General features: G+C 36.8%; 77 protein-coding genes and 1 pseudogene. 38 read left to right on the forward strand and 40 right to left on the reverse strand.

Annotated elements, in window-relative coordinates:
* Positions 1-722: 722 nt before the first annotated feature.
* The 13 genes from CLU83_RS03985 to CLU83_RS04045 all read left to right on the forward strand — a co-directional run bounded on the left by CLU83_RS03985 (position 723) and on the right by CLU83_RS04045 (position 22,254).
* Positions 723-1,088 (forward strand): hypothetical protein, encoded by a 366-nt coding sequence (locus CLU83_RS03985; protein ID WP_100430410.1) that lies wholly within the window; start codon positions 723-725, stop codon positions 1,086-1,088.
* Between the two features lie 483 nt (positions 1,089-1,571).
* Entirely contained in the window at positions 1,572-1,955 is a 384-nt protein-coding gene (locus tag CLU83_RS03990) for a hypothetical protein (protein ID WP_157801984.1), read from the forward strand.
* Positions 1,956-2,615: 660 nt separating this feature from the next.
* Positions 2,616-4,115 carry a hypothetical protein gene (locus CLU83_RS03995; protein WP_100430412.1) on the forward strand — a complete coding sequence of 500 codons (1,500 nt, stop codon included), beginning with the start codon at positions 2,616-2,618 and terminating at the stop codon, positions 4,113-4,115.
* 831 nt (positions 4,116-4,946) lie between these two features.
* Positions 4,947-7,991: a TonB-dependent receptor gene (locus tag CLU83_RS04000; RefSeq protein WP_100430413.1), complete on the forward strand. Its 3,045-nt coding sequence runs from the start codon at positions 4,947-4,949 to the stop codon at positions 7,989-7,991.
* A 16-nt stretch (positions 7,992-8,007) separates the two neighbouring features.
* Positions 8,008-9,504, forward strand: coding sequence for a RagB/SusD family nutrient uptake outer membrane protein (locus CLU83_RS04005; protein ID WP_232726975.1), 1,497 nt, complete (start codon positions 8,008-8,010; stop codon positions 9,502-9,504).
* A 288-nt stretch (positions 9,505-9,792) separates the two neighbouring features.
* Entirely contained in the window at positions 9,793-10,341 is a 549-nt protein-coding gene (locus CLU83_RS04010) for a hypothetical protein (RefSeq protein ID WP_157801986.1), read from the forward strand.
* Between the two features lie 178 nt (positions 10,342-10,519).
* Positions 10,520-12,001: a vanadium-dependent haloperoxidase gene (locus CLU83_RS04015; protein ID WP_100430415.1), complete on the forward strand. Its 1,482-nt coding sequence runs from the start codon at positions 10,520-10,522 to the stop codon at positions 11,999-12,001.
* Between the two features lie 59 nt (positions 12,002-12,060).
* Positions 12,061-14,268 (forward strand): CRTAC1 family protein, encoded by a 2,208-nt coding sequence (locus CLU83_RS04020; RefSeq protein ID WP_100430416.1) that lies wholly within the window; start codon positions 12,061-12,063, stop codon positions 14,266-14,268.
* A gap of 23 nt (positions 14,269-14,291) precedes the next feature.
* Positions 14,292-17,585, forward strand: coding sequence for a VCBS repeat-containing protein (locus CLU83_RS04025; protein ID WP_100430417.1), 3,294 nt, complete (start codon positions 14,292-14,294; stop codon positions 17,583-17,585).
* A 445-nt stretch (positions 17,586-18,030) separates the two neighbouring features.
* Entirely contained in the window at positions 18,031-19,236 is a 1,206-nt protein-coding gene (locus tag CLU83_RS04030; RefSeq protein WP_100430418.1) for a hypothetical protein, read from the forward strand.
* Positions 19,237-19,283: 47 nt separating this feature from the next.
* Complete coding sequence (locus CLU83_RS04035; RefSeq protein ID WP_100433611.1) at positions 19,284-19,745, forward strand: hypothetical protein; 462 nt, start codon at positions 19,284-19,286, stop codon at positions 19,743-19,745.
* Positions 19,746-19,791: 46 nt separating this feature from the next.
* Entirely contained in the window at positions 19,792-20,691 is a 900-nt protein-coding gene (locus CLU83_RS04040) for a hypothetical protein (RefSeq protein ID WP_100430419.1), read from the forward strand.
* A gap of 6 nt (positions 20,692-20,697) precedes the next feature.
* Complete coding sequence (locus CLU83_RS04045; RefSeq protein ID WP_100430420.1) at positions 20,698-22,254, forward strand: phosphatase PAP2 family protein; 1,557 nt, start codon at positions 20,698-20,700, stop codon at positions 22,252-22,254.
* Positions 22,255-22,491: 237 nt separating this feature from the next.
* Here CLU83_RS04045 and CLU83_RS04050 read toward each other — a convergent pair whose 3' ends face one another.
* From CLU83_RS04050 to CLU83_RS04090, 8 genes are all read right to left on the reverse strand, one after another.
* Positions 22,492-24,600 (reverse strand): thioredoxin domain-containing protein, encoded by a 2,109-nt coding sequence (locus CLU83_RS04050; protein ID WP_100430421.1) that lies wholly within the window; start codon positions 24,598-24,600, stop codon positions 22,492-22,494.
* 205 nt (positions 24,601-24,805) lie between these two features.
* On the reverse strand, positions 24,806-25,063 hold the full coding sequence (locus tag CLU83_RS04055; protein WP_100430422.1) for a hypothetical protein: 258 nt from the start codon (positions 25,061-25,063) through the stop codon (positions 24,806-24,808).
* A 77-nt stretch (positions 25,064-25,140) separates the two neighbouring features.
* Positions 25,141-25,449: a co-chaperone YbbN gene (locus CLU83_RS04060; RefSeq protein ID WP_100433612.1), complete on the reverse strand. Its 309-nt coding sequence runs from the start codon at positions 25,447-25,449 to the stop codon at positions 25,141-25,143.
* A gap of 155 nt (positions 25,450-25,604) precedes the next feature.
* Entirely contained in the window at positions 25,605-26,243 is a 639-nt protein-coding gene (locus CLU83_RS04065; RefSeq protein ID WP_100430423.1) for a peroxiredoxin, read from the reverse strand.
* A gap of 122 nt (positions 26,244-26,365) precedes the next feature.
* On the reverse strand, positions 26,366-27,964 hold the full coding sequence (locus CLU83_RS04070) for a glycoside hydrolase family 3 protein (RefSeq protein WP_100430424.1): 1,599 nt from the start codon (positions 27,962-27,964) through the stop codon (positions 26,366-26,368).
* Between the two features lie 87 nt (positions 27,965-28,051).
* Positions 28,052-29,314, reverse strand: a complete 1,263-nt coding sequence (locus CLU83_RS04075; RefSeq protein WP_100430425.1) for an MFS transporter — start codon at positions 29,312-29,314, stop codon at positions 28,052-28,054.
* Positions 29,315-29,432: 118 nt separating this feature from the next.
* A complete protein-coding gene (locus tag CLU83_RS04080) occupies positions 29,433-30,986 on the reverse strand; it encodes a glycoside hydrolase family 10 protein (protein WP_100430426.1) in 1,554 nt (517 codons plus the stop codon).
* Between the two features lie 371 nt (positions 30,987-31,357).
* On the reverse strand, positions 31,358-32,137 hold the full coding sequence (locus tag CLU83_RS04090) for a hypothetical protein (RefSeq protein WP_100430428.1): 780 nt from the start codon (positions 32,135-32,137) through the stop codon (positions 31,358-31,360).
* A 413-nt stretch (positions 32,138-32,550) separates the two neighbouring features.
* Between CLU83_RS04090 and CLU83_RS04095 the strand changes: the two genes are divergently transcribed.
* Positions 32,551-34,482 carry an amino acid permease gene (locus CLU83_RS04095; RefSeq protein WP_100430429.1) on the forward strand — a complete coding sequence of 644 codons (1,932 nt, stop codon included), beginning with the start codon at positions 32,551-32,553 and terminating at the stop codon, positions 34,480-34,482.
* A 537-nt stretch (positions 34,483-35,019) separates the two neighbouring features.
* Positions 35,020-36,423, forward strand: a complete 1,404-nt coding sequence (lpdA, locus tag CLU83_RS04100; RefSeq protein ID WP_100430430.1) for a dihydrolipoyl dehydrogenase — start codon at positions 35,020-35,022, stop codon at positions 36,421-36,423.
* A 99-nt stretch (positions 36,424-36,522) separates the two neighbouring features.
* On the opposite strand, the gene CLU83_RS04105 is transcribed toward lpdA, so the two are convergent.
* From CLU83_RS04105 to CLU83_RS04115, 3 genes are all read right to left on the reverse strand, one after another.
* Positions 36,523-36,900, reverse strand: a complete 378-nt coding sequence (locus CLU83_RS04105; RefSeq protein ID WP_100430431.1) for a DoxX family membrane protein — start codon at positions 36,898-36,900, stop codon at positions 36,523-36,525.
* A 50-nt stretch (positions 36,901-36,950) separates the two neighbouring features.
* Positions 36,951-37,346 carry a DoxX family protein gene (locus CLU83_RS04110; RefSeq protein WP_100430432.1) on the reverse strand — a complete coding sequence of 132 codons (396 nt, stop codon included), beginning with the start codon at positions 37,344-37,346 and terminating at the stop codon, positions 36,951-36,953.
* 339 nt (positions 37,347-37,685) lie between these two features.
* Entirely contained in the window at positions 37,686-38,573 is an 888-nt protein-coding gene (locus tag CLU83_RS04115) for a DUF4349 domain-containing protein (RefSeq protein WP_100430433.1), read from the reverse strand.
* A gap of 205 nt (positions 38,574-38,778) precedes the next feature.
* Here CLU83_RS04115 and CLU83_RS04120 point away from each other — a divergent pair, with 205 nt between their 5' ends.
* The 4 genes from CLU83_RS04120 (at position 38,779) to CLU83_RS04135 (ending at position 56,437) form a co-directional block, all read left to right on the forward strand.
* The gene (locus CLU83_RS04120; protein ID WP_100430434.1) at positions 38,779-40,077 is read left to right on the forward strand and encodes an anthranilate synthase component I family protein; all 1,299 of its coding nucleotides are present in this window, start codon (positions 38,779-38,781) and stop codon (positions 40,075-40,077) included.
* A gap of 77 nt (positions 40,078-40,154) precedes the next feature.
* On the forward strand, positions 40,155-41,465 hold the full coding sequence (gene tilS, locus CLU83_RS04125) for a tRNA lysidine(34) synthetase TilS (RefSeq protein ID WP_100430435.1): 1,311 nt from the start codon (positions 40,155-40,157) through the stop codon (positions 41,463-41,465).
* A 9-nt stretch (positions 41,466-41,474) separates the two neighbouring features.
* A complete protein-coding gene (locus CLU83_RS04130; RefSeq protein WP_100430436.1) occupies positions 41,475-43,499 on the forward strand; it encodes a thioredoxin family protein in 2,025 nt (674 codons plus the stop codon).
* A gap of 413 nt (positions 43,500-43,912) precedes the next feature.
* Entirely contained in the window at positions 43,913-56,437 is a 12,525-nt protein-coding gene (locus CLU83_RS04135; RefSeq protein WP_100430437.1) for a T9SS type A sorting domain-containing protein, read from the forward strand.
* Positions 56,438-56,546: 109 nt separating this feature from the next.
* On the opposite strand, the gene CLU83_RS04140 is transcribed toward CLU83_RS04135, so the two are convergent.
* The 11 genes from CLU83_RS04140 to CLU83_RS04190 form a co-directional block, all read right to left on the reverse strand.
* Entirely contained in the window at positions 56,547-57,215 is a 669-nt protein-coding gene (locus CLU83_RS04140) for an FAD-binding oxidoreductase (RefSeq protein ID WP_100430438.1), read from the reverse strand.
* A gap of 5 nt (positions 57,216-57,220) precedes the next feature.
* On the reverse strand, positions 57,221-57,994 hold the full coding sequence (locus CLU83_RS04145) for a slipin family protein (RefSeq protein ID WP_100430439.1): 774 nt from the start codon (positions 57,992-57,994) through the stop codon (positions 57,221-57,223).
* Between the two features lie 74 nt (positions 57,995-58,068).
* On the reverse strand, positions 58,069-58,914 hold the full coding sequence (locus CLU83_RS04150; RefSeq protein ID WP_100430440.1) for a class I SAM-dependent methyltransferase: 846 nt from the start codon (positions 58,912-58,914) through the stop codon (positions 58,069-58,071).
* 232 nt (positions 58,915-59,146) lie between these two features.
* The gene (locus CLU83_RS04155) at positions 59,147-60,484 is read right to left on the reverse strand and encodes an ammonium transporter (RefSeq protein ID WP_100430441.1); all 1,338 of its coding nucleotides are present in this window, start codon (positions 60,482-60,484) and stop codon (positions 59,147-59,149) included.
* 191 nt (positions 60,485-60,675) lie between these two features.
* A complete protein-coding gene (locus CLU83_RS04160) occupies positions 60,676-62,229 on the reverse strand; it encodes an ammonium transporter (protein WP_100430442.1) in 1,554 nt (517 codons plus the stop codon).
* Positions 62,230-62,254: 25 nt separating this feature from the next.
* Entirely contained in the window at positions 62,255-62,617 is a 363-nt protein-coding gene (locus CLU83_RS04165) for a P-II family nitrogen regulator (protein WP_100430443.1), read from the reverse strand.
* Between the two features lie 737 nt (positions 62,618-63,354).
* The gene (locus tag CLU83_RS04170) at positions 63,355-64,671 is read right to left on the reverse strand and encodes an ammonium transporter (protein WP_100430444.1); all 1,317 of its coding nucleotides are present in this window, start codon (positions 64,669-64,671) and stop codon (positions 63,355-63,357) included.
* Positions 64,672-65,019: 348 nt separating this feature from the next.
* Positions 65,020-66,090: an aminotransferase class I/II-fold pyridoxal phosphate-dependent enzyme gene (locus CLU83_RS04175; RefSeq protein WP_100430445.1), complete on the reverse strand. Its 1,071-nt coding sequence runs from the start codon at positions 66,088-66,090 to the stop codon at positions 65,020-65,022.
* Between the two features lie 204 nt (positions 66,091-66,294).
* On the reverse strand, positions 66,295-67,077 hold the full coding sequence (locus CLU83_RS04180; RefSeq protein WP_100430446.1) for an alpha/beta fold hydrolase: 783 nt from the start codon (positions 67,075-67,077) through the stop codon (positions 66,295-66,297).
* A gap of 59 nt (positions 67,078-67,136) precedes the next feature.
* A complete protein-coding gene (locus CLU83_RS04185) occupies positions 67,137-68,150 on the reverse strand; it encodes a dipeptide epimerase (RefSeq protein ID WP_100430447.1) in 1,014 nt (337 codons plus the stop codon).
* 124 nt (positions 68,151-68,274) lie between these two features.
* Positions 68,275-68,652 (reverse strand): PH domain-containing protein, encoded by a 378-nt coding sequence (locus CLU83_RS04190; protein WP_100430448.1) that lies wholly within the window; start codon positions 68,650-68,652, stop codon positions 68,275-68,277.
* A gap of 413 nt (positions 68,653-69,065) precedes the next feature.
* On the opposite strand from CLU83_RS04190, the gene CLU83_RS04195 reads away from it, so the two are divergent.
* The 6 genes and pseudogenes from CLU83_RS04195 to CLU83_RS04220 form a co-directional block, all read left to right on the forward strand.
* A complete protein-coding gene (locus CLU83_RS04195; protein ID WP_100430449.1) occupies positions 69,066-69,563 on the forward strand; it encodes a DUF1905 domain-containing protein in 498 nt (165 codons plus the stop codon).
* A 143-nt stretch (positions 69,564-69,706) separates the two neighbouring features.
* Entirely contained in the window at positions 69,707-70,684 is a 978-nt protein-coding gene (locus tag CLU83_RS04200; RefSeq protein ID WP_100430450.1) for a Gfo/Idh/MocA family protein, read from the forward strand.
* Between the two features lie 122 nt (positions 70,685-70,806).
* On the forward strand, positions 70,807-72,342 hold the full coding sequence (locus CLU83_RS04205; RefSeq protein ID WP_100430451.1) for a YifB family Mg chelatase-like AAA ATPase: 1,536 nt from the start codon (positions 70,807-70,809) through the stop codon (positions 72,340-72,342).
* Between the two features lie 23 nt (positions 72,343-72,365).
* Positions 72,366-72,638, forward strand: a complete 273-nt coding sequence (locus CLU83_RS04210; protein ID WP_100430452.1) for a hypothetical protein — start codon at positions 72,366-72,368, stop codon at positions 72,636-72,638.
* A 148-nt stretch (positions 72,639-72,786) separates the two neighbouring features.
* Positions 72,787-73,383: a super-infection exclusion protein B gene (locus CLU83_RS04215; RefSeq protein WP_100430453.1), complete on the forward strand. Its 597-nt coding sequence runs from the start codon at positions 72,787-72,789 to the stop codon at positions 73,381-73,383.
* A gap of 70 nt (positions 73,384-73,453) precedes the next feature.
* Positions 73,454-73,570, forward strand: a pseudogene (locus CLU83_RS04220) (ATP-binding protein); the annotation flags it as partial.
* Between the two features lie 183 nt (positions 73,571-73,753).
* On the opposite strand, the gene CLU83_RS04225 reads toward CLU83_RS04220, so the two are convergent.
* The 8 genes from CLU83_RS04225 to panB all read right to left on the reverse strand — a co-directional run bounded on the left by CLU83_RS04225 (position 73,754) and on the right by panB (position 84,790).
* Entirely contained in the window at positions 73,754-75,043 is a 1,290-nt protein-coding gene (locus CLU83_RS04225; protein WP_100430455.1) for a DEAD/DEAH box helicase, read from the reverse strand.
* Positions 75,044-75,240: 197 nt separating this feature from the next.
* Positions 75,241-76,101, reverse strand: coding sequence for a neutral zinc metallopeptidase (locus tag CLU83_RS04230; protein WP_100430456.1), 861 nt, complete (start codon positions 76,099-76,101; stop codon positions 75,241-75,243).
* Between the two features lie 56 nt (positions 76,102-76,157).
* Positions 76,158-79,550 carry a PAS domain S-box protein gene (locus tag CLU83_RS04235; protein ID WP_198512244.1) on the reverse strand — a complete coding sequence of 1,131 codons (3,393 nt, stop codon included), beginning with the start codon at positions 79,548-79,550 and terminating at the stop codon, positions 76,158-76,160.
* Between the two features lie 730 nt (positions 79,551-80,280).
* Positions 80,281-81,048, reverse strand: coding sequence for a hypothetical protein (locus CLU83_RS04240; protein ID WP_100430458.1), 768 nt, complete (start codon positions 81,046-81,048; stop codon positions 80,281-80,283).
* Positions 81,049-81,262: 214 nt separating this feature from the next.
* Positions 81,263-82,594, reverse strand: coding sequence for an aldehyde dehydrogenase (locus CLU83_RS04245; protein WP_100430459.1), 1,332 nt, complete (start codon positions 82,592-82,594; stop codon positions 81,263-81,265).
* A 77-nt stretch (positions 82,595-82,671) separates the two neighbouring features.
* On the reverse strand, positions 82,672-83,367 hold the full coding sequence (locus CLU83_RS04250; RefSeq protein WP_100430460.1) for an RluA family pseudouridine synthase: 696 nt from the start codon (positions 83,365-83,367) through the stop codon (positions 82,672-82,674).
* A gap of 62 nt (positions 83,368-83,429) precedes the next feature.
* On the reverse strand, positions 83,430-83,789 hold the full coding sequence (locus CLU83_RS04255; RefSeq protein WP_100430461.1) for a four helix bundle protein: 360 nt from the start codon (positions 83,787-83,789) through the stop codon (positions 83,430-83,432).
* 182 nt (positions 83,790-83,971) lie between these two features.
* Positions 83,972-84,790, reverse strand: a complete 819-nt coding sequence (gene panB / locus CLU83_RS04260; protein WP_100430462.1) for a 3-methyl-2-oxobutanoate hydroxymethyltransferase — start codon at positions 84,788-84,790, stop codon at positions 83,972-83,974.
* A 318-nt stretch (positions 84,791-85,108) separates the two neighbouring features.
* Between panB and CLU83_RS04265 the strand changes: the two genes are divergently transcribed.
* The 3 genes from CLU83_RS04265 (at position 85,109) to CLU83_RS04275 (ending at position 89,087) form a co-directional block, all read left to right on the forward strand.
* Positions 85,109-86,221 (forward strand): ATP-binding protein, encoded by a 1,113-nt coding sequence (locus CLU83_RS04265; RefSeq protein ID WP_100433613.1) that lies wholly within the window; start codon positions 85,109-85,111, stop codon positions 86,219-86,221.
* Positions 86,214-86,900 (forward strand): response regulator, encoded by a 687-nt coding sequence (locus CLU83_RS04270; protein ID WP_100430463.1) that lies wholly within the window; start codon positions 86,214-86,216, stop codon positions 86,898-86,900. The genes CLU83_RS04265 and CLU83_RS04270 overlap by 8 nt, the downstream gene beginning before the upstream one ends.
* Positions 86,901-87,146: 246 nt before the next feature.
* Complete coding sequence (locus CLU83_RS04275) at positions 87,147-89,087, forward strand: KUP/HAK/KT family potassium transporter (protein WP_100430464.1); 1,941 nt, start codon at positions 87,147-87,149, stop codon at positions 89,085-89,087.
* A gap of 106 nt (positions 89,088-89,193) precedes the next feature.
* Here the strand turns inward: CLU83_RS04275 and CLU83_RS04280 are convergent, their stop codons facing one another.
* On the reverse strand, positions 89,194-90,621 hold the full coding sequence (locus CLU83_RS04280) for an L-serine ammonia-lyase (protein WP_100430465.1): 1,428 nt from the start codon (positions 90,619-90,621) through the stop codon (positions 89,194-89,196).
* A gap of 362 nt (positions 90,622-90,983) precedes the next feature.
* Between CLU83_RS04280 and CLU83_RS04285 the strand changes: the two genes are divergently transcribed.
* The 6 genes from CLU83_RS04285 to CLU83_RS04310 all read left to right on the forward strand — a co-directional run bounded on the left by CLU83_RS04285 (position 90,984) and on the right by CLU83_RS04310 (position 100,006).
* Positions 90,984-91,154, forward strand: coding sequence for a hypothetical protein (locus CLU83_RS04285; RefSeq protein ID WP_100430466.1), 171 nt, complete (start codon positions 90,984-90,986; stop codon positions 91,152-91,154).
* Between the two features lie 708 nt (positions 91,155-91,862).
* A complete protein-coding gene (locus CLU83_RS04290) occupies positions 91,863-93,104 on the forward strand; it encodes a ribulose-bisphosphate carboxylase large subunit family protein (protein WP_100430467.1) in 1,242 nt (413 codons plus the stop codon).
* Positions 93,104-94,483 (forward strand): four-carbon acid sugar kinase family protein, encoded by a 1,380-nt coding sequence (locus CLU83_RS04295; protein WP_100430468.1) that lies wholly within the window; start codon positions 93,104-93,106, stop codon positions 94,481-94,483. The genes CLU83_RS04290 and CLU83_RS04295 overlap by 1 nt, the downstream gene beginning before the upstream one ends.
* On the forward strand, positions 94,480-95,142 hold the full coding sequence (locus tag CLU83_RS04300; protein WP_100430469.1) for an aspartate/glutamate racemase family protein: 663 nt from the start codon (positions 94,480-94,482) through the stop codon (positions 95,140-95,142). Before CLU83_RS04295 ends, CLU83_RS04300 begins: the two co-directional genes overlap by 4 nt.
* 303 nt (positions 95,143-95,445) lie before the next feature.
* Complete coding sequence (locus CLU83_RS04305) at positions 95,446-96,735, forward strand: bile acid:sodium symporter family protein (protein ID WP_100430470.1); 1,290 nt, start codon at positions 95,446-95,448, stop codon at positions 96,733-96,735.
* Positions 96,736-97,105: 370 nt separating this feature from the next.
* Positions 97,106-100,006 carry a sugar-binding domain-containing protein gene (locus tag CLU83_RS04310; protein WP_100430471.1) on the forward strand — a complete coding sequence of 967 codons (2,901 nt, stop codon included), beginning with the start codon at positions 97,106-97,108 and terminating at the stop codon, positions 100,004-100,006.
* Between the two features lie 18 nt (positions 100,007-100,024).
* Here the strand turns inward: CLU83_RS04310 and CLU83_RS04315 are convergent, their stop codons facing one another.
* The 4 genes from CLU83_RS04315 to CLU83_RS04330 form a co-directional block, all read right to left on the reverse strand.
* Positions 100,025-100,756: a phytanoyl-CoA dioxygenase family protein gene (locus CLU83_RS04315; RefSeq protein WP_100430472.1), complete on the reverse strand. Its 732-nt coding sequence runs from the start codon at positions 100,754-100,756 to the stop codon at positions 100,025-100,027.
* Positions 100,757-100,877: 121 nt separating this feature from the next.
* Entirely contained in the window at positions 100,878-101,600 is a 723-nt protein-coding gene (locus tag CLU83_RS04320; protein WP_100430473.1) for a hypothetical protein, read from the reverse strand.
* Between the two features lie 272 nt (positions 101,601-101,872).
* Positions 101,873-102,571, reverse strand: a complete 699-nt coding sequence (locus CLU83_RS04325) for a hypothetical protein (protein WP_157801988.1) — start codon at positions 102,569-102,571, stop codon at positions 101,873-101,875.
* A 189-nt stretch (positions 102,572-102,760) separates the two neighbouring features.
* Entirely contained in the window at positions 102,761-103,528 is a 768-nt protein-coding gene (locus tag CLU83_RS04330) for a slipin family protein (RefSeq protein WP_100430475.1), read from the reverse strand.
* Positions 103,529-103,681: 153 nt separating this feature from the next.
* On the opposite strand from CLU83_RS04330, the gene CLU83_RS04335 reads away from it, so the two are divergent.
* Positions 103,682-105,220: an IS1182 family transposase gene (locus CLU83_RS04335; protein WP_232726934.1), complete on the forward strand. Its 1,539-nt coding sequence runs from the start codon at positions 103,682-103,684 to the stop codon at positions 105,218-105,220.
* A 257-nt stretch (positions 105,221-105,477) separates the two neighbouring features.
* Here CLU83_RS04335 and CLU83_RS04340 read toward each other — a convergent pair whose 3' ends face one another.
* Positions 105,478-105,924 (reverse strand): GNAT family N-acetyltransferase, encoded by a 447-nt coding sequence (locus CLU83_RS04340; RefSeq protein WP_100430476.1) that lies wholly within the window; start codon positions 105,922-105,924, stop codon positions 105,478-105,480.
* Positions 105,925-106,054: 130 nt separating this feature from the next.
* Here CLU83_RS04340 and CLU83_RS04345 point away from each other — a divergent pair, with 130 nt between their 5' ends.
* Positions 106,055-107,593: an IS1182 family transposase gene (locus tag CLU83_RS04345; RefSeq protein ID WP_232726934.1), complete on the forward strand. Its 1,539-nt coding sequence runs from the start codon at positions 106,055-106,057 to the stop codon at positions 107,591-107,593.
* Between the two features lie 226 nt (positions 107,594-107,819).
* On the opposite strand, the gene CLU83_RS04350 is transcribed toward CLU83_RS04345, so the two are convergent.
* The 3 genes from CLU83_RS04350 to CLU83_RS04365 all read right to left on the reverse strand — a co-directional run bounded on the left by CLU83_RS04350 (position 107,820) and on the right by CLU83_RS04365 (position 111,133).
* A complete protein-coding gene (locus CLU83_RS04350; RefSeq protein ID WP_100430477.1) occupies positions 107,820-108,392 on the reverse strand; it encodes a hypothetical protein in 573 nt (190 codons plus the stop codon).
* A gap of 485 nt (positions 108,393-108,877) precedes the next feature.
* The gene (locus CLU83_RS04360) at positions 108,878-110,053 is read right to left on the reverse strand and encodes a hypothetical protein (RefSeq protein ID WP_100430479.1); all 1,176 of its coding nucleotides are present in this window, start codon (positions 110,051-110,053) and stop codon (positions 108,878-108,880) included.
* A gap of 315 nt (positions 110,054-110,368) precedes the next feature.
* Positions 110,369-111,133 carry an XRE family transcriptional regulator gene (locus CLU83_RS04365; protein WP_100430480.1) on the reverse strand — a complete coding sequence of 255 codons (765 nt, stop codon included), beginning with the start codon at positions 111,131-111,133 and terminating at the stop codon, positions 110,369-110,371.
* Positions 111,134-111,463: 330 nt separating this feature from the next.
* Here CLU83_RS04365 and CLU83_RS04370 point away from each other — a divergent pair, with 330 nt between their 5' ends.
* Both CLU83_RS04370 and CLU83_RS04375 read left to right on the forward strand, forming a co-directional pair.
* Entirely contained in the window at positions 111,464-112,828 is a 1,365-nt protein-coding gene (locus CLU83_RS04370) for an exonuclease domain-containing protein (protein WP_100430481.1), read from the forward strand.
* Between the two features lie 222 nt (positions 112,829-113,050).
* Positions 113,051-113,662: an alpha-ketoglutarate-dependent dioxygenase AlkB gene (locus tag CLU83_RS04375; protein ID WP_100430482.1), complete on the forward strand. Its 612-nt coding sequence runs from the start codon at positions 113,051-113,053 to the stop codon at positions 113,660-113,662.
* A 92-nt stretch (positions 113,663-113,754) separates the two neighbouring features.
* Here the strand turns inward: CLU83_RS04375 and CLU83_RS04380 are convergent, their stop codons facing one another.
* Positions 113,755-115,335, reverse strand: a complete 1,581-nt coding sequence (locus CLU83_RS04380; RefSeq protein ID WP_100430483.1) for a Na+/H+ antiporter — start codon at positions 115,333-115,335, stop codon at positions 113,755-113,757.
* Positions 115,336-115,343: the final 8 nt, after the last annotated feature.

Consider the following 115,343-nt stretch of genomic DNA (forward strand, 5'->3'; position numbering starts at 1 on the left):
AATGGATAAGCATATAATAGATTTTATTCTTAATAGCATATATTATAGGGTTTTAAAAATAATTTAATTCCTCTTTCCGTTGCTCTCATGGACAAGAAATCCTGTTTCATGCCATTTTTTTATTCAAGTCTTTACTTCTGCTGTAATTTTAATTTGTAAATAAAAGAATGCCAGCAAAATTTATTTTGAACATTCGTTTCTAATTAATTTTATTAATAATATGTGTGTGTTTACTAACCTTTGAAAAGGGAGGCACATATTACCAGAATATAGACCTTATAACATTTTAGCTTAAGGTTCATACTTTAAGTTTAATTCTAAGCTTTTATTATAAATAGCATATAAAGAGTCCAGAAATCACTTTGAAAACAAGACGGAACCCGAAAAGTCTTTTGAATAGTGAAAACGATTAAATAATTCAAATGATTTTCTAAACATTCTTTAAAATACCATAGCATATTTTTAAGTAATAATTATAAATCTATTTTACTTAAATAAATTTGGTCTGTTTTTTTTATTTCACAAAAATTATCTTAATATTTTATTAAATAATCATATTTACCTGAAGATCAGGTATTTATACGCTGTTTTGTTGTTTTGTAATGTTATAAGTTTGTTGAGTAATATTACTAAAGTTGAAATGGAGTCCAGAAACCATTTTAAAAACGGGGCGAAAACCGAAAAGCCTTATGAGTAGGTAAGAATAATTAAATTTAAAAATTATGTCAACAGCTACAGCAACAGCAAATCCAACAATCTCTAAAACGGGTTCTGCTATTATCTCAGGAGGAATGAATTGTACATGGAAAACATCAAGCGGAACTAGTTCCACTCTTACAATTACTAACCAAAGTACTGCAAATACATTAAATTTTGCAATTACTGGTGCTCCAGCGTCTGGAATTCTTGTTCAGTGCAACGGAGTTGTTTATCCCGTTTTAAATGGATTCTTTCAGTTACCTCCTAATTCACCATCGGCTAGTCTTCAAGCTCAAGGAGATATGTTAGGTACAATTGTTACCATTACTAACAATACCAATACACAAAATAATGCAAATGCCTCAATTGTGGCTAATACTGCAAGTTAAATACCTTAAAAAAAGAGGGCTTTTGCTTTGCTTAGCCCTCTAATTATTTTTTTTATTTGCTTAATATAAGGCTTTTGGGAAGTTTAGGAAAGACATCATCAAGCTTTTTAGATTTGATGATTATTCTATTTTGAAAGCGAATCTACAAAAACAACAATTCATAATAATTTCGAAAAAGGGTTCTAAACTTAGCTCAGGTGCTATTAAGGGGTGTCCCAATTTATTACTTGCTAAGTTCTGTTAACAAATTAATTTGCAATTGTTAGTGCTTCAGGGACTCAAATTCTAGATTGGTATGGTAGATCGTTTATTACTCTTTGAGTGATATTCCATTTGTTACCAACGAATTATCATCATTAATTGTTTATGATAAAAGATACCTTGTTGATACAATAGTCATTATTTGCAATATTGTCAATACAAGGAATAATGGGAAAGCTCAAATTTCAGCTAATACTACAGATTAAAATTTTTATAAAAAAATTGACATACCCAACATGTAGTTCCTTATTACTATTATTACTATTTAACTCAGTTTATGGTCAAGACTTCAATAAGCATAAGGGAGATACTATAATGCTTTCAAGGTTTAGCTATGCCGTTTTGAAAACCAATAATGGATCTCAATGTATTTGCTATATAAGTAATTCCAGCCGTTCTCAAAACGCAACTGTAGTAAATACTGGTGCAACAACTACAGTCACATTTAACGACGGTACTGCATTTAACGGCATCCATACTCTAACTATACAGCAACAGATTATTGCTATTGCAGATTTTGCAGGCAGCAATCTGATTATTTCAAACCTTTCTCCTTATGAGATACAAGTTATTGTAATGATCTTGTGTCCTAAAGATTATAAATAGTTTATTGCATAACTTCTTTATAAAAATACGATTAAGATACGTTTTGTCAGTGATCCTCTTTTTAAAGAACATATCTCGTTCATGGCTTCAAAACGTTTTTACAAAATCATAGGATGTTCTGCTCCGCCTTTTGAAATTACATTCATTCTCTTTAAATCTATTTTCCACTATATTTTTGTCGACCGAATAGATCGAAAATATTCATTTCTTTTTGGCTGGTTTTAATCCTAATTTTTCAACATTACTCTTCTGTATAAAGTGAATTTGATTAAGTTTTTCTTCAAGAAAAATTAATCAAACAATTCTCCAAAAATCAATGAGGTACTTCACAGCGTAATCTTTCAAGTATAATTATTAATCTGTTTTACTTCATAGGGAAGATTTTGCTTTGATGTGCCATTTGTAAATCCGTCCTCTATTTCATCAGCACAAAATAGCTCGCTTTATTTTTTCTATTTTATAAAACTCACCTGAATATTTTTAATTAAACGGTTAAACTTATTAAAAATCAAGTGTTTATACTCTTTTTTGTTATTGTGTAATGCTATAGATTTGAGGAGTAATATTGCAAAAATAAAAAGTAGAAACTAGAACTACTATAAAAAACGAGACGGAACTGAAAAGCCTTATGAGCAGAATTAACAATTAAATTTTAAAATTATGACGAATTTATTAAGTACAATTTCAATAAGCGGAAAAGCCTTTGTTTATGGTACAGAAAATACTCGATTTATGGTTCGTGGTATTGCCTTGTCGGCAACAAGCACTCTTAACAACAATTTAAATATCAAAGATATTCTGGCAAATGATCATAATAACTTGATGGTAAATACAATTATTCCTCAATTGCAATTATTGAATGCTAATTGTATTCGCGTGTATCAGGTAGATCCTAATAATCAGCATAACCTGAGTATGGCTAGTCTTGCAAGCGCAGGAATATATGTGATGGTTGGTTTAGCAACATCAGAAAATTCAATAAAACAGATGACCGGCGAATACAGTCAAGAAACTTTCAATCATGCGGCTAGGGTTGTCGATGAATTTCAAGCATACGATAACACTTTTTGTTTCTCTGTAGGAAATGAAGTAGAATTCCCTGGTCAGCAAGCATCGAACCTAAACACTGCTAATCCAAATACACTGCCTTCTCAAATTGTTTTGGATACAGTCAATTTGGAACTTACAGTTGCTCAAGCCATGAAATCTTTTGCACGAGATATTAAATTTCATATAGCAGCTAATAATTACCGTATTATTCCAGTTGGTGCTGCTATGCAGGATGGACCGCAAAGCTCATGGGGAAGTTCAAACCCTATTCTATATCAACGAGGTTTAATCGGAACGGATATCATAGCCCAATATTATACCGCAGGTGGTGAAACTGACAGGATGGATTATATTGGCATAAATAGTTATAGGTACGTTACGGGAAGTACGCCACCAGATAGTGCTTACTTGGGTCTTGGAACGGAAGTCCAACCATTAGCTGTACCTGTTTTCTTGACTGAAACAGGCGGGCTTGGCTCAGTTGCTCGTGACTGGAAGGATGTCAATTCCATGTATACTGTATCTTCTCTCTATCAACAATTATCGGGACAGGTAGCTTTTCAAATGTTGGAAGAAGGTGCTGGATATGGTCTTTACACTGTTGGTGATAATAATGCATTAACGACAACTGAATTAGGTGGTGCTGCCGATCTGTTACAAGCATTTTCAACTGTATCAACTGAACCATTAAACCCAGTAAACAGCATGCCAGTAGCACCAACAACAGCACCAGCATCAGCAGGTTCTCCTCCCTTTACTATAACTTGGCCAACAGATCTATTGCCATTAAAAATTTACTCAGCACCGAATGCGGCAATCACTGTCAATAACTACGCTACTTGCAATATTCAAATTGTTCAGCAAGGTGTAGTAATGGGTACGGTTTCTGCAGCTACTGATGGCGATAATCCAGTTTCGGCATCTATACAAGTTAATTCTGGTGTTGCAATATCAATACAAGGTTATGTAAATTCGAATTGGGATGCCGTATGTGGTGTTCCAGCTTCCAACGTAGTTGACGGAATTACTGTTTCCAATGATGTTGATTGGGGAACAAATGTTCAATGTAACCTAATGATGACCCCAGTGGCTTCATTTATTCAAGCCTAATTGGCATGGTAAAATTTTGGAATTTTCTATGTAGGCGATATTTTTTATTGTGTATATTAGTTTAGCAGATAATTCATTGAAGAGTGTTACTGTTAAAAAAATAATTTCTCAGGTTCTCCTTATTAACTCGAAGTAGAACTCTGCATTATTTTTGTGACTGGCGTTTTATTTAAAATTTAGAAAGCAACTTGTAATGAGTTGCTTTTTAAATTTTAAACTTCTCATTTGTGATTTCAAACGATCAATCATGAATAATCACTTCAAAGTTTGTAAATCAACATTTCCTTTTTTGAGCATTTTTTAAAAATGAGCCCTTTTGGTTTCTTACCCAAAATTTTCATCAAAATTTCGTTTAATTAATATGTTTAAAATTTTAACATTTATTTTTTTGATAACAAAAAATAAATAAAATTATTTTATTGATAGTGTATTTTTTGATTATGTAACAAATTAACTCAATAGCCTGTAATTATTGGCTTTTTTTATATTTTTTGCAACATTTGTATTGTATTATGCTTCATTTGTTATATTAAAACGACAGGTAAACAGAATAACTTTGTTAAAATTTTTATAAATATTTTGATTTCGTGAAATTTGAATCAGTGAGTAAATTCTGAAGCTTAACGATATTCAAAACTTTCATTTCTGAACAATAAATTTTGACATAAACTAAATAATTAAATACCGAAGAAAAGCACTATAAAATCATTACTAAACAATTATTAACCAAATTAACTTAAATGAAAAACAAAGATTTTACATAATTACCATTTAATATTTGAAGAATGTCAAATAATAAAAGAACCAATTTTAAAATTAAACCAATCAACTATGAAATTAAAAATGAAATTCGCAATTCTTGCACTGCTGTTTTTTTGTGGGCAGGCTGTCTTTTCTCAAACTAAAACAATACAGGGTGTTGTTTCAGACAAATCTGGTCTTCCTTTAAGTGGAGTAAGCGTTAAAGTGCAGGGTGAGTCTGGAGAAGCAGTTACAGATTTTGATGGAAAATATTCAATTAATGCCGCGTCCAATAATAAATTAGTATTTACATTTATAGGTATGACCTCTCAAGTTATTGCCGTTGGAAGCAATACTTCAATTAATATAACTTTAAAAGATGCTTCTGAGGATTTGAAAGAAGTTGTTGTTGTTGCTTATGGTGTTCAAAAAAGAGGAAATGTAACAGGAGCAATTTCTACAGTAAGTGCCAAAGATATTGCTGCCTTGCCTATCACAAATGCTGAATCTGCGTTACAGGGTAGAGCTGCTGGGGTTACGGTTATTAATAATGGATCTCCAGGATCCACTCCAGAAGTAAGTATTAGAGGTTTAGGCAGTCCAAATAATAATAGTCCATTGTATGTAGTTGATGGAGTTATTGTTGGAAATTTAACAAGTATCAGCCCAAACGATATTGAAAGTGTATCTGTCCTTAAAGATGCTTCTACAGCTGCTCTTTATGGATCTCGCGGATCAAATGGAGTTGTTATTGTGACTACTAAAAAAGGTAAAAGTGGTGTTGGTCAATTATCTTTTAATACATACACAGGTTTTCAGAAAGTTGGTAAAACGTATGATTTACTTAATTCACAGCAATACCAGCAATATGCTAAAGATTGGGGGGTTACTATAAATAGACCTGCAGATTTCTTAAATAATAATGTAAATTATTTAGATGAAATTTTTACAACTGGAATTATGCAGGATTATAATTTAAATTACTCCAGTGGTACGGATCATTCTACGAACCGTTTTTCTGCTGAATATTTGAATCAAGATGGTGTTATTGTTAATTCGGGTTATGAGCGCTATACTTTTAGAGCGAATAACACCCAAAAAATCGAAAAATTAAGATTGACAGTAGGCAGCAATATGGGGATTTCTTTTGGAAAGCAAAATCCAGAACGCATATCTGGAGGACGTACCTTAATTGAGCATGCTATAAAAGCGGCTCCTTATTTACCGGTATATAATTCTACTAATTTGGGAGGTTATCAAGGACCAAGTAATGCAGCTGATGGTCAAGATGCTGAAAATCCTGTAAGAGTACAGAGTTTAGGTTATACAATTAATAAAACGTTAGGAATAACAGGGAATATTTTTGCGGAATTTGAAATAATCAAAGACTTGAAATTCAGATCACAAGTTTCTTTAGATTATTATGATCTTGATAATAGAAATTTTATTCCATCTTATGATGATGATAATATTCCTAATGGTTCAACTCATTCTGCTGCTTATTCTTCCACTACAAGATTATATGGAAGCGGGCAGACTATCATGTTCAATAATAGTTTAAGCTATAAGAAAACAATAGCCGAAAAACACAATTTTGATGCAGTAATATTAATTGAAAATAATAAATCCAAAGGAGAACAAGTAAATGCAGGGAGCCGTTACTCAATATCTGATGAAATTGATCAGTTAAACAGTTCTACAGTTACGGCTTTAAACAGTTCTACATTTGAAGATTATAGAGTTGGATATGTTGGAAGGCTAAATTATAATTATGACGAAAAATACCTTTTTGCCATTTCCGGCAGAAGAGATGCTTCGTCTCGTTTTGGCAGCAATTACAGATGGGCCAATTTTTATTCTGTTGCAGGAGGCTGGAATATTGCCAAAGAAAACTTTCTTCAAAATACTCAAGTAAGCACTTTGAAATTAAGAGCCTCTTATGGTACAACGGGTAATGACGAAATTGGCCGCTATGGATACAGCGGTTCTTTGGTAGGGAATTTAATTTATCCTATAGGCGGTAATGCTGCTGTTGGTACTACAGCTGGGGCATTGGCAAGTCCAGATCTGCATTGGGAATCCAAAACAATGAAAAATATAGGTTTAGACTTTGGCTTTTTCAATAATAAAATTACAGGCAGTTTTGAAATATATGATAACAGAAGTAATGATTTATTATTAAACTTACCAGTTTCGCCTTCAATTGGTTCTTTTTCAGGGAGTCAGCCTAAAAATGTTGGATCAGTTAGTACCAAAGGGTATGAAATTGTATTAGGCTATAATGATAATGAGGGGGATTTTAGATGGTCTGCCAACTTTAATTTAGGGACTAGCAAAAACGAAGTGTTAGATTTAGGGGGAATTGATAAAATTGCTGGAGGAACTGCATTTAGAGCTGGAGGTGATGCAATTTCACAAACAACAGTTGGTGATCCGTTATTCTACTTTTATGGTTTACAAGCAGACGGTATTTATAAAAATCAGGCTGAGGTTGATGCAGTTTTTACAGCCACACCAGGGCAAACAACTGTTAAACCAGGTGATATCAGATTTAAAGATTTGAATGGTGACGGGAATATAACATCTGCAGATAGAACTAAAATTGGAAATCCTCTTCCAGATTTTACCTATGGTATGAATTTTAGCGCAACCTATAAGCAATTTGATTTTAATTTCTTTATAACAGGTGTTCAGGGGAATGATATTTTCAACACCAATCGTTATGATTTAGAAGGTATGGCAAAATTATTTAATGCAGGCACAGCGGTATTAGATAGATCAGTAGTTGTAAACGGAGTGGTAACAAATCCAAATTCTTCAATTCCTAGACTTAATGGAGCAGGACAAAATACAGCTGTGAGCAGCCGTTTTGTTGAAGACGGATCATATACCAGATTAAAAAATATAAGTATTGGCTATACATTGCCAAGTGATCTTAGTAAATATTTTTCTAAACTTAGGATATATGCTAGTGGCCAAAATCTCATTACAATAACTGATTATTCTGGATTAGATCCTGAAATTGGGAATGGAAATGCTGGTATTATTGGAGGTACCAATTATGACAAAGGTATTGATAGAGGTAACTATCCACAGCCAAAATCAGTATTAATAGGGCTTGAAGTTTCATTTTAATAAAATAGAGAAAAATATGAAAAATATAAAAAACATAAAATTTATTTTGGGGATATTCACATTAATTTGTATGACAAATTCTTGTTCTGATAAAGATTTAGAATTGACAAATCCTACTACTTTATCTCCTGAAACTTATTTCCAAACTAAGGATCAAGTGGAGTCATCTGTCAATGCGGCATATGCTAATCTGCAGACAACTGCACTTTATACACGCTTGTATTTCTTTGAATTGGATAATATGTCCCACGAGAATGCTGGAAATCCACAGTTAGAAGCTGACAAAAAAGAGTTTTTAGAGTTTTCTTTTGATTCGGGCTCTGCCGATATTTCGGACTATTGGACAGTTTGTTATTTGGGAATTAACAAATCAAATTTTGTAATTTCTAACTCAGACAAAATAAACGCAATCGATAATTCTATTTTGCCACAAGTTTCAAAAGATAAATACATCGGTGAAGCAAAATTTATGAGAGCATTTTATTATTTTCTTTTGGTTAAGCGTTTTGGCGGCGTGCCTTTGTATGATGCACTTCCTAAAGGAGCAGATGATGTTAGGGCTAGAGCTACAGTAGCTGAAGTTTATGATTTAATCGTTTCGGATTTAAAAACTGCAATAACTACTTTATTAAGCAGAACTACCGAACAAAAAGGGAGAGCTACTAAAGAAGCTGCACAGGCTTTATTAGGGAAAGTTTTGTTATATCAAAAAAAGTATGATGAATCTTTAACTGCACTTAATGCGGTTACTGGATTTTCGCTTGAACCTGATTTCTATGATAATTTTATTGAAGAAAAAGAACATGGCGTTGAATCTATATTTGAGGTTGAATTTGATGCTAAGTTGGGAACAGGAAATCTATGGGGAGCAGGAAATGGAGCTCAAGGGGGTAATGAATCTACTTTAAGAGGTCAGGAATATGGTAATTTGAATTGGTATAACGTGTATCCATCAGATAATATTTTAGATGAATTTGAAGCTAATGATAAAAGATTTGCAGCAACATTTTATGTTGTAGGCGATAAGTACAATGGTGGCAGTAATACAATGGTAGCCGCCAATTTTGGATCTGGTGGCGGAACAAGAAGAGCTGGCTGGAAAAAATATTCAAACTACTATAAGAAAATTGATGAGGCAATCGATTCTGGGATTAATTTTAAAATCATCAGATATTCTGATATTTTGCTAATGAAAGCGGAGTGTGAAAATCAAAGACCTGGTGGAGTTCAAGCAACAGCTATTGGTTACATTAATCAAGTGCGTCTTAGAGCAGGATTATTGCCATTAGTGACAACACTTACAAAAGATCAAGTTTTTAAAGCGATTATACACGAACGCAAAGTTGAATTTGCAGGTGAACAAAGCCGTTTTGATGATATAATCAGATGGGGTAATGCAGCCACGGAATTAGCAGGAACAAAGTTTAAAATAGGTAAAAATGAACTTTGGCCAATTCCTAATAATGAAACTGGTAAAAATCCTTTGATTACTGGAAACAATCCTGGTTGGTAATTTTTAGTTTTGTTAAAATTGAGTTAGGTTAAGTTAGTTTTGTAATTGAACAGCGTATGCAAATACGCTGTTTTTTACTGATAAATTAGAAAGTAAGTTATTTTAATTTCTTAAAGCGGTTTATAGTTTATGAATTTAAAAATAGGCTTTACAATTCTTTCTAATCTTCCTTCTCTAATATTTACTTACTGCAAAGATTTAAAGTTATAGTTAAGCAGTCTTTTTGCTTACCGTTAAATAATGCATTATTCCTTTTAATTCAAAAATAAAATCATAGTCAAAAAAAACTTGAAACACCTAAAAAAAATAGCAGTCTTTTTTTTACTCCTGACATTCTTCTACAATGTTTTGGGGGTATATGTGCTGTTTAATGCTCAGAAAGAGCAAACATGGGTAGCATCTATGGAAAATGCTGATGATTCAAGATTTCAAATAATAAAACTGGATATTAATCCATACGCATATATTGTAGATTCTGGCTTTGAAGAAGTCAATGAAAACATAATAATCAATCACACTGTATATCATGTTTTTAAAAACAGAATACAAAATAATGTTTTAAAGTTATACTGTTTAAAAAACACTCATCAGGCTGCAGTAAATAAAAAATTAAGAGACCTTGTGGATAATCAGTTAATTGATACGAATTCAAATAAAGAAAATCCAACAAAAAAACTTTTAAAATCATTTGAAAAAGATTACATCTCAAATGATACAGCTGTTTATGAATTCAACTCTGAATTTATTCCTGATTCAATATCATTTTCGTTTGTTCTTAAAGACGATTTATTAGATGGGTTTTTTACAACTCATTACCCTCCTCCAAATGTGGCTTAGATATTTTTTATGTTTCTGAAAATTATTATGATTAAACCATCATAATGTGCATTAAAAGGCTTTTGCATTTGCAATTGCATGACTTTTTCTGTACACGATTTCCTAAAACTTTTTTCAATTATGAACTGTAATTGAAAACTAAATCATCTATTAATAAACCATATTTAAAATTATCAAAATGAAGAATTCTTTTTCTTACTATATAATTGTCCTGCTAATTGTATTCTCTTCTAATTTATACTCTTTTAATGTAGGAAAAAATCCAAAGATAGCCCCAGAACCATTGGGAAAAGATAATATAGCCTATAAATGGAGCCAAATGGCACTACAGGCAACTGCAAATGATACCGATAAATTCAGACCAAGACCCACGGTAACTTCACGTCTTTTAGGTCTTACTTTTGTTGCCATTTTTGATGCATGGAGCCGTTATGATCAGGCTGCTATTCCAGTATATTTAAATGACACAGCAAGAAGGCCAGATAACGAACAAACCCTCAAAAATAAAGAAATAGCAATAAGTTATGCTGCCTATAATGCATTGTGTGAGTATTTTTATTCAGACAAAGAACTGTTTGCGTCCTTTATGGTCGAATTAGGAATGGATCCAAACAATAAGTCATTAGACCCAAAAACACCAGCCGGAATTGGAAATTTAGCGGCAAAAGCAGTAATTGAAGCCAGAAGGCATGATGGATCAAATCAATATGGTGACGAAAATGGTTCAAATGGAACTCCCTATTTTAATTATGTTAATTACAAACCAGTCAACTCTCCAGATGAAATGGTGGATATTAACCGCTGGCAGCCAAAATACTTTTCTGATGGCAAAGGAGGGAAATTTTCGCCAAACTGTCTGACTCCTTTTTGGAACAAAGTAAAGCCAGTGGGAATGCTGTCAGGAGATCAATTTCGTCCAGTTCCGCCGCCTTTAGTTGGCTCAGAACAGCTTAAAAATGAAGTGAAAGAAGTTATTGACCTGCAAAATAATCTTACCAATGAACAAAAGGCATTAGTAGAATTTATGCGCGATGGACCAAAATCAGTACAACAGGCAGGACACTGGTTAAAATTTGCCCAAGTTGTTTCAATACGTGATAATCATTCTTTGGATCAAGATGTAAAAATGTATTTTTTGAATCAGGTAACGGCTATGGATTGTTTTATAGCTTGCTGGGATGCAAAAATGTTTTATGACTATGCCCGTCCCTATGCTCTGGTTCATTATTATTTTAAAGACCAGACTATAAAAGCTTGGGGAGGTCCTGATGCTGGATACAAGGAAATGAAGGGACAGGAATGGAGACCTTATTCACCAGATACTTTTTTATGTCCGCCTTTTCCAGGGTATGTTTCCGGACACAGCACCATAAGCGGCGGTTGTGCCGAGGCATTAAAATTATGGACTGGCAGTGATACTTTTGGAGATTCTGCAACTTGTATTCCAGGAGCAATGACGGAGCCAAACAACATTGGATCCCCAGTTGTTCTAAAATTCCCCACATTTACCGAAACAGCTGAGATGGCAGGAATTTCAAGAGTAATGGGAGGCTATCATATTCAGGCTGATAATCTCGAAGGTCTAAAACTTGGCAGAAATGTGGCTCATGAGGTTTGGAAGTTTTATAATATGCATATTGGAAATAAAATAATTGATTAAAAGGAAGCCTTTATTTTAAGAAAAAAAGAAATTTCGTTTTAAGCTAAAAAATTGAAAATATGAAAATAAAACAGTTATTGCTATTGCCCATAGCTTCCTTTTTGATGCAGTCTTGTGACTATTTTTCTAATCCAAATGACAAAATGGTTAAGGTATTAGAAACCAGAAGCAAAATGTATGATGTAAAAGACAATGTTTTTTCTCCAAAAGCAGAAATTGTTTTTTATGATTCAATTATTTCAAACTCAGCATACGGACATTTTAAATTGCTGTATGAACTTAAGAAAGGAGAAAGTCTGCTGAAATTAGGAAATGAATATGATGCCGTAAAAATATTTGAGGCGATGTCAAATTCACCAATAGTAAACGGATCTGAAAAATTTGAGATTTCCAAAAAATTAGCAATAGCCTATATGCGGCTTGGGGAACGTCAAAACTGCCTGAAATCACATACGGCAGAATCGTGTATTATGCCTATAATCAAAGAGGGGATTCATGAAAAACAATTGGGTTCACAAAAGGCTATAGCAGTTTATGAAATGTTATTGACCAATGATCCTTCAGATTATGAATCACGATGGCTGCTCAATATCGCTTACATGACTTTGGGAGGTTATCCGTCAAAGGTGCCAAGCCAATGGCTGATACCAAATCTGGATAAAGATAATTCAGGATACTCCATAAAACCATTTGTTGATATAGCTTCAAATTTGGGAATAGTGAAAAAAAACATGGCCGGAGGTGTTATTCTGGATGATTTCAATAATGATGATTATTTAGATATTATGACTTCTGACTGGAGTTTGGACGGGGTTATGCACTATTATCAAAATAATAAAAAAGGAGGATTTACAGATTTATCTAAACAATCAGAGATAGGCCGATTCAAAGGAGGACTAAATATGATTCAGGCTGATTATGATAATGACGGAGATATAGATTTATTTGTTTTGAGAGGTGCATGGATGAATGTATACGGAATACAGCCCAATTCATTACTGAGAAACAATGGAGACGGCACTTTTACCGATGTAACTGTAAAAAGCGGTTTGTACTCAGAGTTACCAACCCAAGCTGGGACTTGGAATGATTTTAATAATGATGGTTATTTGGATTTGTTTATAGGAAATGAATCGAGACCGCAGGATAATTTTCCCTGCGAATTATATTTAAACAATCAGGACGGAACATTTACAAATGTAGCCAAAAAAGCAAATTGTGAAATAGTCACTTTTGTAAAAGGAGTAACTTCTAGTGATTATGACAATGACGGGAGAATTGATTTGTTTTTGTCCGGTATGAATAACCGAAAAACATTATTAAAGAATATGGGATCCAAAAACGGCATTCCTCAATTTGTGGATGTAACTGAAAAAGCAGGGTTGTCAAAACTTAATGTCATGACTTTTCCAACATGGTTCTGGGATTATGATAATGATGGCTGGCAGGATCTTTTTGTCTGCGGTTATCAGTTTGAAGGATCAATTGCCGGGACAGTTGCGAGAGAAGCATTAAATATTCCGAACGAAGGCAGTAAAATGTATTTGTATCATAATAATCACAATGGGACTTTTTCGGATGTTTCAAAAGCTGCAGGACTTGATAAGAGTGTGTTTGCAATGGGTTCAAATTTTGGAGATATTGATAATGACGGTTTTTTGGATATGTATCTTGGTACAGGAAATCCCGACTATAAATCGCTTATTCCTAATAAATTATATCGGAATATGGGAAATGGAAAATTTGCCGATGTTACAGTTTCCGGCAGAGTAGGAAATCTGCAGAAAGGTCATGCTGTTGGTTTTAGTGATATGGACAATGATGGAGATTCCGATATTTTCATAGAAGTCGGCGGTGCTTACATTGGTGATTCTTATACGAACTCCTTTTATCTTAATCCTGGTCAAAACACAAACCGCTGGATCAGTATTCAATTGGAAGGCACTGATACTAACAGATCGGCAATAGGCACAAGAATTAAGCTAAGTTTCAAAGAAAAAGGCGTTTTCAGAAATGTTTATCTTGAAGTAAACTCGGGAGGAAGCTTTGGTTCATCGGCTTTGAGAAAAGAAATAGGGGTTGGGCAGGCAGCGATGATTGACCAAATTGAAATCACTTGGGCGAAAAGCCATAAAAAACAATTTTTTAAAAATGTAAAACCCAATCAGTTCATAAAAATAAAAGAAGGGGACGAAGAATTTTTGAAAACGGATATTAAAAAGATTGTTTTCCCGACTGCGAAAATGAAATCTGCAATTTGTATTTAAAGAAATTTATTAAAATCTTAAAAATGAAAATTAGAAAAATAAAGACTGTTTTTTTTAGCATTGCATGCTTATTATTGCTTGTTAAATGCTCCACAAAAGAATCAGAAAAAAAGATATTTACTGCCTTAGAACCTTCAGACACTGGAATTGATTTTAGCAACAATCTGAAAGAAAACGATTCTCTGAATTATTTTACCTATTCCTACATTTATATGGGCGGGGGCGTTGCTGCCGGAGATATTAATAATGATGGATTGACAGACATTTTTTTTACAGGAAACCAAGTATCTAATAAACTGTATTTAAACAAAGGAAATCTTAAGTTTGAAGATGTTACTAAAAAAGCAAAAGTGGGAGGTGATTCCAGATGGTACACCGGAGTTACGATGGCCGATGTTAACGGGGATGGTTTTCTAGATATTTATTGCAGTGTGGGAGGAAAATTTGGACCTCGAAACAATGAATTGTACATCAATAATGGTAATGGCACTTTTACTGAAAGAGCCAAAGAATACGGTATAGATGATGCAGGAAACAGTGTACAAGGCACTTTTTTTGATTATGATAAGGATGGAGATTTAGATTTATTCGTAGCCAATTATCCGCCTACTAAATTTAATATCCCAACATTTGTTTATGTACAGCTGATGCGGAATGTGAAAGATGATGAATCTGGGCATTTGTACAGAAATGACGGAAATCATTTTACCAATGTGACCAATGAAGCTGGAGTAAGAGCATACGGTTTGTCATTAAGCGCCACCATCGGGGATTTAAATAATGATGCCTGGCCAGATATTTATGTGTCCAATGATTTCAATTCTCCTGATTTTATGTACATAAATAATCATGACGGCACTTTTAAAGAAGTAATAAAAAATGCTACCAATCATACTTCTTTTTATGGAATGGGTGTGGATATCTCCGACTTTAACAACGACGGTTATTTAGATATTTTTCAGGTGGATATGGATGCCAAAGACAACCGCCGTAAAAAAGCAAATATGTCGAGTATGAATCCGCAGTTATATTGGGATATAGCCGATGCTGGTTTTCAATTTCAGTACATGCACAATTGTATGCAGATGAACACAGGAATTGTTGAAAACGGTATTCCGCAATTTGAAAATGTTTCGCGCATTACCGGAACTTCTTCAACAGACTGGAGCTGGGGACCTTTGTTTGCTGATTTTGACAATGACGGCAAAAAGGATTTGTTCGTTACCAATGGAACTAGAAGAGAAATAAATAATAACGATTTCTTTCACAGCATCGAAAGACAAAATTTGAAACCCAAAGATTTGCTCAGAGTCGCATTAGAAATACCCAGCGAAAAAATCGACAATTTTATGTTTCAAAATAAAGGGAACTTTAAATTTGAACAGGTAAATAAAAAATGGGGAATTGAGTTCAAAGGGTTTTCAAATGGAGTAGCTTATGCCGATTTGGACAATGACGGAGATTTAGAAATTATCACAAATAATATAGATGATTATGCCTCTGTTTTTGAAAATACCAGTTCCGAAACCAATAATTATTTGACGGTAAAATTCAAAGGAAGTTCAAAAAACAGTCAGGGATTAGGAAATCGTGTGTATATAAAAACAAAAGGCGATGTTCAAATGCAGGAACTTACTTTGACACGCGGATTTCAATCATCGGTAGCTCCAGAACTGCATTTTGGAGTGAACAAATTAAAAACAATTGATGAAGTAAAAGTGGTTTGGACGAATGGAAAAATTCAGAAATTGTTTAATGTAAAAGCAAATCAAACACTAACATTCAAAGATCAGGATGCTAAAGAAGAAATAGAAAAAATAGCTGTTTCAAAACCAATATTTACTATAGTAACATCCGTTTTTCCAGTTTTTAAACACGAAGAAAATAAATATGATGATTTTAAAGATCAAGTTTTATTACCGCACAAAATGTCCACTTTTGGTCCGCCGATTGCTGTCGGCGATGTCAACAAAGACGGATTAGAGGATTACTTTATTGGCGGATCATCCACTTTTGCTGGAAAATTGTTTTTGCAGACAGCTAATGGATTCGTAGAGAAAAAAACGGAAGCTTTTGAGGCTGATAAAAAATGCGAGGATGCCGGTGCAGTAATTTTTGACGCTGATAATGACGGAGACAACGATTTATATGTTGTAAGCGGCGGATATGAATTTTTATTAAATGATTCCGCATTGCAAGACAGGCTGTATCTCAATAATGGTAAAGGTGATTTTACAAAAGCACCTAAAGAAGCGCTTCCTGTAATGCTAACCAGCGGTTCCAAAGCATATCCTGTTGATTATGACAAAGACGGCAAACAAGATATTTTAGTACTTGGCAGGCAAGTACCAGGACAATATCCTTCGCCTGCAAACACTTATCTATTGCATAATACAAGTACGTCTGGTCACGCGCAATTTGAATTTTCAAAAAATGCTCCTAAAGAATTTAAAAATCTTGGAATGGCAACCAGTGCCGTTATAACAGATTATAATAATGATACTTTTCCCGATATTATTATTGTAGGGGAGTGGATGCCAATCCATGTTTTCGAGAATGTAAAAAATGGATTCAAAGAAGTGTCTAATAATTTAGGCTTGACAATTGATACTACAGGCTGGTGGTGGAGTATTCAGCAGGGTGATTTTGATAAGGATGGCGACATGGATTATATCGTTGGAAATAATGGACTTAATTATAAATACAAAGCCACACCAGATGAGACTTTTGATATTTTTGTTAAAGATTTTGACAATGATAAACATAAAGATATTGTATTGAGCTATTACAATGACGGCAAACAATATCCTGTACGCGGCCGTGGCTGTTCTTCACAGCAAATTCCAAGCATAAAGAAAAAATTCAAAAATTATGAGAGTTTTTCTGAAGCAACATTAGTCGATGTATATACCGAGAAATCACTAAAGGAGGCTTTGCATTATAAAGTGAAATCATTCGCGAGTGTATATTTAGAAAATAAAAACGGAAAATTTATTATACACCAGCTTCCAGTTGAAGCACAATTATCCTGTATTAACCAAATTTTGGTCGATGACTATGATAAAGACGGTAATCTGGATGCTTTAATTACGGGCAACATGTTTAATTCTGAAGTGGAAACGCCAAGAAATGATGCTGGACATGGCTTGTTTTTAAAAGGGAACGGCAAAGGTAAATTCAAGCCAGTTTCAATGGTGAAAAGCGGATTCTTTACTCCTGGTGATGTTAAAAATATGGAAAAAATAAAAGTAAAGGACAAATACTATTTTCTGATAACTAAAAATAATTCGTATCTGCAAAGCATCAGAATTAACTAATAACCTGAACTCGATTATTAATTTTTTGAGAGCAGAAAGATTAGGCATTTTTAGGATATATAGTCCCGCTTTTTGTTACAATCTTTTGTGCCTCTCGTCTTTTGGGACGAGACGGGACAAAAGGATTTCTACTGCAAACGAAGTTCACTGAACTCCTATGAAAATAAAAGAGTTGTGAAGTAATCGGGGCTAGAGGGAAATATTTTGCTTTTTTGCCATCATTCAAAAAAACAATCCAAAGTTTAACTACGGCCAACGGTTTTAACCGTTGGAGATAATAATCGAGTTCAGGTTAATACCATTTAGGAATACAAAATAACTGAATTTCATCTCCATCTCCTTTTGTTTCGCCTGTCCGTTGCTGTTCGAGGTGAGACAGTTGTAATGACTTTCTATAAAATAAAAGATGCATTACTGTTTATGCTCATTGAAATAAAACAAAATCATGAAAAAAACACCTTCATTATATACCGCATTCATTTTTATACTATTCATTTTAATCGCTTTTCAAACAGAAAAAACTACCGCTCAAGGTTGTGTGGCTGTCCGCCAAATGGGTGGGCTTTATATGAATTCTGCCAGTTCTTATAATTTGAACAAAGGCGAATTTCAAGTAGGGGCAAATTACCGCTATTTCCATTCTTGGAGACATTTTGTTGGTAAAGAAGAACAATTGGAACGTCAGACTAAAGGTGGCGGACATGACGAAAACGGCGTAGAACAAGGTAATGCCGTAAACATTTATTCGCATGCGGTTGATTTTAATTTTTCTTACGGAATCACCAATAGAGTCCAGATAAACGCCACTTTACCTTATGTTCACAATGAGCGTTCACAGGTTCTAAGGCAAACAAGTCCTGAAAAAGATACCCTTAGATACAGTGTTTATGCACAAGGTTTTGCAGATGCAAGACTAAGCGTAAATTATTGGTTTTTTGACCCAAAAACGGCTCACAAAGGTAATTTGATGTTAGGATTGGGATTAAAATTAAATACAGGAAGCCATGATGAGATGGATGATACGCCACAAGCCGACGGAACAACAAAAAGCGTGATAATGGATCAAGCTATTCAGCCGGGTGATGGCGGTGTTGGAATTTCGGCAGAGGTACAAGTATTCAGACAATTAACGGGGCGTCTCTACGGATTTGCAAATGGATATTATTTATTCAATCCAAAAGAATCAAATGGTACATTTAAATCAGCACCAAAAGCAGGTTTAGAAGGGTATGAAATTTATGCATGTCCAGACCAATATTTTGCAAGAGCAGGTTTATCTGCAGCAATAGACAAAAAAGAAAATTTTAATGTTTCGCTTGCTGGAAGAGTTGAAGGGATTCCTGCTTATGACGCTTTTGGAGGGCAGGCAGCTTATCGCCGCCCTGGATATGTTATAGCGGTGGAGTATGGTTTCTCTTATCATATTGGAAAACATACTTTAAGCTTATTTATCCCATATAATATCGTAAAAAACCGTATTCAGAGTGCTGCAGATATTGCCAGTCAAGATATGCAGAATTCTGTAATCACTGATCCTGCGAAATATGTTCATGTCCAAGGAGATGCTGCTTTCGCAGATTATTCTATTAATCTAGGATATTCATACAGATTTGCGTTAGGTAAAAAAATGACACTGACAATGCCTAATTAGGTGCCATATTTTAGTAAATAATGTTAGTATTCAAAACTTCTGAACTGATGAAAACTACTTTTAATTCTTTCTATTTCTTATTGAGCAAGAAAATGGAAAAACACGGCGTAAACCTGATGCGCATTGCCCTTGCAATAGTCTACATCTGGTTTGGCGCTTTGAAAATCTTCGGATTGAGTCCAGCTGGTGATTTAGTAGAGAAAACCGTTTTTTGGTTTAGACCAGAAATTTTTATTCCGGTTCTTGGAATATGTGAAGTCTTGATCGGACTCGGATTATTAATAAAAAGACTGATTCCTATAACTATATTTTTTTTATTAATGCACATGTCAGCAACACTCTTTCCTTTTTTTATTTTAAAATCCAGTTGTTTTGACGGCTTCCCTTATGAACCAACTTTAGTAGGCCAGTACATCATCAAAAATATAGTGTTGGTATCAGGAGCACTTGTTATCTCTGGTAAATACAATGAAGCTTATTATCTCGAAAGGAGTTTAAAAAAAAAGTAAAATTAACAACAAAAGTTCAAACAGATAAACCACAAATTAGTAATAAATGAGAAAATTATATTTGAGTTGTTTCTTCCTAATGCAGCTCTTGATGAGCGCACAAACTGATATTGATGCCATTATGATGAGCAAAAATAATTTTTGTGTTGGGGCTGTTTATCAGTATAGCAGCTGGGATGAGTATTGGGAAGGTACTTTCAAAAGAGAGAATCTTAATCTAGGCACTGTTTCGGCTCAAGGAGCTGCTGTCATGGGAAATTATGGCATAACAGACAAGCTGAATGTTCTTTTTAGCGTTCCGTATGTTCAAACCAAAGCTTCAGCAGGAACCATGCAAGGGCAAAAAGGGATGCAGGATTTAGCATTAACTGTAAAATACATGCCTCTGGAGAAAACCGTTGACAACGTTACCTATTCCATATATGCTTTAGGAAGTTATTCGATGCCTACAACTGACTATACTGCCGATTATTTGCCGTTAAGTATTGGTCTTCAAAGTAAAACTGCATATTTACGACTGATGGGTGATGTACAGGTTGATGAGTTTTTTACCACTTTATCTTTTGCTTATATCAAAAGAGCAAATATCACCATTGACAGAAATTCTTATTTGGCAGATGAGGTTCATTATACAAATGAAGTTGATATGCCGGATGCTATAAACTTTAATTTAAGATTGGGATACCGTTCTGACAGGTTAATTGCCGAAGCCGTTATTGACAATTGGACAACACAATCTGGAGGGTTTGACATTACAAAAAATAACATGCCTTTTCCCAGCAATACTATGAATGCTTGGAAAATTGGGTTTAATGCTAAATATACTTTAAAACAAATCCCTGAATTAGCAATTGTTGGAGGTTATAATGTAGTGACTGAAGGCAGAAATGTGGGAAAAGCAGCTTCCTTGTATGGAGGAATATTCTATGTGATTAAATTTAAATAAATAAGGATGAAAAATAACATTCAAAAAATTGTATTTAAAAGCCTTTTGCTTTTATTAGCGGTTCTTACATATTCGTGTAATGATGACATTACAGAACGTAATGAACAGTTTCCAAAATTGAACCCAATAAATACCGATGCTTCTGCTGGGACTTGGAAAACTTACCTTTTAACTGTTCCTGACGAATTTTCAATTGACGTTCCAGTTGCAGTAAATACAGCTGCATATACTAGAGAGATTAACGAAATCAAGAGTTTTCAAGCTAATATTACCGATGACCAAAAAAACATTATAAATTATTGGAGCGTTGGCAGTGTATTGCGTTGGAACGAAATTATGCGGACATTGGTAGCAAGACATAATCGTCCGCCTTATCAAAATGAAGACGGAACTTATCCAGCTCCTTCTGGTGCGAATCCTTTTGCATATCCTCAATTTCCATTTTCTAATCCTCCTTATGCAGCAAGAGCGTATGCTTATGTAAGTGCTGCCCAGTACGATGCTTTGATTGCAGCATGGCATTATAAAAAGCTGTATAACAGAACAGCTCCATATAACGTTGATGCTACGCTGCAGGTTTTGATACCCAAAAGCACTCTGCCGTCATATCCTTCAGAGGATGCGGTTGTAGTGGGAGTTACTGTTGAGTTATTAAAATTATTATTCCCAACTGAAATTGCCTATATTGACCAAAAAGCTGAAGAAGAAAAGCTATACAGAATCATTAGCGGCGTGAATGTCCGCTCAGATGTTGATGCAGGAATAAGTTTGGGCAGAAAAGTTGCTTCGAAATTTATAGCTCGTGCTTCAACTGATGGCGCTGGTGTTGCTATTGGGACACCGGCAATTTGGGCATTGCTAGAATCACAAACTGCCGCAACAGGAGAAACTCCTTGGAAATCATTAGAAGTGCCTGCCAGACCGCCTATGCTGCCTTTATTTGGAAAAGTAAAATCCTTTTTGATGACAGAAGCAAATATTGTGGCAAATCGTCCTCCTGCGCCTCCTTCTACGAAATCTGATGCTTTTGCAAAAGAGCTGGCTGAGATAAAAAAATACAGTCAGGAGAATTCAAGATCACTTTTGAAAATTGTCAGTTTTTGGGCTGACGGAGTTGATACTTATACGCCTCCTGGACATTGGAATGCCATCGCTTCCGAATCTTTTGTACAACAAAGTTTTAGTGAAGTTCGTTGGGCAAGAAATATGGCGTTATTAAATATTGCCATGATGGATGCAGCTATAAGCTGCTGGGACGCTAAATACGCCTATTTCAACCCGCGCCCGAGCCAAATGGATTCTTCGATTAAAACAACAACGGGAGTTCCTAATTTCCCAGCTTATGTTTCTGGACATTCTACCTTTAGTGCAGCTGCTTGTGCCGTTTTATCACACATTATTCCCGCTAAAAAAAGCGAATATGAAGCGATGGCAATAGAAGCATCAAATTCCAGGATGTATGGGGCTATCCATTACAGAAGCGACTGCGAAAAAGGATTGGAATTAGGCAAAAAAGTTGCAGGTTTTGCTGTTGCAAGAGCTGTTATTGACGGAGCCGAATAATATTATAAACCTGAACTCGATTATTAATTTTGGAGCAGAAATATTTGGTCTTTTCAGCAAGTATTGTTCCGCTATCCGCTATAATCTTGTGAGCCGAACCCCGGCTCACAAGGATTTTTGCTTCTATCGGGGCTAAAAGTAAATATTTTGCCTTTTTGCAATCATTCAAAAAAATAAGGCTTAACTATATGTCAACGGTTGAAACCACTGGAGATAATAATAATCGAGTTCAGGTTTTTAGTTCAGTAATTTCGAAACTGCTTTTACGACATCAGTTTCAGGGAGTTTACAAGCTCCTTCAACACAGATATAGATGTAGGTTTCATTTGGTATGAATCGATTTTCCATTATTGGCAGACTGCTTTCTTTTGTTGACCCGGCAATCAAAATATTTGGCAAATAATAGGTCTGCAAAGTATTAATTCTTGATAGCACTTCTTTTCCTGATACGGCTACTTCATAATAATTGCCAGTATAATTTAACATTAAGTGGAGCCAATTGTAGTATTCCGTTGGGTATTTTACGGCATCTGCAGTTACATTATGAAGCATTTGTCTGGCTATTTTAGAATAAGCTGCATTAGAATAATAATGTCCTAAAAGAAATAGATTTTGTGCAAAAACCGAATTAGATCCAGGGATGACATCATCTCTTATTTCCATTTTTCGGGTAATCAGATTTTTAGAGCTGTTGGAGGTAAAATAAAGCATGCTGGTTTTTTTATCCAGAAAATGGCTCAATGAATAATCAGTAAGTTCTTTGGCTTTTGTCAGCCATTTTTCGTCCAAAGTAATTTGGTACACCGCAATAAATGCGTCAACAACACTGGCGTAATCTTCGGAAAAACCTGTAATACTGCTTTTTCCGTTTTTATAGCTATGGTATAAACTGCCGTCTTTTTGAATTTGATTATTCAGTAAGAAAGAAGCACTTTTTATTGCTATTTCTTTATAATGAGGGTTTTTAAAACTGCGATACGCATTTGTATATCCTTTTATCATTAAGGCATTCCAAGAAGTTAGGGTTTTATCATCGAGATGCGGACGAGCTCTTTTTTCTCTTGCCTGCAAAAGAGTTTGTTTCCAGTTTTTGAGTTTAGCATTAAGCTCGGTTATTGAGATATTGTTTTCTTTTGCAAAATCAATATTTGATTGCGTTTTAAATAAAATGTATTTATTGTTTTCCCATAATCCTGTTGCATTGATATTGTAATATTTTTGAAAAAGCGCAAAATCTGATTTTAATACTTTTTGCAATTCTTCTTTTTCCCAAGTATAATAGGCGCCTTCCTCTAATTTACCCGATTTATTTTTGCTGTCAGCATCGATAGAAGAGTAAAAGGCTCCGTTTGAAGCCATGAGTTCACGTTCTACAAATGTGAGTGTTTCTGCTACCTTTTTTTTATATAATTCATTTTTGGTAATAAGATGGGCGTCAGAGTATAAACTAACAAGTTGTGCATTATCATAAAGCATTTTTTCAAAATGCGGGATATGCCATTTTGAATCTACAGTATATCTGTAAAAACCCCCTCCTATGGGGTCATTAATACCTCCATTTGCCATATTTACTAATGTTTTATCGACATATTTTTGCAAAGGCTTGTCCTTGTTTTGAATGCTATAACGCAATAAAAAATGAAGTGCTTTTGGCATTGGAAATTTAGAATCGCCAATTAAGCCACCATTTTGAAAATCCAATACTTCTTTCCAATTTTTTATAGCTGTATTTACATCAGAAGATTTAAAATCAACTGCATTAGTGTTCAATTGAATCAAATCTGATTTTTTAATTCCTTCGATCAATTTGTCGGCATAGGATATTACTTTTTGAGGATCATTTTTGTACAATGCGGCAATTTCAGTCAGCATTTTAATCCATTCCTGTTTGGTAAAATAAGTGCCTCCAAAAATAGGACGCCCATCTGGAAGTGCGATGCAGTTTAGTGGCCAGCCTCCTTTACCAGTCATCAGTTGTACGGCATTCATATATATTTGGTCTATATCTGGACGCTCTTCTCTATCAACTTTAATACTGATGAAATTGTCATTCATTAATTTGGCCACCGAATCATTTTCGAAACTTTCTTTTTCCATAACATGACACCAATGACAGGCTGAATATCCTACAGAGATGATAATTAGCTTATTTTCGGCTTTAGCCTTGGCTAAATTTTCTGTATTCCAAGCTTTCCAATCAACGGGATTGTGTGCATGCTGTAAAAGATAGGGACTTGATTCATTTATTAATTCATTTGTATGTTTAAATTGCTGTTCTTTAGTTTTTTTTTGATTACAGCTAATAAAAAAAAGTACTATAAATAAAAGTAAAAGTTGACGATGCATAGTATGTTTGAAATGAATTTTAATATTAGGACAGTATAAAAAGCAATTGTATAATCTTCTGATTGAAAGCAGGCTATTAGGCAAAACTAATATAAAGTATTTTCAAGTGCCATATTAATTTGTTTCAAAATATTTTCTATTGAAGTACAAAAAAAAACGCACTCAGTAAAAATAGAGTGCGTTTTTGATATGCTTGTAAATTATTCTATTTGTCAATAGATGCCAATACTCTTTTCATGAAAGTGTTAAGAGCTTCTTTTTTGTCGGTTCCCTGCTGTGTCATTTTGTAAACTTCAATAGCACCGTACATGTTTGAAATCAATTCGCCTATAACATCTAATTCTTCGTCTTTCAATGAAGGAATTTCGGTCATAGCTTCCAGTACTTCGATGGTTTCGATGAGGTAATCCTGATCGTTTTCTTCGATGAATTGGGTCAGGTGTTTTATAACGGGTAATTTCATTTTTTAGATTTTTAGATTGTTGGATTTTTAGATAAAAGATTCGAAAAATCTAACGTTCTAAAATTCCAATAATCGATTTAAACAATTTCATTAACCAATTCAATTAAAACTTCCTGTTTATTGGTTTGGGTTTCATTTACCAATTTTCCGTTTACGAAAGTGGCAAATGTAGGCAGGTTACTTACGTTAGCCAGTTTTCTTGATTCCGGAAAATTTTCGGCATCTACCAAAACAAAAGAGATTCCTTCGTTTTCTGAAGCCAATTTTTTGAATTTTGGTTTCATGATTCTGCAGTTACCGCACCATGAAGCCGAAAATTGAACAACCACTTTCTCATTCTGAGCCACTAAGGTTCCTAATGTATCTTCGTTTAATTCTATTAACATAGATTTTTCAATTTCAATGTCAATTTCAATGTCAAAAATCAATTTTTAAATGAATATCAATTACAATGTTAAAATTTTATTTACAGAGAAAACCCGTTTATTTTTATTGCCATTGTAATTGATATTGCTATTGATTTTTAATATTGCTATTGATATTAGTTAAGACTTAAATATTCAGCAGTACTTTTTCTGTCAGCGCTCATTGCTTCTTTACCAGCTTCCCAGTTTGCTGGACAAACTTCACCTTTTTCTTGAATGTGAGTATAAGCGTCAACCATACGTAAATATTCGTTTACGTTACGTCCTAATGGCATATCGTTTACGCTTTCGTGGAAGATTTTTCCAGTTTCGTCAATTAAATAAGTCGCTCTGAAAGTAACATTAGAACCTTCAATGATTACTGAATCGGTTTCTTCGCTATACTCAGTTGAATCAATATCAAGAATTCCTAAGATGTTAGATAAGTTTCTGTTAGTATCAGCAAGGATTGGATACGTTACGCCTTCAATTCCACCATTGTTTTTTGGAGTGTTTAACCAAGCAAAGTGAACTTCGTTGGTATCGCAGGAAGCTCCAATTACGATTGTATTTCTTTTTTCAAATTCTGGTAAAGCAGCTTGAAAAGCGTGTAATTCAGTTGGACATACAAAAGTGAAATCTTTTGGATACCAAAACAAAAGTACTTTTTTGTTGTTGTTTACCGCTTCTTCGAAGATGTTGATTTTTAAATTATCACCCATTTCTGAGATAGCGTCTACTGCAATACTTGGAAATTTTTTACCTACTAATGACATATAAATTAATTTTAGTTATTTAATACTTTTAATGCTGCAAATATAGGGCATATAAAAAGCGGTATTAAATAAATTTTTATTATTAATATTTATTAAGCAATAGTATGTGATTATAATAGTTTCTAAATACCTGCAATAGAAACTGGTAAGCTTCCTTTTCCTTTTTTGTCTTCCAATAATTGTTCGGCGGCACTTTCCTGAAACTCCACAAAATCCTGATACATTTCGACAATTCCGATAGTTTTTTCCAGATTTGGAATTACCTGCAATGCATACGGATTCCCAAAAACATAAAGAATGCACTTTTTGGTTTGGAACAATTCTCCTAAAAACTCCAAAACAGAATCTTCTAAATCAAATTTATTCAGAGGTTTGGCTTTTGGGACAAATAAAGAAATGAGTATGGTGTCAAATGGCATAAGGTCTTTTTTTATCGTTGTATCCATTAAATCGGCGGCGCTTTCAACAGCATATTCAGGAGACGGTAAAGTGGAAGCCAATGTTTTGAAAAAAGGATTGTCAACCGTTTTATAAATACTCAACTTTGCTAAGCGTTCTCTGTTTTTGGCGTCAAAAACAATTACGGAACTGTTTTTGTCCTTGATATCGGTAATGCAATAATCGGCTATTTTTCGGTTCAGTTTCGAAGTGATTTTAAAGTCAAAATCAGCAACAGGCGTTGGATTTTTATCAAATAGTCCTGCTTTTTGTTTACATTTTATTATGCGGTCTAGGCTTGCTTCGATGCGTTCTGGATTAGCATTTTTTAGGATTTCCTGAATGCCTTCGGCTACGTTTTCGGCAAAGCAGAGGACATCGTTTCCTGCATTGAAGGCTTCCCATTCCAGCTGGCCTTTCACATCATATAATTTGGAAACACTGTGCATATTCAAAGCATCCGATATAATCAAACCGTTATACCCTAAACGTTCTCGTAAAAGAGATTCGATAATGTTTTTGGATAAAGTGGCTGAAGTTTCTTTTCCGTCATTCAATGCTGGAACGGCCAGATGGCCAATCATAATAGAATCTACTTGGTTTTCGATTCCTTTTATAAACGGAACCAATTCATTTTCCAGTAATTCCTCTAGGTTTTCCTGTAAAACAGGCAATCCCAAATGTGAATCGACGCTCGTATTCCCATGCCCAGGGAAGTGTTTCAAACAGCCCAAAATCCCAACATCGGACATGCCACGAAGGTATTCCAATGCATATTGAGTCACTTTTTCTTTATTAGACCCAAAAGAACGATATCCAATTACAGGATTATTAGGGTTGTTGTTAATATCCGCCAGTGGCGCTAAATTATAATGGATTCCAGCCGATTTTAAGTCCAATCCAATTTGTTTTCCTACTTCATATACCAAATCGATTTTCCTTTCGGGCAAAGCGCCAAGAGTGATGGCATAAGGATATTGGGGTGTTTTTTCGACACGCATCGCCAAGCCCCATTCGGCATCGATGCTCATTAATAGGGGAGTAGCGGCACATTTTTGATAGCGCACAATCAGGTCTTTCAAACGCTGAAAACTATCGTCGTTGAATTCTACTTTTTTCTTGCTCTCATAGTTGGTTGCCGCACTGGCTCTGCTATGAAAAAAAGTCAATCCGCCGATGTTGTATTCTTTTATTAAACGTTCTGTTTCCTGAATATTCTCTTCCGTATCGTTGATAAAAACGGCTGGAAAAAAGAATTGCCCTATTTTTTGTTCTAGTGTCATTTTGTAATGAATATGATGTTAACTTTAAACATATAAGTCATATAAGTAAAGAATATAAAATATAGATTAGAATTAAAGCTAATGTGTTTATTTCTCTTCCGCTTTCTTCCCAAAATCAGCAGGATATTTTAGTAATTGCGATAAAATTAATCCTGGAATAGTGGCAAGAAATACCCAAATAAAGAAATTACTGTATCCTAAATATTCCTGTATATAGCCACTAGCCATACCAGGAAGCATCATGCCCAAGGCCATAAAGCCAGTTGCAATGGAGTAGTGGGCTGTTTTGGATTCGCCTTCGGCTACATAAATCAAGTACATCATAAAGGCTGTAAAACCAAAACCGTAACCAAACTGTTCTGCAATAACTGTTGCATAAACGTAATGAACAGAAGCGGGATGAAAATGAGATAAGTAAACAAATCCCAAAATTGGCAGGTGCATTGCTAAGAACATCGGCAACATCCATTTTCGTAATCCTCCTTTTGAGATGGCTATTCCACCGAGAATTCCACCTACCACAAGTGCTGCAACTCCAAACGTACCATATATTATCCCAACATCTTCGGTCGTAAGTCCCATGCCGCCTTTTGCTTTTTCATCGATTAAAAAAGGAGTCAGCATTTTTAATAATTGAGATTCCCCCAATCTGAAAAGCAAAATGAAAGCCAATATAATACCAATTTGTTTCTTTTGGAAAAAAGTAGTAAACACTTTGCCAAAACTCACTTTATGAGTACTTTCAGTTTCTTTAGTTTCTTCAACTTTTGGAGTGGTGAAAAAGTTGTAAACCGTCAAGAATGCCATAATCAGCGCCACAACTATCATGGTGTAAGACCAAGCTTTGCTTTTGTCTCCGAATTTTTGTTCTAAAAAACCGCCCAAAATCACAATCAGCCCGTTTGCGGTTAGCATCGAAAGCCTGTAGAACGTGCTTCTGATTCCTAAGAAAAAAGACTGCTGTTCTTTGGCTAAAGCCAACATATAAAAACCGTCACTAGCCACATCATTAGAGGCTGAGGCAAATGCTGCAACCCAAAACAATGCCAAACTTAACATAAAAAAATGATTCATCGGAATGGTCAATCCAACAATTAAAAACGCAACTGCAATCACTAACTGCATTGCCAAAAACCATTTTCTTTTGGTGGCATATAAATCAATAAACGGGCTCCAAAGCGGTTTGATTACCCAAGGCAAATACAATAAACTGGTGTACACCCCGATATCTTCATTGGCAATGCCTAAATTTTTGTACATAATCACCGAAACCGAAATAATAATGGCATACGGAAATCCCGAAGCAAAATTTAAAAATGGAATCCAATACCAAGGTTTGCTGTCTTTCATTATTTAAGGAGGTTTAATAATTGTTTAAAGATTTAAGGTTTAAAAGTTCAATGTTGTTTAAAGTTTTAAGAGTTTAAAGTTAGACCATCTTAAACTTATTTTAAACAATATTAAACCTTTACTTCATTTGTGTTTCTATTTCCAAATCAATTACAGTTTCTGGACTTTCGTTAGCATAATAATCGACGAAAGTAAAAGCAAAAGCGGCTTTACCAATCATTTTGTATGCCGGAACTTCTATATTGAATTCGTTGTTTTTTTCGGTAACAGCAATTTTATCCATAATTTGACTTGGATCATTAGTGTTTATTTTGGCTGAATTTTTAGCAGCATATACAATGATATAGCGAACTTGTGATGGAAGATTTGGCTTCTGGAAAGAAATATAATAGCTTGATGTATCTTTAGTAACCGAATTGATAAGCAATCTATCGGATATTTGTTTTTTTAAGTTGGGAACAGGCAATGGCAAAGCAGGATATTTGTATTGGTTCTCTTTCAGGATTTTAACCACATCCTGATTTTTGTTTATAAACCATTTGGCACTAAAAAAACCATTTCCCTGCACATTCGGATAGTTACGTGTCAGGTCAATCTGATTTGCTATTTCATAAGTATTATTCCAATGTTTATCTGAATCGGCTCTAATTTTGTAGGAACTGTTTCCTATGTATAAAGCAGTATTAGCGGGAACATTTTCAGACCACCATTTAATCAGTTTTGCATACGAAGCCGTTCTGTGGTCAATGCTCCAATACAATTGAGGGATGATATAATCGATCCAGTTGTTGTTCATCCAATCTATGGGATCCGCAAATAAATCATCATAATTGGTTTGTCCCGATTGAGTGTCGGATCCTTTTAGATCAACCGATTTGTTGCGCCAAACACCAAACGGGCTGATGCCAAACTGTACCCAAGGCTTTAATTTTTTTATATCAAATGAAATATTTTTGACAAAAGCGGCTACATTAGAACGTCTCCAATCTTCAACTGAAAGCCCGTTGCCATATTTTTGATACGATAGAGTATCATTAAAGTCAAGTCCTTTTATTTTATATGGATAAAAATAATCATCAAAGTGTATGGCATCAATATCATATTTTATAACCACTTCTTCCACGATTGCGGTTAAGTGTTTTTGAACTTCAGGCAGAGCTGGATTGTAGTAATATTTGCCACCATATTCAATCATCCACTCGCGGTGTTTATTGTAATCATGATCTATACTTAAGGTTTCGGTCTTTAAATCAAAAGTGGCGCGATACGGATTGAGCCACGCGTGAAATTCAAAACCGCGCTGATGACTTTCTTCGATCATCCATGCGAGCGGATCAAAATTAGGATTGGGCGCTTTTCCTTCAATTCCTGTTAAATATCGGGACCAAGGAGCTAATATCGTTGGATATAATGCATCGCCAACAGAGCGAATTTGTACCACTACAGCATTGTAATTGAGTTTTTGATAGGTATCTAAAATTTGAATGAAGTCAGCTTTTTGTTTTTCAACTGAATCCGAACTGTTTTTTGGCCAGTCAATATTGACAACGGTTGCAATCCAGACCGCTCGAAATTCGTTTTTGGGATGCATATCTCTTCTTTGGGCAAATCCAATAATAGCAGAAAACAACAAATATATAGTCGGGTATAATAAGGACTTCTTTATATACATTATTAATTCTTTTTTATAAAGGAATCAAAAGTAGTTTTTTTAGCTAAGTTTATTCAATTAATTGCCAATAAAATTCGGATTGCCGCTTTAGATCTGGATTATTGTTTAAAAGGATAATGTGCCTAATCCAGCTATCCGCTATAGCCCTCGATTGGAACTCTTTTTTTACTAGCCGTTCTAGGAACTTCCGCTGGTCGCTCTGTACCGACTGTAAAAATTAGAGTTCCAATTCTCGGGGCTGTCGCTTTTATCTGGAGCAAAATTTTGTGTATCGAAGGAGTTTTAGAATTATTTAGGAGCTGTTTGACTCTAAGATTTTTAATCAAAAAAAAGGCGGTAAGTTTTGCATGAAAATTAGCTTCTAGAAAATATTACTCGAAATTTTTCCTCAAATCTATTATGGTTTGATTTGGTAAATCCAAATTCACAAAACCTCTTCTGGGTCTGTCCAAATCTAGCGTAAACAAAACAACCAAAGAAACCAAAAGACAAAATCCAATTTGAACCAGCCAGTCAATCCGTCCTTTTCGTCCTTCTGAATAACCACTGTAAAAGGCACTTATCAAAGCTAGAAAAAACAGCATGATTAAAATACTTTGAGGGACTTTTGTTTTTTCGCCCGCAAGACGGGACGTTGTTATATCAATCATAGTGTTTAAAGCGGGAATCATCTGCTGCGTAGCCACCAAGTTTGCAGGATCTTTAGCCAGAATGCAGGCGCGTTTCCATAATCTAGCCGAAATTACCTGAGATAAACTGTCAGCTTTTAAAATCCCATCCACATCGGCTCCCACTTGGTAAAAGGATATTCTTGCTTCTATATATTCCTTAAAATCATTACGGAATACAGTTCGTGTGGAGTCTGGATATAAATCGCTGCGCAGTAGGGCAGTGCCAATGTCATTTGCTTCTTCTATTACAATTTTTCTACGCGAATCATAGCGGTCACCGCTCATCCCAAATGTAAATGCCAGTAAGAAAAAAAGCAATGCAACAAGCCCAGAAGTTTCAGTAGTTTTATCTGTTGCATGTTTTTTATTCCGAATATAATTACCAGTGAGTTTACCAATATAGCATGCCGTAATCATCAATATAAACAGCAAAATAGCTATTACCCAAGCTTCAGTCTGATTTAGTGTACTTACATCCATAAATTATTTCTTTTTTAGAATGGTGCTTTAAATATAATATACCAATTTAGTCAAAAAAACATCGCAAAGTATTTATATTGAATGTTTTGATTTTTTGAGCTTGCGCTTGTTCGGTATAAAATTAGGGATAGTAGACTATTGATTTGAAAAGGCATTCCATTTTTAATTTCAATAATTTTGTTTTTTTTGCAAAAAATAAGCTTTATTTTATTTGCGTATAATTTTGAGTGTGTATTTGACTTTATTTTGATTTAAAAAGAGAAATATTGTTTTTGTATCCTAATGTTATAAAAAATCAAAATCGTAACTTTAAAGATTGAATTTGTTTTATATATTTGAGCATTACTATTTTTTTTATTGAAAATAGTATTGAAAAGAACACTAAATAATGGTTATTTAATAAAATTAGCAACATGGCATTAAAAGGACTTTTTAGAAAAAAAACAGTTCAAGATATTTTAAGACAAGTCGAAAAAAACAATTTAGAGGGACATGAGGCGTTAGGAAAACATTTGACAACTAAGGATTTAACCGCTTTTGGGATTGCAGCAATTGTTGGAGCCGGTATTTTTAGCACTATCGGGAAAGCTAGTTTTGACGGAGGTCCTGCCGTAATTTTTCTTTTTTTATTTACCGCTATTGCCTGCAGTTTTGCCGCTTTTGCTTATGCTGAATTTGCATCGATGGTTCCGGTTTCCGGAAGTGCTTATACCTATTCGTATGTTGCTTTTGGGGAGTTAATAGCTTGGATTATTGGCTGGGCCTTGATTATGGAATATTCAGTTGGGAATATAACGGTCGCGATTTCATGGAGCGATTACTTTACAGGACTGCTCTCCAGCGGAGGAATAGATTTACCGCAATGGGTGCAAATGGATTATTTGACGGCTTCTAATGGTTTTAAAGATGCCACAGCCTTGATGGAAGGCGGGAAAACTTTTGAAAATTTAAGTGCAGGAATGCAGGATGCCTATACTGCTTGGACAACATCACCAGTGATAGGATCGTTTCATTTTGTTGCCGATTTACCTGCCTTATTGATTATTGTCCTGATTACAGCTTTGATATACAGAGGCATGAAAGAGTCCCGAAACGCCAGTAATATAATGGTGGTTGTAAAAGTCTGTATTGTACTTTTGGTAATAGCTGTTGGTATATTTTATGTAGATACTGCAAACTGGCATCCGTTTGCTCCAAATGGAGTTTCGGGAGTTTTAAAAGGAGTTTCGGCGGTGTTTTTTGCTTATATTGGTTTTGATGCTATTTCGACAACTGCCGAAGAATGTAAAAATCCGCAACGTGATTTGCCTCGAGGGATGATGTGGGCGATTATTATTTGTACGATTCTTTATATAGCCATTGCATTAGTACTGACAGGAATGGTAAGCTACAATAAATTGAATGTTGGAGACCCATTGGCTTTTGTATTTGATCAATTGCATTTAAAATGGATGTCGGGAATTATTGCAGTAAGTGCTGTAGTTGCTATGGCGAGTGTATTGCTGGTTTTTCAAATGGGTCAGCCCCGCATCTGGATGAGTATGAGCCGTGACGGTTTACTTCCAAAGAAATTCTCTACTGTGCATCCAAAGTTCAAAACACCTTCTTTTGCCACAATAGTTGTTGGTTTTGTAGTGGCGGTTCCTGCCTTGTTCATGAATCTGACTATGGTTACCGATTTATGCAGTATTGGTACTTTGTTTGCTTTTGTTTTGGTTTGCGCCGGAGTTTTGGCACTGCAAAACCGAACTGATATTCCAAGAGGGAAATTCAAAACACCTTATATTAATTCAAAATATATTTTTCCATTATTGATTATTATTGCTCTGGTTTTGGCTTTTACTTACAATAAAAAAGCCACTATGGGCTTCATCACAAATGAAACTAAAATCAATGATTCTGAGTTTATAATTACTTCATTAAACAAGGAGGAAACTCAAAAAGTATATGATTATTTGGTAAGCATTGATAGAAAAACCAGTGCTACAGAAAAACTGGATGTAGAGCATTTACTGAGCCAATATCAGGAAGATGATGTGAAATATGCCAGTGTAGTTGCAGGATTGCCAATTTCGGACTCTACTAAATATGAAAGCGGTTTTGACTTGTTCAAACATAAAATACCAATGTGGATTTTCGTGATTGTTATGGTCGGATTAGTATTTTGGTCTTTCAAAGAGAATTTGTCTTTGATTCCGCTTTTGGGCTTAATATGCTGTTTGTACATGATGGCAGAGTTAAGCGTTTGGAATTGGATTTATTTCGGAATCTGGCTACTTATTGGATTGGTCATTTATTTTAGTTTCAGCCGCCATAACAGTAAGTTGAATTTTAAAACGGAATAGTTTTAATTTTGAGCAGTAATTTGTTTTAGAAGCAGAAAGATTTGGCATTTTTGGCAAGATGAGTCCTGCTCTCCGTTTTATCTTTGCTTTTTTTAAAGAAAAAAAAGCAAAGGATATCACTTCGATCAGGGCTAAAAGGGAGGTATAGCGCTTTTTTGTTTACACTTACAATTGGCGTAGATTATAAATAAAAATGAATGTCTTGAATTATTTGATTCAAGACATTTTTTTTGAAAATTTCTTATGAAATACTAAAGCTGTAAAATAGCCCCGATGGAAGGGAAAATCCTTGTATGTCCTTTTTTTAAGGGGACAGACAAGATTGGAATGACAGCGGGAGAAATGCTGTTTTGAAAACTGCTTTTATGCTCCTAAATTCGTATACTGATAAAAAAGTAATTTGCTTGAGTTATTTAAAGGGTTTATCGGTTATTGTTGATGAAATCGTTATAATTGGAACAAAAAACCTCTAAAATTAAACTTTAAACAAAACTTTATTCCTTAATTTTGCATCACTAAAAATAAAAATCACATACTATGAGTTCATTTGACGTAGTCATTATAGGTTCTGGGCCAGGCGGATATGTTTCAGCTATTCGTTGTGCGCAATTAGGTTTCAAAACAGCAATTATAGAAAAATATTCAACTTTGGGAGGAACTTGCTTAAATGTAGGCTGTATTCCATCGAAAGCATTGTTGTCGTCTTCGCATCATTATGCTGAAATTAAGCATTTTGCTGATCATGGAATTGAAGTTTCAGGTGAGGTAAAAGTGAATTTGGAAAAAATGATTGCACGCAAACAAGCAGTTGTAGATCAAACATCAGGAGGAGTAAATTTCTTGATGGAAAAAAATAAAATCACTGTTTTTAATGGTTTAGGATCTTTTGTAGATGCGACTCACGTTGCAATTGCAAAAGCTGACGGAACATCGGAAACGATTGAAGCCAAAAATATTATTATTGCTACGGGTTCAAAACCATCTTCTTTGCCTTTTATCAAAATCGACAAAGAAAGAATCGTTACTTCAACAGAAGCATTGGCTCTTAAAGAAGTGCCTAAACACCTTGTTATTATTGGCGGTGGCGTGATTGGTATTGAATTAGGTCAAGTATATTTACGATTAGGAGCTCAGGTTTCGGTTGTGGAATTTATGGACAGAATTATTCCAGGAATGGATGGTGCTTTGTCTAAAGAATTGACTAAAGTGTTGAAAAAACAAGGAATGAAATTCTATACTTCTCATAAAGTTCAATCAGTTGAGAGAAATGGAGATGCTGTAATTGTTCAAGCTGAAAATGCTAAAGGAGAAACAATTACTTTGGAAGGAGATTATTCATTAGTATCTGTTGGTCGTCGTCCTTACACAGATGGATTGAATGCGGATAAAGCTGGAGTAAAAATTTCGGATAGAGGACAAGTGGAAGTGAATGACCATCTGCAGACTTCGATTTCAAATATTTATGCTATTGGAGATGTGGTTCGCGGAGCTATGCTTGCTCACAAAGCGGAAGAAGAAGGAACGATGGTTGCCGAAATCTTAGCTGGACAAAAACCGCATATTGATTATAACCTGATTCCAGGTGTAGTGTACACTTGGCCAGAGGTTGCTGCTGTTGGACAAACAGAAGAGCAATTGAAAGCATCTGGAACTGAATATAAAGTGGGAAGTTTTCCATTCAAAGCTTTGGGCCGTGCTCGTGCGAGCGGAGATCTTGACGGATTTGTAAAAATCCTTGCTGATGCTAAAACTGATGAAGTTCTTGGAGTGCACATGATTGGCGCAAGAACTGCAGATTTGATTGCTGAAGCAGTTACAGCTATGGAATACAAAGCTTCTGCTGAAGATATTTCAAGAATGTCACACGCGCATCCAACATTTGCGGAAGCAGTAAAAGAAGCTGCATTGGCAGCTACTGATAATAGAGCGTTGCACGTATAATACAGATACACCGTAGAGATGCACTGCAGTGCATCTCTACGGTGTATGTATAAAATAAAAAAAACCGATAGAGAAATCTATCGGTTTTTTTTGTGGGTTTTAGTTAGCTGTAAATAATCCTTTATAACTACTCCATTTAGTATAGATTAAGAATATATTACCAACTAATAAAAAGACAGCTAAAGGAATGCCTTCGGGAGCCAGACAGATATGAGTAAAAAAAATATTAACTGTAATTGGCATCAAAATAATATTAGCAATCTTATTGAACTTACCTGTTATATAAGCTATTCCGCATAGAAGTTCGATAGTTTTTATCAGCGGGAGCAAGTAGCCAGACGCTTTGATTCCATCGTTGAAGATTTTCATATCTCCTTTTAAAACTGGTTCTGGAAATAAATGAAAAAAGAAGCTTATAGAAGCAAAAAGCAATAATAATCCAATTAGAGAACGAATGATAATAGTAGCAATTTTCATATTTAGTAGATTTTTGTTTTGATGCTGTTTTTTTAATTGATTAAGTTTTTTTAATCAAAATGCGTAACTGATTTTCGGGTAAATAGGTTTTTGTAGCTTTTTCTATGGGCGTAGATTAAAAATAAATTTCCTAAAAAAATAAATATAGCAAGAGGCAGTCCATTTGGATTCAAAAAGAAATCGATGAATAATATATTTGTGGTAACCGGTAAAATAATGATATTGGTTAAGACAACGTATTGACCAAGGAGGTATGAAATCCCGCATAATAATATAGTTATTTCAATTAATGGCATTAGATAAACAGAAGAAATCAACCCAACATGGAATGCTTTGAAGTTTTCTGTGCTCTCAAGCTCGGGCATTAAATTAAAAAAATAGGCGAGAGATACTAAAATTAGCAATAAGCCAATTACAGTGCGGATAAAAAAAGTAGCAGTTTTCATATTTTTTAATTTTTTGGTTAAATGTTTAAGTGATAACTCAAGGACAGCCAGAGTTGCTGTTATAATACCTTATTCATCCATTTACCATTGATAGTTTTCTGAGGCCGAAAACTAAGTCCTTTGTCTAGTGTACACAAATTTAGTTAATTTTTTTCTTATTATTTGTTTTTAAATTATTTTTATTGTGAATAATATTTTAAAATTGAAATTATTTCTTTTTTTCTGGTTGAAATTATTTATAATGAAAACGGGTAAAATCTAAACCAAAAAGATTTGAGATTTTACCCGTTTTACTAAATGATTTTTAGGTTAAAAATCTTAAGCTATAAGAGTATTTTATTACTTTTTGATATATTTCTTATAAAGGAAATATGCGCCAATGGCTACTAAAAGCAACCACCAGATTTCAAATAATAAAACTATGATATTAAGAAGAACATACCAGCCCGATTTTAGAGAATCGAGTATGCGGATGCCGATATTTGGCTTGTAATAATTAGAGTCTTTTGTGCTGGCAATAATCTCTTGTTTTACAGATTCGTTTTGATATATCTTGATCGTCAGCGTGCTAAAATTGACTTGATCTTCGATGGATAAATTTTCTAATTTAGCGTTGTCGTTTTGTTCTTTTTTGTTAGCCAAAGTATTTTCGGCTTCCATGATGTCGTTAATTTTTTTGCCTTTTGTGTCAATTGCCTTTTCTATTCTCTTTTCATTGCTGGTGCTTCTTGTTTGTGAAAGCTGATTAGAAAGCATTTTTAGGGAAACATCGTCAGCCTTTATGATTCGGTAATCGAGAAAATCAATTTGCTTTGCGATCGATTTTATGACTGTATCAAGCCGTTTATTAGGAACCCGAATGGTAATGTCATTTTCTACATTGTATCGAATTGTTTGGAGTGTGCTGTCTAGGCTTATTTTGGTTTCAAATTCATCAATAATTGTGCTTTGCAGATTGGTATAAGTAACAAATCCATCAAATTTATTGGTGATGTTTTCAATAGTGTAGGTAGATTTGGTTACGTTTTTTACTTTGAATTTTATGTCGGCTGTACGAATGAATTTTCTTGCGCTGCCTTCTTTTTCGACCGCTGCAGAGGAGGAAATGGTATCTGCGGCTATTTTTGCATCAGCAGTTTCTTCTTCGTAGGCACTACTTTTTTTACAGCTAATAATTAAAGAAATAACGGCTAATAGGATTAAGCCGCGTTTCACAATTTTGTTCATAGAATTTGTTTTAAGGGTGAAAAATAGATTTTTTTTGATTGATTGTTTTTGAATTTTCAAGCTTGAATTCCGTATCAAATATATAATGTTTTAACAAGTAAAAACTTTTTTAATATTTATTTAACTAAGGTGCAGTTTTGTGAAACTTCTTCTTGAGAACCCATATTTTTTATTGTAATTTTGAAGTCCATAAATAGATTGATTTTTGAGAACTTCCATTTACAAATTTATTGAAGACCCAATAGCTTTCAAGCAGCAGCTTGTGGAGTGGGGACAGCAATTTCGTGAAATAACTTTTCTAGACAGCAATTCATTTTCAGATGAATATTCTAGCTTCGACTGCGTGTTGGCAGCTGATGCTTTTACATCGATAAAAACAGATTATCACAATGCTTTTGAAGATTTAAAACAATACCAACAGACGACTAAAGATTGGTTATTTGGTTATTTGGCGTATGATTTAAAAAATAATGTAGAGCATTTAGAGTCGAATAATTTTGATGGTCTGGATTTTGCTGATTTGTTCTTTTTTCAGCCTAAAAAGTTGTTTTTGCTAAAGGGGAATCAGCTCGAAATCCAATATCTAAATATGTGTGATGATGAAGTTGAAGAAGATTTTAATGAGATAGTAAAAAGTCAAAAATCGAAAGTCGAAAGCGAGGATAAAATAATAATTAACCAAAGGATTTCAAAAGACAGCTATATTTATAAGGTTGCCAAATTATTAGAGCATATTCACCAAGGAGATGTTTATGAAGCTAATTTTTGCATGGAGTTTTTTGCAGAAAATGCTAAAATCAATCCTTTGGAAAAATTCCTGAAACTCAATGAAATTTCACAAGCGCCTTTTACTGTTTTTTTTAAGAACAATAAACAGTTTCTGCTTTCTGCTTCGCCAGAAAGATATCTTAAAAAAGAAGGAGAAAGTCTTATTTCGCAACCTATAAAAGGAACTTCTAAACGATTTGCTGATCCAATTGAAGATGAAATATCTAAAAATAATTTGGCACACGATCCTAAAGAAAGAGCCGAAAATATCATGATAACCGACTTAGTTCGAAATGATTTGTCACACACAGCTCAAAAAGCTACGGTTGAAGTTAAAGAGCTTTGTGGAATTTATTCGTTTCTGCAAGTACATCAAATGATTTCGACAATTACTTCCAAAATGGATCCAAAATACGCAACAGTAGATGCACTTAGAACTACATTTCCCATGGGAAGTATGACCGGAGCTCCCAAATATGCGGCAATGAAAATCATTGAAGAGCTAGAGGAAACCAAACGCGGATTGTATAGTGGTGCTGTTGGGTATTTTTCGCCCAATGGAGACTTCGATTTTAATGTAGTCATTCGCAGTATTTTATATAATGAGGAGCGTGAGTACGTGTCGTTTTCTGTTGGCAGTGCGATAACTTCGCTGTCTATTCCAGAAAAAGAATATGAGGAATGTTTGCTCAAAGCAAAAGCAATGCTTGAAGTTTTGCAGGAAGAGAGGTTATAATTGGTTAAACAATAATCAGTATTTTTGAATTAAAATAAAATTGCATCCCGCAAAATTATGAGAAACAAATAGCAGAGATGAAAAATATACTTCAAAATCATATCGAAAATGAGATTCCTTTTTTGAGCCAAAAAAAACTGCTGCTTGCAGTAAGCGGTGGCTTGGATAGTATGGTTTTATTGCATTTGTTTCAAGAATTGAAATTTGATATCGCCATAGCTCATTGTAATTTTCAGCTTCGCGGAATGGAAAGTTTTGGCGATCAAAAATTTGTTCAGGATTATGCCGAGGCTAATGAAATACCTGTTTTTGTAACACAATTTGATACTGAGGCTTTCGCCAAAGATTATAAATTATCTACTCAAGTTGCGGCTAGAGAGCTGCGGTACAATTGGTTTTATGAGCTGTTGGAAGAAGAAAAATTCGATTACATACTCACGGCACATCATGCTGATGACAATCTGGAAACTTTTTTAATCAATTTCACAAGAGGAACAGGATTGGAAGGATTGACTGGCATTCCGGTTGAGAATGACAAAATAATAAGGCCTTTACTTTTTTTGACCCGCAGTGAAATTGATGATTATGCCAAAGAACATGAAATTCAATGGAGAGAAGACAGCAGTAACGTATCAGACAAGTATGTGAGAAACAAAATACGTCATCATCTGGTTCCTATTTTGAAAGAATTGAATCCTAATTTTATGGCTTCATTTTTGAAAACCGAAAATTATCTGCAGCAATCACAATCCATGGTTGAAGACGCGGCTTCGATGGTGTATCAGCAGGTAGCTCATGAGGAAGGTGATCAGATTCATTTTGATCTAAGCAAGCTGTTGAAATTATCAAATTATCAGTCTTATTTGTATCAATGGCTGAAAGAATTTGGGTTTACCGCTTGGGGTGATATTTATGATTTGGTAAATGGTCAGTCTGGAAAACAGGTGTTTGCATCCGGATACCGATTATTGAAAGACAGAGATTCATTAATTGTATGTCCTATTAATGAGGAGAAAAGTACAGCTGAATTTCATATTGCCGAAAATCAGACGGAAGTTAATATTCCCTTAAAATTGAGCTTATGTAAAGTGTCTGACATTTCGATTGAATCAAATAAAACTATCTTTGTGGACGCTGATCGGCTAGCTTATCCTTTAGTGGTGCGAAAATGGAAAACAGGTGATATTTTTATGCCTTTTGGCATGAACGGGAAGTCGAAGAAAGTGAGCAAGCTTTTTAAAGATGAAAAATTATCATTGATTGAAAAGGAAAATACGTGGATTTTGTGTTCAGGAGATCAGATAGTCTGGGTAATTGGAATACGTGCAGATCACCGATTCAGAACAATTGACACAACAAAAAACATACTTAAAATAGAATTAATTTAGATATAAATAATGAAGAAACTACTTTTTATACTGTTTGCTTTTTTAGCTTTTACCAAAGTAAATGCTCAGGTCTTGGATCCCGCAAAATGGACAACAGCAATCGAAAAAAAATCGGAAACAAATTATATTTTAACTTTTAATGCAGTAATAGAAAAGGATTGGCATATTTATTCTCAATTCACTCCCGATGGAGGACCGTTGCCTTTGGAGATTACTTTTAAAGATCAAAAAGGGAATTTTGAGTTAGTAGGCAAAGCCAAAGAAAGCAAAACAACTACAGCTTTCAATGATGTTTTTGGAGTGAATGAAATATTTTTTCATGATAAAGCTCAAATTCAGCAAGAAATAAAGCTGGTAAATCCTAAAGTTACTGCTATTCAAGCTGAATTGAATTATCAAATATGTAAAGAGGTTTGTATCAATCTGGAAAAGAAATTTACTTTTAAAATTCCAGGAACGACAACAAATACTGCTGTTGAAATAGTTCCGGTTGCAGTTACAGCGCAGAACGCTACTCAAATTGACACTGCAAGTATTGTTCCAGTGGCTGTAGAAAAGAGTGTTCCAGCTGTAAAAGCTAATACAGTAGAACAACCAAAATCAGATCCTGCTTCACAAAGAGGATTATGGTCTATTTTCTTTATTGCTTTTTTCTCGGGGTTTGCAGCTTTGCTGACGCCTTGCGTGTTTCCTATGATTCCAATGACAGTGAGTTTTTTTACCAAACAAAGCAAAACTAAAGCTGCGGGAATTAAAAACGCTATTATTTATGGGGTTTCAATTATTTTGATTTATGTGCTATTAGGGTTTGTTGTTACTTGGATTTTTGGTGCTGATGCATTGAATGCCTTATCTACCAATGTTTATTTCAATATTATATTCTTTATTTTACTGGTTGTTTTTGCAACTTCATTCTTGGGTGCTTTTGAGATTATGCTGCCTAATTCGTGGGCAAATAAAGTTGACAGTCAAGCTGACAGAGGCGGAATTATTGGGATTTTATTCATGGCATTAGCTTTGGCTATTGTTTCCTTTTCTTGTACTGGGCCTATTGTTGGTACGCTTTTAGTCGATGCAGCTTCCAAAGGCGGTATCGCGCCTATAGTTGGGATGTTTGGATTTTCATTAGCATTAGCCCTGCCTTTTATGCTTTTTGCTATGTTTCCGGGATGGCTGAATTCTTTGCCTAAATCAGGCGGATGGCTGAATACAGTAAAAGTTGTTTTAGGGTTTCTGGAGTTGGCTTTGGCTTTCAAATTTTTATCCAATGCTGATTTAGTATTGCAATTGCATTTGCTGGAAAGAGAAGTGTTTCTAGTGATTTGGATTGCTATTTTTGGAGTTTTGGCTTTTTATTTATTCGGAAAAATAACAATGCCGCATGATAGTCCGTTATCTCATATTTCTGTGGGCAGGCTGTGTTTAGGATTGTTGGTTTTGTCTTTCACGATTTATTTAATACCTGGCCTTTGGGGAGCTCCTCTTAAATTGATAAGTGCATTTCCTCCACCAATGGAATATAGTGAAAGCCCTTACGGCGTTGGTGGTTCTAACGCTGGGAATACTGCCTTGCCTGAAGGAGCAAAATTGGGACCTCACCAAATTGTTGTTTTCGATGATTATGATAAAGGCCTGGCGTATGCCAAAACAGTGAACAAACCTATAATGCTTGATTTTACAGGTCACGCCTGTGTGAACTGCAGAAAAATGGAAAATAATGTTTGGTCGGATAAGAGTATACTTCCAATCCTTAAAAATGAAGTTGTTTTGATTTCTTTATATGTAGATGATCAAAGACCACTGTCAAAAAGCGAACAGTTTACCTCTAAAACTACAGGCGCAGAAATTGAAACGATAGGGGATAAATGGACTGATTTTATGATCTCAAAATACAATACCAATACACAGCCTCTATATGTTTTGACTGATTTGCAAGGCAATAATTTAAATGAAAAACAACCAACTATAAGTTATGTGAGTGTGGAAGAATATGAATCTTGGCTGAAAGCCGGTATTTCGAAGTTTAGGAAATAAATATATTAATTCACTGTTTTATTAAAACCTGTTCATTTAAACGAACAGGTTTTTTTTGTTAATTTTTTGAATTTTTAATATTTTTTTAAGCTTTTAATTTGAATTTGGAATTTAAAGAATGGAATTTTTATTTTGAAAGAACTAAATGATGTAGTTGGCGGTTTTTATTATTCATTTAATCGAAAATATATTAAAAAGTAGATTAATGAATTCTTAACTCTATAAATTTGCACTTAAGTATTTGAATGGCAAGTGTTTATATGTGTATTTTTCTTATAAAAAATATTTGCCTTCTAAAAACAGCTTTATTTAAATTTTTAAGTAAATCAGAAAATAGAAACTCATTCTATTGATTTACATTTTACCGTTAGGCATAGTGTATTCTTTATTTTAATATTTTAAACTTGATAGATATGAAAATATTTCTACCTAAATCCGCAATTTTTACATTTGCTTTTTTAATTGCAAATTTGTTTTTTGCAAATGTATGTTTTGGGCAGGCGACTGTCATGACAGATAAAGCCGATTATCAGCCAGGTGATGCCGTTATAGTTACTGGCACTGGATGGCAACCGGGGGAAACGGTGTCGTTACATTTTATTGAAACACCACAGGTATGTACCAGTAATCATGATCGTTTAACGGTAGCAGATTCAAATGGGAATATTTATTATAATCAGTTTTTGATTAATATAAAGCATCTCGGAGTATCTTTTGTTTTAACCGCTATTGGACAAAGTTCTAATCTTTCAGCTGAAGTTTTGTTTACTGATGCTGGATATCAATTTGATGCTGTTGGGCTGCCATCAAGTACAAGCGTTGTTGTAAATTATACAATTTCTGGCACTGGAAGTGGTAATGGAACGTTTAATACTACCAGTTTTATTCCACCAGCAACAGCGGGGAACAATAACAATAATAAAACTATAACTGTTAATAGCTACACTCCAACTTATAGTCCAGCGCCATCCATAAAATATTCAATTTTAAATTATAGTTTGCGTGTAGGACCTAGTGGTTCTCCAATAACTCAACAAACTTCAAATGTTTTTGCTGTTGGGGGTAATAGTCCATCTGAAGCGGTGTTGTTTACTGCTAATTATGGTGCTTTAGTCGCAGCAAGTAATGTTGTTGGTATTTATGGAAGCTCTGTTTTATTGACTTCTACATTTTATTCAAATTATCAAACATCTGCCCCTATATCAGGAAAGACTATCACTTTTTATATAAATGGGACTTCAGTTGGTACAGGCACTACTAATGCAAGTGGGGTTGCAACTCTAAATTTAGATTTGACCAATGTTCCTTCACTTGGAAAATTAAATTCAGGGACTTATACAATTACGAGTTCTTTTGCAGGGGATGTAAGCTATTTAGCGATATCTAGTGCTAATAGTACTTCTGGATTATTGACAGTAAATAAAAAATCAATTACGATTACAGCAGCAAACCAAACTGTAGTATATGGCACATCTGTAGCTACAGTAACTGGGGCGGGCACTTATACTGCTGCGGGTTTTGTAGCTCCAGATACTTCGGCAGTGATTGGTGGTACTGCTGCTTACACAACTAATTATACAGCAACTACTCCAGCAGCTACGCCAGGAATAAATATTGTTCCTGGCGTATCGGGTTTGATAGCTGCTAATTATAGTTTTACGCCTGTAAATGGAACTGTTACTGTTGGTAAGGCAAACTCAACAATTACAGCCACGGGAGCAAATTTATTTACTTATAATGGCTTGCCTCAAGGACCAGGAACATCAACAGTAACTGGTTCAACCGGTGCTGTTAGTTATAAGTATTCAGGTGTGTTGCCAACTGTTTATAGTCAAAGTGCTACACGGCCAGTCAATGCAGGAACCTACCAAGTAATTGCTACTGTTGCTGCCGATAGCAATTATAATGGTAAAGATTCAGATCCTTTTGGCTTTACCATCGGCAAAGCCTCCAGCACCACCGTTGTTACCATCAACGGCGGTCCGTTCACCTATACGGGCGCTGCAATCGAGCCTGCGACAGTGAGCGTAACGGGCGCGGGAGGACTGAATTTAGCGCCAACGGCTTCTTACGGCAGTAATACCGATGCGGGAACAGCTTCGGCGAGCTACACTTTTGCGGGCGATGCGAACCATGACGGCAGCAGCGACAGCAAGGACTTTACCATCGGCAAAGCATCGAGCACCACCGTGGTTACCATCAACGGCGGTCCGTTCGCCTATACAGGCGCGGCAATCGAGCCTGCGACAGTGAGCGTAACGGGCGCGGGAGGACTGAATTTAGCGCCAACGGCTTCTTACAACAGCAACACCGATGCGGGAACAGCTTCGGCGGGCTATACTTTTGCGGGCGACGCAAACCATGACGGCAGCAGCGATAGCAAGGACTTTACCATCGGCAAAGCCTCCAGCACCACCGTGGTTACGATCAACGGCGGTCCGTTCACCTATACAGGCGCGGCAATCGAGCCTGCGACAGTGAGCGTAACGGGCGCGGGAGGACTGAATTTAGCGCCAACGGCTTCTTACAACAGCAACACCGATGCGGGAACAGCTTCGGCGGGCTATACTTTTGCGGGCGACGCAAACCATGACGGCAGCAGCGATAGCAAGGACTTTACCATCGGCAAAGCCTCCAGCACCACCGTGGTTACCATCAACGGCGGTCCGTTCACCTATACAGGCGCGGCAATCGAGCCTGCGACAGTGAGCGTAACGGGTGCGGGAGGACTGAATTTAGCGCCAACGGCTTCTTACAACAGCAACACCAATGCGGGAACAGCTTCGGCGGGCTACACTTTTGCGGGCGACGCGAACCATGACGGCAGCAGCGACAGCAAGACTTTTGAAATCGGCAAAGCCTCCAGCACCACTGTTGTTACGATCAACGGCGGTCCGTTCACCTATACGGGCGCTGCAATCGAGCCTGCGACAGTGAGCGTAACGGGCGCGGGAGGACTGAATTTAGCGCCAACGGCTTCTTACGGCAGTAATACCGATGCGGGAACAGCTTCCGCCAGCTATACTTTTGCGGGCGACGCAAACCATGACGGCAGCAGCGACAGCAAGGACTTTACCATCGGCAAAGCCTCCAGCACCACCGTGGTTACCATCAACGGCGGTCCGTTCACCTATACAGGTGCGGCAATCGAGCCGGCAACCGTGAGCGTAACGGGCGCGGGAAGTTTGAATATGTCACCAACGGCCTCCTACGGAAACAACACCAATGCGGGAACAGCTTCGGCGGGCTACACTTTTGCGGGCGATGCGAACCATGACGGCAGCAGCGACAGCAAGGACTTTACCATCGGCAAAGCCTCCAGCACCACTGTTGTTACGATCAGCGGCGGTCCGTTCACCTATACAGGCGCGGCAATCGAGCCTGCGACAGTGAGCGTAACGGGCGCGGGAGGACTGAATATGTCACCAACAGCATCCTACAACAGCAACACCAATGCGGGAACAGCTTCGGCGGGCTACACTTTTGCGGGCGATGCGAACCATGACGGCAGCAGCGACAGCAAGAACTTTACCATCGGCAAAGCATCGAGCACCACCGTGGTTACCATCAACGGCGGTCCGTTCACCTATACAGGCGCGGCAATCGAGCCGGCAACCGTGAGCGTAACGGGCGCGGGAGGACTGAATTTAGCGCCAACGGCTTCTTACGGAAACAACACCAATGCGGGAACAGCTTCCGCCAGCTATGCTTTTGCGGGCGATGCGAACCATGACGGCAGCAGCGACAGCAAGAACTTTACCATCGGCAAAGCCTCCAGCACCACCGTGGTTACCATCAACGGCGGTCCGTTCACCTATACAGGGGCTGCAATCGAGCCGGCGACCGTGAGCGTAACGGGCGCGGGAGGACTGAATTTAGCGCCAACAGCATCCTACGGAAACAACACCGATGCGGGAACAGCTTCGGCGGGCTATACTTTTGCGGGCGACGCAAACCATGACGGCAGCAGCGACAGCAAGGACTTTACCATCGGCAAAGCCTCCAGCACCACTGTTGTGACTATCAACGGCGGTCCGTTCACCTATACAGGCGCGGCAATCGAGCCTGCGACAGTGAGCGTAACGGGCGCAGGAAGTTTGAATATGTCACCAACGGCATCCTACGGAAACAACACCAATGCGGGAACAGCTTCGGCGAGCTATACTTTTGCGGGCGATGCGAACCATGACGGCAGCAGCGACAGCAAAGACTTTACCATCGGCAAAGCCTCCAGCACAACCGTGGTTACTATCAACGGCGGTCCGTTCACCTATACAGGCGCGGCAATCGAGCCAGCGACAGTGAGCGTAACGGGCGCTGGAGGGCTGAACTTGACACCAATAGCCTCTTATGGAAACAACACCAATGCGGGAACAGTTTCGGCGGGCTATACTTTTGCGGGCGACGCAAACCATGAAGCCAGCAGCGACAGCAAGACTTTTGAAATCGGCAAAGCATCGAGTACCACCGTGGTTACTATCAACGGCGGTCCGTTCGCCTATACAGGCTCTGCAATCGAGCCGGCGACAGTGAGCGTAACGGGCGCGGGAGGACTGAATATGTCTCCAGCGGCATCCTACGGAAACAACACCAATGCGGGAACAGCTTCCGCCAGCTACACTTTTGCGGGCGATGCGAACCATGACGGCAGCAGCGACAGCAAGGACTTTACCATCGGCAAAGCCTCCAGCACCACTGTTGTTACGATCAACGGCGATCCGTTCACCTATACGGGCGCTGCAATCGAGCCTGCGACAGTGAGCGTAACGGGCGCAGGAAGTTTGAATATGTCACCAACGGCCTCTTACGGAAATAATATCAATGCGGGAACAGCTTCGGCGAGCTATGCTTATGCGGGCGATGCGAACCATGACGGCAGCAGCGACAGCAAGGACTTTACCATCGGCAAAGCCTCCAGCACCACCGTGGTTACCATCAGCGGCGGTCCGTTCACCTATACAGGCGCGGCAATCGAGCCTGCGACAGTGAGCGTAACGGGCGCGGGAGGACTGAATATGTCACCAACAGCATCCTACAACAGCAACACCAATGCGGGAACAGCTTCGGCGGGCTACACTTTTGCGGGCGACGCGAACCATGACGGCAGCAGCGACAGCAAGGACTTTACCATCGGCAAAGCATCGAGCACCACCGTGGTTACCATCAACGGCGGTCCGTTCACCTATACAGGCGCGGCAATCGAGCCTGCGACAGTGAGCGTAACGGGCGCGGGAGGACTGAATTTAGCGCCAACGGCTTCTTACGGCAGTAATACCGATGCGGGAACAGCTTCCGCCAGCTATGCTTTTGCGGGCGATGCGAACCATGGCGGCAGCAGCGACAGCAAGGACTTTACCATCGGCAAAGCATCGAGCACCACCGTGGTTACCATCAACGGCGGTCCGTTCACCTATACAGGCGCGGCAATCGAGCCGGCAACCGTGAGCGTAACGGGCGCGGGAGGACTGAATTTAGCGCCAACGGCCTCCTACGGAAACAACACCAATGCGGGAACAGCTTCGGCGGGCTACACTTTTGCGGGCGACGCGAACCATGACGGCAGCAGCGACAGCAAGGACTTTACCATCGGCAAAGCATCGAGCACCACCGTGGTTACCATCAACGGCGGTCCGTTCACCTATACAGGCGCGGCAATCGAGCCTGCGACAGTGAGCGTAACGGGCGCGGGAGGACTGAATTTAGCGCCAACGGCTTCTTACGGAAACAACACCAATGCGGGAACAGCTTCGGCGGGCTACACTTTTGCGGGCGATGCGAACCATGACGGCAGCAGCGACAGCAAGGACTTTACCATCGGCAAAGCATCGAGCACCACCGTGGTTACCATCAACGGCGGTCCGTTCACCTATACAGGCGCGGCAATCGAGCCGGCAACCGTGAGCGTAACGGGCGCGGGAGGACTGAATTTAGCGCCAACGGCTTCTTACGGAAACAACACCAATGCGGGAACAGCTTCGGCGGGCTACACTTTTGCGGGCGATGCGAACCATGACGGCAGCAGCGACAGCAAGGACTTTACCATCGGCAAAGCATCGAGCACCACCGTGGTTACCATCAACGGCGGTCCGTTCACCTATACAGGCGCGGCAATCGAGCCGGCAACCGTGAGCGTAACGGGCGCGGGAGGACTGAATATGTCACCAACAGCATCCTACAACAGCAACACCAATGCGGGAACAGCTTCGGCGGGCTATACTTTTGCGGGCGACGCAAACCATGACGGCAGCAGCGACAGCAAGGACTTTACCATCGGCAAAGCCTCCAGCACCACCGTTGTTACGATCAACGGCGGTCCGTTCACCTATACGGGCGCTGCAATCGAGCCTGCGACAGTGAGCGTAACGGGCGCAGGAAGTTTGAATATGTCACCAACGGCCTCTTACGGAAATAATATCAATGCGGGAACAGCTTCGGCGGGCTATGCTTATGCGGGCGATGCGAACCATGACGGCAGCAGCGACAGCAAGACTTTTGAAATCGGCAAAGCCTCCAGCACCACCGTGGTTACCATCAACGGCGGTCCGTTCACCTATACAGGCGCCGCAATCGAGCCTGCGACTGTGAGCGTAACGGGCGCAGGAGGCCTGAATTTAGCGCCAACAGCCTCTTACGGAAACAACACCAATGCGGGAACAGCTTCGGCGAGCTATGCTTATACAGGCGATGCGAACCATGACGGCAGCAGCGACAGCAAAGACTTTACCATCGGCAAAGCCTCCAGCACAACCGTGGTTACTATCAACGGCGGTCCGTTCACCTATACGGGCGCTGCAATCGAGCCTGCGACAGTGAGCGTAACGGGCGCAGGAAGTTTGAATATGTCACCAACAGCCTCTTACGGAAATAATATCAATGCGGGAACAGCTTCGGCGAGCTATGCTTATGCGGGCGATGCGAACCATGACGGCAGCAGCGACAGCAAGACTTTTGAAATCGGCAAAGCCTCCAGCACCACCGCGGTTACCATCAACGGCGGTCCGTTCACCTATACAGGGGCTGCAATCGAGCCGGCGACCGTGAGCGTAACGGGCGCGGGAGGACTGAATTTAGCGCCAACAGCATCCTACGGAAACAACACCGATGCGGGAACAGCTTCGGCGGGCTATACTTTTGCGGGCGACGCAAACCATGACGGCAGCAGCGACAGCAAGGACTTTACCATCGGCAAAGCCTCCAGCACCACTGTTGTGACTATCAACGGCGGTCCGTTCACCTATACAGGCGCGGCAATCGAGCCTGCGACAGTGAGCGTAACGGGTGCGGGAGGACTGAATTTAGCGCCAACGGCTTCTTACAACAGCAACACCAATGCGGGAACAGCTTCGGCGGGCTACACTTTTGCGGGCGACGCGAACCATGACGGCAGCAGCGACAGCAAGACTTTTGAAATCGGCAAAGCCTCCAGCACCACTGTTGTTACGATCAACGGCGGTCCGTTCACCTATACGGGCGCTGCAATCGAGCCTGCGACAGTGAGCGTAACGGGCGCGGGAGGACTGAATTTAGCGCCAACGGCTTCTTACGGCAGTAATACCGATGCGGGAACAGCTTCGGCGGGCTACACTTTTGCGGGCGACGCGAACCATGACGGCAGCAGCGACAGCAAGGACTTTACCATCGGCAAAGCATCGAGCACCACCGTGGTTACCATCAACGGCGGTCCGTTCACCTATACAGGCGCGGCAATCGAGCCTGCGACAGTGAGCGTAACGGGCGCGGGAGGACTGAATTTAGCGCCAACGGCTTCTTACGGCAGTAATACCGATGCGGGAACAGCTTCCGCCAGCTATGCTTTTGCGGGCGATGCGAACCATGGCGGCAGCAGCGACAGCAAGGACTTTACCATCGGCAAAGCATCGAGCACCACCGTGGTTACCATCAACGGCGGTCCGTTCACCTATACAGGCGCGGCAATCGAGCCGGCAACCGTGAGCGTAACGGGCGCGGGAGGACTGAATTTAGCGCCAACGGCCTCCTACGGAAACAACACCAATGCGGGAACAGCTTCGGCGGGCTACACTTTTGCGGGCGACGCGAACCATGACGGCAGCAGCGACAGCAAGGACTTTACCATCGGCAAAGCATCGAGCACCACCGTGGTTACCATCAACGGCGGTCCGTTCACCTATACAGGCGCGGCAATCGAGCCTGCGACAGTGAGCGTAACGGGCGCGGGAGGACTGAATTTAGCGCCAACGGCTTCTTACGGAAACAACACCAATGCGGGAACAGCTTCGGCGGGCTACACTTTTGCGGGCGATGCGAACCATGACGGCAGCAGCGACAGCAAGGACTTTACCATCGGCAAAGCATCGAGCACCACCGTGGTTACCATCAACGGCGGTCCGTTCACCTATACAGGCGCGGCAATCGAGCCGGCAACCGTGAGCGTAACGGGCGCGGGAGGACTGAATTTAGCGCCAACGGCTTCTTACGGAAACAACACCAATGCGGGAACAGCTTCGGCGGGCTACACTTTTGCGGGCGACGCAAACCATGACGGCAGCAGCGACAGCAAGGACTTTACCATCGGCAAAGCATCGAGCACCACCGTGGTTACCATCAACGGCGGTCCGTTCACCTATACAGGCGCGGCAATCGAGCCGGCAACCGTGAGCGTAACGGGCGCGGGAGGACTGAATATGTCACCAACAGCATCCTACAACAGCAACACCAATGCGGGAACAGCTTCCGCCAGCTACACTTTTGCGGGCGATGCGAACCATGACGGCAGCAGCGACAGCAAGGACTTTACCATCGGCAAAGCCTCCAGCACCACTGTTGTTACGATCAACGGCGGTCCGTTCACCTATACGGGCGCTGCAATCGAGCCTGCGACAGTGAGCGTAACGGGCGCAGGAAGTTTGAATATGTCACCAACGGCCTCTTACGGAAATAATATCAATGCGGGAACAGCTTCGGCGAGCTATGCTTATGCGGGCGATGCGAACCATGACGGCAGCAGCGACAGCAAGGACTTTACCATCGGCAAAGCCTCCAGCACCACCGTGGTTACCATCAGCGGCGGTCCGTTCACCTATACAGGCGCGGCAATCGAGCCTGCGACAGTGAGCGTAACGGGCGCGGGAGGACTGAATATGTCACCAACAGCATCCTACAACAGCAACACCAATGCGGGAACAGCTTCGGCGGGCTACACTTTTGCGGGCGACGCGAACCATGACGGCAGCAGCGACAGCAAGGACTTTACCATCGGCAAAGCCTCCAGCACCACCGTTGTTACGATCAACGGCGGTCCGTTCACCTATACGGGCGCTGCAATCGAGCCTGCGACAGTGAGCGTAACGGGCGCAGGAAGTTTGAATATGTCACCAACGGCCTCTTACGGAAATAATATCAATGCGGGAACAGCTTCGGCGGGCTATGCTTATGCGGGCGATGCGAACCATGACGGCAGCAGCGACAGCAAGACTTTTGAAATCGGCAAAGCCTCCAGCACCACCGTGGTTACCATCAACGGCGGTCCGTTCACCTATACAGGCGCCGCAATCGAGCCTGCGACTGTGAGCGTAACGGGCGCAGGAGGCCTGAATTTAGCGCCAACAGCCTCTTACGGAAACAACACCAATGCGGGAACAGCTTCGGCGAGCTATGCTTATACAGGCGATGCGAACCATGACGGCAGCAGCGACAGCAAAGACTTTACCATCGGCAAAGCCTCCAGCACAACCGTGGTTACTATCAACGGCGGTCCGTTCACCTATACGGGCGCTGCAATCGAGCCTGCGACAGTGAGCGTAACGGGCGCAGGAAGTTTGAATATGTCACCAACAGCCTCTTACGGAAATAATATCAATGCGGGAACAGCTTCGGCGAGCTATGCTTATGCGGGCGATGCGAACCATGACGGCAGCAGCGACAGCAAGACTTTTGAAATCGGCAAAGCCTCCAGCACCACCGCGGTTACCATCAACGGCGGTCCGTTCACCTATACAGGGGCTGCAATCGAGCCGGCGACCGTGAGCGTAACGGGCGCGGGAGGACTGAATTTAGCGCCAACAGCATCCTACGGAAACAACACCGATGCGGGAACAGCTTCGGCGGGCTATACTTTTGCGGGCGACGCGAACCATGACGGCAGCAGCGACAGCAAGGACTTTACCATCGGCAAAGCATCGAGCACCACCGTGGTTACCATCAACGGCGGTCCGTTCACCTATACAGGCGCGGCAATCGAGCCTGCGACAGTGAGCGTAACGGGCGCGGGAGGACTGAATTTAGCGCCAACGGCTTCTTACGGAAACAACACCAATGCGGGAACAGCTTCGGCGGGCTACACTTTTGCGGGCGATGCGAACCATGACGGCAGCAGCGACAGCAAGGACTTTACCATCGGCAAAGCATCGAGCACCACCGTGGTTACCATCAACGGCGGTCCGTTCACCTATACAGGCGCGGCAATCGAGCCGGCAACCGTGAGCGTAACGGGCGCGGGAGGACTGAATTTAGCGCCAACGGCTTCTTACGGAAACAACACCAATGCGGGAACAGCTTCGGCGGGCTACACTTTTGCGGGCGATGCGAACCATGACGGCAGCAGCGACAGCAAGGACTTTACCATCGGCAAAGCATCGAGCACCACCGTGGTTACCATCAACGGCGGTCCGTTCACCTATACAGGCGCGGCAATCGAGCCGGCAACCGTGAGCGTAACGGGCGCGGGAGGACTGAATATGTCACCAACAGCATCCTACAACAGCAACACCAATGCGGGAACAGCTTCGGCGGGCTATACTTTTGCGGGCGACGCAAACCATGACGGCAGCAGCGACAGCAAGGACTTTACCATCGGCAAAGCCTCCAGCACCACCGTTGTTACGATCAACGGCGGTCCGTTCACCTATACGGGCGCTGCAATCGAGCCTGCGACAGTGAGCGTAACGGGCGCAGGAAGTTTGAATATGTCACCAACGGCCTCTTACGGAAATAATATCAATGCGGGAACAGCTTCGGCGAGCTATGCTTATGCGGGCGATGCGAACCATGACGGCAGCAGCGACAGCAAAGACTTTACCATCGGCAAAGCCTCAAGCACCACCGCGGTTACCATCAACGGCGGTCCGTTCACCTTTACAGGTTCGGCAATCGAGCCGGCGACAGTTAGCGTAACGGGCGCGGGAGGCCTGAATATGTCACCAACGGCTTCCTATAACAGCAACACCAATGCGGGAACAGCTTCGGCGAGCTATACTTTTTCGGGCGATGCGAACCATGAGGGCAGCAGCGACAGCAAGACTTTTGAAATCGGCAAGGCAAATCCAACAATTGTAGTTACACCATACAGTGTTACCTATGATACTGTGGCACATACAGCAACAGGAACTGCCAAAGGAGTTCAAGGAGCAGCTTTAGCAGGATTGAATTTAGGTGAAACCATTCATACCAATGCAGGAACATATACTAGTGATGCTTGGGTATTTACCGATGTCACTGGAAACTACAATAATGCTAATGGAACTGTAAACAATACCATAAGCAAAGCCAATACTAGCGTAAGTGCGACAGGAGGTATGTTTAATTTTGATGATAATGCTCATGCAGTGACTGCTCATGCTATTGGTATTGGAGGTATTAATATTACCACTCCGTTTACTTTTAGTTATGTTGGAACAAATTGTGCAGGAACTTATAATTCTGGATCTGCACCTTCTGCTCCTGGGACTTATACTGCAATGGCAGCATTCGGGGGCAATTCCAATTATAATGGTTCTTCAGCAACTGCCAATATTAGCATTACGTCTATAATGACAGCAAGCGCTACAGGTACTAACAATGTTTGTAATGCTGGTAATACAGGTACTGCAACAGTTATACCAACCCTTGGTAAGAGTCCATATTCCTATTTGTGGAGTAATGGTGCTTTAACACAAACGATAACTGGTTTGGTTGCGGGTGCTTATAATGTAACAGTAACGGACGCTAATAATTGTACAAAAACTGCTTCTTATACTGTTACGCAGCCATTAGCTTTGTCTGCGACTATTACAACCAATAATCCTAATCTTTACTTTGGCTATTCTGGTGATCAGGCAGCAACTATTACAGTAAAACCAATAGGAGGAAAAGCACCTTACCGAGTAGAAATAATGATGGTAGATCCTTTGCCTGCTTCACCATCCCGTCCAATTGAACGTGTGGGAGGTAAGCTCATCTGTGATTATATTAACACTACTGGTGATGAAACTTGGACAAGCGTAGGGACAACATATCAAACCATTAATTCGTGTATGGTACAACCAAAATCTATTTCAAGTAATCCAGCCAGTACAAGTTTTAATAATATTCCTTTAAATGGAAGTTATTCTGTAAATGTTACTTTGCTTGCTGATGCCCGATTTATTGCTACGGTAGTTGATGCTAATGGATGCTCTTATACCATACCATACAATCAGTCAGTTGGGGTTGATGCTGAAGATGCACGTTGTTTTGCTGGGAATAGTGGTGTTGTAAAAGTGGCGATATGTCATCAAACGGGAAGTGCTAAGAATCCATGTACGGCTATTTGCGTTGATCAGTCGGCAGTGCAGGAACATCTTAATCACGGAGACTTTTTGGGTAAATGCACGAATGACTGTAAGCCTCAAGGGTCTAATGCAAAAAACATTCATTCTGAAAAAATGCTTATTGAAGCAACAGCTACAGATATAGAACCTGCTGAATTTGCCGTAAAAGTTTTCCCTAATCCAAGCGACAGTCAGTTTACTTTAGTGACGGAAGGGGGTAATAATGAAAAAGTGGAGGTATTAGTATATGATATGTTTGCACGCAGAGTAAAACGTATCGAAAAAAATGATAATCAACCAATTGTTTTTGGAGAAGAATTTTCTTCAGGAGAATATATTGTATTGATAAGACAGGGAGAAAATGCAAAAACTTTGAATCTGATAAAAAAATAAATTATTAAAAGAGTTTTTAAATTAAAGCCTTCCAGATTGTTTTTGGAAGGCTTCGTTTTTTATAAAAATTAGAGTGATTTTGTATAGTTTGAAATGGCAAGTAATGTCATTACTTTTCGAAAATTACTGTACTTGCCGTTGCGCCAAGATCCAGTAGGCTTTTAGTGATGTTTTTTACAAAATCAGTAGGGCCACAAACATAAAAGTTCTGACTGAAGTCGGCTATGGTTTCAATTAAGAAATTGCGATCTATTCTTTTTTCTTGAAATCCTATCACATTTTCCCGTGTGTATATTTTTAAAAAATCTTTCTTTAGCATTTTTTGTAATTCTTCGACCATAATTACATCCTCTACAGTTTTGTTGCTGTAAATGAGTTTGTTGCCTGAGAGTAGTTGTTGTTTGTATAAATCACGAAAAATGGAAATAAATGGGGTGATGCCAGCTCCTCCAGCAATAAATGTCCCTTTTCCTTTGTATTGAATGGCTCCGAAAACATCGTGAAGTATCAATTCGGCTCCGGCATTGATACTGCCAAGCTTATTGGTCACACCCTCATGATCTTTGTAAATCTTGATCATAAATTCGAGATAGTTTTGTTCGTTTAAATTGGTAAAGGTGAAAGGGCGTAATTTGTCTTCCCATTCAGGAAGGTTTATGGAAACATCGGTAGCTTGCCCCGGAATAAAATTATATCCAGCGGGTTTTTCTGTCACAAAGCATTTTACGTCATGGGTGATGTAAAATGCTTTAAGAACTTTTACAATTGGTGTTTCCATAGTGGTTATTGTTGATTCAAATTACTTTCATTACTCAGTTTTGACAAACTTTTTGCGGCGTTTGTGAAGTCTGATGGTATGAGGATTACGGTGGTGGTATTGTTGTCTATCCCTATTTCAGCCAGCATTTGCATACGTCTTAATTCTAATGCAATTGGGCTTTCTTCCATTCTTTTTGCTCCCTGTGTTAGTTTTATGGATGCTTCCAATTCGGCTTCCGCTTTTACAATTCGAGCTCTTTTTTCTCTTATTGCTTCCGCTTCGCGTGCCATGGCTCTTTGCATTGCTTCTGGAATTTCAACATCTTTCATTTCGACCATTTCAATTTTTATTCCCCATGGTTCGGTTGCCGAATCTACAATTTTTTGAAGCGTTCCATTGATTTGTTCTCTTTCTCTTAATACTTCATCTAGAGAATGCTGTCCGATAATGTTTCGTAATGCAGTAACCGAAAATTGATAAACTGCCTTATTGTAGTCTGCCACTTTGATAATTGCATTTTCAGGATTCGTTATTTTGAACCACAGTACAGCATTTACTTTAATCGTTACGCTGTCTTTTGTAATGGTTTCCTGCTGTTCCAAATCAACAGTTTTTGTTCGAATGTCTACCCGTTGCTGTCTTTCGATGAAAGGGATGATCCAATAAATCCCAGGACCCATTATGTTTCTGTAACGACCAAGTCTAAATATCACTCCACGCTGATATTCTTGTGCGATACGAATACCTCCTATAAGGAACATAGCGAATATGGTTAAGGTAATTTGCAAAGGTGTCATAGTTTGTTTTTTAAGCGTCCTTTTGTTTGTAATTTTAAGAGTTATTTAATTTTTTGGAACTCTATAATAGGGTGTTATTTCTCACTATAGATTACAAGAGCACTAGAATCAATAATGACATTGTTGTCAGGATATTTTTGATTCACTAGTGAATACACTTCTTCTTTTATTTTTTGTCTCATTGCGTCGTCTGTTTTACTGAGGGCGGCGACTACAGGAGCGGCAACATCATTCATTAGATCCCAATAAACATCCGTTGTTTTGCAGTTTAATTTTCCTGTAACTTCATTTTCCGAAATGTTTTTGAGACCCGCTTGCAAAAATAAATCAGACATAAATCCCGCTTTTGAACAACGAAACATTCCAGGTGCTCCGGGAGCTGGAGGAGCTATTTCTACGTTTTTGCTGATGGTTCCCATAGTGGCGGTTATCCAGAAATTTTTTTCTGGAATGTTCCAAACTGCGGTAGCAATTTTACCTCCGGGCTTAAGGACTCGTGCCATTTCTTTTATGGCCAATAGCATATCTGGGAAAAACATAAATCCAAAGCGGCAACTAATGGCATCAAAAGTGTTATCTTCAAAAGGGAGTTCACTGACATCACACACTATGGTTTCAAAATTTCTGATTCCTCTCTTTTTTGCATTTTCTTGAGCTACTTCGAGCATTCCTTCGGCTAAGTCTGTAGAAATTACTTTTCCGCCGTTTAAATGAGATGCAATGGTCAGTCCTGGTTCTCCAGTTCCTGCGGCGACATCCAGAACGATAGCGTCGCTTTTTAGATTGAGTAATTTAATAATTTCGTCTCCCATGGGTTTTAGAAAATCCATTGTGAGTTCATCCCATTTTTTCCAACCAGAAGAGAATTTATTCCATGTCTCTTTCTGTTGGTCCCTGATTTGTTCAATTTCTAATTCCATGACAGTATAATTTGTTGTTTATAATTATATTCTGGACACAACTTTGTAAGGAAAGAAATACTATAGATTTATGGGGATATTTATTATTACGAAATAGGGTAATAAATTTAAGAATATAATAGGTCTGCTTATGTTAAAGCCATCATATATTTTTGATAAAGCGGAGTAATAAATAAAAAAAACACTCTAAAATAAATTCTAGAGTGTTTTATGGATATTTAGAAATTGAATGTTACAAGAATTCTCCGTGTTGAGAGATGTCTAATCCTAGTTCTTCTTTTTCTTCGGTTACCCTTAAAGGCGTAATTTTGTTAACAATAAAGAATAAAGCATAAGAAACACAAAAAGCAAATATAGAAACAAGAACTAATGCTTTCAATTGTGCGAAAAACAATGCTGTTTCTCCAAAAATTAAACCATTTCCAAGTTGTCCCTTAGCAGTTACCAAAGGATTAACTGCCCCAGAAGCAAATACTCCTGTTAAAACCATTCCTACCATACCTCCAACACCATGACAGGCAAATACGTCTAAGGCATCGTCGATTTTTCCTTTAGGGAATTTACTAACAACAAGGTTACTTATCACACTCGCTATAATACCAATTGCCATTGCGTGAGGAATGCTTACGAATCCTGCGGCAGGAGTAATTGCAACCAATCCAACTACTGCTCCGATAGAAGCACCCATTGCAGAAAGTTTATGCCCCATAATTTTGTCAAGGAATACCCATGCCATTGCAGCAGCAGCAGCAGCTACAGTTGTAGTTCCTAATGCTTGTGCAGCAAGGCTGCTAGCCCCTACAGCTGATCCTGCGTTAAAACCAAACCAACCAAACCATAATAAACCAGTTCCTAATAATACATAAGTAATACGAGCAGGATTTGCTTTTTGTACTTTTCTTTTTCCTAAGAAGATAGCTCCTGCAAGAGCTGCCCAACCTGCACTCATGTGTACTACTGTTCCTCCAGCAAAATCTAAAACTCCCATTTTGAAGAACATTCCATCAGGATGCCAAGTCATGTGGCATAATGGAGCATATACAAATAATATAAATAATACCATAAACAATAGGTAAGCCCAGAAACGTACTCTTTCAGCAAAAGCTCCAGTAATTAAGGCAGGAGTAATGATCGCAAATTTTGCTTGAAATAATGCAAACAAGATGAAGGGGATAGTTGGAGCTAATTCCCAAGCGGTATTGGCACTTACACCATTGAAAAATAAATTTGAAGAAGGATTACCGATAAAACCTCCAATTGAAGGACCAAAACATAATCCAAATCCGATTACGACCCATAAAAGGGTTACTATAACCATTGCCATGTAGCTTTGTAACATGGTACTGATGACATTTTTTTTACCTACCATTCCGCCATAAAAGAATCCGAGCCCCGGCGTCATTAATAATACAAATGCTGTGGCTACAATCATCCAAGCTGTGTCTCCCGTGTCTAATTTTAGCGGTATAACATGTGTTCCTAATGTTGGTGATTCAACAAGGAAATGAATTGAAAAAATGGACAATACCAGAATTGTGATTAGAATCACACTTAAAATAATTTTTCGCATAGTTTTTTGGTTTTAAGTTTAGATAAAAGTATAAAAAATATTTCATGCCTTTATGGAAATCTTTTTTGTGTTTTTGTTATTTAGTTTTTTAGAATAATTACAATTTTTAAACATAAATTAAATTTAAGCAGAATAATCTTGTAAATATTTTATAGCTAACCTTTTTAAAGGTTAGCTATAATTTAATTTTTTTATTTTGACAATGGAGTTTCAGCATTTTTATCCATTTTTATTCCTGAGTAACCATCAATTCCCATTTCAGGAAGGTCTAGCCCGTAAAGTTCTACATCAGGAGCAACTCTGTTTCCAAAAAAGATCCCTAGTAATTTAAACATTACCCAACCCGCTATACCAACGTAGATGATGTTAATTGCAACTCCTATCAACTCTGCAAAAAACTGTCCTGAATCACCATAAAATAAGCCGGTTACAGCTCCTTTTACTCCATTTAATCCATCGCCATAAGTTCCATCAGCAAATAATCCAAGAGCTAAACAACCCCAAATTCCATTGGCACCGTGTACAGCAATTGCACCAACTGGATCGTCAATTTTAAGTTTTCTTTCAACCAAAAAGGTTACTTCAACAACAATTATCCCTGAAATCAATCCGATTAGTAATCCGCCAAGAGGATTTACAAAGGCACAAGGTGCAGTAATAGCAACTAGACCAGCAAGTAATCCATTACACATCATACTTACATCTGGTTTTGATCCTCTAACAGACCAAATCCATACTGTGGCAGCTAAAGCTCCACCACATGATGCCATCATAGTGTTAAATGCAACTACTGTAAAACGTAAATCTGTTCCTGAAAGAGTTGATCCTGCATTAAAACCAAACCATCCAAAGGCGAGTATTAAAGTACCCAATACTGCCATTGGGATATTATGTCCTGGAATTGCATTTGGAGAGCCATCTTTATTAAATTTGCCTAATCTGGGTCCAATCATTTTTGCACCAACAAAGGCCAATACACCACCTGTTAGGTGAACGACAGAGGAACCGGCAAAATCAACATGTCCATGACCTAAACCAAAGTTTGCACCAAGTTGGGCTAGCCATCCGCCTCCCCAAACCCAGTTACCATATAATGGGTATATTAAACCACCAATAATAACTCCCGATACCGCAAAAGAAAGAAATTTCCATCTTTCTGCCATTGCACCCGTAGGTATAGTACAGGCAGCATCCATGAATACAACTTGAAATACAAAAAAGCCTAATACTCCAACATCATAAATGCCGTTCATGAAAAAGCCTTTGGCTCCAAATAATCCAAAAACATGTCCAAAAAGAGTTATAGATACTTCATGATCCAATCCGTTATAACCTCCTAATGTTCCCAATGCTCCGACACCGCCAAACATTATAGCAAAGCCGCATATGAAAAAACCTATAGCACCAGCTGGATATACAAACAAGTTCATTGCCATGGTATGTGCAACATTTTTTGCACGGGTTAGTCCTGTTTCGACTAATGCAAAACCAGCCTGCATAAAGAATACAAGGAAACCAGCCATTAAAAGCCAAACAAGATTTATTCCTACTTTGTTTTTACCTACTTGATCTGAAACTTCGGTAGGTGTTGGTGCGCCAGGTTTGGCTGCAGTTACATCAGCTGTTGATCCAGTGGTGACTCCACTAGGGTCGGGACTTTTGGTGGTTGCTGTTTGCGCTTCTGATGTAAAAGCCGTTAAACTAAGCGTAAGTATAAAAACTAAATATATTATTTTTCGTATCATATTAGATTGCTTTAAAAATTGTTTATTAGATTTGATCTCCAGGTCCTGCAGTAGATGCTTCGCCTCTTGCACCATTACTAATTCGTACAGATTCTTCGATGTTATAAGTAAAAATCATTCCATCTCCTACTTGTCCAGTAAAAGCAGCTTTTTCGATACAGTTTATTGTTTTGGCAAGATTACTGTCTTTTAATACAATAGAAAGAAAAATACGAGGAATAAACTGGGTGTCATAAATTGTTCCTCTATAACTGTGGTGCATTTGTAAATGTTCGCTTCCAACACCTGATGCTTCCCAATAAGAGAAAAAATCAATACCACAATTTTTTAGTTCTGTTTTAACATCTTCAAATTTTGATGTTCTAACAATTGCTTCAATTTTTTTCATAGAAAAGTTATTTTTTTTAATCGATTAATAAATTTTTTAAACTTCTAAAATATTTTACAGTTTAAAATTTAAAACATTTTCAATGGTATTTTTTTGTTTTAATTTTTCATAAAAGTATTAAATGATTTAAAATACTCCAAAAAAATAGGGGTTGATGTCTTATTTTTATTAAAATATTACTTTACCTCCCTAATAATTTAAGGGGTGATTGATATATGTGCCTAAAACAAAGAATATGTTAATGAGATTTTAAGTTTTTTTTAAGTTTTATTCTTGAATTGTTAATTTTTTTAGGAAATTATCGCTTGTTTTAGCAGTTGGACGATGTTTTTGTTAATGATTACTTAAAATATTCTGAAAAAAGATATTGTTTGGCAAGTGTTTTGTTTTTGCTATTCAGGGAGACATATAAGCCGAAAATAGGTTTTCTCGTTCTTTGCTGTTTGTCTCGTTATGGATAATTTTATTAAATAGCTTTAGAAATAATAGATATATGCTTTAAGTGATTTAATTATAGGATTTTAGCTATTTTATTGAGGTAATGCTGCGTAAGTCTTGTGAGGAGCTTTGTTAATTTGGTTCGATTGAGAGGTCTGTAATATCAGATATTTCTGCTTTTAAAATAAATAATGAAGCTGGGTTTCTATGGTTTGTAATTGTTTTGAAAATTTAAAAATGTGATAAAAAAAAACACCCCAAGTAATTTAGAGTGTTTTGATTTTTTTGTTAAAAAGAAGCTATAAATATTCTCCGTGCTGTGTAATGTCTAAACCAAGTTCTTCTTTTTCTTGGGATACCCGCAAAGGAGTAATTTTGTTTACTATATAGAAAAGGAAATAAGATATTGTAAAAGCGAATATAGATACGCCGACTAAAGCAATTATTTGGTGAGTAAATAATTTGGTCTCCCCAAAAGCAAGACCTTGGTCGATAACTGCAGGATTGATGTCTTTGGAAGCAAATACACCGGTTAATACCATTCCAACCATTCCTCCGACACCATGGCAGGCGAATACATCTAAAGCATCATCTATTTTAAATTTATGGAATTTGCTAACTGTGATATTACTGATGATACTTCCAATAATTCCTATAGTGATTGCATGCGGCATGCTTACAAATCCTGCGGCTGGAGTGATGGTTACCAGTCCGACTACTGCGCCAATACAAGCACCCATAGCTGAAAGTTTGTGGCCCATAATTTTATCAAGAAATACCCAAGTCATAGAGGCGACTGCAGCCGCAACAGTTGTTGTTCCGAGTGCTTGTGCAGCAAGACCATTGGCTCCCATGGCCGATCCTGCGTTGAAACCAAACCATCCAAACCATAATAATCCAGTTCCTAATAGTACATAAGTAATACGTGCCGGGGTTGGTTTTGGTGATTTGCGTTTTCCTAGAAAGATAGCTCCGGCAAGCGCGGCCCATCCTGCACTCATGTGTACGACTGTACCTCCTGCAAAATCTAATACTCCAAAATTATACAGTAATCCATCCGGATGCCATGTCATGTGTGCTAATGGAGCGTAAATAAAAAGTATGAATAGCACCATAAACAATAGGTAAGCCCAAAAACGGATACGCTCAGCAAAAGCTCCCGTTACTATGGCTGGTGTTATAATAGCAAATTTAGCTTGGAATAATGCAAATAATAAAAAAGGAATTGTTGGAGCTAATTTCCATGAGGTACCAATTCCGACTCCTTGAAAAAAGATATATGGTATTGGGTTTCCAATGATGCCTCCAATTGAAGGTCCAAACGATAATCCGAAAGCAATCAGTACCCATAAAACGGTTACAATAATCATGGCCATGAAACTTTGAAGCATGGTGCTGATCACATTTTTTTTGCCTACCATACCACCATAGAAGAAACCTAATCCAGGAGTCATTAGTAATACCAATGCAGAAGCTACCAGCATCCATGCGATATCACCAGTGTCAAATTTTGAAATTTCGGAAAGATTTGTTTTGTGGCTTGTTAAAAAGTAATTAGAGAAATAGGATAGTACCAAAATTGTGACAAGTATCACACTTAAAACTATTTTTCGCATTTTATATTAATTTTATTTTTTTTATGCAAAAATAAAAAATCATTTCAAACACCCTGTTAAAAAGGGCGTGAGCTTGTTATTTTTATCATTTGTGCATTTTACCTCCCATAAATTAGGGGTAGGTAATGTAAAAATCACTTAAAAATAATAATAATTTAATTTAAAGCATTTTTTAATTCATTTGAACGCGAGCTGTTTTTTAAAATTGTAGCTAATAACTTCATTATTGAGAAATCAACAGTAAAGAGTTATAAATTTAATAATTATATTGTTTACTGTTATAAATAAAAAAGCTTTCATTAATTGCAGATGAAATTTGTTTCTGTATCCAATTATGATTTATCCATATTAAAGCACAAATCGGATATCACCTTCAAAATCTGTCGCCATTTGTGAAAAAATATTCAGCTGCTGTATCATTTTATCTAAATCTGCTTTAGTATGGTGACCACTAATTACAATCCGGCTCAATTTTCCTGAAGCTGTCGGATAAGGAAAAGATGTTGGAATAATATTGTTTTCCAAAAGCAATTGCAGTAACTCGTCCTGGTCGAAATAAATAACAGGATAATTTTTCGTAAAAGTTAAAGCAGTATTGGGTAATAAATGACTGGTAACATAATTTAGATTATCTTTTAACAGCTGTCTTTGTAATTGGTAAAGTTCTTGTGCATTTACAAAAGTTTCCAAAAAAGCAGGATTCATACCCGAAGCACCAATAAAATTCTGCCGTTTTTTTATTTCATTTATAAAATGAGAATCACCAGCAATAAAACCTCCTGAAAGTCCTATGGCTTTCCCCAGCGATGCAATAGCTATTTTTTGATGTATGTTCGGAAGCTGATATTGTTTTAAAACTCCCTGCCCTTGATCCCCTAGTAGCCCAAAACTGTGGGATTCGTCGAGTAATAAAGTGATGATTTTTGAGCTTGGAATATCTTTCAGAATACTTAAATCAATAGGAGTAACTTCCAGCGACGGAATAGCATCGGCAACAATTCCAATTCTTGAAACTGTTGGGTCAAAAAGAAAAGGATTCAGCTTCCCGTTTTGAATCAAGGGCAGTGAAAAAGGATGCATTAAAGCAGGATGTGTGTTAGGAAAATGAAAAAGCAAATCGGTAGTATGCTGTAATTGCTCCAAAGCCAGTTTTCCAGCCAGCATTCCGGAAGAAATTGTAACAACGGTTTCGGTTTCAATCTGTTTTGCTAATAAATCTTCGGCAGTTTTGTAAATATCCAATTGAATGTTGGCAGAGCGCGAACTGCCGTAACTCGTTCCCCATTTTTGGAAACTTGCCCATAGAATTTTTTGAAACTCGGGTAGGGTAGTAACACCCAAATAATTGGTGCCGCCAAAGTACAGAAACTCTTCGCCGTTTTTGTAAAATACTCTATTTGGGATTTCGTTTACCTGCATTGGTTTTTATAGTTTTTTTGACACAGATTACACAAATTAGCATTGACTTTATGGTACTGTTAATGTTCTCGAGCCTCAAATCATCGCAACTTATGATAAGTTTTTCGACTAAACGAAAAAACGATTAAGATTGATAATTATAATTAATTTGGAAAGTACAAGAGAAGTATGTTGGTTGATTTTAAAACTTACTTTACATACAATTCATTTAGTTAATTCTTCTATCAAACGGTTTAGAATTTCATTAAATTCAGTTGGTTTTTCAAGCATGGGATAATGACCAGTTTTGGTTATTATTTTACAATCATAATCTTTTAAATAGATTCTATTATTATCACTATTTGTGGGCGATGCATCAGAATTTATTGCTCTAACAGGAACAGTAACTAATTGTGCTATTTTATTAATATCCATTAAGTACAATGGTTTAAGCGCATTAATGGCAAAATCGGATTCATTTTGAAGGAACTCATTTTGAAGTTTTTCTTTTACTGAATCTGGCGTGTCTTCAACAAATAGATACTGTGGAAGAATGTTTTTAACGGCTAATTCAAAATTATTTCTATAATGGGTAAATTGAAATTCCTCAGCTTGTTCATAAGTGAAATTTTGCCCTAAGTCTTTTAAGGTATCAACTAAGATTATTGATTTTACTTTTTGAGATTCTATTGAAGCTTCAAGTACATACGCTCCCGACATGGAATGTCCAATTAATATAATTTCGTTAGAGTCGATTTCTTGTAGAACAGCATTAATATCATCGGCATATTGTTTGCTATTCCAATTAGTTCTCGATTTTCCGGATTTTCCGTGTCCACCTAAGTCAATTTGTACAATTTTATATTTGTCTTTGAAATAAGTTTGTTGGTCACTCCACCAATCACCATTTCCAAGCCAACCGTGAACAAAAACTAGAGTAATCTCTCCTTTTCCAGTTTCATGAAAGTGAATTTTAACACCATCTGTTGATATTACATGTTTTTCCATTTTATTCGATGATTTTATTATTCATTTTTTTAGTAATTATATCCGCGGTTTTAATTTTTTTAATGATTCAAAACAGCCCCAATCCCATTAGAATCGGCATAATGAACAATACCGTCCGTGATGGTAACGCCAGTAGCAATATCTTCAGAGAGCAATAAAGCACCATCCATATCCACATAATCCAACTCTGGCAATAAATGTGCAATAGCCGAAATACCAACCGTAGATTCCGTCATACAGCCCACCATAGTTTTCATGCCATATTGCTTAGCCTCGGCAATCATTCTTCGTGCAGGTGTGAGACCGCCGCATTTCACCAGTTTTACATTTACGCCGTGAAAATGATTGTGGCATTTAGCAACATCTTCTTCAATAATACAGCTTTCATCGGCAATAATAGGCAGAACGGAGTGTTTAAAAACCTCTTTGTGCGCCGCCCATTGATCGGCTTTCATGGGCTGTTCTAAGAATTCTACTCCCAGTTTTTTCAGGGCGATTGCGTTATTGATTGTTTCAGAAACAGTCCAGCCACAATTGGCATCGATTCTAAAACGGGCATCGGTATGTTTACGCAATTCGGTAACAATCGCAATATCGTCTTTAGTTCCCAATTTAATTTTATAAATAGGCCATGGCATTTCTTTCAGTTTCATGACCATTTTATCGATTTTGTCAATCCCAATAGTGTAATCGGTTTTAGGATTGTGCAAAGGAGAATTTCCCCAAAGCTCATATAACTTTTTGCCTTTTTTCTTGGCATATAAATCATTGTAAGCCATATCCAAAGCACATAATGCAAACATATCATTCTTCAATAAAGCCGATGCGCTGTCCCAAAATTCCTCTGGAGTTTCGTCATTATGCGCTTCTATAAAAGGAATAATAGCTTCCAAGTTAGCTCTCATGCTGTCTACCGTAATATTGTAATACGGATTCGAAGTTGCTTCTCCAAATCCCGATAAACCGTCACTTTGCAGTTCCACAATCAGTGTAGGCTGTACATCGTGCGACTCCCTCGAAATCGTAAAGGTGTGCTTTAATTGGAGTTTAAAAGTGCGGATGATTATTTTCATGGTGTTGTAGGTTGTTATGCTGTATTAAGAATTGAGTATTAAGTATTAAGAAATCAATAATGCATATTTTATGGCTTAATCTTAATCTTAATACTTAATTCTCCATACTTAATACTTAAAATAATTACTTCAGAATATGCTGACTCAATATTTGGTACACTTCGTTAATATTGTTCCCGCCTTTACCAAATTGTTTTGAAATTGGGGCGTCTTCACCAGCCAGCCAAATCTTCAATTCGGCGTCCATATCAAGTATTCCGGCACTTTCTTTGGAGAATTTTTTAATAGAAGAATATGGAATCGAAAGATAATCTACTTTACTGCCCACTAATTGTTTTTCGACTAAAATCAGCCTTTTATTGGTGAAAACAAACATATCTTTAATCACTTTATACCCTTTCTCGATTCTTTCGCCTTCAATCAATAAAGGCTCAAATTCCTTCGAAAGATTTTCCGTATTTACTTCCGATGCGTTACCAAGTATGGCATTAAATAGTCCCATGATTTCCTCTTTAAATTGTGAAAACCAAATTTAAAGAATTTACTGGTCTCAGCATTATAATTTATTGCAAAATCATAAAAATCATTTAGTTCATCAATCCTAAAAAGATCGTTTGGGTGTAACCCCATTCCAATAAAAGGGCAGATTCTCTTTTCGGTTATATGCCTTTTTACTGGAATGCGGTCGGGCTATTCGCTCCGCAGCGGCGGATTGCTGCTATCCCTTACACGAGTTTACAAGATCTTTAAGGAAATTCAGAAGCAGGATAATGAATCTTGTACGGCGTTCACTAAAACTAGGTTGTGTATGTACGTTCAGGTCTGAATGAAATAATTTTAAATTTAATTCGTATTTTCGTTTGATGCAAAAATCAGTGTTGCTGTTTTTTCAATAAAAAAACTCTTTTCAAAAAAATGAACCCTACTAAGATCAGTAAATTTTCAGCAGAAATTCAAATAATAGGAGTGAATCCATTTGTTTTTCTGCCAGATGCAGTTTTGAATTCCATTTTTAGGGAAGCCAATAAAGACAAAGGGAAAATTCCAGTCAAAATCAAAATTGAAGGCTACGAATTTATCCAAACTTTAATCAAATACAGCGGTTATTGGCGATTGTACCTGAACACGCCCATGCGAAAAATTGCTAAAAAAGAAGTGGGTGATACCGCCAATTTTGAAATAGCCTTTGACCCGGAAGAAAGAGTGATTCCTATGCATCCCAAATTAATTCAAGCTTTAAAGAAAAATCCTGATGCTCACAAAATATTCGACAGTTTGAGACCTTCGCTTCAGTTGGAAATCGTTCGATATATATCTTTTTTAAAAACAGAAGAATCCATTGATAAAAATGTTTTGAGAGCCGTAGACTTTTTACTCGGAAAAGAAAGATTCATAGGAAGGGATAAACCTTAACAATAATTTTTTTTACCGGAAGGTTCTCAAAGCTTTGCGAACCTTGCATTTCTTTCGCGGTTAATTTTATGGTTATAATATCAAATACAGTTTGGTTTTTCTTCAAAACACTTATATTTACGTATTAAAAAAGAAAAACTCCAATGGAAAACAACATAAAAATAAAATGGGGAATTGTTGGTTTGGGAAATATTGCCCAGCAATTTGCTAGTGAATTACAATTGATTGAATCTGCCGAACTTTGTGCTGTAGCTTCCAGAAATATCAGCAAAGCCCAAGATTTTGCTAATCAGTTTCAATGTCCAAAGGCTTATGGTTCGTATGATGAACTCTTTCATGACGAAAATATCGACATTCTTTATATCGCAACACCGCATGATTCTCACGCTGAGCTGACCATTAAAGCTTTGCAGAATAATAAACATGTGTTGTGTGAAAAACCGCTGGCCCTGCATTATAATGATGTTTTGCAGATGATTAATACCGCCAAAAAGCACAATAAATTTTTCATGGAAGCCTTTTGGACTCGTTTCAATCCTTCGATACGAGAAACTTTGGAGCATATTCAAAATGGTTCGATTGGTGAAGTGAAATACGTCAATGCCGATTTTGCAATTACATTCGAAAACCCGGATAATACCAGAATGACTGATATTAAACTGGGAGGCGGAGCACTGATGGATATTGGCGTTTATCCATTGTTTTTGGCCTATTTAATATTAGGAAAACCTCAAGAAATTTTAGCAAAATCCAATTTTCATGCCACAGGTGCCGATACGCAGACTTCCATCATTTTGCAATATGAAAAAGCACAAGCCGTACTTCATGCCAGTTTTTTATATACTTCGAATGTGGAAGCAACAATAAGCGGTACTAAAGGCCGAATCAATCTGGATCCGCTTTGGTTTATGACCGAATCGTACAGCTTGACTCAAGGCGATCAAAAAACTAAATTTGATAGACCAACATTAGGTAAAGGCTACACTTACGAAATCGAGGAATGCCATGCCTGTCTTAGAGCCAATAAAATGGAAAGCGAACTTTGGTCCCATCAAAACAGCTTAGAGCTTTCCGCGATAGTGGAGGAGGTCAAAAATCAGATTGGCTTAGTGTATTCATAATTTGCGTTTCAAATTGTATAAAAACAGCATCATTTGTGATATAAACGGCGGTAAGTAAGAATTTAATTAAATGTTTTTGGTTTGAAGTAAAATAGTATTTATATTTAGAAAAACTATTTTATATGTTAGTCAAAGTTTACGGAAGTGCTGTTTTTGGTGTAGATGCAACAACCATCACTGTGGAGGTGAATATTGATAAAGGGGTGGGCTACCACTTGGTAGGTTTGCCGGATAATGCCATCAAAGAGAGCAGTTACCGCATTGCAGCCGCCTTAAAAAATAATGGTTACAGTCTTCCGGTAAAAAAAATAACTATCAATATGGCTCCTGCCGATTTACGGAAGGAAGGTTCTGCCTATGATTTGACACTTGCCATAGGAATTCTTGCCGCATCGGGACAAATCAAATCCGATGAGGTGGATAAATATATCATAATGGGAGAACTTTCGCTCGATGGAAGTTTACAGCCTATAAAAGGTGGGCTTCCTATTGCCATTAAGGCTAAAGAAGAAGGTTTTAAAGGTTTTTTTCTGCCAAAACAGAATGTAAAAGAAGCGGCTATTGTTGCCGGTCTTGACGTTTATGGTGTGGAGAATGTATTGGAAGTGATTGATTTTTTTGAAGGCAAAGGAACATTAGAACCCACCACTATCGACACTAGAGCCGAGTTTTATAAAACCTTAGATTTCCCGGAATTTGATTTTGCCGAAGTACGAGGGCAAGAATCCATAAAACGCTGTATGGAAATTGCAGCTGCCGGCGGACATAATATTATTTTGATAGGTCCTCCAGGCTCCGGAAAAACGATGATTGCCAAACGATTACCGAGTATTTTGCCTCCAATGACTTTGAAAGAAGCTTTGGAAACTACAAAAATTCACAGTGTAGCGGGAAAAGTAAAAGATGCGGGATTAATGAATCAGCGCCCGTTTCGCAGTCCGCATCATACAGCTTCGAGCGTGGCGCTTGTGGGCGGTGGCAGTTATCCGCAGCCAGGCGAAATTTCGCTGGCACACAACGGCGTTTTGTTTTTGGATGAATTACCTGAATTTAAGCGCGAAGTGCTGGAAGTAATGCGGCAGCCATTGGAAGATAGGGAAGTAACTATTTCGAGGGCAAAATTTACGATAACCTATCCCTCGTCATTTATGCTGGTGGCAAGCATGAATCCGAGTCCGAGCGGATTTTTCAATGATCCGGATTCTCCCAATACGTCGTCACCTCATGAAATGACCCGTTATTTGAGCAAAATTTCAGGGCCTTTATTGGATAGAATTGATATACATATTGAAGTAACGCCTGTTCCTTTTGATAAATTAACCGAAAAAAGAAATGGGGAAAGCAGCGTAGAAATAAGAAAACGAGTGACTTCGGCTCGTGAAATTCAAACTAAAAGATTCGAAGAAATCGATCATATTCATTATAATGCACAAATGAGTTCGAAACAAATTCGGGAGCATTGCGCACTTGATGACGCTTCACTGCAATTGTTGAAAACCGCTATGGAAAGACTGAATCTTTCTGCCCGTGCTTTTGACAGAATTCTCAAAGTATCGAGAACCATAGCCGATTTAGAAGGGGCAGATGTGGTTGGTTCAGCTCATATTGCCGAAGCTATTCAATACAGAAGTTTGGATCGAGATGGGTGGTTGGGGTAAAGTCTATTGCTATTTAAATTGGGATGGACACGGGTTGCAAATCCGCTCTATCGGGTAAATCAATTTATAGTTATGTTTTTAATTTGACCGAAATTGCTTCTGTAAAACCTGTAAGAATGAGTATTACTTTTTATAATAAGTCTGGAACTCCATCAATAATTTATCATTATTTTAATGAGGGTAGTAATTCTGAACAATCTGAAACTGTAACAAAAGCAAGTATTGATAATATTTCAAATAATCTAGCACTAGAAATTGCTGGAGATTTAAAATATGCTTGGCAATTTGTCTTGTAATAAAAAAGGATAAAACCGAAAGAGATTAAAGTTATTAAAGAATCGATATTTAATTTTTTCCCCGAGATATCAAAATTGAAAATCATATTATTTAATTATTGTTGCTATATTTATATTTTTATTTGAGAAATAAACAAAATAAAACAATATGGGTTTAGAAGAAATTTTTAAAGGAATATTTGATATTAAAAAAATACCAACCAAAATCTTTTTTGTAATATTTCTAGTAGGTACATTTATATTTTATGCACCAGCTAATCTTGTTCATATTCATTTGGATGAAAAAAGTAATATCAAAATATATGGTTATGTTATTTATTTAATTTGCACAGGTATTTTTGCAATCAATTGTATTACGGGTTTATATAACTTAATTAATAATTTTTTTCAAAACCGAAAAATTAATAAAGAAAATAAAAGAGTGTTAACTAATCTTGATAAGTATGAAAGGGCTGTATTAAGAGAATTTTATTTATACAATAAAAACACATTAGATTTTCCTTATGATGATAGTATAATAAAAGGTTTAATAGATAAAAAGGTTCTGCTATTTCCAAAACAATTTGGTTCAAGTATAATTATAAGTGGAAGGAAAACCACATTTAAAATTAATAGTATTCTAAAGGAAATAATTGATGCTGAAAAAGATTTGGGAATGACACAAAATCCAAATAAAGAAGAACAAATTTTTATAATGAATAGTAGACCAAATTGGACTCAAAACGATTTACGATATATTGAGTAATCATATTTCAATACCTTTATAAAATATATGTTACTGACCATTAATATAAGGTATTTCTTTACTATATTTTATTTTGATAGAACCTCCAAGATCAGGAAAAAGTATGATTGCTAAGCGATTGCAAAATATTTTGCCTCCAATGACTTTGAAAGAAGTGTTGGAAACTACAAAAATTCACAGTGTAATTTTTTTTGGAAAATTTGAAAGAAGTAAAAAATAGTCTGTTTTAGCCCCGATTGCAACGAAAATCCTTGTGGGGGCTGGTATTTTGCCCCCATAAGATTGTAGTGTAAAGCGGGACTTATCTTCAAAAGAAACGAAAATTGGCTGCTCCTAAAAAATAATAAAACTCAAACTTCTTAGATAAAAATTATCGATTAGAACGCCTGTCATTATTTTGACTTGGACGTCTTGGACCAAAACTATTATTCCCGCTTCTGCTAGAAGTTGTAGTGGTTGGTTTTTTAGGAGTTGAGTTGCGCTGTTGTCTGCCTTGACCTTGTTTGATAGGTTCAGTTGATGCGTTAGGATCTGGTTCAAAACCTTTGATGTTTTCTTTAGGTAATTTCAGGCCAACCAATTTTTCTATATCGCGTAAAAAAGTCGTTTCGTCTGGACTAACCAGCGAAATCGCTTCTCCGCTTGCTCCAGCTCTTCCTGTACGGCCAATTCGGTGAACATAATCTTCGGGAATATTTGGCAATTCAAAATTAATAACATGCGGTAACAACGGGATATCCAAACCTCGAGCGGCAATATCTGTAGCAACCAAAGCGGTTAGGCTTCCGTTTTTAAAACCGGCTAGGGCTTTCGTTCGTGCGCCCTGCCCTTTATTGCCATGAATAGCTGCTGCTTTAATGCCGGAACTAATCATGCTTTCTGTCAGTTTGTTAGCACCCTGTTTGGTACGTGTGAATACCAAAATCTGTTTCCAGTTGCCTTCAGTGATAAGTTTAATTATTAATTCTGTTTTTTTCTCTTTGGCAACAGGATATATTTTTTGAGCAATAGCATCAACTGTTGTGTTTTCGGGTGTAGCTTCAACCTGAACCGGATGGTGCAGAATGCCCATTGCCAATTTCTTTATGTCTTTTGAAAAAGTTGCCGAAAATAGTAAGTTTTGTCTTTTTGGAGGCAATACTTTCATAACGCGCTCAATGTCTCGTAAAAAGCCCATGTCAAGCATACGGTCTGCTTCGTCCAAAACCAGTATTTCTACTTTTGAAAGCGAAATTAAGCCTTGATTCTGCAGATCAATTAATCTACCGGGAGTTGCAACAAGAATATCAACCCCTTGGCGTAATTGACTAACCTGCGGATTTTGGTTTACGCCGCCAAAAATAACTGTGCTGCGTAAATCTAAAAATTCACTGTATTCTTTTATATTGACCAATATTTGTGCAGCTAATTCTCGTGTTGGAGTTAATATTAAGGCACGAACGGGTCTTTGTCTTAAGTGCTGTCCCTGTGATAATAATTGTAATATTGGAAGTGTAAAACCTGCTGTTTTTCCTGTTCCTGTCTGTGCCGATGCTAATACATCTTTACCTTCTAAAATTGGCGGAATTGCTTTTTGCTGTATTGGGGAAGGAGTTGTATATCCTTTTTTGCTGATGGCTTTTAATAAAGCATCAGATAAGCCTAATGAGTTGAATGACATAAAAAGTGTTTATGAAGTAAACACTATATATTTAGTTTACTCCTTTAATTTGGCGCAAAGGTACTGCTAATTTTTCCGATGTGCCTTTGATTGCTTTACTTTTGTTTACTCAAAGATAAATGGAATGTTGTTTAATCCTCAAAAAACACATAAATTAGAGGTTAATAATTATAGAATTACGATTGATATGCTTCAATTTAATTAGACTCCGAAAAAGTATCTCCTTTTTTGAAATCTCCGCTTTCAAAGCCACGATTGAACCAATACATTCTTTGTTGAGAGGTGCCATGAGTAAAGGAATCGGGTACAACCTGTCCCTGCATTTTTTTCTGAATCGCATCATCGCCTACAGCATTTGCAGCGCTCAGCGCTTCTTCAATATCGCCTGCTTCCAGTATTTTGTTTTGTTTTTCGTTGTAATGCGTCCAAAGACCTGCATAAAAATCGGCTTGCAGTTCTAAAGCTACAGATAATTTATTGCCTTCGGTTTCATTTCGGTTTTCTTGTAATAGCCGTATTTTTCCAGAAGTTCCCAACAGGGTTTGAATATGATGTCCAAATTCGTGTGCCATTACATAAGCAACTGCAAAATCTCCGCCTTCAGCTCCAAATTTGGTTCTCAGTTCATCAAAAAAGGTCATATCCATATAAATGGTTTTGTCGCTAGGGCAATAAAAAGGTCCAGAAGCTGAACTGGCTCCTCCACAGGCTGTTTCTACTTGACCGCTAAACAGAATAAGTTTTGGAGCTTCAAAAGTCAGACCGTTTTCTTCAAATATTTTTGTCCAAACATCTTCATTGTCAGCCATAAGTGTTTTGACAAATTCACCTTCCGTTTTTTCGGCTTCGGTTAAAGGTCTTGATTCAGTTTGTGTAGTCTGCTGTTGGTTGAATTGTTCTAATATTGGGGTTATCATCTGAGCATTTTCACCTCCAAAAGTATTTAAAAGCAAAATAATAATACCAATTATTCCTCCGCCTACAATAGTTTTGCCTCCAGAAGACATTCCTCTTCGGTCTTCTACATTATCGCTTTGTCTTCTTCCAATCCATTTCATAGGCTGTACAATTTATTGGTTAGTCTTTAAATATGGTATTTTAAATAAAGATAAGTTTATAAAGAGATATTTTTTGGTTTTAGCCATTTTTCTAAAATATCTTCAAGAGTTTTCTTTATGATAGGTTTTGAAACATAATCATTCATGCCTGCTTCTATGCACTTTTCTTTTTCTCCCATTATAGTTCCTGCTGTAAGGGCAATAATGATGGTGTTTTGTAATTTTTCTATTTTTCGGATTGCTTTTGTGGCTTCATATCCGTTAATTAATGGCATCTGAATGTCCATAAAAATGATGTCTGGATTGATTTCTAACACTTTATCAAGTGCTTTTTCTCCGTCGCTGGATTCATAAATGATGCATTTTGGAACAATTTGCTTGACTAAAGTTTTAGTCAAAAGCATATTGATTTTATTATCTTCTACAATTAGGATTTTTGGTTCTTCATTTTCAAATTGAAGTATGCGGTTTTCTGAAATTACTTTCAAAGAATTTATTACTTTGTTTTGTTTTAATTTATTACTGCTTTTTAATTTTATGTCAAAGAAAAAGGTACTTCCTATATTATACTGACTTTTTATCTGCAGCTTACTGTTCATCAGACTTAACAATTGATTTGAAATTGTTAATCCTAATCCTGTTCCGCCAAATTTTTTGGTAGTCGAGCTGTCTTCTTGGGAAAAGGCCTGAAAAATAATTTTTTGATTGCTTTTTCGAATACCAATTCCTGTATCTTTTACTGAAAATCTCAAAGAAGTTGAATTTTTATGAACATCTAATACTGATATCGTAAGATCTATTCCTCCAACATGGGTAAACTTAATTGCATTAGTTAATAGATTGATAAGTACTTGTTTTAGTCGGATATAATCAACCCAAACGTATTTTGGAACATCTTCATCAATTATATAATTTATTTGTAAATTTTTGGAGAGGGCTTGATAATTGACCAATTCTTTTATTTGAAGGATAATATCTTCAATACAGTATTTCTCAATATTAAGCTCAAGTTTACCCGACTCAATTTTGGAAAAATCGAGTATGTCATTAACCACTTCCAATAAAATATTAGCCGATTGGTTAATGGTTTTCATGTATTGTTTTTGAGTGGTTTCGAGCTTGGAATTCATCAGCAGATCGGTGTAGCCTATGATTCCGTTTAAAGGGGTTCGTATCTCATGGCTCATATTGGCAAGAAATTCTGATTTGGCTTTATTTGCAGCTTCTGCTAATTCTTTTTCTTTGACAATGGATTCATTTTTTTTCTTTTCGGTAATATCAATAAATATTCCTTCCATGAAAGCAATTTCACCATTCTTTAAAATCGAATCACCAAATTCTTCAACCCATACTATTGAGCCATTTTTATGAGTAATTCGGTATACAATATGTAATGCTTTTTTTTCTTCCAGAGCAATTTTGTTTTTTAATAAAACACCTTCTATATCTTCATGAAAAATTAGGTCTATGAAAAATATTTTATTCTCTAAAAAATCAGATTTAGGATATCCAGTCAGTTTTTCAATTTCATCATTGAGAAAAATTTTTGTGTAATTTTCATCATAATTCGATAAATATACGGTACCAGGGATATTATTAGCTAATAAACGAAATCGCTCTTCGCTTTCTTCAATCATAGATTCATTGATGTTTCGCTCAATAGAAGAGGAGATATTTTTAACTAATAATTGCAAAATCGAAATTTCATCCGGACTCCAAATCCGTTCGCTGGCTGAGTTATCAAATGCAAAAAAACCGTCAAATTCATTTTTTATAAAAACAGGAAAAAACAGCATTGAACTGGCATTTAAATGACTCAAGGCAGATTTTACCTTTTCATTTTTAAGATTATTTTTAATGCTTTCAAAGAATTCTGCTGGAGATAAATCTTTTAGATTACTGTCAAATTCAGTAAATTCAAGATTTTGAAGAATAGGATGAACAGTATCAAAACCTTGTAACTCATTTGTCCACATACATTTTTGGTCAAAAAAATTGGTTTTTCTATCCCTTTTAAAGAATGAAATGCGTTCAGATTTTGTTACTTTGCCTAGCTCATTAATGATTCCCGTTATAAGCTTTTCGGTGCTTTTTTCTAATAAAAACTGATTAGTATTTTTATTTATAACTAAAAGCAATTCACTTTTATAAGCCAGTTTCCTTTCGATTTCTAACCGCATCTGAGAGGCCAAAGCGATTATAATTAAATCGGAGATTGATTTAGCAAAATTAATATCCTCATTGTCCCAGTTTTTAACTTGATGTGTTGATTCGAAAGAAAGAATGCCTTTTAATTCACCGTCAAAAAAGACAGGAGTATCAAGTGTCGAAAATATGTTATTGGTATAAACATAATCGCTTTTTATTTTATTGTTGGTAGAATAAGATCTAATGTCTGATTGAACAACTTGAAGTTTATTTTCAATTTTTTCGAAATAAGCTGGATTTTCATGTTTGTAAAACTCAATTTTGTTTTCCAGCACATCTGTTTGTGCTTCATAGAGCTTACAGCAAATAATTTTATCGGTGTCATAAATCCAATAACCAGCTCGGTTTACACCCAATGCTGCAGAGGTGATTTGAAGAATATTAATAATAGTTTGTTTAAAATCATTACTATTCGAATGGTTTAATACTGCTAAATCTTTTAGGGTTTTGCTGTATTTTTCGATTTTAAACTGCCGTTTTGCTTTTTCGTCTTCAATGTTTTTTAAGTGCGTAATGTCACGTGCAATTCCTGAGTATCCATCTATTTCTCCAAAACTGTTTCTTCTGACAAAAACGTTTTGAGATATCCATATTTCATCTCCGTCTTTTTTGATAATAGGAAATTCAAGTGTGGTGAAATTTTCTTCAATATCAAGAATGTTTTGGTAAAAACTCATGGTATTGGTAATGTAATCTTTTCTGATTATCGAAGAGAAGTCTTTGGAAAAGAGTTCTTCTTTGGAGTATCCCAATGCTTTTATTCCATAATCATTGATAAAAATAAAGTTACCTTTTGAATCTGCTTCAAAAATTATATCAACTGCAGTTTGAATCAAGGTTTCGTATTGTTTTCTTATTTTTATTTCATTGGTTATGTCTTGTCCTATTCCAATGATACAGTTTTCATTGAATTTTTTATCAATCCATTGAATGAATTTATATTCTCCGTTTTTACATTTTAATTTTCTAATATATAAGCGATTGTCTACGAGGTTTTTATAGTAATCGATTCCAATAAATTCCGGATCTTCGGTAAGTGTCCAAAAGCCATATCCCATTACTTCCTCAGGAGTATATCCTAAAATGGATGTTATAGTATCACTGCAAAAGGTTATTTCTCCCATTTTGTTTGTGGCAATGGTAAGTGAATTTCCTCTATTTACAATTTCATTTGTAAAATTGACTTTTTCCTGAATTTTATATATAGCGATGTGTTTTATATGATTTATTATAAATATCATTATAGAATAGTTGATAAGTATAATAGCCTTGGCAACAGGAACTATGCTGAAAGCAAGTAATATAATTAAATAAGCAAAAACGCATCCGCAGAAAATCCAATACTTTTTTATGGGTTTTATAATAATGTACGAAAAGAAAAATGCTAAAATGAATGTGTAAGTTGGTATGTTATCCTTTGGTAAGAAAACTATATTGTAGGCAGTTAATATAAAATGAATATAAAATAAGCCTGTAAATATTGTTTGAATTCTATTGAATAAATATTTTGATTTTTCACTCAATATAAAAAATAATAAAAAAATGATTCCAACGGAAAAGTAATAATTTAATAAGCTTTTGGGTCTAACCTTAAATAATTCAAATAATATTTCTATAAAAGGAAGAGCTAATCCGAGAAATAATAAATAAAGTAGATATTCTCTTTTGTCTAATTCTTTTGATGTAAGATTATCTATATTTTTTAATATAGAATTTATTTTGTGATTGGAATATATAATAGCCAGTAATATGATAAAAAACAATGCTATCAAAATGCTGTTTCGATTCGTAATATCTATCAATAAATTTTGCGCCAGGCTTAATGCCACAGGAGTGCAAACTGAACTTGATAAAGAAAAGTTGAAGTTGAAAAACAGTAAATTTTCACAACATAATAGCATAGTCGTTGGGGGTAACTATTTAATTTAAGATTTAATCGTCTGCAATTTAATATTTATAGTTAAAATATTATTAATTTTCTGCGGTATTATCTATTCCTACAATAGCACTGTAAATAGCATAATTCATGGAATAAATAAATGGTATTGTAAAAAATAGACCGACACAGCATGCCATTAGACCTATTAATGAGCCAATAATTGCTACAATTATTAATCCTAATAAAACAACTGGCTGTTTGAGAACAATTTGAATACTGAATTTTATAGCATCAATCGCTTGTAAATCGCCAAATATAATCAGAGGAATGGTAAGAAGTGTTGTAAATGATATGAAATAGTTAATTATGATGCCTAGAAATTCAAGTTTTACATATCTCAATAAAGTAGCTTGAGCAAAGATGATTACTGTAATGATCAAAGTAGAAATTATAATTTCTTTTAAATAAGGCAATTTATAGAATGAAAATAGTGAAGAAACTGGGAAATTCTCGTCTCTGTCTCCATGGTCTGCCATTTTTAAGAAAGCCGCTTGAAACGGGCTAAGCAAACAAGAAATAATTATGGAAATGATTCCCATGGCTAATAGATTAGTCTGAAGAAGGTTTTCTATTTTAAGCTGTCCCGAAGAAAGTTCTTTTGTCATTTCAGTTACACCAATAAATGATACTAGAGAAAAAGCACCAAAAACCACAAACAATATGCTGAAGATGACTATTACTGATCCCGCATATAAAGCAATTTTTTTATAATTCTCAAAGGCATGATTGAATACATTTCCAAAATCTATTTGGTATCCGTTTTTTTCAATTTCCTGTAATCTTTTTAGAGTTTGATTCATTTATATTGTTAGGTTAGTTAGTTATTTGTTAGATTTATTATTAAAAAAAAACAGACTTTTCAAATGATATTTGGTAAGAATTATGCGACATCCTCAATCTCGTATCAGTTATTATAAAGGTCTGCATCAGTGTGTAAATTTACTGTTTTTTTATTTTTAATAAACGAAGAAATTTTTTCGGTGCTATTTTTTAAGTTTAGTTAATTTTTGTTTGTTATAACCAGTTTAATAATTTTTTTAGAGTACTAATTTTATTATTTGTATAAGGAGCGTATCTTAAATTTAAATCCAGCCAATTTGCTTTTTTTACAATTCCTTTGTGATGAGAGAAAGTATCAAAACTCAATTGACCATGATATGCACCAATACCGCTGTGGCCTACACCGCCAAAAGGAAGCTTTTTATTTGCAAAATGAATTACCGTATCGTTTATACATCCTCCGCCAAATGAATGCTTTAAAATTGTTTTTCGCGCAAATTTTGTATCATCAGTAAAGACATACAAGGCAAGCGGTTTTTCATATTTTGAAATTATTTTATCGATTTCTTTTTCATCTTTATAAGTGATTATTGGGAGTAAAGGACCAAAAATTTCCTCCCGCATGAGTAAACTGTCAAGATTATTTTCCTCTATTAATGTGGGTGAAATATAGCAGTCTTCAACATCAGTTTTGCCTCCCGTAATTATCTTTTCAGGTTCAATCATGCTCACTAATCGATGCCAGTTTTTCTCGTTTATGATTCGGGCAAAATCAGGAGAATCTTTCGGGTTTTCTCCATAAGCATTTGTGATTTCATTTTTCATGAAATCTATAAAATGGCTTTTCATTTTTTCTTGAATTAAAATATAATCTGGAGCAATACAGGTTTGGCCGGCATTCAAAAATTTCCCCCAGACTATTCTCTTGGCAGCGAGTTTTAAATTGGCTGTTTCATCAATAATACAAGGATTTTTTCCGCCTAATTCAAGAGTTATGGGTGTGAGATGTTTTGCAGCTGCTTTGGCAATAATTTTGCCTACAGCTACACTTCCTGTAAAGAAAATGTAATCCCATCGCTGTGCTAATAATTTTTGAGTAGCTTCAACACCGCCCTCAATTACTTTGGCATGCTGATGCTGGAAAACTTTTTCTATAATTCTAAAAATTATAGCCGATGTTTTTGGAGTTAGCTCTGAAGGTTTTAGCGTAACCTGATTGCCAGCGGCTACAGCAGCTATCAATGGACTTATAGCTAATTGAAATGGATAATTCCAAGGTGCTATAATCAAAACTTTTCCGTAAGGTTCTTTAACGATATAATCTGTTGAAGGAAAATTAAATATAGAAGGGGTTACATTTTTAATTTTGGCCCATTTTTCAATATTCTTTATGGTACTTTTTAATTCCGAAATGATGTAGCTGGTTTCGGTTGCAATCGATTCAAAGACTGGTTTTTTGAAATCCTCATATAATGCCTGGATGATCTCATTTTCATGCTTGACAATTTCATCCATTAATTTTATTAAAGCTTCTTTTCTGGCACTAATATTCAGTTTGTAACTCATAGCAAAAAAGATTTAAATCATTATGTAAGTGCAAGTTAAATTTAAATTTCAAAATATAATCCTTTTCAGACTGAAATTTAAATAGCTTTCCAAATAATTTCTTCTGGAGTAGGAGCAATTATAGTGATATCTTCTTTAGAAACGGGATGGACAAAAACCAGCTTCCTGGCATGTAAATGAATGCCTCCATCAGGATTGCTTCGGTCAAAACCATATTTCAAATCTCCTTTTATTGGCGAACCGACTGCTGATAATTGTGCTCTAATTTGGTGGTGTCTTCCGGTGTGCAGTTGAATTTCAAGTCCGTAATAATTATCGAGCTCTTTGATGATTTTATATTCTAAACTCGCCATTTTACTGTCAGGAACTTCTTTAAGATAGGCTTTTGAAGTGTTGTTTTTTTCGTTTCTTTTAATATAATGAACGAGTGTATCTTGGTTTTTGGGCGGTTTATTTTTGACTACTGCCCAATATGTTTTTTTGGTTTCTCTGTTGCTGAACAGCTCATTCATACGGGTTAAAGCTTTGCTGGTACGGGCAAAAACTACAATTCCAGTAGTAGGTCTGTCCAGTCGATGAACCACTCCTAAGAAAACTTCGCCAGGCTTATTGTATTTATCTTTGATATATTCTTTTACAACATCGCTTAACGGTTTGTCACCTGTCTTGTCACCCTGCACAATATCACCCACACGCTTGTTTATCACGATAAGGTGGTTGTCTTCGTGCAGGATTTGGAGATTGGATTTTGTTGATATTATTTTATTGGACATCTTAGATTTTTTGACTTTTTAGATTTTTTAGAACAGTGAGACGTCTAAAAAAATATAAGTTTTTATTGGTTTTGTATTAAGTTTGATCTGAATTTTGATGTCATTTTTACAATTTCATCAAGTATATTTATTAATTCATCGGTTTTGTCTAGGTTGATAAATCCTAAATCAGATGCGATTAATAGTTGTGTTTCAATTTCATAAGCTGAACCAATAGCGATTTCTAAAAATCTTGCAAAATCTTTGTTTGATTGCCTGGAGGAACCTTCTGCTATATTAGAAGGAATCGACACAGCCGCTCTTCTTAATTGATTTGTGAGTCCAAATCTTTCTTCACTTGGAAAAGTGGATGTAACTGAATATATTTTAACACAAAAGGTTCTGCTTTTTTTCCAGATTTCTAATTCTTTAAATCGATGCATTTTTATTTATTTGAAAGGTTGTATAGTTAGTTTTATCAAAAATTTGTTTCGATATACAAAACTAAATACAATTTAAAATAAAATATAAAAAGACTGAAAGAAAAATTCTCTAAAAATCAAAGAAGTTTAAAATTCTAAGAATTCTAACAATCTAAGAAGTCTAAAAATCTAAGTGGTCTAATTTAATATTGTTCCTTTTCGTTTGGAAAATCTTTGGATTTCACATCTTCAACATATTGACTGATCGCTGAGGTCATTCCTTCGTATAAATTCATGTAACGTCTTAAGAAACGGGGGCTAAATTCGTTGTTCATTCCCAACATATCATGGATTACCAATACTTGACCATCTACACCGCCACCAGCACCTATTCCAATTACTGGAATCGAAATGCTTTTTGCCACTTTTTCAGCCAAATGAGCTGGAATTTTTTCAAGTACCAAAGCAAAACAGCCTAATTTTTCGAGTAATTTGGCATCTTCCATCAATTTTTCAGCTTCTTCTTCTTCTTTGGCACGAACGGTATAAGTGCCGAATTTATAAATAGACTGCGGAGTTAATCCCAAATGTCCCATAACAGGAATTCCGGCATTCAAGATTTTTTTGATAGAATCTTTTATTTCTTTTCCACCTTCTAATTTTACAGCGTGACCGCCGCTTTCTTTCATGATTCTGATGGAAGAACGCAATGCTTCTTTCGAATCAGATTGGTAGCTTCCAAAAGGCAAATCAACAACAACCAAAGCTCTTTCTACAGCTCTAACTACTGATGAAGCATGATAAATCATCTGGTCCAAAGTGATGGGTAAAGTGGTTTCATGACCAGCCATAACATTTGAAGCAGAATCTCCAACCAGAATTACATCTATTCCGGCAGTATCCACAATCTTAGCCATTGTATAATCATAAGCCGTTAACATAGAGATTTTTTCACCATTGGATTTCATCTCGATTAATGACTTAGTGGTAATTCTTTTGTAATCTTTTTTTATTGCAGACATCTAAATAATTATTTTATTTCCGAAATGCTCGGTATTGATTTTGTTTTGAGAGCGTAAAAGTACTAAATAGAAATTTTCTAAATTGAATTTTTAAGAAGAATGTCACAAAAGGGACTGCGTAAATTACGGTATTACGATTTAAACATCCTATTTTGAAGAATTCTTGTAAAAATATTGAATCGGTTAAACTTTAACCCTTATTTTGTTTTCATCCGGGTAAATCAAATCTTTATAAAATCTTTATATCCAGCCTTGTTATATTATAAAATACTTATGGGATATGATTTAACTTTGTCTTATCAAATAAATACGGGGATTATGAATAGTATTTTGAATCAAATAAAGATTAAAAATCAATATTTAATAAGCGTTTTATCGGTTGGGACAGTCGCATCATTGTGTTTGTTTATCAGAGACTATTTAGACTATAAAATTGTTGGTTATATTTTGTTGGTGGTTGTTTCGGTGCTGTCTATGTTTTTGGCAATTTTACCATTACTGCTCAGTGCTATTTTAAGTGCACTGATTTTGAATTTTTTCTTTATTCAGCCATACTATACTTTGCACATCAGCAATGCCGAAGATTCATTACTGTTGTTTTTATTTTTCATAATTGCTCTTGTAAATGCTGTTCTGACCCACAAAATAAGAAGAGCAGAAAAGATACTGCAGGTAAAAGAAGTCAGGATCAATACCATGAAACTGTACAATGCTTTATTGGATTCTTTATCTCATGAATTAAGAACACCAATTTCGACTATTATGGGGGCTATCGATACAATTCAAAGCAAATCGGTGCATATTTCCGAAGAAAATAAAGAAAATTTATATTCAGAAATTGAAAAAGCATCTTTGAGACTGAATCATCAAGTGGAAAATTTATTGAATATGTCCCGATTGGAATCGGGTGTTATTGAACCAAAAATGGATTGGTGTGATTTAGAAGAATTGGTTTATAATGTTTTGGATCATTTAAAGGACGATCTGCAGTTTCATAAAGTAGTCGTGAAAACAGACGAAAACTTGCCTCTTTTTAAATTGGACTACGGGCTGATGCAGCAGATTATTTTTAATTTGGTTTTTAATGCTTCGCAATACACACCCAAAGGAGCTAAAATAGAAATCAGGGTTTCTTATAATGCTGATGTCGATTTTGAATATAATCCCGATAAATTAGCTCCCTGCGTGATTACGATTGCCGATGACGGCATCGGTTTTCCTGATAATGAAATTGGTAAAGTGTTTGATAAATTTTATCGTCTGCAAAATTCAAAAACAGGCGGAACAGGATTGGGTTTATCAATTGTAAAAGGATTTGTTGAGGCACAACACGGAAAAGTGACACTTGAAAACAGGGAAGAAGGAGGTTCAATTTTTACGCTTAGCTTTCACACCTTAACAATGAATACTAAAGAAATTTCAAATGAATAATAGTGCTCAAATTTTGGTTATTGATGATGAAATTCAAATTAGGAAACTGCTTGAAATTACATTGGAGTCAAATGATTACAGAACAATTTTTGCCGTAAATGCAAAAGAAGGTCTGTCTATGGTGGCTAATCATCAGCCTGATTTGGTTATTCTTGATTTGGGTTTGCCAGATGAAGACGGACAAGTTGTTTTGAAACGATTGCGGGAATGGTATAATAATCCAATTATAATTTTAACGGTAAAAAGCGCCGAAGAAGAGATTGTTAAAGCACTTGATAACGGAGCAAATGATTATTTGACCAAACCGTTTCGCACACAGGAATTACTAGCTAGAATTCGAACTGCTTTGCGAAATATAGTTTCCAATGAAAAAGAACCGATAATTGAGTTTGGTGCTGTTTCAATTGATTTGGCTTCCAGAATTGTGAGGCTGAATAATGAAATTTTGAAACTTACAACAACTGAATACAACTTGCTTTCTATTTTTGTAAAAAATGAGGGACGAGTATTAACACATCAATATTTACTGAAACAGGTTTGGGGAAACAGCTATGCAGACCAGACACAATACCTGCGTGTTTTTGTCGCACAGCTTCGAAAAAAAATTGAAGAAGACCCCAACCGCCCTAAGTTCATCATCACTGAATCTGGTGTAGGATACCGATTTAACACCAGTTAGAATTAATTTAGTTTTTAGTGCTTAGTAATTAGTGATTAGCCTTTTATTATACTAATAAAAAGAATTAGCAGAGCCTATCATAAAGCTTTTTGGTTTAGTTTTTTATAAATTATAAATGTTAGATTCTGCAATGGAAAGCTAATCACTGAATTTAAAAGAATGTAATATGGAGTGTTGTATTCACCTCATATAGGACTTTCTATATCCAAAAAATAATGAATTATAATGAATAAAAATTAAAATAAAATGAATAAATCAACGGTTCAAAAAGTAACAGCAGCCTCACTTTTGGTGGCGCTTGGAATTATTTACGGAGATATAGGAACCAGTCCGTTATATGTTATGAAAGCCATTATTGGGCATAGGGAAATATCAAAATTATTGGTTTATGGAGGAATTTCGTGCATATTTTGGACGCTTACTTTTCAAACCACCTTCAAGTATATTTTATTGACGCTTTCGGCAGATAATCATGGTGAAGGCGGCGTTTTTTCGCTTTATGCTTTGGTTAAACGTTTTGGAAAAGGAAAGCTAGTGATTCCAACTATTTTGGGAGCTACAACACTTTTGGCAGACGGGATTATTACGCCTCCCATTTCAGTGGCTTCGGCAGTTGAAGGATTAGGGGATGTCGTTCCTGGTATTCCAACACTTCCTATTGTGATTGTGATTTTGTCAGGATTGTTCTTTTTTCAACGATTTGGAACCCAAAAGGTAGGTTTCTTTTTTGGACCCGCCATGGTAGTTTGGTTCACCATGCTTTTAGTATTGGGATTTGTGCAAATATTAGGACATCCTGCTATTTTGACCGCATTAAATCCAATTTATGCTTATGAATTGTTAGTTGAATATCCCCATGGATTTTGGCTATTGGGCGCCGTTTTTCTTTGTACCACTGGAGCGGAAGCCTTGTATTCGGATCTTGGACATTGTGGAAAAAAGAACATTAGATTCACTTGGATTTTTGTAAAAATTGCATTGATTGTCAATTATTTGGGTCAAGCTGCTTGGCTTATGAATCAAGGAAAACCATTGCTTGAGGGAAGAAATCCTTTTTATACCATTATGCCGCAATGGTTTCTTTTTTCGGGTGTTATCATCGCTACTTTTGCCGCAATCATTGCTTCTCAGGCTTTAATAAGCGGATCTTATACGCTAATAAATGAAGCGATGTCTCTTAATTTTTGGCCTCGAGTTTCTATGCGAAATCCGACGAATTTGAAAGGACAAATCTATATTCCGTCAGTAAACACGATTCTTTGGATTGGTTGTATTTTGATGATTTTATATTTTAAAAATTCCTCAAATATGGAGGCAGCTTATGGTTTTTCCATTACCATTGCCATGCTTATGACAACCGTTCTTTTAAATTATTATCTGATTTATATAAAGAAAATGAACAGGATTTTGATAACCATAATTATAACGGTTTTTGGGATTATCGAAATTGCATTTTTTGTTGCCAATATTATAAAAATCAAAGAACGTTGGATGTTTTTGTTCTTTGAACTATTCATTTTCATGACCATGTATACTTGGTTTTTTGCTAGAAAAATCAATAATAAATTTCTAAAATTCACCAATTTAGCGGAGCATACACAACAACTTCAGGAATTGAGTAATGATCTTAGTATTCCAAAGTATTCCACCCACTTGATTTATTTGTCCAAAGCTGACAGAAATTATGAAGTGGAAGAAAAAATATTAAAATCAATTTTTTCAAAAAAGCCAAAAAGAGCGGATGTTTATTGGTTTTTTCATATCAATAGAACTAGTGAACCCTTTACTTTAAATTATGAAGTAATCGAATTATTGGACGATAAAGTAATCAAAATTGTGTTAAACATTGGTTTCAGAATTCAACCCAAAGTAGAGTTATATTTCAAAAAAATTGTTCAAAATTTGGTTAAAAATAAAGAATTGAATTTACATATTCGTCCAGATGGTTCTACAAAATACAATGCCGAACCTGATTTTAAATTCATTATTATAGAAAAATTTCTTTCTGTCGAAAATGAATTTGCGGTGAAAGATGCGATGCTGTTGAATTCCTATTATATGCTAAAAAACTGGTCAATGTCAGATATTAGAGCATTTGGATTGGATAAAAGTGATGTTGAAATTGAAGAGGTACCTTTTGTGTACCAACCTATTTCAAAATTAGAATTGGAAAGAAAAAAGGCTTAGGAAAAGTTGGCAGATTTCAGATTAAGAATGTTAAACATCTTATCTGAAATCTGTTTTTTTTGCTGCCTAAAAATTACAAACTGCAAAGTGAAATCTGAATTGCTCCTTAACAGTCCGCCAAGTTTACGGCAATTGCCAGTCCGCCTTCGGAGGTTTCCTTGTATTTGGAGTTCATGTCTTTAGCTGTTTGCCACATAGTATCTATAACTTTATCCAGAGATACTTTTGCATTTTTGGCATCGGTTTCCAAAGCGAGTTCTGCTGCATTAATCGCTTTTATGGCACCCATGGTATTTCTTTCGATACAAGGTATCTGCACTAAACCGCCAATAGGATCACAGGTCAGACCCAAGTGATGTTCCATGGCAATTTCGGCAGCCATCAATACCTGATCAGGTGTTCCTCCCATCAATTCGCATAAAGCTCCAGCAGCCATAGCGCTTGAAACGCCAATTTCGGCTTGACAGCCCCCCATTGCAGCAGAGATTGTTGACCCTTTTTTGAAAATGCTTCCTATTTCGCCGGCAACCATCAAAAACTGCTTGATTTCTTTCTCGTTTGCCTGATGGTTTTCAATAACCAAATAATACATCAAAACAGCTGGAATTACCCCAGCACTTCCATTAGTTGGAGCCGTTACTACACGGCCTAGCGCAGCATTTACTTCATTAACAGCCAATGCAAAACAGCTAACCCATTTTAGAATCTGCCTAAATTTAACTTCAGTTTTTCTGATTTCTTCCAGCCATTCCTGCGGAGTAGAATAATTGGATAAACCAATCAGATTTTGGTGCATATCAAAAGCGCGTCTCCGTACATGCAGCCCTCCGGGAAGTATGCCTTCAGAATGACAGCCGATATACATGCATTCCAGCATAGTATTCCAAATACGCATTAATTCCTTATGAATTTCTGCTTCAGGGCGCATGGATTTTTCGTTTTCATAAACGATTTCCGAAATGGATTTATTTTGTTTTATGCAATACGCCAAAAGTTGGCTGGCTTTGTCAATAGGGAATGGGAAAGCACATTTTAGGGCTAATTTGTTTTGGGCATTTTCCCGTTCTTCTTTAACTACAAATCCGCCTCCTATAGAGTAAAATGTAGAACTGTATTCGGTTTCATTGTTAAAATAGGCAGTAAACGTTAATCCATTAGCGTGAAAAGGAAGAAAGTTTTTGTTGAAAACAATGTCCTTCAGCATAAAAAAAGGAATATGGATTTGGTTTCCCAAATGGATTTCTTTTTTAGCTTCAATCGATTTGATGATGCCGTCTATATTTTGAACAGGAATATATTCAGGATCTTGTCCGCTAAGCCCAAGCATTATGGCTAAGTCAGTTGCATGTCCTTTTCCTGTTAATGAAAGAGAGCCGTACAAATCGACTTTAACTCGGGTTATTGTATTAATGTCATAATCGATTCTTAGTTCAGCTAAGAAGCGTTCGGCAGCACGCCATGGTCCTAGAGTATGGGAACTTGACGGACCAACACCAATTTTTAGCATATCAAAAACTGAGATACATTCTTCCATAAATTTTATTTTGATGAACAAATATAACTATTATTTGAAGTATGATTACTGGTTTTTGTTTAAAAAAAATGACAATTTGGTAATTTTAGTAAAAAAAAAGGTTGTTGTGTTAAAGGATTGATAATGTAAGAGATGATTAAAAATCTTCTTTTTTATACTATCCTTGATGGTAAACAACATTGTATTTAAAAAGAGGAGAAGCTAATATTTTTAAATTCATATTTTTCTAAAGTATTGTCACTCATTTCAGATTTTAGGCATAAAAAATAATTTTACTGCAAATTCATAGTTTTTATTGATTTTATTGGCTTTAAAAGATTAAAAACTTATATTTGTCGCTACATTCAAAAATTCCGGAAAACATGTTTGAATTTCAGCAGTATTTAGGCTTTCTACTTTTCTTAACCATCCTTACAATGGGATTTTGGTTAATGTTTTTCTTAGTTGGTTTCGTATCTTATTGGGTAGGAGGAGCAACTTGGGAAGCTTACAAAGAAAAGAGAGCAAAACAAAAAGAAGGATTAGAAGCTTAGTCTTTTATTTACTTTACAAACAAGAGGCTGTCCGAAAAGTATTTTTCGGGCAGTTTTTTTTGTTTATAATATTGGCATTTATATATTCAAGTACTAATATCAATATTAATGCAACCCGCTTTTAAACAACATCCAGTTCATCAATAAGAACTTTTTCCATTAAATTTAATTATTAAATTTCAGAAAATTATTCCACTAGATTAATAGATTCAGTGGTTGAAAAATTGGAAATATTTTAGATCATTTCGCAGTGCAAATGAGGTGGAACATCTAGTTCCCTCCTAAAATGTTATTTAAAATAGCCTTTTATGGGTATTTAAGTAATGTCTATTTTTGCAGAATGTGGTTTACTTTTAAAATAGAGGCTAGTTCTGTTTTACTTAATGAACGTTCACTTTTCTTAAGAATTAACAATATTTGAATGCGATTTTTTTTGTGAATAGGTTGCTGTCTTATTAATCTCTTAAGTTCCAATTCACTTTCTGTTACAATTATGTTTTTTGAATTTGCCACATATAAATATATAAAATTATATAACAGTCCAATATGTACAAAAAATAGCCCGAAATAATTCAGGCTATTTTATAATGCTAATAGTATAACTGCTATAAATAGAATTTTTCAAAATTCTAAAACCTAATTTCAGCACAGCACAGGACAGTTGCTTTCCTTAAAATACTTTAATTTAGAATCTTAAAATAAATTAGAATGGAAAGAGTTTTTGCAGAATATCTTATAGAAACCCCTTATGATGTAGAACAGGCTTCGGCAGTTTTGGCAGGCGAGCAGTCATCGGGAACGTTTGTTTCTGTTCCGGGTGAAACCGAAGAATTGAAAAAACGTTTTTCCGCAAGGGTAGAGGATATTCAGTTATTGGGTTTGGCCGACGAACCATCGATTCCGGGCGGAAGTGTTCCCGGGAAAAAATACCAGAAAGCAAGAGTAAAAGTAAGCTGGTCGATTGAGAATTTTGGCTATAATCTGCCGGTTTTGATTAGCACTTTACAAGGAAATTTATATGAAATCACACAGTTTACCGGTTTAAAGCTGATAGATTTTGAAGTGCCGGATTCTTTTCAAAATCATTTCAAAGGACCAAAATTCGGAATCAAAGGTTCTAAATTATCCTGTGGCGTAACTGACAGACCGATGATTGGAACCATTATAAAACCAAGCATCGGAATGAGTGTGGAGGAAACCGCTACTTTGGTCAAATCACTGATAGATGCCGGAATCGATTTTATCAAAGACGATGAATTGATGGGATCAGCTTCCAATTCGCCTTTTGATGAAAGGGTAAAAGCGATTATGAAAGTCATTCGGGATAACGAACAAAAAACAGGTAAAAAAGTAATGTATGCCTTCAATATCAGTGATGAAATTGACGAAATGCAGCGAAAATACGATCTGATAAAAAAAGAAGAAGGAAGCTGTGCGATGATCAGCATCAACAGTGTTGGGCTTTCGGGAACAAAGAAAATTTGTGATCAGGGCGAACTCGTTATTCACGGTCACAGAAACGGCTGGGGAATGCTGAACCGGCATCCGTTGTTGGGAATTGAATTTCCTGCTTATCAAAAAATTCAGCGTCTGGCAGGAGTCGATCAACTGCATGTTAACGGAATCCAGAATAAATTTTGGGAATCGGATGACTCGGTGGTAACGTCGATAAAATCCTGTTTGAAACCCTTTTTGAGCGGATACGAAATTTTGCCTGTAGTATCTTCAGGACAATGGGGCGGACAAGCCGTAGAAACCTACCGAAGAACCCAAACCACGGATTTGCTGTATATGGCAGGCGGCGGAATTTTGGCACATCCAATGGGACCGAAAGCGGGAGTGAATGCATTACAGCAAGCCTGGACTGGAGCCGTTGCCGGTTTGTCTGTGGAAGAAACTGCCTTGAAATACCCAGAATTTGCCGAATCGGTAAAGAAATTTTCTAAATAATGAAGAAAGATAAATTGCTCTTGGCCTATTATGGCGACGATTTCACGGGCTCTACGGATGCCTTGGAATTCCTAACCCTGGCCGGAGTGAAAACCGTTCTTTTTCTTCGAAAGCCAGAACAAAAAGACCTGGATCGTTTTCCGGGAATTCAGGCGATTGGTCTGGCGGGGAAAAGCAGATCGATGTCACCTTCGGAAATGGAAACAGAACTTTATACTGCTTTTGAGAATCTGAAAAGTTTTGCCCCAAATCATTTTCATTATAAAGTCTGTTCCACTTTCGATTCCGCGCCACATGTAGGGAACATCGGGAAAGCAATCGAAATCGGAAGCGAAGTTTTCAATCAAAAGACCATTTTGGTTTCTCCATCAGCACCGCATTTGGGACGATTTTGTGTTTTCGGAAACCTGTTTGCCCGAATGGGAACGATTGGAAATGGCGAAATTTACCGTATCGACCGACATCCGTCCATGAGCAAACATCCCGTAACACCGGCTTTAGAAGGAGATTTGACTCTTCATCTGGCTAAACAAACGGAGAAATCCATCAATCTTATCAACCTAACCACAATCGAAAAAGGCATATCAGCAGTTCTTGAAGCGGTTAATAATAACAAAGCAGAGATTCTGTTTTTTGACGGTTTCAATTCGGAGCATCTCAAAACCATTGGAAGTGTTTTTAACCAATTGGCAACCGAAAAAACATTGTTTTCTGTAGGTTCATCCGGAATCGAAATGGCTTTGGGATTAGATTGGAAGGATAAAAAAATCATCGGAACCGAAATAGCATTTGAATCAGCAGGAGAAGTTTCACCCATACTCGTTTTATCGGGAAGCTGTTCTCCGGTGACGTCTAGCCAAATTGAATTTGCTCTCGAAAATGGATTTCTGGAAATTGCATTAGAAAGCAAAGCTGTCGATATTCAAAATCATGAAGCAATTATAAAAAATACCGTTGCTCAGGTTATCGAGAATTTTAATCAGGGAAAAAGCACAATTCTACATACAAGCATTGGTTCAAACGACCTGCGGATTGCAGAAACCGAAGCGTATTTTACAACAAAAGGTTTTTCGGAAAACGAGATTCAAAAACAATGCAGTTCGATTTACGGAAGTGTTCTGGGACAAATAACCAAAGAAGTATTAAAGGCTGTCAAAATAAAAAGAATCCTTTTTGCGGGTGGCGACACTTCCAGTTACTCCGCATCTGAATTGGATATTCTGGCACTGGAAATGATTGCGCCAATAGCTCCGGGAGCTCCGCTTTGCAAAGCAATTTCGGACAATGAATGGGTAAATGGAATAGAAATGAATTTTAAAGGCGGACAAGTTGGTACCGCCGATTATTTTATAAAAGTATTAAAAGGAGAAAAATTATGAGCGCAAAAGTTTTAGGTTTCGTACATACATCGGCAACATTGGTTCCGTTGTTTCAGCAATTGAGCAACGAGTTTTTACAGGGAATTGAAACATTCAACATAGTCGATGACAGTCTGATAAAAGACGTAATCAAAAAAGGAAAATTAATGCCGAATACGGCTGCGAGAGTAGTGAGCCACGTTCAGGCTGCCGAAGCCGCAGGAGCCGATGTAATTTTGGTAACCTGTTCATCTATTGGAGTGGCGATTGAAACGGCTGCAACATTAGCAACAGTTCCGGTTATTCGTGTGGATCAGGCGATGGCTGACGAAGCGGTGCAGATCAGCAACAAAATTGGTGTTATCGCCACTTTGCCAACCACTTTGGAACCCACCAGTGATTTGGTTAGAAGAAGAGCAGAATTGGCAGGCAAAAACGCAACGATTACTTCCAAATTATGCGAAGGCGCTTTCGAAGCTTTAATGAGTGGAGACGCTGCGAAACACGATGAAATGGTAGCCAAAGCACTAAAAGAATTAATGAAAGAAGTTGATGTGATTGTTTTGGCGCAGGCTTCAATGGCAAGAGTTGTTGATGGCTTAAGTGCTGAAGAAAAACTAGTGCCGATTTTAGCAAGCCCGGCTATTGCCATGAAAAAATTGGCGGAGCTTTATTTTTAAAGAGTTCAATTATTGATTTTGGAGCAGAAAGATCAGGCATTTTTGGCAATATAGTCCCGCTTTCCGTTACAAACGAAGTTCACTGAACTCTTATGAAAATAAAAGCATAGTGAAGTAATCTTTTGTGCCGAACACCTGCACAAAAGGATTCCCACTGCAATTGGGGCTAGGAGTTAAGATTCGGTTTTTTTGCCATCATCTAAAGACCTAACAGGTTTTGAAAACCTGTTAGGTCTGCATTGAATCACGAAAAGGAACAAATCTAATTAGGCTCACATAATTAACATTTAAAAAACAAATTGTATGCGTAAATATTTTCTTTGGGCTGCCCCACTATTTTTCATCGTTGTCGGTTTGGGCTGGTTACAGCAAATAGACATATTGTGGAAATTGGGATTAATCTTTGGTTTTTCAAGTACTGCCATTGGGGCAGGACATCTGAAAGTATTAAGCGGTTATCAATATACTTTTTGGATTATTACTGCGGTTTGCGCCGGACTGCTCTATCCAGAATTTTTTCTGCACGTGGGCAGTTTCGATATGCGCAACAAATGGCTCATTCTGATTATCATTCAAATGGTAATGTTCGGAATGGGAACTCAAATGAGCATTGAGGATTTTACAGGTATTCGAAAATCGGGAAGAGGAGTATTGATTGGTCTACTGGGACATTTTACCATTATGCCAATTATGGGTTTTATCATTGCCAAGACTTTTGGTTTTGAACCTGAAATCGCAGCAGGAATTATCCTGATTGGATCTTGCAGCAGCGGATTGGCTTCTAATGTGATGACGTATATCGCCAAAGGAAATCTGGTTTTGTCGGTTACCGTAACGGCAATGTCTACATTGGCAGCACCAATTATGACGCCATTTTTGATGAAAATATTCGCGGGAACCATGGTCGAAGTTCATTTTTTCAATATGATGATGGAAATTATTAAAATCGTCCTTGTTCCTTTGGCAGCAGCAATGATTCACGATATTCTAAAAAATTATGGAACTCTGGCAAAAAAGAGAATTTATGTTTTGACAGCACTGTCAATGATTTGGCTGGCTGTTTTTATTTTCTTCGACCATTCATTCGCGGTTGCCGAAGGTAGTGCAGCAGCACACATTTTAGAAATTATTAATTTCTCCTGTGGTGCTTTTATCGTGGGAACATTATATCATTTGCTGTATAAAGTATATCCAAAAATCGATGCGATTATGCCTTATTTCTCCATGTTTGGAATCATCTATTTTACTTTGGTGACCACAGCTGCCGGAAGAGATAATTTAATTCAGATCGGTTTTTTGCTTTTCTTAGCCTCGGTACTGCACAACGGAGCGGGCTACTTTTTTGGTTATTGGCTCAGCAGATTAAGCGGTCTCGACAAAAAAAGCAGTCAGACCATCGCTTTCGAAGTCGGTCTCCAAAACGGCGGAATGGCTTCTGGATTGGCAGGCTCTATGGGTAAATTAGCAACATTAGGTTTAGCCTCAGCGGTATTTAGTCCCTGGATGAATGTTTCTGGTTCTTTATTGGCTAATTATTGGCGTAAAAAAGGAAATAGGGAAGAAGCAACAGAAATCGTTCCCGTTACTAATTAAAAATGACGTTGAATTTCTATTTACAGAAAATGTTCTCATTTTGCCTGAACCTAAAAGACCGTGTTGTTTGCTGCAGGCTGTTATTGCTATCACGATTAACAGCTATGAGTAAAACAATTTGGCTGTTTTCTGATTTGGATTAAATTTTTAATTGAAATTCTCAGTAGATCCAACAGTTAAATGTAAATTTCTTTTTTTCTGATTTTCATAACAGGATGCTACAGGATAACAATTGTAATTCATTATTTTATTTTTATACAGATTTTGCATTCAATATAATTCAGTAAAACTTGTCTGTTTTGATACTATATTGGATTACTATTTGACTATCTGTAAAATACAGACGGTTTACTTGCTATAAAACTATAAAATGATAAAAAAATACAGTTATATCAGCCTGCTGTTAGTGGTTTTGTTTTCCTTAAGCAGTTTCAAAAATGAAGAAATTAAGCTGAACGGCACTTGGCATTTTCAAATTGACCGAAAAGAAGAAGGCATCACTGAAAAATGGTACAATAAAAATCTTTCAGATGCCATAAAGCTTCCTGGTTCGATGGCACAATTCTTAAAAGGGGATGAAATAACTTTAAAAACAAAATGGACAGGTTCTATTTATGACAGTTCTTATTATTTTGTTCCAAGATTAAAAAAGTACCGTGAACCTGGAAACATACATATTCCTTTTTGGTTAACGCCCGCAAAACATTATGTTGGTGCAGCTTGGTATCAGAAAGAAGTTAATATTCCAGCCAATTGGAAAGGCAAACGAATATTGCTCCATTTAGAAAGAACTCATATAGAAACCAGAGTTTGGATAAACGATAAAGAAGTGGGGATGCAAAACTCCTTGGTAGCGCCTCATGTTTATGATTTGAGCCAATATCTAACAACGGGCAAACAGCGCATTTCTATTCGGATAGATAATCGGATTAAAGAAATTAATGTGGGACCCGATTCGAACAGCATTACCGATCATACACAAGGAAACTGGAATGGCATCATTGGCAAAATTGCATTGGAGTCCGGTTCGCCAGTTTATATCGATGATGTTCAAATTTATCCAGATGTAAAAAACAGAAAAGCCCGCGTGAAAATCACGATTAGTAACAGCACTCAAAATCAGTTTAGCGGAGTGCTTTCTATAGCTGCAAAAAGTTTTAATTCTCAAGAATCCGACAAAACCGAAGTGATTACAAGCAGTTTTTCCGCAGCCAAGCTGGGAGACCAAACAATCGAACTTGAACTGCCTTTCGGAAAAGGAATGCTGACTTGGAATGAATTTGATCCTGCTTTGTATCATCTGGAAACAAAACTTTCTTCGAATGAGATAAGCGACATAAAAATAGTCCAGTTTGGAATGCGTGAATTCAAAATCAAAGGAAACCAATTTTTAATAAATGATGTTCCCATATTTCTTAGAGGAACGGTTCATAATTGTGAATTTCCGCTAACTGGTTATCCTGCAACAACAGTGGAAGCTTGGATGAAAATTTTTAAAACCATCAAAAATTATGGATTAAACCACGTCCGTTTTCACTCGTGGTGTCCGCCCGAAGCGGCTTTTATTGTAGCAGACAAACTGGGACTCTATCTGCAGCCCGAAGGTCCCAGCTGGCCTAATCACGGTCCTAAAATTGGATTGGGCCAGCCGGTAGATCAGTATTTATACGACGAAACCACTCGAATGGCAAAAGAATACGGGAATTATGCGTCGTTTACAATGTTGTCTGCCGGAAATGAGCCTGCGGGAAATCAAGTGAAATACCTTAACCAATTTGTGGATTTTTGGAAAGCAAAAGACAGCAGAAGGGTTTATACCGGCATGACTGTGGGAGGAAGCTGGCCTGTGGTTCCGAATGCGGAATATCAGGCTCGTGGAGGCGTGAGAGGTTTGAAATGGGAAAAAATGCCCGAAACGGAATCTGATTTCAGTGCCGGAATTGCTCCTTTTAAAGTTCCTTTCGTAGCTCATGAAATAGGTCAGTATTGTGTTTTTCCCAATTTTGAAGAAATCAAGAAATATAAAGGAGTCTATAGAGCCAAGAATTTTGAAATGTTTCGTGAGGATCTTAAAGATCATAACATGGAAAATCAGGCAAAAGATTTTTTGAATGCCTCTGGAAAGCTACAGGTTTTGTGTTATAAAAATGAAATTGAAAAAATATTGAGAACGCCAGGTTATGCCGGTTTTCAAATGTTAGGATTACAGGATTTTCCTGGACAGGGAACTGCTTTAGTGGGAGTTTTAGATGCTTTTTTTCAGGAAAAAGGATATGTGTCCGCTCAAGAATATGCCCGATTTTGTAACGAAACTGTTCCTTTGGCAAAAATTCCAAAATTTGTTTATACGAATGGAGAAACTTTCAAAGCGGCAATTGCTCTTTTTCACTCTGGAAAAGCACCTTTAAAAAATGCAGTAATTAGCTGGACAATCGAAGATGAAAAGGGAAATATATTTACTGCTGGAAGCTTCGATCCTAAAACATTCGAAAACGGGAATGGTCTTTTCGCTGGAAATATAGAATTTTCTTTGGGCGGAATTAATGATGCTTCCAAATTAAATCTTGAAGTAAAAGTCAATAATACAATCTTTGCCAACGACTGGAATTTTTGGGTATATCCCGATAAAAAAAGTGAAATATCTCCTTCCGTTTATTATACGACCGTATTAGACGATAAAGCAAAAGAAATACTGCAAAATGGAGGAAAAGTGTTTTTGAATGCTTCGGGCAAAGTAGTGAAAGGGAAAGAAGTTGAAATGCATTTTCTTCCTGTTTTTTGGAATACTTCTTGGTTCAAAATGCGTCCGCCACATGTTACCGGAATGCTAATTCAGGATAAAAGTCCTGCTTTTAATGATTTTCCAACTAGTTTTTATAGTGATCTGCAGTGGTGGGAAATTCAAAATCGTTCGCAGGTAATGAATCTTGAAGATTTTCCAGCCGATTTTCGTCCGTTAGTTCAGCCAATTGACACTTGGTTTATGAACCGCAGACTGGCTTTAGTATTTGAAGCCCAAATAGGAAAAGGAAAAATCATAGTAAGCAGTGCTGATATTGGCCCGGATATGGAGAATAAGCCTGCATCCAAACAATTATTTTTCTCGCTTCAAAAATATATGGATTCGGATAAATTCAATCCGAAAAGCATACTGGATTTTGAGGTGATAAAAGATGTTTTTGTAAGTCCGTCCCGCGAAGCGTTTAATACCTATACAAAAGACAGTCCTGACGAATTGAAACCTAATTCAAACCAGAATAAAGTGAAATAGTCAATTATAAAATCGGCTTTAATTTAAAGTCTTATGATAATCCATTTTTTCGCTCCATTCCAATTCATTTGGCAGGTTTTTATTGCTGAATTCGATATGAATTACTCTCCGTCTTTTGTTATTTGTGGTTTTGTTAGAAGCGTGAAAAAGCAAGGGTTTCATAATCATTATTCCTCCTTTATCAACTTCGCAGATAGTTTCGACTTCGTTCTCGATGTCAACTTTATCGGTTCTGTAAATTCCTTTTTTATGCGATTTATTTAAGACTTTCAAAGCTCCATTTTCTTTAGTTGTTTTATCCAGATGAATTCTAATTGTAAAAATGTTTTCCAGAATTTCTTTTGGAGGCTGAACAGCAAATTGATTTTGCTTATTTGTCCAATTTTCAAAATTTTCTATCTTCATTTTTTTGTCAACTGAAATTGTCAAATCTTGGTGATAAGAAACAAACCAATTCGATTTTTCAGGTTTGTCAAAATAAATTGATTTTGTTATGAAATAATCTTCTCCAAAGTTTGATTTTATAATATCAATCAGGTTTTGGTTGAAAATAAAGTGCAGCGATTCTGGAATTTCTTTGTGGAATTGTCTAATTGCAAATAAATCGTCCGATTTTCGAAATGTTGATTTTTCAGTTTTATTTTCAGTTACGTTTTCTATTATTGCTGTCAGTTTTTCAATTTCATTTTGATCGTAAACATTTTTTATAATTGTAAAACCTTCAGTTTCTATTTCTTTTAAATTTTGCATTTTTTGACTAAAATTCGTTTAGTTATTGTTTCACAAGTTTAAAAATCCCAAATACAAAACCATCTTTCCATTAAGCCTAATGCCCAAATCCGTTGTAGCTGTTATAGGTGGTTTTTCTTTTTCAGCGGTCAAATGTCTTATAATTTTGTAGCCAATATTTTTCAATAAAGTCCCGTTTGTCGGCAATTTTCGGAATATGTTTTAGATATGCTAAAGACGCAATTAATTTCATACTATTATTTTCTGAATTAGTTACTTTATAGATCTCTATTACTTGGGGATTTTCTTTAATCTCAAAGTCGCAACCTTTTCCATTTATAAAACCATAACCAACCAATTTGTAATTCTCAATTTTACTTAAATGACTTTCCCAATCCATATCTGCACAACCTGCGCGGTTATATGAATAATAAAAATCAGTTCCTTTTATTTTTTTAATATCAAGGTCACAATTTTCAATTTGTTTGAATGTCTTAAGATTTTTGTCAAATAGGTAATTCTCACACTCGTTAGGAGTATTACTGAAAGTAAAAACCCGAATATCTTTATATCCGTCCTCGTTGATATCTAAAAACTTCGCTTGAAAATAATAATCTTCAGCTTTTATTATTGTGTCTCCTTTTATTGTTACTAAACAATTGAATTTATCATCTTTTATAGTCTGAATAAACTGAAAGCCATTAATTTGCAAAGTATCAATGTCAATAATTGTAGTTTCCTTTTGGCGAATATTCGTTTTATTTGACGAACTGTCTGTTTGAGTTTTGTTAATAGGCTCATTGTTTGACTTTGAGTTACAAGATGTCAAAATAATGAGAAGTATTATGTTGGTTAGTTTCTTCATAAAATCACCTATAACGTCAGTCTGTGAAAAAACTAAAATCTGCTTCCTGAGAATCTCATATTTGAGTTTTTTCTTTGGTAGCCCTCCGAATACTTTCTAAATTTGAAGTAGTTTTTTTACAGCCTGACGTTCTGGTACTCAGCGGGTTTGGGACTAAATTAAGCTCTATTTTCGGATTTGCCAAAATCATCACAAATACAAACCAATTTTTCCATTAAGCCAAATGCCTAAATTGCTTGTAGCGTGTGTTGGCGGTTCGTTGTTTCTTCTTTTTACTGATTCCTCCAAATTACTTCAATAGCAAGATAGTTCCAAATTAATATTCTAACAATCTCAACTCCAGATGAAACAGAAACCATATATTGATAAGTTCCTTCTTGAACTATTGTCCAATGTGATAGTATTTCTTGATTATGTCCAATAAGCAAATTTTGTAATCCTCTACTTCCAACTTCTGGTGCTTTATCAAATACTGTTGGTGTAAAAAAAGCTTCTTCTTCATTTTCATCCATATCAAAGATAGATTTAAAAGCTATACTTGTCGGATTTTCAAATTGAGGTTCACTATTTTCAAATTTCAAATGTCCTTTCGCTAATTTAGTTATAGCATTTTCAAAACGAGGTAAGTCAATTTTGAAATATTTATTTTCATTTTCTACTACAAAAGAACTTTCAATACGTTTCTTTAAATTTTCTTTTTTCGATAGAATTGATTTAATTTTTTGTCTATTTAAAAATTCGATTTCTGTTGTTCCTTGAATAATACATTCTATAGCACAAGCAAAATATTCTTCGTCCAACGAAAAACCTTGGTTACATTTATCACAACAAGGTACAACAGGCAAATTTTCAGGAAATGGTTCATCAAGTAATATTCTAGAAGGTACGTGGTCTCTTGTGTCAGGAAAATCTCCACAATAGGAACACATATTGTCAAGTCGTTTATCACTAAATGTGTTTATTTGTCTCAATTTATTTGTCTTAATTTTTAGTTTTCGTCTTCTTTTTTTTCACAATGACCGCCAACTTTCTCGCGCTACAAGCAGTTTGGGATTAAGTAAGTCTAATCTTCGGATAAACACAAATTTATCTGATACAAGATCACCTTTCCATAAGCCTAAAACCCAAATTGCTTGTAGCGTGTGTTAGCGGTATGTGGCTTATTTATCAAGTTTCTTTTTATTCACAAGTTCAGTAAAACTTTTTGCAGCGTTTGTAAAGTCAGACGGCATAAGAATTACAGTTGTTGTGTTGTTGTCAATGCCAATTTCAGATAGCATTTGCATACGTCTAAGTTCAAGTGCAATTGGACTGCCTTCCATTTCTTTTGCTCCTTGTGTCAGTTTAATTGACGCTTCTAATTCTGCTTCTGCTTTTACAATTCTTGCTCTTTTTTCTCTGATTGCTTCGGCTTCTCTTGCCATAGCTCGTTGCATTGCTTCTGGAATTTCAACATCTTTCATTTCTACCATTTCAATTTTAATTCCCCAAGGTTCTGTTGTTGTGTCAACTATTTTTTGAAGTGTTCCGTTTATCTGTTCTCTTTCTCTTAAAACTTCGTCAAGTGTATGCTGTCCGATAATGTTTCTTAGGGCTGTCACTGAAAATTGATAAACCGCTTTGTTGTAGTCAGCAATCTTGATAATTGCGTCTTCAGCATTTGTTATTTTAAACCACAATACTGCGTTAACTTTAATCGTTACGCTGTCCTTAGTGATTGTTTCTTGTTGTTCAAGGTCAACCGTTTTTGTTCTAATGTCAACACGCTGTTGTCGGTCAATTAGAGGTATAATCCAATAAAGTCCAGGACCTTTTATTGATTGAAAACGTCCGAGTCTGAAAACAACTGCACGTTGGTATTCTTGTGCAATACGAAGTCCTGATAAGAGTATTGCGATGATGATTCCTAAAATTGGGAGTAGTGTCATATTATTTTGATTTTATGTTTAATTATAAATGTTCTTGTTTGGTTGTCGTCCTGCCATTACCGCCAACGTCAGTCTGTGAAAAAACTTCCGTTTGCTTAGGAACAAATATAACAAAAAACTTGTGTTAAAACAGGAATTTTCGTATTTTTAGGAATGCAGCATATCATAGGAATTTCCCGCCACCAGATGCGTATTTCCAGTTTAGAAGACGCCATAGCTCCCGATAATCAAGTGCGATTTATAGATGCATTTGTGACGTTTACAGACCTTGCTAAGCTGGGTTTTGCAGTGCAAACCATCAAAACCGAAGGCCGCCCGAGCTACGATACCAAAGTGTTTCTTAAAATCTATTTATACGGTTATCTGGGCGGAATAAGAAGCTCGCGAAAATTAGAGAAGGAATGTTTTAGAAACATTGAAATGCAATGGCTATTGGAAGATATTCGTCCCAATTACCACAGCATCTCAGATTTCAGAAAAAACAATCCCGCTGCCTTGAAGAAACTCTTCAAGCTTTTTGTCTCATTCTTGAAAGATGCGGACTTGATAGGCGGTGAAACCATTGCCATTGACGGCACCAAAAGCCGGGCTCACAACAGCAAAAAAGCCAATTTTAACCAAAAGAAAATTGACAAGCACCTGGAATACATTGAGACCAAAACCCAAGAATATCTTGATGCTCTGGAAGCAAATGATGCAAAAGAAAACTCTCCAAAAATCAAAAATGTCCAACAAAAAATAGAGTGTCTCAAACAAAACAAAATCCGCTACGAATTGCTGGAAGAAAAACTAAAAGCAAGCGGAGAACCCCAAATAAGCACCACCGACAGCGATGCCAGAGCATTATTGGTTCAGGGACAGGTGGTTGAAATCTCATTTAATATGCAGGCAGCCGTCGATGCCAAACACAATCTTGTAGTAGCCACGCACACCATCAATCGTAATGACCGCAACGCCTTGTCGGCTATTGCCATAGAAGCCAAAGAGAATTTAGAAATAGAAACCTACACGGCTTTGGTGGACAAAGGCTATCATAACGGGCGAGAAATAGAAGCCTGTAGGCAAGCCAATATCACTACAATTGTAGCGCAACCCGAACAAGGAAAAAATAAGGAAAACGGAACAACCAAGGATTATTTTGTTTCTAAGTTCCAATACAATAAAACCACCGACACCTACACTTGCCCACAGGGCGAAACGCTTAAAACTACAGGCCACTGGCACAAGAAAACCACGGACAGAGACAGTTATGAGTTCAAGAGATACCGAACACCCAAATGCAGAGAATGTCCTGTAAAACATTTATGCACCAGTAGGATGGCCGGTCGAGATATAGACCGCAGCCAATATGCCGATGCCGTAGAAGAAAACAACAAACGCTACCACGCAAATGCACAGCTCTACCGCAAGCGGCAGGAAATCAACGAACACATTTTTGGCACTATCAAACGGCAATGGGGCTACAATCACACCAATTTAACAGGATTGGAAAAAGTAAATGGAGAACACAGCCTGATTATGCTGGTCTATAACATCAAACGCAGCATCAATATACTCGGAGTTCCCGAGCTCATTGCCAAACTCAAGAAATGGAACTCACCCTACAAGGCAAAAGTCTTGTTTTTGTTAAAAATGAGTTATTTAAAACCGAAATTAGACTTCTTTTTCTTTGAAACTAAATTAGCCTCCTAAAAAAGAGGCTTCGTTAAAAGCCCTTATTTGAATTTTGTGAGGGCAAAATAAAGAGGTTGGAATGAAAAAAAGAGGTTTTTTCACAGCCTGACGTTCTCGCGCTACAAGCAGTTTGGGATTAAATCAGCGTTATCTTTCGGATTTGCCAAATCTTCCAAATACAAACCAATTTTTCCCTTAAGCCAAATCCCCAAATTGCTTGTAGCGTGTGTTAGCGGTTCGGGCTTATTTCGGGCTCGGTTTTTGCCCTGTCATTGTTATTTTGAATAAACGTTTTTATTATGAAGTTCCATCCATTTGGTTGGGTCTGCAATGTCTATCCACCCAAATTTACGATATAGCTCGTGTGCGTCTCCTGTGAGTAAAATCCAACGTCTTAAACCTTGTAGACTCGGATAGTCCATAACCGTTTCCATTAACCATTTAGAAAGCCCCAATCCCCTGTATTCTTCTAAAATATATACGTCGCCCAAATAGGCAATCGTTGAAAAATCGGTAATGATTCTTGCAAGGCCAATTTGTTTTTCGTCTTGGTAAACACCAAAGCAGAATGAATTTTCAATAGCAGTTTGCACCTTGTCTTTCGGAATGTTTATGCACCAATACGCTTTGGTTGATAAAAATTCGTGAATGGCGTCAATGTCTAATTTTACCTTGTCGGTTGAAATGCAAAACTCGCCTTTGTATATGTTTACGTCTGTCATAGTTTCTGTTTACTGTGCGGTGTCGTTTTAGCCTGACCGCTAACGTCAGTCTGTGAAAAAACTTCCGTTTGCTTAGGAACAAATATAACAAAAAACTTGTGTTAAAACAGGAATTTTCGTATTTTTAGGGATGCAGCATATCATAGGAATTTCCCGCCACCAGATGCGTATTTCCAGTTTAGAAGACGCCATAGCTCCCGATAATCAAGTGCGATTTATAGATGCATTTGTGACGTTTACAGACCTTGCTAAGCTGGGTTTTGCAGTGCAAACCATCAAAACCGAAGGCCGCCCGAGCTACGATACCAAAGTGTTTCTTAAAATCTATTTATACGGTTATCTGGGCGGAATAAGAAGCTCGCGAAAATTAGAGAAGGAATGTTTTAGAAACATTGAAATGCAATGGCTATTGGAAGATATTCGTCCCAATTACCACAGCATCTCAGATTTCAGAAAAAACAATCCCGCTGCCTTGAAGAAACTCTTCAAGCTTTTTGTCTCATTCTTGAAAGATGCGGACTTGATAGGCGGTGAAACCATTGCCATTGACGGCACCAAAAGCCGGGCTCACAACAGCAAAAAAGCCAATTTTAACCAAAAGAAAATTGACAAGCACCTGGAATACATTGAGACCAAAACCCAAGAATATCTTGATGCTCTGGAAGCAAATGATGCAAAAGAAAACTCTCCAAAAATCAAAAATGTCCAACAAAAAATAGAGTGTCTCAAACAAAACAAAATCCGCTACGAATTGCTGGAAGAAAAACTAAAAGCAAGCGGAGAACCCCAAATAAGCACCACCGACAGCGATGCCAGAGCATTATTGGTTCAGGGACAGGTGGTTGAAATCTCATTTAATATGCAGGCAGCCGTCGATGCCAAACACAATCTTGTAGTAGCCACGCACACCATCAATCGTAATGACCGCAACGCCTTATCGGCTATTGCCATAGAAGCCAAAGAGAATTTAGAAATAGAAACCTACACGGCTTTGGTGGACAAAGGCTATCATAACGGGCGAGAAATAGAAGCCTGTAGGCAAGCCAATATCACTACAATTGTAGCGCAACCCGAACAAGGAAAAAATAAGGAAAACGGAACAACCAAGGATTATTTTGTTTCTAAGTTCCAATACAATAAAACCACCGACACCTACACTTGCCCACAGGGCGAAACGCTTAAAACTACAGGCCACTGGCACAAGAAAACCACGGACAGAGACAGTTATGAGTTCAAGAGATACCGAACACCCAAATGCAGAGAATGTCCTGTAAAACATTTATGCACCAGTAGGATGGCCGGTCGAGATATAGACCGCAGCCAATATGCCGATGCCGTAGAAGAAAACAACAAACGCTACCACGCAAATGCACAGCTCTACCGCAAGCGGCAGGAAATCAACGAACACATTTTTGGCACTATCAAACGGCAATGGGGCTACAATCACACCAATTTAACAGGATTGGAAAAAGTAAATGGAGAACACAGCCTGATTATGCTGGTCTATAACATCAAACGCAGCATCAATATACTCGGAGTTCCCGAGCTCATTGCCAAACTCAAGAAATGGAACTCACCCTACAAGGCAAAAGTCTTGTTTTTGTTAAAAATGAGTTATTTAAAACCGAAATTAGACTTCTTTTTCTTTGAAACTAAATTAGCCTCCTAAAAAAGAGGCTTCGTTAAAAGCCCTTATTTGAATTTTGTGAGGGCAAAATAAAGAGGTTGGAATGAAAAAAAGAGGTTTTTTCACAGCCTGACGTTCTCGCGCTACAAGCAGTTTGGGATTAAATTAAGCCCTATTTTCGGATTTGCCAAATCTTCCAAATACAAACCAATTTTTCCCTTAAGCCAAATCCCCAAATTGCTTGTAGAGTGTGTTGTGCGTCGTTTTTTTATTTATAATCAGTTGAAATAGAAGTTTCGCTTAGATTTAGAATTCTAATAATATCAAATTTTTCACCTTCAAACATCGCATTTAGAACATTGTCTTTTAGATATTCTTTTGTTTGTGAGTCCCAAGACAGATTTTCAACTTGATTTTTATCCCAATTTAAAATATAGCTTTTTGATTTTCTTAAAAATTTATGAGTTTCTATAGTGCCTTTTGTTGGATTTACAGGTCTTGCATAAATAACTTCTTTTGCTTCTTTTTCAATGAAAATAGGTTTTTTATTTTGTAAATAAATTTTTATTGATTCATAACTTTCCAAATTATTGCCTGTAGAATAATATTCAATTTTAACTATCTTGTTATTAATCTTTTTTACAATAATATTTTCATTTGTATTATATTTTTTTACCTTGATAATTTCTGAAGGGGGAACTTCATAAGTTTTTAAATTTGAATTTTGATTTATTTTAAAAATTGTTTTTTCAATTTTTAAAATAGAATCATTCTTGCTTTGAGCATACAGATTTGTGACACAAAATAAAATAATTAAAAATACAGATAATATTTTTTTCATTGATTGTTGTTTTGGTTTTCTGTTGTTTCTTAAAATGACGCACAACGTTCCCGCGCTACAAGCAGTTTGGGACTAAATTAAGCCCTATTTTCGGATTTGCCAAATCATCCCAAATACAAAACCATCTTTCCATTAAGCCTAATACCCAAATTGCTTGTAGCGTGTGTTGAACTAAACCTTCGGTAGCTGTATTACGTGAATACAACGTCTCAAAAAATAGCTCTAAATCAAATTTCAAAAACAATAGTGCAACATAAATATATTTCTTATTTTTGAGCTGTAAAAAACTAATCAACAAAATTTTAATTCATTTAAAATTAGATATTTGTCGATAAATCCATAATAAGCTTAGTAAGCTTTCTTAAATATTCCTTTTCACACTTTTCGATAACTCCATAGGGATGGATGTACAGCGGTTCCGTTCAACACGGGTTTCATTGTTGGTGCTACGCACCCAACGAAACCCTTGCTGTTAGCTGTAGGGTTTATTTGCTATATTTCCTTTTATAATACTCCACTTTTTCGGTTTGATATGAATATCTATTGGCGTTTAGAAATGGCATCCATTTGCTTTCAATGATATCTCTTTTTATGGAATTATTATGGTTTAATATTTCAAAACTATTTTGTGTTAACATTGATGTTTTACTTTCAAACCCTTCAATACCAGCTTGTCCAAAAATAGGACTCATTCCTATATATTTTTTCAATTCTGATGAAGGCATATATTTAACAAACTCATCATTAGGTGCAATGGTATTATAGACACTTCCTACACTATATCCTCTATATTTTTCCCATTCAAAATTTTTATTCAAAATCGATCCTGTTAGTATAATACTATTAAAAGCCACAGGAGAAAACTCTTCATTAATAAAACCTTCTAGATATGCTCCAATTATGTATGTTCCAAAAGAATGTGCAATGATTGAAATTTCTCCTTCAAACCGACTTTGTAGGTCGTATATCCACTCTCGAAAATCATCCACTACTTTAGATCTTTTTCCTGGTTTAAAAAGCAAATCAGGTTTATTAGTTTCGTAGGTGTAGGGTGCAAAAATCCAATCTTGGCTACTTGCGATAGGTGCAATTTCCTGATTCCATTCAGCTTCACTTAATAAACCGTGAATACTTACCAATATTCCTCGTTTCTCTTTTAAATCAATTAAACTTCGGTCATTATAGACTCTTTTTATAATTTCAAAATCTTCATCATTCGGGTAATGCCTTATTTCCCATATTTTATTTTTAGCATAAAGATCGATTTGAATAACCCCAACATCTTTGCTACCATATCTGCAAGTTGAGAATAGTTTTATGTAAGAGTCAATTAAATTTGGACTTTCTAATGAAGCAAATAGAATATCAAATTTTAATCCTTTAATAGAAACTTCTTCCGTATTGTTAGGAATATATCTATCTTCATTAAACACTATAACACAATCTAAATCTTTTGGGTTTTTATTTGCAGTAATAAAAGAACCTCCAATGAAAACTTCTACAGCTCCCCGTTCTTGTGCATAGTCTAAAATATCACTTATTGGTTTTACGAAATTTTTACGAATTTCACTTAAGCAAAATCTATTGAGAAACTCCTCGCCTGAACAAATATGTATTCCTATTGGTAGTTTTCCTTGGGTTGTAAATTCAGGTATTGTCATAAATATAATATTATCTCTGGTTATTTGTTAACCTTACAGCTAACTAGTATATATGTGTGACTCCGTCACACATATCCGCCCAAAATCGGGTGTATAAGTGTGATAAAATACGCACTTTTCTCAAAACCAAATATACATATTAATCCTTACAAATCATCAAAGGGACTTTTTATTTGGCTTCTGCAATCAGTCTATTTTATGAATCTTTTTGAACACCTCAAGCTGTGTCAGCAAGGTCTCTATTTATTTTGCTTTTTCGGGCAATATTTTGAGTAAAGCAAGTTTTTGATTAAAATATAATCAGAAGGAGATGAACTATTTTTTCTGTTTTATTTCATGGATATCTCTTTTCAGTTCCAGAAACATCTCTTTGACAGTATCGGATTCTGTGGTCAGGAGTTTAGCGTCGTCTCTTCCAATATGGCATACATATTCCCAAATCTCCAAAATATCAGAAAGCTTGATTTCGTATGGGCTGTAAATGATATTGTCTGAAACTACAGTTACCGAATCATCATTTTTATTCCCAAGCCGTTTATAGGTAATCCCTTCGCTGGAGGTAATGAGTATGTAGGTTTTGTTCTGTTTTATTTCTCCCAGATTGTCTACATATTTTCCGACCACAAAGGATTTATTGGTGTGCGGCGGCATAGAATCGCCGTTAATCGGGAAAGCCCTCATTTTGCCCAAACCTAAAAACGGAAGTGCTATCTGCTGCAGGTTTTCTATGTATTCGGCATCGGCATAACCGCTCAGATAGCCGGCTTGTGCTTTGTGCGGGATAATTTCGATAAGGTTGTTTCCATCAGTATCAACTGTTATGGGCAAAACTATTCGGTTGTCTTCTAACAGCATTAAATTATCAATAGAAATTTTTCGCAGATCAACCGTCAAAAGCAAATCGATACTGATATGGTAATACCGTGAAATAATCACCAGCGTTTCGGCAGGCGGCGTGTTTTTTCCGTATTCATATTTCTTGTAGCGGTCAAGGGGCAGCGCCATTCCGTCTGAGACTTCCTGCTGCGAGAGATTTCGCTTGCTTCTCAGCCATTTAAGATTGTCAGAAATATATAACATATGTTAAAGGGATTTTAAGTCACTACAAATATAGGTTTTAAAGTGATTTAACGTCCTAATTTTGTAAAATATTTTGATGTAAGCCGTTGGGCGCAATTTTTTTTCAACACATAGGAACATAGATTTTCTAAATTTAAAATTAGGCGTTTCACTTATTTAAAAAACACATAGTGCTATGTGAAAGAAATGTATTTCTTTTTTTGCGATCTTTTTATGCCTATAGATTCTATGTTTCTATGTGTTAAATAATTTTTTTATGAATTAGACCAACATGTTATTGATTAAAGTTAATAGAGGAGTTGCAGGAATAATATTCACGTTAGATACTATATGAAAAAGAAGGAATACGCCATTGTAGATATAGAAACGACTGGAGGCAATGCCGTAGGAAGCCGTATTACAGAGATAGCCATAGTTATCCATGACGGAACTAAGGTTATCGACCGCTGGGAAACCCTTGTGAATCCGCAGCAGGAAATACCGCTCCCTATTTTTGCGCTGACAGGAATTGATAATAATTTGGTTCGTAATGCTCCAATTTTTGACGAGGTTTCCGAAAAAATTCTGGAGATGCTTACCGACCGTATTTTTGTAGCGCATAATGTCAATTTCGATTATTCTTTTGTCCGCCATCAATTGGAAAAATCAGGTTTTAAATGGACTGCCAGAAAATTATGTACCGTTCGTGCTGCAAGAAAGATTAGACCTGGATTAGGTTCTTACAGTTTAGGAAACCTCTGCAGTTCATTAGACATAAATATAGAAAACCGTCACCGTGCCGGCGGTGATGCAGATGCGACCGCTATATTGTTTTCCAAATTACTGGAGTGGGACACGGAAGGCGAGATGGATAAAATGATTAAAAAAACGGCACAGGATCAGCGTTTGCCTCCCAATCTGCCTTCTCAGGATTTTGAGCAGCTGCCTGAAAAAATAGGGGTGTATTATTTTTACAATCAAATGAAAGAAGTAATCTATGTTGGTAAAGCCGTTAATTTAAAAAAGCGTGTTGCTTCTCATTTTAGCGGTCATAATGTGAATGCGCAAAGGCAGCATTTTTTAAAGGATATTTACGGAATTTCCTTTGAAGTCTGCGCTACCGAACTTATGGCGCTGCTGTTAGAATGTGATGAGATTAAGAGGTTGTGGCCAATGCATAACAGAGCATTAAAACGTTTTGAATCTAAATACGGATTGTATGAATATGAAGCCCGAAACGGATATAAATATCTGGCGGTTGGAAAACTGACTAAATTTCAAAAGTGTATTCAGGAATTCAACAGCCAATTTAGCGGAATAACTGTATTGCAGAATCTTGCTCAGCAGTTTAAAATTGATTACCGATTCTGTCAATACGGCATTTCGGCTACAGGAGATTTTTTTCAAAAAAAAGATGCAGCAAATCTGCCTGATGTAACAGATCACAATAAGAAAATTGAAAAAGCCATTGACTTTTTGTTAGGCAATAGGACAAGTTTTGCAATCATAGACAAAGGAAATTCTATAGAAGAACAGAGCTGTATTTGGGTTGAGAATGGACACTTTTATGGAATGGGCTATATTCCGTCAGATGTTGGATTTAACGAACCTTCTGAGATAAAGGATTGCGTTACGCCTTACAGGAGCAATCAATACATGATGCATTTAATCCATGCTTATGCAGAGAAATATCCGGGAAAAGTAAAACGTTTCTAACTTGAATCCGATTAGTATTTTTTGGAGCAGAAAGATTGGGCATTTTCAGGAAGTATCGTCCCGCTATCCGTTGCAATCTTGTTTGCCGAACCCCGGCAAACAAGGATTTTCACTACAAACAAAGTTCACTGAACTCCTATAAAAATAAAAGTATAGTGAAGTAATCGGGGCTAAAAGGAGATATTTTGCTTTTTTGAACACATTACAAAAAAAACAACATTTATGATTCTCTTTGACGACACCGAAATCTTTACATCAGGTACAGCCGGCAAAAAAATATTTGACGTTCCTGATGCTGACTTAATGCTGATTGATAGTTTTTTTACAAAAGAAGAATCAGACAGTTATTATAACATTTTATTAAACAATACATCGTGGCGGGAGTACGACATGCCCATGTATGATAAAATAGTTACAGCTCCACGGATGGTTGCTTGGTATGATGATAGTGATGCCTCTACGGGTAAATTTGATTGGCCAAAGGAATTAAAGACTATTAAAACCAGAGTCGAAAATGAAACCAAAATAAACTTCAATGCTGTTTTACTGAATTTATACAGAAACGGAAAGGACGGAGTTTCTTGGCATAGCGATAAAACCAGTAGCGAGAATAAAGATATGAATATTGCATCGGTGACATTTGGAGAAACCCGTATGTTCCGGCTGCGCCATAAACTTTTGAAACATCTTCCGCAGCTAGAGATTCCTTTGCATCATGGTACATTCTTATTAATGGCAGGAAAAACGAATAGCTTCTGGGAACATCAAGTGCCAAAAACCGCAAGAGATGTGCTCCCGCGGATTAATCTCACTTTTAGGCAGGTGAGAATATAAAGCAGGTAAATACTAATATCATGCCTTTGCAAATTTTGCAGTTTTTTTAATGCTGAAAGATTAAAAAGATTCAACTAGAGACTTATTACTTTCTAGAGATACCGAAGCTTTTCTTCTTCAATATCTAAATAATGCATCTGCCGTCGTATTATTGATTCGTCAAGATTTTGATCTTCTCTGTTTTTATTGATGAGCCAATGCCTTTGCTGATGCAATAAATCCAGATAAATAACTTTTAAATCCTCTCCAATTGATTCGTCATCGATTCCATTACGGTGCTGTTCCCATTTCAGAATAAGATGCTGTAATGAAGCATTACTTTCTACTTGATCGCTATAATTCGTTTTTAAGTAATGTGTTGCAAATTCGGCTAATTCCTGTCGTATGTTATTATACATTTCAGTACGTGACAAAGTATCGTCATCATTATTAGTTAGAATTTTTTTGATAAAATAAGGCAGCGTTAATCCTTGAATTAATAATGTCAAAAGAATAACAATGAAAGTGATAAACAGGATGAGATTACGCTGCGGAAATCCGTTGCCATTATTGAGATAAACCGGTATAGATAATGCAGCTGCCAATGAGACAACACCGCGCATTCCGGTCCAGCCAAGTATAAAGGAGACTTTGTATCCGGGATTTCTACTGTCTGCTACTTTGATGAAATTACGGGCAATGAGCGTAACAATTACAGCACCATAAGAAGACAGAATCCGGCTGACAATCAAAACAAACGTAATCAGCACGCCGTATCCAACTGCAGCTGTAACACTAATATTTGCTTCTTCGAGTCCTTTAGTAATTTGAGGCAGATCTAACCCAATCAGCATAAAAACAAATCCGTTTAGTATAAAGCAAAAGCTTTCCCAGACGTTTACTCCCCGAAGACGGGATCTGCTGTTAAGAAAACGATGTCTGTTATTAGACAGAAGCAAACCGCCGCTCACAACTGCCAATACACCGGAACAGTGAACCTCTTCGGCAGTGAGATAGATAATGTATGGAGTCAGTAATGTCAGCACACTGTCTGCATTCACATCAGTCGGCAGGTATTTATGGGCTTTCATAAAAATCCATCCAATGAGTAAACCAATTGACACACCGCCAATAATCATCCAGCTGAAACTCGTCGCAGCTTTGTAAAATATAAACTGCTCGGTTGCCACGGCGATCATCGCAAATCTAAAAGTAATTAAAGATGAAGCATCGTTCAATAGACTTTCTCCTTCTAAAATGGACGAAATGGTTTTGGGTACTTTAACGAATTTCAAAATCGCTCCGGCACTTACAGCATCTGGCGGTGATACAATGCCGCCTAACACAAATCCTAATGCCAATGAAAAACCAGGAATAACATAATTAGCAACTATTGCTACAGAAAGTGCAGATACAAAAACGACTACAAAGGCAAAACTTGTTATAATCCTCCGCCAGCGCCATAATTCTTTCCACGAAACCGTCCATGCGGCTTCATAGAGCAGCGGAGGAAGGAAAATAAAAAATATTAGATCGGGTTCAATGTTTATAACCGGTATGCCGGGAATAAAGCTTATGACCAAACCTGCTAGAACTAATAGTATTGGGTAAGCAACTTTTATTTTATTAGCCAGCATAATCAGCAATAAAATAACGAGCAATATACCAAGATAAAAAGGGAAATTTTCAAGCATTTGTTTGG

Source organism: Flavobacterium sp. 1, assembly GCF_002797935.1.
GTDB lineage: Bacteria > Bacteroidota > Bacteroidia > Flavobacteriales > Flavobacteriaceae > Flavobacterium.

Excerpts from the sequence above, each read along its gene's own strand:
- CLU83_RS04330 (WP_100430475.1), bottom strand. The coding sequence starts at position 103,528 with ATGACACTACTCCCAATTTTAGGAATCATCATCGCAATACTCTTATCA.
- CLU83_RS04105 (WP_100430431.1), bottom strand. The coding sequence starts at position 36,900 with ATGAAAATTGCTACTATTATCATTCGTTCTCTAATTGGATTATTATTG.
- CLU83_RS04185 (WP_100430447.1), bottom strand. The coding sequence starts at position 68,150 with ATGAAAATAATCATCCGCACTTTTAAACTCCAATTAAAGCACACCTTT.
- CLU83_RS04140 (WP_100430438.1), bottom strand. The coding sequence starts at position 57,215 with ATGGAAACACCAATTGTAAAAGTTCTTAAAGCATTTTACATCACCCAT.
- CLU83_RS04040 (WP_100430419.1), top strand. The coding sequence starts at position 19,792 with ATGAGAAAATTATATTTGAGTTGTTTCTTCCTAATGCAGCTCTTGATG.
- CLU83_RS04155 (WP_100430441.1), bottom strand. The coding sequence starts at position 60,484 with ATGCGAAAAATTATTTTAAGTGTGATTCTAATCACAATTCTGGTATTG.
- CLU83_RS04055 (WP_100430422.1), bottom strand. The coding sequence starts at position 25,063 with ATGAAATTACCCGTTATAAAACACCTGACCCAATTCATCGAAGAAAAC.
- CLU83_RS04345 (WP_232726934.1), top strand. The coding sequence starts at position 106,055 with ATGCAGCATATCATAGGAATTTCCCGCCACCAGATGCGTATTTCCAGT.
- CLU83_RS04060 (WP_100433612.1), bottom strand. The coding sequence starts at position 25,449 with ATGTTAATAGAATTAAACGAAGATACATTAGGAACCTTAGTGGCTCAG.
- CLU83_RS04165 (WP_100430443.1), bottom strand. The coding sequence starts at position 62,617 with ATGAAAAAAATTGAAGCAATTGTTAGAACATCAAAATTTGAAGATGTT.
- CLU83_RS04070 (WP_100430424.1), bottom strand. The coding sequence starts at position 27,964 with ATGACACTAGAACAAAAAATAGGGCAATTCTTTTTTCCAGCCGTTTTT.
- CLU83_RS04285 (WP_100430466.1), top strand. The coding sequence starts at position 90,984 with ATGTTTGAATTTCAGCAGTATTTAGGCTTTCTACTTTTCTTAACCATC.
- CLU83_RS04255 (WP_100430461.1), bottom strand. The coding sequence starts at position 83,789 with ATGCATCGATTTAAAGAATTAGAAATCTGGAAAAAAAGCAGAACCTTT.
- CLU83_RS04200 (WP_100430450.1), top strand. The coding sequence starts at position 69,707 with ATGGAAAACAACATAAAAATAAAATGGGGAATTGTTGGTTTGGGAAAT.
- CLU83_RS04360 (WP_100430479.1), bottom strand. The coding sequence starts at position 110,053 with ATGACAATACCTGAATTTACAACCCAAGGAAAACTACCAATAGGAATA.
- CLU83_RS04170 (WP_100430444.1), bottom strand. The coding sequence starts at position 64,671 with ATGCGAAAAATAGTTTTAAGTGTGATACTTGTCACAATTTTGGTACTA.
- panB (WP_100430462.1), bottom strand. The coding sequence starts at position 84,790 with ATGTCTGCAATAAAAAAAGATTACAAAAGAATTACCACTAAGTCATTA.
- CLU83_RS04215 (WP_100430453.1), top strand. The coding sequence starts at position 72,787 with ATGGGTTTAGAAGAAATTTTTAAAGGAATATTTGATATTAAAAAAATA.
- CLU83_RS04335 (WP_232726934.1), top strand. The coding sequence starts at position 103,682 with ATGCAGCATATCATAGGAATTTCCCGCCACCAGATGCGTATTTCCAGT.
- CLU83_RS04035 (WP_100433611.1), top strand. The coding sequence starts at position 19,284 with ATGAAAACTACTTTTAATTCTTTCTATTTCTTATTGAGCAAGAAAATG.
- CLU83_RS04045 (WP_100430420.1), top strand. The coding sequence starts at position 20,698 with ATGAAAAATAACATTCAAAAAATTGTATTTAAAAGCCTTTTGCTTTTA.
- CLU83_RS04175 (WP_100430445.1), bottom strand. The coding sequence starts at position 66,090 with ATGCAGGTAAACGAAATCCCAAATAGAGTATTTTACAAAAACGGCGAA.
- CLU83_RS04150 (WP_100430440.1), bottom strand. The coding sequence starts at position 58,914 with ATGGAATTAGAAATTGAACAAATCAGGGACCAACAGAAAGAGACATGG.
- CLU83_RS04265 (WP_100433613.1), top strand. The coding sequence starts at position 85,109 with ATGAATAGTATTTTGAATCAAATAAAGATTAAAAATCAATATTTAATA.
- CLU83_RS04090 (WP_100430428.1), bottom strand. The coding sequence starts at position 32,137 with ATGGATGTAAGTACACTAAATCAGACTGAAGCTTGGGTAATAGCTATT.
- CLU83_RS04305 (WP_100430470.1), top strand. The coding sequence starts at position 95,446 with ATGCGTAAATATTTTCTTTGGGCTGCCCCACTATTTTTCATCGTTGTC.
- CLU83_RS04050 (WP_100430421.1), bottom strand. The coding sequence starts at position 24,600 with ATGCATCGTCAACTTTTACTTTTATTTATAGTACTTTTTTTTATTAGC.
- CLU83_RS04290 (WP_100430467.1), top strand. The coding sequence starts at position 91,863 with ATGGAAAGAGTTTTTGCAGAATATCTTATAGAAACCCCTTATGATGTA.
- CLU83_RS04210 (WP_100430452.1), top strand. The coding sequence starts at position 72,366 with ATGGACACGGGTTGCAAATCCGCTCTATCGGGTAAATCAATTTATAGT.
- CLU83_RS04320 (WP_100430473.1), bottom strand. The coding sequence starts at position 101,600 with ATGAAGAAACTAACCAACATAATACTTCTCATTATTTTGACATCTTGT.
- CLU83_RS04375 (WP_100430482.1), top strand. The coding sequence starts at position 113,051 with ATGATTCTCTTTGACGACACCGAAATCTTTACATCAGGTACAGCCGGC.
- CLU83_RS04190 (WP_100430448.1), bottom strand. The coding sequence starts at position 68,652 with ATGGGACTATTTAATGCCATACTTGGTAACGCATCGGAAGTAAATACG.
- CLU83_RS04370 (WP_100430481.1), top strand. The coding sequence starts at position 111,464 with ATGAAAAAGAAGGAATACGCCATTGTAGATATAGAAACGACTGGAGGC.
- CLU83_RS04025 (WP_100430417.1), top strand. The coding sequence starts at position 14,292 with ATGAAAATTAGAAAAATAAAGACTGTTTTTTTTAGCATTGCATGCTTA.
- CLU83_RS04205 (WP_100430451.1), top strand. The coding sequence starts at position 70,807 with ATGTTAGTCAAAGTTTACGGAAGTGCTGTTTTTGGTGTAGATGCAACA.
- CLU83_RS04065 (WP_100430423.1), bottom strand. The coding sequence starts at position 26,243 with ATGTCATTAGTAGGTAAAAAATTTCCAAGTATTGCAGTAGACGCTATC.
- CLU83_RS04135 (WP_100430437.1), top strand. The coding sequence starts at position 43,913 with ATGAAAATATTTCTACCTAAATCCGCAATTTTTACATTTGCTTTTTTA.
- CLU83_RS04240 (WP_100430458.1), bottom strand. The coding sequence starts at position 81,048 with ATGAATCAAACTCTAAAAAGATTACAGGAAATTGAAAAAAACGGATAC.
- CLU83_RS04315 (WP_100430472.1), bottom strand. The coding sequence starts at position 100,756 with ATGCAAAATTTAAAAGAAATAGAAACTGAAGGTTTTACAATTATAAAA.
- CLU83_RS03995 (WP_100430412.1), top strand. The coding sequence starts at position 2,616 with ATGACGAATTTATTAAGTACAATTTCAATAAGCGGAAAAGCCTTTGTT.
- CLU83_RS04340 (WP_100430476.1), bottom strand. The coding sequence starts at position 105,924 with ATGACAGACGTAAACATATACAAAGGCGAGTTTTGCATTTCAACCGAC.
- CLU83_RS04225 (WP_100430455.1), bottom strand. The coding sequence starts at position 75,043 with ATGTCATTCAACTCATTAGGCTTATCTGATGCTTTATTAAAAGCCATC.
- CLU83_RS04145 (WP_100430439.1), bottom strand. The coding sequence starts at position 57,994 with ATGACACCTTTGCAAATTACCTTAACCATATTCGCTATGTTCCTTATA.
- CLU83_RS04195 (WP_100430449.1), top strand. The coding sequence starts at position 69,066 with ATGAACCCTACTAAGATCAGTAAATTTTCAGCAGAAATTCAAATAATA.
- CLU83_RS04350 (WP_100430477.1), bottom strand. The coding sequence starts at position 108,392 with ATGAAAAAAATATTATCTGTATTTTTAATTATTTTATTTTGTGTCACA.
- CLU83_RS04110 (WP_100430432.1), bottom strand. The coding sequence starts at position 37,346 with ATGAAAACTGCTACTTTTTTTATCCGCACTGTAATTGGCTTATTGCTA.
- CLU83_RS04020 (WP_100430416.1), top strand. The coding sequence starts at position 12,061 with ATGAAAATAAAACAGTTATTGCTATTGCCCATAGCTTCCTTTTTGATG.
- lpdA (WP_100430430.1), top strand. The coding sequence starts at position 35,020 with ATGAGTTCATTTGACGTAGTCATTATAGGTTCTGGGCCAGGCGGATAT.
- CLU83_RS04250 (WP_100430460.1), bottom strand. The coding sequence starts at position 83,367 with ATGTCCAATAAAATAATATCAACAAAATCCAATCTCCAAATCCTGCAC.
- CLU83_RS04160 (WP_100430442.1), bottom strand. The coding sequence starts at position 62,229 with ATGATACGAAAAATAATATATTTAGTTTTTATACTTACGCTTAGTTTA.
- CLU83_RS03985 (WP_100430410.1), top strand. The coding sequence starts at position 723 with ATGTCAACAGCTACAGCAACAGCAAATCCAACAATCTCTAAAACGGGT.
- CLU83_RS04235 (WP_198512244.1), bottom strand. The coding sequence starts at position 79,550 with ATGATATTTATAATAAATCATATAAAACACATCGCTATATATAAAATT.
- CLU83_RS04015 (WP_100430415.1), top strand. The coding sequence starts at position 10,520 with ATGAAGAATTCTTTTTCTTACTATATAATTGTCCTGCTAATTGTATTC.
- CLU83_RS04245 (WP_100430459.1), bottom strand. The coding sequence starts at position 82,594 with ATGAGTTACAAACTGAATATTAGTGCCAGAAAAGAAGCTTTAATAAAA.
- CLU83_RS04230 (WP_100430456.1), bottom strand. The coding sequence starts at position 76,101 with ATGAAATGGATTGGAAGAAGACAAAGCGATAATGTAGAAGACCGAAGA.
- CLU83_RS04310 (WP_100430471.1), top strand. The coding sequence starts at position 97,106 with ATGATAAAAAAATACAGTTATATCAGCCTGCTGTTAGTGGTTTTGTTT.
- CLU83_RS04275 (WP_100430464.1), top strand. The coding sequence starts at position 87,147 with ATGAATAAATCAACGGTTCAAAAAGTAACAGCAGCCTCACTTTTGGTG.
- CLU83_RS04005 (WP_232726975.1), top strand. The coding sequence starts at position 8,008 with ATGAAAAATATAAAAAACATAAAATTTATTTTGGGGATATTCACATTA.
- CLU83_RS04365 (WP_100430480.1), bottom strand. The coding sequence starts at position 111,133 with ATGTTATATATTTCTGACAATCTTAAATGGCTGAGAAGCAAGCGAAAT.
- CLU83_RS04030 (WP_100430418.1), top strand. The coding sequence starts at position 18,031 with ATGAAAAAAACACCTTCATTATATACCGCATTCATTTTTATACTATTC.
- CLU83_RS04075 (WP_100430425.1), bottom strand. The coding sequence starts at position 29,314 with ATGAAAGACAGCAAACCTTGGTATTGGATTCCATTTTTAAATTTTGCT.
- CLU83_RS04080 (WP_100430426.1), bottom strand. The coding sequence starts at position 30,986 with ATGTATATAAAGAAGTCCTTATTATACCCGACTATATATTTGTTGTTT.
- CLU83_RS04095 (WP_100430429.1), top strand. The coding sequence starts at position 32,551 with ATGGCATTAAAAGGACTTTTTAGAAAAAAAACAGTTCAAGATATTTTA.
- CLU83_RS04130 (WP_100430436.1), top strand. The coding sequence starts at position 41,475 with ATGAAGAAACTACTTTTTATACTGTTTGCTTTTTTAGCTTTTACCAAA.
- CLU83_RS04300 (WP_100430469.1), top strand. The coding sequence starts at position 94,480 with ATGAGCGCAAAAGTTTTAGGTTTCGTACATACATCGGCAACATTGGTT.
- CLU83_RS04115 (WP_100430433.1), bottom strand. The coding sequence starts at position 38,573 with ATGAACAAAATTGTGAAACGCGGCTTAATCCTATTAGCCGTTATTTCT.
- CLU83_RS04380 (WP_100430483.1), bottom strand. The coding sequence starts at position 115,335 with ATGCTTGAAAATTTCCCTTTTTATCTTGGTATATTGCTCGTTATTTTA.
- CLU83_RS04000 (WP_100430413.1), top strand. The coding sequence starts at position 4,947 with ATGAAATTAAAAATGAAATTCGCAATTCTTGCACTGCTGTTTTTTTGT.
- tilS (WP_100430435.1), top strand. The coding sequence starts at position 40,155 with ATGAAAAATATACTTCAAAATCATATCGAAAATGAGATTCCTTTTTTG.
- CLU83_RS04270 (WP_100430463.1), top strand. The coding sequence starts at position 86,214 with ATGAATAATAGTGCTCAAATTTTGGTTATTGATGATGAAATTCAAATT.
- CLU83_RS04280 (WP_100430465.1), bottom strand. The coding sequence starts at position 90,621 with ATGGAAGAATGTATCTCAGTTTTTGATATGCTAAAAATTGGTGTTGGT.
- CLU83_RS04180 (WP_100430446.1), bottom strand. The coding sequence starts at position 67,077 with ATGGAAAAACATGTAATATCAACAGATGGTGTTAAAATTCACTTTCAT.
- CLU83_RS04295 (WP_100430468.1), top strand. The coding sequence starts at position 93,104 with ATGAAGAAAGATAAATTGCTCTTGGCCTATTATGGCGACGATTTCACG.